Source organism: Gimesia sp., from assembly GCF_048260065.1.
Lineage (GTDB): Bacteria > Planctomycetota > Planctomycetia > Planctomycetales > Planctomycetaceae > Gimesia.
The window spans coordinates 115,343-230,685 of the sequence record NZ_JBLXHC010000006.1 but is presented as its reverse complement, the minus strand read 5'-3'; the positions used below and the strand labels follow the sequence as shown (position 1 = coordinate 230,685).

Below are 115,343 nucleotides of genomic sequence, written 5' to 3'. Positions count from 1 at the left end.
TCCATAATTATCGGGTATTTTTTACCAGGTACCCAGTCGGCAGGCAGATAGAGGGCGTGTGCAATTTCGGTCTGTTCGAACCCCGGATTCTGCTGCCAGACCCGTTTGCCCGCCTGTGGTTTTTCTTGAGTGACTTTGGGAACCTGCAGATCGTTGGGGATGCTGTGAATGTTGACCGGTTCTGCTGCGCGCAGACTGCTGGCGGTGTCCAGCATCAAAAACAGCACGAACAGTTTCATCCATTGATTGACTGGCATTTTCAGATCCGATCCTGTGTGGATTACTTTTGAAACGCGGTTGCCTGTGGATCTCCGCCCGCTTTGAGATAAGCCAGCAGATCCAGGATTTCTTCCTGCGTGAGGACATCGATCAGATTGGCAGGCATCGGCGATGTTTTGGAAAGGATGGATTCTTCGATTTCTTCCCGGACCACAGGGACCGTGGTCTGGCGAATGGGATCGGTTTCCACGGTGATGGTGGTCTTGCTGACCCCAACGGGACGCCCGGTGACAATTTTTCCGTTCGTGAGAACATAGACGGTGTAGAGATATTTTTCGTCCATGACTTTCGAGGGCGTGATGATCGATTCCAGTATCGCGCGGCTGTCGAAGCGTTTGCCGACCGTGGTCAGATCGGGGCCGACCTGGGCACCGGTCGAACCGATGCGATGGCATTTCAGACAGTTCGCAGCCAGGAGGGCCTGCCGCGCACTTTTGAAAGACCGCTTTGACGAAACTGCGGCCAGATGCGGTTCCAGTTCACTGAGCGTCCATTCCTGCACGACCGGGCGGGCGGGAACCTGTTCTTCTTCGACCAGAGGCTGATCCAGTGCGGCGATCTGTTTACTGAACTGCTCTCGCTGCTCATTGGAGAGCGTTTTCAGAAAATCGTCGCGGATGTCGCGCAGTCGTTCCGTCATTTGTTTGCCGCCATAAAAAGTGCGGGCGTGCGCCAGCCAGTTGAGAAACTGCTGCTGTTGATCTCTGGTCCAACTCTGCTTCGCAAAGGTCAATGTTCGTGCTGCTCTGATCTGCTCTTCCTGAGTGGCTGTGTCTGTGAGCAGAGATAATGTCCGTGGTACTACCTGTCCGTCGTTCAAATAGACCAGCAGTTCACTTAGCAGGTGATTCACGTTGCTGTTGACATGCGGGTAGAGTGGGCTCAGCCGTGTTTTCAGTTCCTGTGCCTGGGCGTCTGTGGGAGAACCGAGCCGGATCAGGCAGAGCTGGTAAGCCCGCAGCAGCGCGAGCAGCTGTTGCGGTTGAAGCGAGTTCAGATCAATGCGGTTCAACGCTGCCAGGACCGCATCACGGTCTGCTGCGGTACCCTGATGGCTTAACGCAATCAGCGCTTCGATGGCGGTTGTGGGATTTGTTTCTGCAGTGGCCCGGGATCGCCAGCGGGTGACATCCTGGTTTTCCAGCGCACGTCGCGCAGTAAACCGTAACCAGCGATCTTCGCTGCTTAACTGCTTCCAGAGTGTGTCGATTTCAGGGACTGGCTTGCTGAGAAAGGGTTCCAGATCTCTTCTGAGTTGTCTTGAATGGGCGGCCTGACGGAAGACTTGAGCGTCGATCTCGGGAGCCTTTGATTTTGTTGTCTGATCCGGCAGTGAAGTCACACGGTACAGTCCGGACTGAGAACCACGACCGCCGGTGATGAAGTACAGCGCACCATCCGGTCCAAACTGCATGTCACAGACATTGAGCGGGCCCCCTTCCAGAAAGACTTCGTACTGACAGTTATAGGTGGCTCCCTGAGGAATCAGATCAACCAGCAGGATGCGGCCGTTCTGCCAGTCGGCAATATACATCGCCTGTTGAAAGCGGGGCGGAAAACTGCTGTTGGTTCCAAAGACCATGCCTGTGGGAGAGCCCAGGCCGGTATTCAGAGTTGAGGGGAGACTGTCGGCGTAGTATTCGGGCCACTTACCGGTGCCCCAGCGCCAGCCATATTCTCCGCTTGGGATGATATGATTGATGCGGGTCGGGCGGTACCAGGGCTGGCCGACATCCCATTCCATATCCGCGTCATAGGTAAACATTTCCCCGTCCGGGTTAAATGTCATGTCGACCTGATTTCGAAAGCCACCGGCGATGATTTCCCAGGTCTTGCCGTCCGGATCGGTTTTCAGAATGTAGCCGACGCGATTATCCTGGCCGGCGTCGTGCGGGTTGGGCAGCAGGTGATCGTTCTGCGGATTACGGTAAGGCGATTGAGGAGAGACCCCTTCTGGAAAAGCAACATCATTGCCGACAACCAGGTAAATATTCTGATCCGGACCGAGCACGATCTGATTATGCCCGTGTCCGAAGCGGCTGCGGTAGTCCAGTTTTTTCAGGAGCTGTCTCTGATCGAACTGATCGTCGCCCGTGGTATCTTTCAGGCGATGCAAGCCCTGACCGTTGGTCTCACTCACATACAGGCTGTTGTGGGCATACAGCACGCCGCGCGGATGTTTGAATGTGGTGTCGATTTTTTCGAAGCTGGTTTTTGCGGGATCGTCATTCAACGTGATTCGTCCCAGTCCCACATCGTCGAGCCCCAGGATGATACGCCCCTGATCGTCAAAGGTCATGCTGATCCAGGAACTTTCGTCTTTCTGAGCCGATCGGAGTAACTCGACCTGAAAGCCAGGCTGAACACGAATTGAGCTGACGGGGGTCGCCTGTGGTTCTGCTGCGTGTAAAAGTGTCGGCAACAGCGCAAGCAAAGCAAAACAGGGGAGGCAATGGTACATGGCGGCGCTTTCGGTTTATTTCTGTTTCCATTTGAGGATCGCAAAGACCGGGCAGTGGTCCGAGGCCAGGGGCTCGGCGATGACTCTGGTTTCGATGACTTCAAAGTCAGTTGCAGGTCGATAAAAAATGTAATCAATTCGCGACCGGGGTTTGGTAGAAGGAGCCGATGGAGTGGCTTTGTCGTCGATGGCATTGGTCCACTGTTTCAGGAGAATCTGAATCGGTTCTGCATCGGGAGTCGCGTTCATATCCCCGGCAAGGATCGTGGGGATATCGGAATCTAAAGTGAAGTGTGCATTGATGGCTTTGGCTTCTTCAATTCGGTCTTCTGGCAGATTGTGTTGAAAGTGGGTGCTGATGAATCGCAGCGGTTTATCATTTGCTCCGCGGACGGTCACAATAATGGCACCACGGGGGTAGGTGACTTTTTGCGGTGTACTTTCCGTATAAGGAAGCGGTTGAATCTTGACGTCCAGAATCGGCAGCCGCGTCAGGACGGCATTTCCGAACAGGCCTCCTTCATAATGCTGGGTGGGTCCGAAACGGACTGCCAGTCCTGTGAGTTCTGCCAGACGTTGTGCTTCATGGACGCGACCGGAGCGTTTTACGCCGACATCAACTTCCTGCAGGGCGACCAGATCCGGCTTCGTCTCTTGAATGACTTTCGCCAGCCGGGCAACGTCATATTTTCCATCTGTGCCCTGCCCGTAATGGATGTTGTAACAGAGGACCCGTAATGTCTGCGTTTTTTGTTCTGCTGCCTTTGCTCCCGATTCTGACTGAGAAAATATCAGGGCCAGCAGTATGGCGCAGGAAAAAAATGATCGAAAAATCCGCTTGAGTTCTGGTGTTTTCTGCATGCGGGCTGGATCCTCTATTAATATTGTTGGGTCTTTGCTCTTACCAGGAAAGTCGGAGCGGTCGGTAGCATACTTTACTATGAGAAAACCACGGGCTCTCGTCAATCCCCGCTCAGAATATGTCATATATCTGTAGTCAGGATTCCGTCTCCTGCGAAGCGAAGGTGTGGGAGCGTTACAAGGTTTTCAGGGAAAAATGCTGAAAAAGATAAAAAACTTCAGTTTCAGTTTGGCCTGTAACACTGCCTGGCGGAATCCCAAACGGGATGACTGATCCTTAGGATGTCAGTATTTCAAAATAGAAAGGGAAGAAAAATAGATTCGGTTAATGGATTGTTTGCTGGTCTCTTCATCTGCCCGGTTTGAAGTTCAGAGAACGATTCAAATCGAAAGAAAGTAACTGAAAAAAGCAGATTTCGTTTGAGTCTCGATTCGACCTTTCAAACCCGCGGCAATTCTGATTTGAAACCGTTCCACGATGCTTGCGAAGAATATTTCATTTTTTGGACATGTAATCTTAATAATCCACCGGTAAGATTCCCAAAAATTCGGAGCGAGAATCTCTATTCCGCCCACCCTCGGTCAGTCAAGACCTGCACCGGCATCAAAGTGCCTTGAAACGCTGAAACAATTATATTTTTGATTCTTCCTTTTGAGGGGATGCTTGATGCTTCTTCGTTTTTCGCGCCTTGCCGGTGCGCGTGCTGTGAGTTCAGCACCACGTCGTGGATTTACTTTGATTGAATTACTGGTGGTGATTGCCATCATCGCAATTTTGATTGCGTTACTGTTACCCGCTGTTCAGCAGGCACGTGAAGCAGCCCGCCGCAGCAGCTGCAAAAACAATCTCAAACAGTTAGGGATTGCATTACAAAACTATCATGACACACATGGTGTCTTTCCTCCCGGCGGTGTGATTGGAACCTGTGCTGGTACGCCTCCCACCAATCTTTCCGGCAGCCAGGAATGCAGCGGGCAGAGTATGGGCGGTAACTGGATGGTCTTTATTCTGCCTCAGATGGAACAAAGTTCCCTGTGGGAAAAAGCGGCTCCGATTCTGAATACCAATAATCCACTGGATAGCATGAATAACGTGTTTGGGCACTTTTCACCCGTAGCGTACCGTTGCCCCAGTCATCCCTGGGACCGTCGCAGTAATGTGGCTTTCCGGGCTCTGGAGCACATGTCTCGTGCGAACTATGGTGCCAACTATGGTGCCGGTGATCTGACCGCCTCTTATGCCAATACCACCGGTGGCGTGTTCACAATGAACTCATCCGTGAGTATTCGTGATATTAAAGATGGTACAACCAACACACTGCTGGTCAGTGAGCTGACCTACGCGAATGATGTGACTGCTGACGCCCGTGGTGCCTGGGTGTACTCCGGAATGGGTGGATCCGCCTTCAGTGCCGGACGTGGTCCGAACAGCACACTGGCTGACATCCTGGCCAGCTGCAGTACTTCGACAGAGCATCCTTGTACCGAAGGGAATGATGGAACCCAGATTGCCGCTGCCCGCAGTATGCATGATGGCGGTGTGCAGGTCTGTTTTATTGATGGTTCCGGCCGATTTATTTCGGAAAACATCAGCCAGACTATCTGGAATGCACTGGGGTCACGTGCCGGTCGCGAAGTGATCGACAATTTCTAAGCACGATCCCTGTTGAAGATCTGCTTTTCGCTGTTTCGTTTCAATAATGTCTCTTACTGGAGAAGGGCATTATCCCGGAAAGCAGAATCAGCACTCAGGAATGATCCTGAAAAACATGTAAGCCTGAGTCGGGGAACGATCTGAAAAATTGTTCCTCGACTTTTTCTATAAGATTTTATTTTTGGAGAGACCTGTGATGAAGAAATTATTGTTATGTCTGATTTGCCTGACCTGTCTGGCTCTGACAACTTCCGGATGCTCCGGAAAACCAGAGGAAGGTGTGACTGGAGATACGACACCGACTCCCGAATACACCGATCCTTAAGCCGCTGGATGAACTCATTAATCTTGAGTCCGCCCTGGCTCGCTTTGTGTCTGAAGTGACCTCAATGTTCTCATGCTTACCGGCAGACGATCCCGTAATGGGTTGCCGATGAATTTGACCACAGGAATCATATTTTATTTTCTCTTAATGCACTTGTGAACGATGTACCCTGGAACGACTCCGTGAAGTCTGATCCATCAGACGTAACCCTGATTCACATTCAAAAACTGATTTTGAGAACATTGATCTTCCCATGTTATCCGTCATTTATTTTAAACTCTCGAAGGAGAATATGATGAAACGCTTGCTATCGTCAGTTAAGCCGGTACATCCGACTTCTGGAAAACGTCGCGGCTTCACTTTAATTGAACTTCTGGTGGTGATCGCCATCATCGCCATTTTGATTGCGTTACTGTTACCTGCAGTGCAGCAGGCTCGTGAAGCGGCCCGTCGCAGCAGCTGTAAAAATAATCTCAAGCAGCTGGGTATCGCGCTGCAGAATTACCATGATACGCACAATGTCTTTCCTCCCGGTGGTGTGATCGGGGACTGTGCAGGGAGTCCTCCGACTAATCTGACAGGACTTCAGGAATGCGGCAGCGGACAAAGTCTGGGTGGGAACTGGCTGCTCTACGTTTTACTACAAATGGAACAGAGTTCTCTGTGGGAGAAAGCGGCCCCGATTCTCAATGCAAAAGATCCTCTGGACAACATGAATAACATCTTTGGTCATTTCTCCCCTGTAGCGTATCGTTGCCCCAGTCATCCCTGGGATCGTCGCAGTAATGTCGCCTTTCGTTCCCTCGAGCATATGTCGCGCGGAAACTACGGGGCCAATTATGGCTCAGGCGACCTGACGGCTTCTTATGCGAATACCACCGGAGGAGTGTTTACGATTAATTCTTCCGTGAATATCCGAGACATCAAAGACGGAACAACCAATACGTTTCTGGTGGGCGAATTAACCTATCTGAATGATGTGACTGCCGATGCCCGCGGTGCCTGGGTTTATTCCGGAATGGGAGGCTCTGCTTTCAGTGCCGGCCGCAGCCCGAACAGCCGGACAGCCGATATTCTGGGAAGATGCACGAGTACCACAGAAATGCCATGTTCCGAAGCCAACGATGGAACTCAAATCGCTGCGATGCGAAGTTATCATGATGGCGGAGTTCAGGTCTGCCTGGCTGACGGTTCCTGCCGGTTCATCTCAGAAAATATCAGTCAGACCATCTTACAGGCATTAGGTACCCGTTCTGGTCGCGAAGTGATCGACAACTTCTAATCGCGATCTCGTGTTGATAGATCAGCCTTCCGTCGTTTGCAGATGTTTCTTTCAAGAGACTAATAGTATTTCGGAGGGCGGAATGAACTCTCAGGATTCATCCTGAAGGACTCACAAACTTGAGTCGGGGAATGAGCAGAAAAATCATTCCCCGACTGTTTCTGTAAGAATCCATTATCGGGGAGACAAGTGATGAAGAAATTATTGTTATGTATGTTTTGCCTGACCTGTCTGGCACTGACGGTTTCCGGTTGCTCGGAAAAGCCAGAAGAAGGTGTGACCGGAGACACGACACCGACTCCTGAATACACCGATCCATAAACCTCTGAAAACTCAATTACAGATTGGATTGTCCAACTGTCAGAAAATGAGCCCCCATTCACTGGCAATTCGCAAGTTACGGTCTGTCAGTAATTCTAACCTCACAAGTCAATGTTCGTTCTCCGGGGTAAGCCCGCTGACAAGGGCTTTGTTCCGATCTGAGAATTCAGACCGGTGTCCCGTGAGTAACTGTTCTCAATGGTCTTGAGGACACTGATTGTTCTATGTTTTTTATTTTTTGAAGGAGAGAATGATGCAACGCTTACTATCATCAGTTAAGCCCGTGAATCAGACTTCCACAACGCGCCGCGGCTTTACTCTAATCGAGCTACTGGTTGTGATTGCCATTATTGCCATTTTAATCGCGTTACTGTTACCCGCAGTGCAGCAGGCCCGGGAAGCGGCCCGTCGCAGCAGCTGCAAAAACAATCTGAAGCAGCTGGGTATTGCTTTACAGAATTACCATGATACACACAACGTCTTTCCCCCCGGCGGCGTGATTGGTGACTGTGCGGGTAGTCCTCCTACCATTCTGACCGGTGCCCAGGAGTGTGGGAACTTCAATGGTCAAAGTATGGGAGGAAACTGGCTGGTCTTCATTCTGCCTCAGATGGAACAAAGCGCACTGTGGGAAAAAGCGGCTCCCGTCCTCAATGCCGGGGATCCTCTGGATTACATGAATAACATCTTCGGGCATTTTTCGCCTGTGGCCTATCGCTGCCCCAGCCATCCCTGGGATCGTCGCAGTAATGTTGCCTTTCGTTCCCTGGAGCATATGTCGCGCGGAAATTACGGGGCCAATTATGGATCCGGTGACCTGACGGATTCATACGTCAATACGTCCGGCGGTGTCTTCACGATGAATTCTTCCGTGAATATCCGAGATATCAAAGATGGAACAACCAATACGTTCCTGGTGGGCGAATTAGCTTATCTGAATGATGTGACTTCTGACGCTCGTGGTGCCTGGGTCTACTCCGGGATGGGAGGTTCGGCCTTCAGTGCAGAACGCAGTCCGAACAGCCGGACGGCTGATATCCTGAGCAAATGCAGCAACACAACTGAGATGCCTTGTACCGAGGCCAACGATGGAACGCAAATCGCTGCCATGCGAAGTTATCATGATGGTGGAGTTCAGGTCTGTCTGGTCGATGGTTCCTGTCGCTTCATCTCAGAAAATATCAGTCAGACCATCTTACATGCTTTAGGTACACGCTCTGGCCGAGAAGTGATTGATAACTTTTAAGCCATCTTTCAGTGTATGATGATCGACTGCGGGAGTTCACAACCGGAGCAGGGAGCTATTGCCACTCTCCGGTTGTTTTTTATTTACGGATGAGCAGATTGTTCTCCTGCCTGTCGCAGAGTGTGCTATTGTCGTCCGTACAGTGGTTCTGTTTGAGTCAGGAAAAAGAGCTGTTGTGGGTTTAGTCTGCCTGCATGAGCTCGTACCATATTATTAAATCAGATTAAGTAAATTATGATTTCGAATTTCAAAGGAAAATCAATGAGTCGATCGTTTCTATCAAGAATCGTCGTAGGAGGCCTGCTGGTTGCTTCGACCAGTGGAACCATCCAGGCTGAATCAAAAACAGAGAAGACCGCGACCGGTTATGTTTTTCAGGATACCAACCATAATCGTAAAAAAGATCCGGGTGAACAGGGTCTGGGGTGTGTGCGTGTTTCCAACGGCAAAGATGTCGTCTGCACTGATCAGTCCGGAAAATATGAGCTGCCTGTCAATGACGACACGATTTTATTTGTCATCAAACCTCAAGGCTGGCGGACGGCAATGAGCAAGAACCTGACACCAGAGTTTTACTACATTCATAAACCCGCTGGTTCTCCCCAATCAAAATATCCTGGTGTGAAACCAACCGGGCCATTACCGGCTTCAGTTGATTTTCCGCTGTATCCTCAAAAAGAGCCGGCACAGTTTCGCGCCATCTTTTTTGGAGATCCCCAGCCCCGTGACCAGAAGGAAATCGATTACATTGCCCATGATGTGATTGAAGAACTGGTGGGGACGGATGCTTCGTTTGGTGTGACTCTGGGAGATATTCTGTTTGACGATCTGTCCCTGTTCGAGTCGCAGGCCCGGGGCATCGCGTTACTGGGAATTCCCTGGTACAACGTGATTGGCAATCATGATATCAACTATGATGCACCCAATGATAAATTGAGTGATGAAACCTTCGAACGTGCTTTTGGTCCCTCTTATTATTCCTTCGACTATGGCCAGGTGCACTTCATCGTTCTGGATGATATCGAATGGATCGTTCCTGAAGAAAACAAAGAGACGAAGAAGGAAAAGAAAGGTCATTACGAGGGCGGACTTGGAAAAGAGCAGCTCGAGTTTATCAAGAATGACCTGCAGCAGGTTCCCGCAGAGCAGCTGGTGGTTCTGATGATGCATATTCCCATGATCGAGATAGAAGATCGTCAGGATCTGTATCGTTTAATTGAAAAACGTCCGTTCTGTATGTCGATCTCCGGTCACACGCATCATCATGAACATCGTTTTATTACAAAAGAAGATGGCTGGCGTGGACCTGAGCCACACCATCATATCATCAATGTCACAGTCAGTGGCAGTTGGTGGTCGGGTTCTCCGGACGAGCGGGGGATTCCCCATACGATGATGGCGGACGGCGCTCCCAACGGATATTCCATCATTTCTTTTGACGGCACTGAATACGATCTGGATTTCCGCGCTGCCGGTCGCTCAGCCAGTTATCAGATGAATATTCTCGCACCTGAAGAAGTTTCTGCAGATCAGACGGCTGAAACTGAAGTGTATGCCAATATCTTCAATGGCTCAGAACGTTCCAAAGTCGAAATACAGGTGGGGAATTCCGGTAGCTGGGCGGTGATGGAAAAGATTGATGAAATCGATCCCAGCTTCAAGAAGCTGTCTGAGACTGAAAATGCTGTGGAAGGGAAGAAATATCGCGATCTGCCTAAAGCGAAAAAGTCTTCACATCTCTGGCGGACAAAGTTACCCGCGGGACTGAAGCCAGGCACACATCTGATCCGCATTCGTACGGTGGAGATGGATGGCGACAAACACCAGAGCGGACGCGTCATTCGTGTTCTGCCTGCCAGGCCCGTAGAAAAGACAGCTTCCACGACAGTCACTGAAAAGTAACTGAGTAATACAGTCTGTTCAAAATAAAACAGGGGAATGTGATCTCGTTCGCATTCCCCTGTTTGCATTTTATTTTAAATAATGAAATATTTAACGCTGGGAGATGACGACCTTATTCACTTTCTTGTGACAGGCGATACAGGTCATCGTTAAATGCAGGTAACTGAGCGAAGCACCATCCAGATTTTTTTCCTTGGCGAATTTGATGACTTCTTTTGCGGTGGAGCGGAATTCTTCACTCTGTCTGGCAAAAATGGGGCCTTCAATCACCTGCCATTCAGTCGCATTGCTCATCTCAATCATCCGTTTGGCACCTTTCTGCATCAGGTCGTAGTCTTCAACCATCAGCCCTTCCAGCACCTGTTGCGAACTGGTCAGCTTCTCGCGCATAAATCGACTGAGTCGTTTCTCTCCCTCCGTTTCCTTATCCTCTGATTCCTTCTTATCTCCTTCCTGATCGCATTGATCAGGTGCGGAAGCATGCGCGACTTGAATTTCTTCAGAACCGATTCCTGCGACCACTAATAAAAATCCACCAAGCAGAAAACAGAGAGTTTTGGACATGACTCGGGCCTTTGATATAGTTGAAAATGTGCGGGAGTACCAATTGATATATAATTGGATCTATTAATCCACTATAATAGTTGATATGAATGCATTTTCAATACTGTTTTCAAAAGCAGCGCTCATCTCTGCCTGGGAACTTGCGGTTCCTGCTGCTGGCATCAGTCAGGCAACTCGATTTCCAGCGGCAGTGTAGACAGTTTTTTATCCCGGGGAATGAAGTAGGGAATGGATTCTGCCATCAAACGGTTCTGCAGGCCTTCGAACATTTTCGTACGCGCCTCTTCTGCGGTGGCATTTCGCAGAATCAGAAACCGCGGATTGACCAAGGCCTGTGTTGACCAGAGAGTCCGCTTACTCGCCGTATCAACCCAGGAAAGTTTGAAAGCGGCGGCAGTCGCCTGCAGCGTTTCTCCCGTGGGAGTCTGCCCCAGGGGATTCCCCGGCTCCGGTCTGCCACGCTTGGTCATTTGCAACTTGTTTCCATCCTGTTCCTGATACTCAATTTTCAGGACCACGGGTTGATCAGGAACCACTTTAAATGTGTCCGACTCCAGACGCTGTTGCATGACTTCGGCGAGAACCGTTTTGACTTCTTCCTGGTCTCCGAATTTGAGATTACCCACCGACACATCTATGCTCACCTGCTGGCCGGCACCCAGGATGGCTTCCGACTGGCTCTGGTAGGCCGCCAGACTGTCCGCGATTTTTTGTTCTGGAATTTTGACAGGTACCAGTTTGGGTTTGCGATTGAGCAGCGCGCGTCCTTTGGCATCCCGCAAAGCACTCGCTGTTTCTGCCAGCAGGTAATTGGGAGTCAGGTATAGCTCATTGCGAATGATAATGTAGGGAACTGGTTTCAGGGTCCATACCACCTGCTTCAGTTTTCGATCAATAAACCAGTCACCGTACAACAGCCAGCCTCGTCCATCCGGAAACCAGGCCAGACTTTCGCCACTGTAGCCGGGATCACGTGTTGCTTCGCTTAAGTTTCCCGTAACGTGATATTCCAGTGCAGCCTGACCGTTGCTTAGGTCAAGCGTCCAGAGCGTCGTGTTCTCTGAACTCATCAGCAGCAGCCCCAGTTCTTTCCCGTCCGCTGAAAAGTTCATGCCGTTATAGATGTAGTACGGATCCCTTCCAAATTCAGAGCTCGTTTGACTCAGCAGTTGTTTGACATCGATTTCTCTCAGCAGGTCCAGAGTTCTCAAGTCATAGATATGAAATTTATTCGAAGAGTCATAAGAGAAAAGATAATTGCCTCCCGGGCTGATTTTAAAATTCAAATCAGAAAACTCATTGAATTTGACTTCCCGTTCCTGGATCAGTTTTCCTGATTTAAGGTTCCAGACTTTCAGCATTGTTTTAAAGCCGGAGCCTTCCTTGGAAAGCATTTTGGCGAACGCAAGATCCGATCCGCAGATTTCAAATTTGGAAAGGATCGAGTCGGCAGGACCGACTTCCCAGTCTGCCAGCTTTTGACCGGTTTCTACACTCCAGCTTTCCATTTTGGCCATTTTGGTGTCGCGAACCACGTATCCGAATAGCAGCGTTTTGCCATCGGTGCTCAGTTTGATTTTCTGGGATAAAATTCTCCAGCCTTTATCGAGTGGAATTGAGATCTGGCCGGCCACTTTTTCAGTCGCCAGATTCCAGATCTCGATGTTAAAGAATTGGCGGTTCCTGTCACGAAATCCCATGAAGGGGCTGAACGAGTTGGGAGTCACTTTGTTACCGTCTATGTTTCTCAAGTCAATCGAAAGTTTAGGTGTATCCGGCCAGTCTGCTACGACGAGCGGCGGATCAACGAGCGAACTCCAGGGTTGATTTGCCTGTGTCGGTTTCGATGCTGTCTTGTTCGACGGTGAGCCAGATTTTTTCTGGAGTTCCGCCGTTTCTTCTTTTTGCTTGTTGGTAATCTGTTTAATCCGCGCCTGTGTGGCTTTCATTTTATCGACAGTTGCTTTGCGTTCTTCAGCATCCGTAGTCGTTTTCATGGAGTCTGAATAGTCAGACATCTGTTTGCGAAGTCGTTTCAATTCTTCGCTGCGTGCCTGGGGATCGTCTGGAATCGGAGTCGTATTAACGGGAGTGGATTCCGCCGGTGTCGCTGCAGCATTCGCTGCGACCGTATTATCTGCCGGTTGCGCAGGGGCTCCCTCTGGCTGAACTTCCTCCGCGACTTCTGCAGGTTGCTCCTGGTTCTCCTTGCCGGGAAACAATCCTTTGACCACGGTGTAAGAAATAAAGAATGCGACGACAAACGCGGCGACTCCCGCGATAATTCCAACTACATTAGGGCCACCTCCCGAAGCTTTCTTTTTCTTCGAGGGGCCGGCGGAAGCTTTCTTTTTTCGAGCGGGACGCGCAGGTGCTTCGAAATCTTCCTCGTAATAATCATCGACTAAATCGTCGTCCCCGTCAGGCACGCGCATTTTGCTTCCGCAGGATTTGCATTTCAATGTCTGGCCGGCACGTTCATCGCGTACATTATATTCCTGAAAACAGGATTCGCATTCGAATTTAATCATTCATGGAGGCCCTTATGAATTAGATGATTCGGAAATGAAAACGAGCGTTACCACAACTCAAATCATGTATCAATTGAGTTCAATTCGCAAGCAGAAAATCGTCGATTTGACTGAAATCGGACCTCCTGTAAATTCGGTTTGAAGTCCGGGAATCAGCATTACAGGCTGTGATTGAGTCTGGTTCAGCTTATAATCAATCGTAAGGAGAATGAATACTCGTCAGCTCGCCCGTGAAACTCAAGGACACTGTGATGCATCGGATTATCAAACTGTTGACTGGCACGATTGCCCTGGCTTTTTTCTGCATGGTCTATCAACTCCAAGCGGCAGAACGCCAGCCTGGTGATCGACCTAATCTGATTGTCATCATGGTTGATGATATGGGATACGCCGGCGTGAGCTGCTTCGGGAATCCTTATTTCAAAACTCCCGAAATCGACCGACTGGCAGCAGAAGGCATGAAGTTCACCGACTTCCATTCCTCGGGCACTGTCTGCTCTCCCACACGGGCGGGGCTGCTGACAGGCCGCTATCAGCAGCGGGCAGGAATTGAAGCCGTCATTCACCCGGTCAGCGATCATCCCGAACATCGTAAAGGTCTGAGTAAGAGTGAGAACACATTCGCCGAGCTCTTAAAGTCGGCCGGGTACCGGACGGGGTTGATTGGAAAATGGCATCAGGGATATCCTCATAATTCCGCGGACTTTCATCCAGACAATCATGGCTTCGATACGTTCGTTGGTTATCACAGTGGCAATATCGATTTCATCAGCCACGTCGGAGATCATGTCAAACACGACTGGTGGCATGGACGTAACGAGACTCAGGAACCAGGCTACTCCACCCATCTGATCAACCAGTACGCGCTGCAGTTTATCAAAGAGAACCAGGATCAGCCCTTCTGTCTGTACCTGGCGCACGAAGCCATTCATAACCCCGTGCAGGTTCCCGGCGATCCGGTTCGTCGCACGGAAGCGGAAGGCTGGAAACGCTGGAAGCCGGCCAATGAAGACGAACGCATTGAAAAATTTCGAGGCATGACATTGCCCGTGGATGAAGGAGTCGGCCAGATTCGTGAATTCCTGGTTGAGTCCGGCCTGGATAAAAATACGTTCGTACTGTTCTTCTCAGACAATGGTCCCTCGCGCGACTTTCCCAGTGGCAGTCCGAAATGGCGCGGAGGGAAAGGTTCGGTCTATGAAGGCGGACATCGGGTTCCTGCCATCGCCTGGTGGCCTGAAAAAATTCAGGCAGGTACGGTGACCGATGTCCCTGCGATCAGCATCGATGTGATGCCGACCCTGCTGGGAATCGCACACGTGGAAACGCCACGGGATCGTCCGCTGGACGGCGTCGATATTTCCCCGGTATTGTTTGAGCAGAAGTCTCTCGCCGAACGCTCGCTGTATTGGGCTTCCCTCTCGAATAACGGCAGTCGTTCCGAAGCCTTGCGCGATGGACCCTGGAAGCTGGTCGTGCAGCATCCCCGCGCGACGCCGGGCACATTTGAAAATGAGAAAGTCGAACTCTATCGGCTGGATCAGGACCCCGGAGAAGAACACAATCTCAGCAAGGCGGAACCGCAGCGCACCTCCCGCATGCTGAAACAGTTGAAAGACTGGTACCAGGATACCCAGCAAACCGCCACCCCCCAGCCGGGTGGCTGGTTGAAACAGGGGAGTTAAACATTTCTGGTTACTCTGGCAGCGTAATTTCGAAAGGCAGCATTTTCAGCTTATCGTCTTTAGGAATGAAGTAGGGGATGAATTCAGCCCGTAGTCTGCTCTGCAGATTTTCGAACATTTCCGTGCGTGCCCCCTGCGCAGTGGCTTCTTTTAAATACAGGACACGGGGGTTGATGGCAACTTTCTTCGACCAGAGTGTTTTCTGTGATTCCCGATCATACCAGGAAAGTTCAAACAGGGCAGCGGTCGTTTCCAGGGTTTGCCCTGTCGCCACTCTTCCCAGCGGATTTGCAGCGGAAGGCTTCACGTTTTTGGCGAGTTGTAATGTGTTCCCCGCCTGTTCCTTGTATTCAATTTTGAAAACAGTGGGTTGATCGTCGGCGACTTGAAAACCTTCTGTTTTCAGACGTTGTGTGATGACGTCCCCAAGGATGGATTTGACTTCTTCAGGTTTTCCGAATTTGATTTCACCCACATTTACTTCCAGGCTGACCTGCTGACCGGCACCGAGATAAGCCTCGGACTTGCTATCGTAGGCAGCCAGAGATTTTTGAATCTCTTCCTGGGGGATGGGGACCGTTACCAGAAATGGCTTCCTGTCGTAAAGCGTGTTACCATCTGCGTCTTCCAACGCACTGGCAGTCTGTGTGACCAGGGAATCTCCAGTCAGGATAACCTTCGCACGGAGGATGACATTGGGGACTGGTTTGATGGCCCAGGTAACCTGCTTTCGCTGACGGTCTACAAAGATGGCTCCGTGTATTAACCAGCCATTTCCGTTCGGACTCCAGGCAAGCGTATTACCAGAATAGCCGGGGGTGCTGAAGGCTTTATAAAGATCACCAGGAAAATATAACAGATTGGAGACCGATCCTTCTTTCAGGTTCATAACCCAGAGGGACGTTCCATTCGAGTCCTTCATCCATAATGCCAGTTCTGATCCGTCATCGGAGACTGCTTTCTCGATTATCGAGAGGGAATTTGAAACAATGTCACCGGGATCGGCTGCCTTGAGGAGTTTTGATAGTTCAATGGTTTTGACGAGTTCCAGAGTCGACAGGTCATAAACAGACAAAGTCCGAAACATTCCCGAAATGAGATATTTGCCGCCAGGAGAGATTGTATAAGAGAAGGAATCAAAGTCATTGTGATTTGATGTGGCCAGTACTTCTTTGATCTGTTTGCCCGAATTTAAATCCCAGAGTGAGATTTTATTAATAAATTTATTATTCTCTTTGAGCAATGTCTTTATAAACACCTTTGATGGTCCGCAGAATTCGTATGTTGATACATTCGCCTCTGCAGGGCCGGCTTCCCATGTTGAGATCATTTTTCCAGATGAAACATCGTAACTTGCCAGATGGGAAATTTTTGTTTGTGTGTTTCGTGCAGTGACCAGCAGGGTTTTTCCATCAGAACTGAGCTTGATCTTATTGTCATAATAGAGACGGTCTCCTGGGATTTCGAGGCTTACTTTATTCACCTCTTTTCCGGTAGCCAGATTCCACACTGAAATTAACGGGATGGGTTGTCCTGTGGCTTTCAATCCAATGAAGGGAGTGTGAGCATTGGGAAAAATGTAAGAGTCATTTTTTTCTTTCAGATCAATGGAAAGCTGAGGATCGGCTGCCCAGTCAGTAGCAATACGGGGTGGGTCCACCAGGGAAATCCAGGCACCAGATGTGGCGGCATCAGCCCCCGCGTTTCCCGCACCTCCATTGCCGGCCACGTTATTCTGTCCGGGATCTTTACCTTTCAGGAGCAGGAAACCCAGGCCGATGATGACGACCAGACCGACTCCGGCAGCGATCGCAATCATGGTCGTGTTAGATCCACTTTTGGATTTTGATTTCTGTTTCGAGGAGCCGGCATTCTTATTACGCCGGGGACGAACGGGCTCCATGTATTCTTCCTCAAAATCTTCGTCAGCTCCTGCGGAGGGAACCCGCATTCTGCTGCCGCAGGATTTACACTTCAGAGTCTGGCCCGCTCTGTCGTCCCGTACTTTGTATTCCTGGAAACAGGTTTCACAGTCAAATTTGATCATGCTGAATCCTCTGGATGATATTAACGAGAGCGCTTGAATCGTGTGTTTTGTGAACAAATGCGATTATGAGACATTCCATCGTGAACTCAAGAGGAAAATCGAAAATGAAAGCACTTCCTGCTGTCTGTTTCTGTGAGTGATTCAGGCATACTGAAAATCAACGAGTGACATACTGACCAGATTCGACTTGACGCCAGCGCGTCGCTGCCGAGGATACGCGTTAATGTGAGTCGCGCGCGTGCCCAGTTGACAGAGCACCGAAACACGCGACAGTTGTTCCGGATCTTCACCATAAAACAGCCACTTTTTTCCAGATAATCAGTTTGCATAACAGCATCTGTTCCCGATGTATGCCTGCGGGTCGCCACACGTCGCACTCCTTCGCCACTGCACCACCACAGCTCATACCAGCATCGTCCTGCTGTCAACAAACATCGCCACCCGATTCTGTTCATCCCCCTTGACCTCCCCACGCCTCTACATAAGATTTTGCTGCGAACAATGAACACAGGCTGATCCTGGTAGCAGCGATTACAAATGACACATCAGAGAATAAAACAGGGAAACCAACCATCACTCAAACAATTTCCCCATTCTGAAATGCCACAGCATAAATTCGTGTTTTTCGTACTGTTCGTGGTAGAAAAAATATTTCACCGTGTGCCTGCTGTCGGCTGGCCCGACCGTGCCAACGCTTCCAGGCACAACTTGCATTTCATTTTATCCCAATATCGCTTTTCAACCTCAGATGAATAATCAGAACCAGTTCGGTAATAATCGCTCAAAACTGGGATTGCACTGTTTATCGTAAAACGATAAAAGTTCGCCGTCTTACATTAAAACCTTTTGGAAAGGATTCCTGAGATGGCTCGAAAAGATCGTACTGCTGTCGTTTGTCGTATTCTGTATTACGGGTGTGCGTTGTCACTCTGGCTGTTACCCGCAGTTCTGCTCTGGGTCTGGTTTTGTGCCGACCTGATTGCGGCACAAAACGGGATGATCCCCGTGAAAGCGATTCTCTTTCCGCTGCCGGTTTCGACGAAAGTAGGAATGGTCGTCATCACGCTTCTGCTGTTAGCGCCTGCGTACTGGGGACTGTTTGCCTTACGTCGTTTTCTCAAGGCCTGTTGTGCCGAAGATTATCTGGGCGCGCAAAACAGCCGCCTGCTCAAACGCTTTGCCCTTGGTCTGATGGGGACGGCAATCTTATCCCCCGTCTGTGGTGCGATTCTGAGTGTGTTACTGACGATGCATAATCCACCGGGTCAGAGAATGCTGGCGATCAGTCTCGGTTCGAATCAGTTCATCCTGGCGGGAGTTGGCGGCCTGATCTTTCTACTGGCGAGCCTGTTAAAGCGGGCCAGTCTGATCGCAGAAGAACATGCCCAGATCATTTAACCGCTGGTCGAATCTGAAACATTCCGCTATAGTGAAACCAGAGAACGAAACCGCTTCGGAAAGTAGATTACAATATCATGCAAATCTGTATTACCCTGGATGTGATGCTGGCCCGCCGCAAAGTAACTTCGCGCGATCTCGCGAAGCACGTCGGGATAACCGAACAGAATCTGTCTCTGTTGAAATCGGGAAAAGTCAAAGGGATTCGCTTTGCGACGCTGGAAAAGATCTGTGAATTCCTGGAATGCCAGCCGGGGGATATCCTGCAGTACGCAGCAGCAGCAGAAGAACAACTGGAAACACCAGGCCAGGCAGCCTGATCAGGAGAGAGAGTCGTGAAAGTACACGGTGTGCTGGAAACAGCAATTTACGTTGATGATCTGCAGGTTGCCATCGACTTTTATCAGCAGTTGTTCGAATTTGAAATCATGGCAGAAGACCAGCGGTTTTGTGCCATGAACGCCGGCGACCGCAGTGTGTTCCTGATTTTCAAACGGGGGGCAACGCACACTGCCGCTCATCTGGAAGGGGGAGTGATTCCCCCGCACGACGGAGACGGCCCCGTCCATTTCGCTTTCGCGATCGAACGCGACGACTTTGAAAAATGGGAAGAACGACTGGTAGCCGCAGGAGTGGAAATCGAAAGTCGGGTCAGCTGGCCGCGCGGCGGAGAGAGCCTTTACTTCCGCGATCCCGACAATCATGTCCTCGAACTCGCGACTCCCGGCATCTGGCCCATCTATTGAGATCAGCTGATTGGAGATCAAAGATTTTTCATTGATCTTCGATTTTGATTCTGCTGACGTTTCGTGGGTGGTCCCGAATGTAATTCGGGATTGCCGCAGGCAACAGGAAGTGGCAGTGCTTTCTGTGTCTGTCTCTGGAGCGTGCCTCATTCTCTGAGATTTTAAACAGGTTACTCTGATCTGGATTGAATGTGTAAGTCGCGATACCCTCCTCGCTACATTCGCACCTTTGTACGAAACTCAAGAGCCGATACAACTCACTCATCTATTGAGCCTTGATCGATTCTTCTCGACTGCCTCCCGATTTGCTGCTATACTCGAGCTTGAAAAACTGGTGTCTGTTCGTAGAGGAACGTTTCACAGGAGATAGATGATGATCGTCCGACTCTTCGCAATTCTCATGGTTTTCAGTTACGTCACACCCGCTCTTGTAGCAGACGAAGTCATCAGGCAAGGGGTGAAACCAAAGTCACAAAAAAATTCGATCCAAATTTTGGAGTTGAAAGTAATGGATCAGCCCGTTGTGACAAAGAACAGCAACCGGGAGAAATATCCGCGATCCGGGAATGAGAGCCACAATCTACCCGTGAAGACCTTTACCTTTCCAGCCTCCCGACAGACATCTCAAGTCCGCAACTCTTCAGGCTATGATCCCGATTTTCAATATCGCTGTCCCCGGGCCTGGTCGGCATTACGTCGCGAGATCAGCAGTTCTGCAGCATACGATCGGCGTCTGTCGCAAAAACAAAACCAGCTCCCGCTGTCTGGCGGCGCGTTGATTTCTGTACCGGTGAAATAAGGTACAAATGGTCTCGACTGGAATCGGGTTTTCTGTTACATCACGGCTCTGAACTGCGTTCTTCATTAAAGCCCGATGATCACAGGAGGCTCATAATGCTCAAACCGTTGCAGACAGTCGTTTTCTGCTGTGCATGTTCATCTCTGTTCGCAGAGGATGTTTCACAAAGCGTTTACGAAATGGATTCTTTTGAGACGCCCGTTTTAAAGCCGGTCATCGCGCCTCTGGCCTCGTCTGAGGATGTGTTTGATCTCATCGAGCTGACAGATCTGAAGCTGGATCAAACACAGGTCCGTGAACCAGCACAAGTCTTTCTCAGTCAGTCGCTTCCGTTTACGCCGGTGGTCTGTCCCTCAGAAAAAACAGATCCCAGTCTCCTGTGGCCCCGCCCGCGGCTGGAGCTGCAGTGGCTGATGGCAGATGGACCCTGATCGTTTCTTCAAGCGAATTCCAGAGCGCATCACATTTAACCATAGCGTCATTCAATCTAATATACTCGTCCCAAATGGCATTGGAGACGCTACAGTAAAACTGGACACAGTCTAATCAATTCAACTGATCAGAAACAATTTGAAAGGAGTTCTTTCATGCAGCGACTGTTCTGTGCACTCGTTATCTGGGGTTCCACCTGCATCATTCTCCATGCCAGTGAAGGACATGACAGTATCTACAAACTGGATGTGTTGAATGTGTCCGCACCGGATGCCGTCGTAGTCCCCCTGATTTGCTTACCGGAACAACCGACGGCAGAAACGCCCCGCGAGCGGATTGATGTGGACGTCAGCCTGCTCTTTCAGGCGCAGTCAGTCCCCCTTCTTCCCTTCTATGAGTCATACGATGCCAGTCAGTTTTACGATCGGATGCGTTACTTGAATGCAGGACTTGAGTGTGTCATGCCCCGAAAGAAGCATGAAGAGACAAAGCTCGCCGCGGCGGACGGAGCTTTCACCATTTCAAAAAAACTCGAAGCAGCCTGGGAACGTTTAAAATCCGACTACCAGGAATCCGAAGAGAAATATCGCCTGCTCAATCTCTACTACGGGGCGCGATACGTCGATCGACCTTAAGCTCTCTCCCGTTCATGCTTGTGCTTGCATACCTGTCTTCGCATGCTGGGGTTCAATTGGAAATACAAAAGCAGGCCGAATAATCAGTGTGAGTCCAGAACTGAGCTCAAATCTGTCAGTACCGTGAAACCGGTTTTACAGGGAGACAGACAACCTTGCCTGAAGAAGCACCCGGGGTACAGGATTTATTTGATCGTATTGAAAAAATACGTCCTCTTGCGATTACGAAAAAAGAGATCGCTTTTCGTTCGGCTGGGGTGAAATATGCGAATAAAGCGGATCTCATTTCAGGTAATGGTGCCAGTTACTTCGGAGGAAGATGGAACCCTCAGAGCTTGAGAGCAATCTATGGTTCTCTTAGCGTGCAAACTGCGGTCAGCGAGAGTTACCAGACGTTTAACAAATTTGGATTTGATAAACAGAGTATTCGCCCGCGTGTCATAGCGGGGTTCGAATTTAAAGTGAAGTCTCTTTTAGATCTGACAGACTCTTCGGTTCGCCGCAAACTTGGATTTTCACTCACTGAGTTACTGGAAGAAGATTGGCAAGCGATTCAGGACCAGGGAGAGGAGTCATGGACACAGGCCATTGGTCGTGGAGCATATCTATCGGGTTTTCAGGGATTGCTCGTGCCGTCTGCCCGGGATCGCCAGGGACAAAACGTTGTCATTTATCCTGATTCCATCGTCACTCCCAGTTATATCAAGCTGATCGCAGAAGATGATTTACCACCTCATCCCTCAGACTGGCCATGAGTGTGCAAAAATGCATGCAAAAGTGCTTGCCGGGTTCGATGGTATCGATATAATTGTTTTAAAGTCGTATGAGCAGTTTGAGAGGTGATGTAATGGCTACCAGATCAAAAAAAGCACCAAAAAAACAATACTATAATATACCCGGACTATTTGGCATTCGAGTCATCGTGTTTCAAGATGAAAACAAACTCGAGCTGCGTCATATGTTGGGTCTACCCAGAGACAAGTTTTCCCGTCTGGTCAATGTTTCTGTGCGAGCAATCGCCAAGGTCGAGTCTAATAAAGAGAAAGTAGAAAAACTTCAGCGTAACTATATTGAAGTGAAGCGACTGTGCCAGGCATTGAGTGAAGTGGTGAACCCGGATTGTCTGGGGGATTGGTTTTATACTCCCAATGAAGCGTTTCAATCTCGAAAGCCGGTCGAGGTTATTGAGCATGGTGAGATCGACAGGCTCTGGGATATGGTTTATCGGCTGAGTTCCGGGATTCCTGGCTAACGCTCTGTCTGTTTATCGTCATCGATCGACCTTAAGCTCTCTCCCGTTCATGCTTGAGAGGGAATACCTGTCTCCGTATGCTGGGGTTCAATTGGAAACACACGCGCAGGCTGATTAATCAGTGTGCTTCCAAGACTGACCGACACGAGATCAACCAGCACAGCGGGACGCGTCATGAATTCAGGTCAAGTGGAACCGGAACGCCCAGAGAAAACAGTTCAGGCAGGCGTGGAAATCCCGATTTTAAATCAGGGAGTTCCTCAGTCCATAGATTCAAATCAGAATCCGACAGCACGTTTAGAAGCGGAAGCCCTGGAGTATCAGCATGACCTGAGAAAACTGGGCTGGTCTATCATTATCGTCCTGTATCTGGCTGGGATTTCAGCAATCGGATACGCACAGTATTCCATGCTCAGTAATGAATGGCATAACGAAGAACTCGATGCGCAAAAGAAATCTCTTGTCGATGAGATCAACAGTCGTAATCGCGATTATTTTATCAGAAACAATCGCAAGCGGCCGTACGATGAAGCGATGGAGGAGATCTGGGCCGCCGAGGAGAAAATAGAAGGCTGGAAAAGAAAGCAGGAATCGAACCGGGACATGAGAAGCGAACTGCTGCAGATACGCACCATCGGCATGGGGGTTCTGGCACTGGCAATTATTCTGATGTCCTTCATGTTGATCGGAAAGCTGCGGCGGGAACGACCGGAATAACACGATCATATCTTTTCATTTGTGCTCGACTGCTTCTACCAGCTATAGTAAAGAGAACTGATTCTAAAACCCGCGTTCTCTTTTGATGGAAGCACCAGCCCTCATGCGTTCCGTTCTGTTTGCTTTGTTCATTGCCGTTTCCTGCCTGCTGATCTGTTTCTCTGCTGCAGGGGCAGCGCAGCAACCGCCGAACATTGTCCTGATCATGGCGGACGATCTTGGGTATGGGGATCTGGCCTGCTACGGAAATAAACAGGTTAAAACGCCTAACATTGATCGGCTCGCTGCGTCCGCGCTGAAATTCACTGATTTTCATTCTGCCGGTGCAATGTGTACGCCCACCCGGGCCGCGATGTTGACAGGGCAGTACCAGCAGCGTTTCGGGCCGCAGTTCGAGTCGGCTCTGTCAGGGAAATCCAATCACGATATCGGACTGCCGCATCAGGCGGTGACGATGGCGGAACTGCTCAAGCAACAGGGGTACGCGACCGCCTGCTTTGGTAAGTGGCATCTGGGATACCAGCCCCCCTGGCTACCCACCAATCAGGGCTTCGATCTGTTTCGTGGCCTGACTTCGGGAGACGGCGACCATCACACGCACGTTGATCGTTCCGGGAACGAGGACTGGTGGCTCAATAACGAACTCAATATGGAGCAAGGTTACACCGCCGATCTGTTGAGCAAATACAGTGTGGCATTTATGGAAGCCAATCGCACGCGTCCCTTTTTTCTCTACGTGCCTCACCTGGCGATTCATTTCCCCTGGCAGGGGCCACAAGATCCGCCGCACCGCAAAGCAGGACAGGATTACCACGCTGACAAATGGGGCATCATTCCCGACCCCAAGCATGTCAGTCCTCATACCAGAGCCATGATCGAGTCGCTCGATCAGAGCGTGGGGGAAATTCTGTCTGCCCTGCGGCGGCTGGATCTGGAGAAGAACACGCTGGTGATTTTCACCTCGGACAATGGCGGCTATCTCAACTATGGAAAAAACTTTCAAAACATCTCCAGTAACGGTCCTTTGCGCGGGCAGAAAGCAACACTGTATGAAGGCGGACATCGTGTCCCCTGTCTGATTTCCTGGCCGGGAGTCATCACCGCCAGAGTAACCGACCAGACCGCGCATTCAGTAGACCTGCTACCTACCCTGGCGCAGACAGCAGGGATTTCAGCGGCTGACTTTCAGACCGACGGTCTCGACCTGTCACCACTCTGGCAACCAGGGCACACACTGGCAGACCGTGACCTCTTCTGGCGGATGGGAAACAATCGTGCTGTCCGTCGCGGGCAATGGAAACTCTGTCTAAAAAATAATCGCAGCGAACTCTATCACCTGGAAACCGATCTCGGCGAGCAGCATAACCGGGCAGCGGAACAGCCGGAAATCGTGAAGTCAATGAGTCAGTCCTTGAAGGAATGGGAAGCAGATGTCGACACCAGCGCGAAGAAATTCAGTAAGTGAAATCGGAAACGGACTGCATTTGATTTCAGGTTCACGAGTGATCTGGCTGATTGTCTGCCTTGTCTGTCTGCCTGTGTCGGTGCAGGCCGCGGAAGCGGATCGACCCAATATTATTTTCATCATGGCCGACGATCTGGGTTACGGCGACCTGGGTTGTTACGGTCAGAAGCTGATGAAAACGCCTCACATCGATCAGTTAGCCGCTCAGGGAACGCGGTTCACCCAGGCTTATGCCGGTGGTTCTGTCTGCACGGCTTCGCGGGCCGTACTGCTGACGGGACTCCACAACGGGCACACTCCCGCGCGGGACAACATCCCCCATTACGCGACCTATCTGCAGGAAAGCGATGTGACCATCGCCGAGGTCCTGCAGAAGTCAGGTTACCGCTGTGGTGGCGTGGGGAAATGGTCGCTGGGTGATGCAGGCACGGTCGGTCGGGCGACGAATCAGGGGTTCGACATGTGGTTCGGCTATCTGAATCAGGACCACGCGCACTATTACTTTACCGAGTATCTGGACGACAATGAGGGCCGTCTGGAACTGAAGGGGAATACCAAAACCCGCCAGCAATACAGCCACGATCTGTTGACCGACCGCGCGCTGCAGTTTATTCGCGATTCCGCCGCCCAGCCCTTCTTCCTGTATGCGGCTTATACGCTGCCTCACTTTTCCGCGAAAGCAGAAGACCCGCACGGTCTGGCGGTGCCGGACATGGAACCATATTCAGACCGGGACTGGGACGAGAAATCGAAAAAATATGCGGCGATGATTCACAGGCTCGACCGCGATGTAGGACGGATCATGTCGCTGGTGAATGAGCTCCAGCTGCGCGAGCGGACGCTGATCATTTTTACCAGCGATAATGGCGGTCATAGAGGTGTGCCCGCGCAATTGCAGACGAACGGCCCGTTGCGCGGTTTTAAACGGGATCTCACCGAAGGGGGAATTCGTGTTCCGTTCATCGCGAACTGGCCCGGCACGATTCCCGCAGGCAAAGTGAGCGACGAAGTCATCGCCTTCCAGGACATGCTGCCCACCTTTGCTGAACTGACGGGCGCCAGGGTCCCCGCGAATCTCGATGGCATCTCGGTGCTGTCGGCCTTGCGGGGGGAGCCTCTCAAAGTCAAACACGAGTATCTTTATTGGGACTACGGTCACTGCCGGGCCCGCTACGATCAGGCGGTACGCTGGAACCACTGGAAAGGCATCCGCCACGGCCAGCAGGGTGAGATCGCTCTCTACAATTTAGACCAGGATCTGAGCGAATCCCAGGACGTCGCCGACCAACATCCCGAAGTCGTCCAGCGGATCGCAGAGATCATGAAAACAGCGGCAGTCCCCGACCACCGCTACCCCATCGGCACAAAATACAAAGGCAAAGCACTGTGGCATCCGTGAGCGTCTGCTGCTGCTGACCTGATGTATTCAATTCTGTGAGAAGTGAAATCCGCGTTTATCCAATATGAATTCCCATCCTCTTTGATCTCACACGAAATATCCACGCGATCAGCCACGGACAGAGTGACAAAGCAAACGCAGCGAAAAACTGTCTCTGTTTGCGAGTCATTGTTTTCTTGTGAGGCGGATGGGACATGGAAGTGGAAATGTCATCCGCATCATAACCGTCGGCTGGTGAAGTTCCGTTTGCGCCATGGGAAGTGACGACCATCTCATCGGACGGCGTGTGTTCAATTTCGAATGCATGGTCCCACGGATCGACGGTATCAGGAGGGAGTTCTCCAGTCTTGATTAGTTGCGCCAGATGGAAGGCATACCGGTTGCGATATTCCAGGCGGCCTTGCTCGACATTGGGCATCCCCAGCAGGAGGATCAGCAGGGAGAGAGCGGCCAGAAAAATGAACTTGATGATTCTCATCACGATACCGCAGGAATGGTGGGAATGTTACTTTGTCTAACAACGGATAGACCGACTTTTGACTCTTTCTGAATCTATCAGGATGAGTGTCTCTAAACAATGGAATTACTGCTTATCCTTTATTCTCTTCATCTCCAGGCCGCCCCTCCCGACATGTAAAACACACTTCGAAAATCAGTTCCGTAGGCACACTCAGTATCGCTGGCAATGAAGGAGGGAACTGCATGCTTCCAACATCTGCCGTATGTCGTTAACCATGTCTCATCAGACATCTACTCCGGCTCAAAACAGGCTGGAGCTGTCATGTACGGGCAAGATTTCTGCTCCCGATCCTCTCTTTGTTTCCCTGGATATCGATCCCGGGCAAGGAAACAGATTCGGCGATTATCCGCAGATAATGTGGTCTGTTGGTTTGTAAGTGTTTGATAAATATAGAGATAACGTGTTAGGTTGAAATGGGTTTCGATTGATGGTATTGAGTGTTGACACATGGTATACCATGTGGTAATTATGATGGTTCATTATTTCATGTTCTAAAACAGGGAATGGGCGCATGGGAGAAAGTGATGTTTATGAAAAGCTGTCGCAGCTGATTTTTTCCGGCGAGTTCGAGACCGGCAGCAGTCTGGTTGAGCGTAATCTGGCAGATCGACTGGGTGTCAGTCGGATCCCGATGCGTGAGACACTTTCCAGTCTTGTTGCGCAGGGGGCGCTCGAAGGAGGCCGCAAAGGGGAGAGTGTGCGGCTGCGACGGTACACGGTCGATGAACTTCGACAGCTCTTTGACTATCGTGCTGTCATTGAGGGGGGCTGTGTTCGTTCCGCTGCGATGCATATTACCGAGGCCGATCTGTTGCGGCTGGAGATCATCTGCGATGGGATGCAGGAGATTCTGGAGGGGGATGATTTCCAGAAATGGAGTTCGCTGGATGTGAAGTTTCACGAAGCACTTGCAGAAGCAAGCCGCAACGATCGATTTGAGCGGACATTGAAAAGTCTGCTCCGTGAGTGCTTCTATGTGTTTTACGTACTTTCAAGACGGCGCAGTCGGCGTGAACTGACGAACGAACAGTTCGCCTTTCATAAACAGCAGGCGCTGGACGATCATCGCGCGATCATTGAATTATTAAAAACCAAACAGGCTGACGAGGCAGAAGCCCGGATGCGTCTACATATCCTCCGCTCTGCCGACCGTGTGATACGAGCTTCCATAGAAACAGATCTGGAATCGAACGAAGGTAAGGACGATCAAGGTAAATCCAGATAACGGGAATCCAATGATGAGACACATACTGATTCTGTCGACGCTGATGCTGTTTTCGGCCACTGCCGCCGTGTACGCAGATCCGAAACCGGAACGACCTGCTTACAAACATGAGCAGGTGATATTAAACCCGGATCAATTCACTAATGACAAACAGATGGCCTATCTGGCCTTTCCAGCTGTTCTACAACTGAGTCCACAGGAGCTACTCATTTCCTATAAACGGGGACGCAGTCATGCGAGCGACCCTGGTGCAGTGCTGGAAATGATTCGCTTCAATACAGAGACCGCTCAGGTCACGCAGCGCAAGATCATTGGAGAACAGCAGCCGCTGATCTTTCAAATGGGCGAATGGGTTCAATTCCCCCAGGGAAGAATCGGTAATTTTGTTGACGTCCAGAAAGTGGTTAAGGCTCGCAAACGGAATCATCGTACCGGCGTCTACTGGACCATGAGTGACGACGGTGGGAAGACTTTCTCGCCGATGCAAAAGCTCGGTCCGATTGATGGTGTGGAGTATGGTTATATCTTTGAGAGTGCCGTGGTCGGAGACACTGTCTACATGCTGGCGATGGATTTTCCTGAACTGACTGCGCGCAAGAGTGCGTATGATGAGCAGGGGAAGCGGATCTATGGTCAGGTTTCCGTGATCTCATCGGACGATCAGGGGCAGAGCTGGAAACACGTGCGGAATCTCAGTCGGGAATTCGGCGATCTGAATCTGAATGAAAGTTCGATGATTGTCGACGGGGACGGGTTTTTGATCGCAACACGGGGATACGACAACCGGGTTCGCCTGCATCGGGTCGATCGGGACTTTAAATTAATCAAACAACGTGACCTGACAACGGACTGTAAGACGATCGCCTCACATATCGGGCGTCCAAGGTTGTTCATACGAAACGAGCGGTTGTACCTGCTCGGGCGAAATGCACGCGGTGGTCCAATGGAACTGGCACTGTTTCGCATTGATCCTGATACGTTCGATGTGGAACGCCACGTCGTGCTGGACCCTGCCCCCGGAATCACGATGAAGGACGGATATTATGCGGTGCCTTATTTTCAGCAGAAAAATGATCAGACATTATTCAATGTGATTACCTATCGGATGTCGTCGGGAAATCAGAAAAATCCGGAATTGGTGCGACTGGAATTTCTCTGGAATGAAGTTCGATAACCGACGTATCGACAGCCCAGGCTTAAGACATTATTTCGAGGTGTTGTATTTATCAGCGTTATTTATTCTCGCGTTCAGTCAATATTGGCAGTTCCTGATATCGGCTGACGTTAGGTCTCCTTATAAGCGTTTAATAAAATGGAGGATTTCAGATGTGGTTGAGAGCGCGGCAGAGAAAAAACGGGTTTACTTTAATTGAACTGCTTGTTGTGATTTCGATCATCGCGATTTTGATTGCCCTGCTGTTGCCGGCGGTCCAGCAGGCGCGGGAAGCGGCGCGTCGCAGTACCTGCAAAAATAATATGAAACAGCTGGGGCTCGCGCTGCATAATTACCATGATACGCATCGCGTCTTTCCTCCCGGAACCATTGCGACTCGCCCCGGCTTCTCCTATTCGGGGACCTGGTGTCAGTCCAGCGCCATGGATTCCCGCGCTCCCTGGACAGTGCAGGTTCTCCCGTTTCTGGAAGATGCCAACCTGTATAACAAGTTGAATTTTGAAGCGTTGTTCACAACAACCTCAAATCTGCCGGGCGGAACTGAGAACGATGCGATTTTTCAAAAGAGCAATAAAAAGTATCAGTGTCCTTCTGACCCCAATTCCGGTTCCGGCGTCAATAACCTGAATTATGTGGGAGTGCAGGGCGGCGGTGCTTCCACGGCAGCCCCCTCCTGTTCCACCGTAAGCGGGCAGCGCGCGTTTTATGTCAATGGGATGCTGTTCCACAATTCCAATACCCGGATGCGCGATGTGATCGACGGAACCTCTAATACTTTTCTGGTCGGAGAAACCAAATACGCATTAACGCCCACTGGTCGGAGTGACGGGGTTCACATCGGCTGGGCTTCAGGCGGACGACTGGGATCTTCCGGTGCACCGAATGTTCTGGCGGGCGCGCAGTTACCCATCAACTCTGTGACAGGTCATGGCGGAGACCACGATACGATCAATCAACAGTCGCGGCTGTTTGGCAGTTTTCATGTCGGTGGATGTCACTTCACGTTAGGAGATGGAGCGGTTCGCTTCGTCAGCGAAAATGTCGATCTGAATACGTACTTCGATCTGGCACAACGTGCGGACGGACGCGTGATCGGAGAATTTTAGACCACGTTCTGTTTAACGAACACGTCTCCCGATCCTGAGGCGCAAGATCCCCCGTTTCCTATTCAGGTAATAAACCGTTTGAAATCGCCGTTTCCAAAGGTGGCAACATGCTGGTAATCTGCTGGAATGGAATCAGACTGATGTCTGTTCTGATTGTACTGACTGTCGCAGGCTGTAGCGGGCAGGTGGAAGGGCCGCAACGCTACACCCTGTCTGGCACGGTTACCTATGCAGGCAAGCCGGTCCCTGAAGGGGAGATCATTATCACTCCCGATTCCTCCACGAATAACAGCGGGCTGGGAAGTTATGCGACGATCAAGGACGGACATTTCGAAACAGCGCCGGGAAAAGGGGTCGCCGCTGGCGACTATCACCTGAGTGTGACTGGCTTTGATGGCGTTCCTTACAAGTCCGAAGATGGGGGAGAAACGTTCCTCCAGGGCAAAACTCTGTTTGCTGATTTCAAACTCAAGCAGCAGTTTCAATCGCAGGATGAAACATTGAACATCGAGGTTCCTGCCGGTAAGTAGTTACGGGCTAAGGGAATTCAGTGTGATAAGTTCTGAAATGATGAGAAAACATAGGGGACAAAAAACATGTCGGCTCCCCCCTATTCCCAATCTCATCTACCAGGATCGACATTGACTTAACGGCTGCAGATCGCGTACTCTCCGTCGCTTCATTTTCCTGGAGATGATCATGCGCCGATCCTCGCGATATCTATGGGGGCTGCTTTTCCTGCTGGCGGGCTGTGCCTCTCTGGGGCCGCTGTCGCCTCTGGTTCCCGTTGAACGTGCGCTGGTTTATCAGCCTCGGCCATTTCCTGAACCAGATTCGCTTCCAGAGAATCTCCCTTTCGAAGATGCCTGGTTCGAAGCAGAGGACGGGACGCGGCTGCATGGCTGGTATCTGGGACATCCGAAACCGCGTGCGGTGGCGCTGTTCTGTCACGGCAATGCGGGAAACATCGTCAGTCGTGGCGAAACGTTAAAGATCCTGCAGGAACGACATGGTCTTGCCGTCATGACGTTTGATTACCGGGGATACGGCAAGAGTGAAGGTAAGCCGAGCGAACGCGGGATTTTGCAGGATGCACGGGCGGCTCGTGCCTGGCTGGCCTCGCGTGCCGGCGTTGAGGAAACCGAGATCGTGCTCATGGGGCGTTCCTTAGGGGGAGCGGTCGCCGTCGATCTGGCAGCAGAGGACGGTGCGCGGGGGCTGGTTCTGGCCAGCACTTTCTCGTCACTACCTGACGCGGCGGCGTATCATGTCCCCTGGATATTTCCGAGTCTGAATATGACGCAGCGATTGAATTCAGCCGGAAAGATCGGGAACTATTCGGGACCCTTGCTGCAAAGTCATGGCGACAAAGATCAGTTGATCCCGATCGAACTGGGACGGAAACTCTTCGACGCAGCTGGGGGGCCGAAACGGTTTATTGTCATCCCGGGAGCAGGGCATAACGATCCTCAACCGGAAGAGTACCGCCGCATCTTCGACGAGTTCATCGCGTCACTGCCGCCAGCTGGCACTCAATGAACTTTTTCTCGACCGCACGCAGAGACAGAGACACTCCGTCAAGACTCTCTACACCTCATTCACACCCGAGTGATCTTTCAGCAGTGCCAGGATAATCAGCCCGATCAATGAGAGAAAACCAGCCAGGCACCACAGAGGGCTGCGCCCTTTGGCTTTCGCATAATACGCGAAGCCGAACAGCAGCATCACGGTTCCGCCAAGTGTCATCACTAAGCCGAGAGCCTCCTGTCCGCTGTCGATCAGAAAACGTCCCGCAATCTGGATGATGAGCCCGGGAATGGCAATCGCCAGGCTCAGGTTGTTGTACCGTTTGATCATGAATCCGATCCTAGCAAGGAGTATCTTGTTATTCTTGAGTTAATCGATCAATCACTGAGTTCAAAGATTCTTCTGATGGGGAAGAGAGCAGGGAAGGTTCACCGGCGGCCGGTCTATGAAACGCAAATATGATTTGATTCTGGAGCATTACTTCTGCCCATCTAAATTCAGGAATGGAATATAAGCTGAAACCCGCAGGTTGATGCTTGTCACTAAGAACAAAATCGATTCCGTGTGAAAAAATTGATTCAGTATAACGCAAGAAGTCAATCGTTGAGATTGAGATATCGAGTTCCAGGCGATGAATTGTATATTTCAACTCAAGATCAGAAGTATTAAAGATGGCATTGGATAACAGGGAATCCAGCTGACCGGACAATTCAACCTGGGGATTATGAATCCAGGTAAAACCTTGATTGGGAAGAATTTTAGACCAGTCTTTGTTATTAAACGGAGGCAACACCGTTTTAAATACGCCAGCTTCTTCATTAACTTTGAAAAACTCAATCATAGTAATTATTCACATCTATTATTCTAATATTCTTACGAGAAAAACAAAGAGGATTCTACTGCCTCCTCAGCTTCTTTATCGCATTCATGCATGAGGGAAAGCCATCAGCGCGTAAAATGTCATCTGTTCCTCATAGGTGCCGCCGGGGTTGAAGTCGAGCAGGGTGGTTCGCAGGTCGGCTTCGAAGTCTGCTCGTTTTGTGCCTAGAACTGCGGGGGATGCGAAAGAGGTGGAGTACAGGTTGCCTAGCAGGTCGTCGAGAGTCCAGGTCTGCAGATACTCGTGTTTGATTTCTTCGAGTTTAAAACCGGCATCGATTAAGACCTGTTCGTGCGGAGCCGCGAGATTGTTGAATTCACCGGAGCCGGCACGCCGTTTTTCGCCCAGCCAGCGTTTGACGACTTCGCGAACCAGTGGATGCCAGTCGGCGTTGCCGCTCCAGATACTGGTGTAACCCATGATGACCAGAGGCTGTTCTGCTTGGAGCCAGCTCTGGATGCGCGGTGCCATGACCTGCCGCTCCATCCAATGGAAGGCGGCACCGATGGTCACCAGCTCGAAAGAATCCGGTTCCGCGGAGAACTGCTCGGCACTCTGATTGAGCCACTGAATGTTGCTGACCTGCTGCTCCCGTGCTTTCTGTTGGGCGGCGGCCAGCATCTCTGCATCAGGATCGACGGCTGTGACTTCCTGGAATCGGGGCGCCAGACGGATGGCAAGTTCCCCCGGGCCACAACCCAGGTCGAGCAGTTTTCCTCGACCAGTCAGTTGTGCCTGTTCGCAGACCTCGGACAGCAGGGCTTCCGGATAGGGAACGCGATACCGCACGTAATAGGGAACCGTTCCCTCGAATAAATGTCTGTCCAAAACCGAACTCCCCGCAGCAGCTGAAATGACTCTGATCATTGTTCTACAAGTGAGTCAGTTTAAACCGGATCGGGATGCGACTTCAATCGAACAGGGAACCTTGCCGCTTTGCTTTGCTGTATCGTTCCAGGTATCCGTCCACGCTAAATTTGCGGGCGGTATTGTCGCTGGTCATGTAGCGGATCTTTCCGAAGATCGGCCGTTCGGGACCCCAGGCACGATCGTAGCGGCCTAAACACCAGAAGATGCCCGAGTAAGAATTGGGGTTTCGACCATCGACGGCGTACTTGTTGTTGAGGTGAATCATGATCTCCAATGCGGCCTGAGGAGATTCTGACCAGTGCAGGATTTTCTTCCCCCACAGCATTCGCATGTAGTTATGCAGGCGTCCTTCCGTAACCAGTTGTGTCTGGGCAGCGTTCCAGAGTTCATCGTGAGTCCGCGCCTGTTCGAATTCTTCGAGTGAATAGCAAGGATCGCGCTTGTCAGACGCATGTTCTTCCAGCGTCGTCCGCGCCCAGTCGGGCAGTGATTCATACTGATCATAATCGTCACGCTGCCAGCACATGTTATAACCCAGTTCGCGCCAGGTGATCAGTTCGTCTAGAAAACCCTCGGCGGTTTCACTCATCTGCCACCAGCCCGCCCGTTTGCCGGTCGCTTTCTGATCCAATACTTTCGCAACGTTCCAGTCTTCCCGATCGGCGAGGCGCTTGAATACTTCGTGCACGGAGATATGACCGAAATGCAGATAGGGAGAGAGCCCGCTGGTGACTTCCTCTTCCGGCTCGTTCCGTTCCTCTGCGTAACGTTCGAAACGCACGTCGAGAAACTGTTTGAGCATTTTGTCAGCGGCGGTCATGCCGCCATCAAAGGCAGCGGGGCCGACCTGATGATCCAGCGGGAGGTCGGCGAGCACATCGGGGGTTGCCTGCAATAATTGATCGGATGCCATCGGCCAGCGTTCGAGAATTTCGCTCGGCACAGCAGTGAATTCCGGAAGCTCAATGTGTGACATCGGGTTGATTTTGGGACTTTGGTCCAGGTGGTCCGGCAATGCTTTGTGCAGGAAGCGGCGGAACGCGTACGCGGTCGGATAAATCTGTGAAGCAGCCCGCAGCGGCAGGAGCCCGTTGGAATCGATGGCTTCCAGGCGGACTGGCAAGCGCGATGCGACCGACTTCAGCATGTGAGGAATGAAGAAACAGGGGAAGTCATCGGTGACGACGGCGCAAGCCCTGGTTGCCAACGCCGACAGTAACCCCGAGCCATGACCGGCTTTCGGTTCGACATAACAGTAATAACCGACGGGGCTGTCCTGTAAACTGTCCCCATTGTCGGCCATTCCCTGCAACACAAATCGATGCAGGCGATCGCTGGCCCATTCGTATCCGCAGCGTAACGCTTCGAACACGAGCAGAGGTTTGTTGAGTTCTTTGCTGAGGTCGACGGCCCGTTGCAGACTGAAATTATAGCGAGTCCGCCGATTGGCGATCATCCAGTAGAGAACGTAATCGCCGTCTCTTTGCAGCGGAGACTGGTTGAGGGTGCGAACGCGGATTTCGGGGACAGTCATAATCGTTGATTAGTTTTCGGTATCAGAAGTGTTCCAGCGGTAGACTGCCAGATGATCCAGGGCGCGGATGAAGAGTTCGTTACCGCTGACAGCGATGTGGGCCCAGGAATCTTCAGCAATCTTTCGCTGATCGAGTAATTCAAACTTTTCAGGATTCGCTTTGATCAACAACAGATCGCCTGTCTGATCGAGTGCCAGAATTTTATTTCCGTCAGTGACCATACTCCAGTATTTTCCGTAGGGAGTTGTGGTCCAGCGGGTTTCACCTGTTTTGAGATCAATGCAGGTGAAACGCTGATTCCGCAGATGCAGGTAAATCGAACCATCAATGATCAGCGGAGAAGACATATAACCCTGGGCTTTGTTGGTCCAGGTTTCTTCAGGGGGTGTCTGTTCGTCCGACTTGCCAGGCGTCAGAAGAAACGATTTGCCGCCATAGCTGCTGGTGAAGACGGAATTTTCAAAGACAGTGGGGGTCAGAATATTCATCCCTCGAAATGCGGGAATGTCCTGCTTCCAGAGTACAGCGCCATCATCTGGATTGACACCCGTTAAGGTCGTGCGAGTCTGAACAATCAATTGTGGTACCCCATTCAGGGTAGTGTAGTAAGGCGAAGAAAAAGCACTGCCAAACATGCCACCACCATCTTCAAGAACCCGCCACTTGATTTCCCCCGTCAGTTTATCAAGTTTACACAACCCGCCGCCGGCCTGGGCGTACAGAGCGTCCCCCACAACAAGTGGAGATGAAGCAAAGCCGAATGCCGGGGGAGGTGATTTCAATTTTTCCACAAAGTCAACGCGCCAGAGGATCTCGCCATTGTCTGCACTCAGGCAGACGAGCACATCGCGGATGCTGGCCACATACAGTCGTTCGCCATCACAGGCAGGTGTGGCCCGGATCCAGTCGCCGTTGGCTTTGGCAAAGAAGGGGACACTCAGAGCACCAGGCCATTCCTGCTTCCAGATCTGTTTCCCTGTCGCACGATTCAAGGCTCTGACAACTTCGATTTTCTCATCGACGGTTTCTGTTACAAACACACGGTCGCCAGAGATAATGGGACCCGAGTATCCGGGACCGAGGGGAATTTTCCAGACTTGAGTCAGGGATTGTGCAGACAGATTTTCAGGAAAAGTTGATTCGCTGACAAATCCATCACGCTTGGGGCCTCTCCACTGTGACCAGTCGGTTGCCTGAAGCGGAGAACTGAACAGTCCCGATAGAGCGATCACCAGTGGAAAAAAGAGTCGTGTCGGCATACTGACCTCATAATTGACAGCCATCGTAAAGTCGTCCCTGTCTGTCTGATAGAAAAAAAGATCGTCAGGTCTGGAATACCTGCTTTTGAAAACTCTATAGTGTCCAGTACGGCTGCCAGCTTCCCGTACCCTGGAAAGTGATTGTTCTGTTATAGTCAAATCTACCTGATTTAAAGTGGAAAAGTTAAGTCAGAAATCAAATTACTGAAAATATGTAAAAGCAGACTATAAAAAGAGATGTGAATCAATAATACTATGGGCAGGATCTGGATTTCTGAGGGGGGCGAATCACATCAGCTGACTGTTGGTTTCAAACCTCGAAGTAATCAGAGCCTGAATCAAGTGCAGACTCGATTCCCAAGCGTGATTCGAAACAGGGATCATTGGGGATTCTGTTACTGCAAGTTACCCGCCCCCTAAAAAATGATTGAGTGAATAGACATGAACGACGCACGTCTTTCGGGCTATCCCCTTACGTATCTGCCACGCGATCTGACATCAGGTCTGGTCGTTTTTCTTGTTGCCCTTCCTCTCTGCCTGGGGATTGCCCTGGCTTCAGGAGCTCCACTGTTTTCTGGCCTGGTCTCCGGAATCATAGGCGGGATTGTCGTCGGCTCGATCAGCGGATCGAGTACCAGTGTGAGTGGCCCGGCCGCTGGTTTAACGGCGATTGTGATCGCGCAGATTGCGGCGCTGGGTTCCTTTGAGGCGTTCCTGCTTGCCGTCATGATTGGCGGGGTGTTCCAGATCATCCTGGGGATTGTGAAAGCCGGTTCCCTCTCAGCGTTTTTCCCTTCCAGTGTCATTAAAGGCCTGCTGGCCGCGATCGGCGTCATCCTGATTCTAAAGCAGATTCCCCACGTGCTCGGTCACGATACCGACCCGGAAGGGGAAATGTCCTTTACTCAACCGGATAAACAAAACACGTTTTCTGAAATTCTGACGGTCTTTGAAGGTGATATTCATTTCGGTGCGGCTGTGGTCGGTTTGGCTTCCATCGTTTTACTGGTAGGCTGGAACCGGATTAAAATGCTGAAGAATTCGGTGATTCCCGGTCCGTTGATGGTCGTGCTGCTCGGAGTGTGCCTGCATATCCTGTTTCAACGCATGGGAGGCCCCTGGGCAATTGAAGCCAGCCACCTCGTACAGATCCCGGTAGCAGAAACAGCCGGCGATCTTCTTACGTTTCTGACTCATCCCGATTTTTCACAATGGGCCAACCCTGCCATCTATATTGCCGCCGGGACCATTGCGATCGTGGCTTCGCTGGAAACACTCTTAAACCTGGAAGCGGTCGATAAGATCGATCCTGAAAATCGCAATTCACCCTCCAGTCGCGAACTGATTGCACAGGGAGTGGGGAATATGACAGCCGGCCTGATTGGCGGCCTGCCTGTGACTTCGGTGATTGTGCGCGGTTCTGTGAATGTGAATTCGGGATCCAAGACGAAACTATCCTGTATCGTTCACGGCATTCTGCTGTTGATCGCTGTGGCGCTGATTCCCGTGTATATGAATATGATTCCCCTGGCGGCGCTGGCAGCGATTCTGCTTGTCACCGGTTTCAAACTGGCCAGTCCGACTCTATTTCGACAGATGTGGAGTGAAGGACGCTACCAGTTTTTACCGTTTATGATCACGCTGCTGTCGATTGTGTTTACCGACCTGTTAGTGGGAATTCTGATTGGCCTGGGGGTCAGTCTGCTGTTTATTCTGAACAGTAATCTCCGACAGCCGATTCGTCGGATTGTGGAGACACACGTCGGGGGAGATGTTCTGCATATCGAACTGGCGAATCAGGTCAGCTTTCTGAACCGTGCTGCGCTCGATAAAGTGTTTAACGATACAGCGCCGGGTACCAACATGCTGATTGATGCCAGCAGTACAGATTACATCGACCCGGACATCTTAAGTCTGATCCAGGAATTCAAGCATAAAATCGGGCCTGCACGCGGCATTACAGTCAGCTTGCGCGGGTTCCGGCGAAAGTATCAACTGAATAACGAAATTCAATTCGCCGACTATTCCACCCGAGATCTGAAAGATCGAATCACACCAGATCAGGTCCTGCAGATTTTACGTGAAGGCAATGAGCGGTTTTATACGGGCAATCGACTTTCACGCGATCTGGGGCATCAGGTCAATGCGACTGCCGGCGAACAGAATCCCCTGGCGGTGGTCTTAAGCTGTATCGATTCCCGTGTGCCGGCGGAACTGGTGCTGGACCTGGGGATTGGCGACATCTTCAGCGTGCGTGTCGCCGGGAATGTGATCGGCAACAAATCCCTGGGCAGTATCGAATATGGCGTCGCGGTGGTGGGAGTAAAACTGGTACTGGTACTGGGGCACACCCGTTGTGGTGCCGTCACTTCTACGGTGCAGATGATGTGCGAACATAACAATGCCTCGCAGGTCACAGGCTGCTCGCACCTGGATTCCATTGTGGATGAAATCGTTCCCTGCGTCGATGAAGAAGCCTGTGCCGGTCTGAAAGAGATGAGTGAGGAATCGCAGGAATTATTTATCGACGAGACGGCACGACGCAACGTCTATCGCAGCGTCCACGAAATTACGGCTCGCAGTGAAGTGATTCGCGATCTGGTGGATGCGGGCAAAGTGATGGTGGTCGGTGCGCTCTACGATGTGAAGAGCGGGAAAATGGAATTCCTGACTGATTCTTCTGACGCACCGGAATACGAGCAAACTCCGCAGGCGTGAAATTCCTGGTTCAACGCGCTCCTGTTAACCAGGCGAGTGGATATTCCACATGTTGTGCAGCAATGCGTTGTTTGTCGCTGATGACGTGCACCTTCTTGCCGACTGGTTGCACCGTGAATTCCGGACCCTCTTTCCTCTGATAAGTCAGTTGATCTGTTTTGCAGACGAGATGGCCGATCCGAATTTCCAGTTGGGAACCGTTGGGCGTTTCAATGGCACGCAAGATGACTTGCGCTGGATCGACTTGAGGTTTGGCGGCCTGATTGTTTTCAGACGACGAAAACACAAGCAGACCTGTCAGGATGAGAACCATATAGAACGTGACTTTTGAATGAATCATACTCGGACTCCTTTCGAGTTCATTACTGGAATCATCCGTGCGGATTTTGACGCAGGGGATTTTCTGATCTTTCGCAGAACTATGCAAGACCTGGTTTTCGGGACCGAACGGGAGTGGTGCAGAAAAATGAGCCGAACCGGGAGTAAATCCGCCCGAAATCCAGGTCTGAGGCGGTGTTACAACGTTCGCCTCGAAATCGTGGAGAGGTGTTTTCATTTCCGCAACCTGGTAGAGGTTGATCAGTTGCCGGTTCGCGGTGACTGCGATCACGAAGGTATTGATTTCGACAAACACAATAAGCCGGATACAAACAGTATTTTATCTACGTTTCGAATTTATTTTGAACGAGTTTTTCTGATCTGTTCGATCTGATCGACAATGTCTGAATCATATTTACTTAGATTGAAATTGATTGATTCAATAACAGGATGTCTGCGATAGATATTCAGAATTTCCTGACCGGTGATGCGGTTTCCAGTGATGGTTATCGTCTTCAGATTCACCGGCCATGCTTTTGCGTCAACGAATGCTTTGTCTGTCAGATCGCAGCGTGCGACTGATAATGATTTTAAATTCTGACAACCTTCCAGCAGTATGCACACTCCCCGGTCGGTAATCTGGGTGTCATTAAGATTCAGGGTTGAGAGATCTGGTAGTTTTGACAGGGCACTACACACTTCATCTCCGACTTCGGTCTCATTCAATTGCAGGTTTCCGAGAGAATTCATTTTTCGCAGGTGAGGTGCCGCGCTGTCGTCGATAAAGTCTCTCGTCAGTTCCAGCATCCAGAGCTGAGGGAGATCAGTCAAAAACTGCAAATCCGAGGATGTGATGAGCGTGCCCTGTAAATTTAATCTGCGTAATTCGTAATGCTGTGAGAGCTGTTGCACGGTTGGGGTTCCCAGCTTTGCATCGCCGAGGATGAGACGATGTAAGTGAGGACAACGGTGTAGCCAGTTTAGTCCAGCATCCGTTGATTTTGGCGCATAGAGTTCAAGGCTTTCAAGTCGTTCCAGACGGGACAGAGAGAGAACTCCCCGATCAGACAGATCTGGGCCATACAGGATCAAGGATCTCAAGTCATGCATCTTGCCTATCACATATGCATCAGAATCGTGGATTTTGGATAATCCACAGTTTAGATGGACAATAAAAGGAGCCAGGGTTTGCAGCTCTTCGATACCGGCTAATGATTCAGTTTCAGTGTACCATTTAATCCGGGCAATTCTTAACTCATCCCGTTTCAAAAAACGTTTGGCGGCGAGTACCGTACGATCAATGGGATTGGAACGGGAAGCTGATCTAACATAAAAGCCTTTTGTTTTCAGGCTCTCTTTAGCGAGTGAAATCGTATCCTTCTGGAAGTAGAGCCAGATCAGGAACCCGCCGAGCGAGATCAGAAAAAATAGATACCATTTATGATACAGTAGTCTTTTCAATGCGACTGATTACTCTCGATGAGCTAGGGGATGCTTATTGTTCAAAATGAATCACCTGTTCCTGCCCGTTAAAACAGATGGTGCCCTGTGTTTTTTCATACTGCACAATGATCACATAATCAGACGGAGTCCATTTGCGTGAGAGATGCTGGATGGCCTGCATGTCTTTTAATAAACCGACCACATAATCTTCCAGAATCAGTCGAAAACGAAACCGGTCTGCATCCGAGATTTCCTGCTCCACAACAGACGGCAGTCTGTTCATGGCTTTCTGCAGCAGTCTGATAAAATCTTTCTTAGAGGGACTACTGACTTCGAATGTGTGCAGGGGGAATTTCATGATGCAGAATATTATTCTCCAGATCTGAACGTTTTCACTGAGGGACGCTGCAGTTTTCTTCGCAGGTTACCGGCCTGCAGTTCTGCGGGAGAAAGCCACTCGATATGTCCGTCTGCAAACAATGCCAGGGGGCCATAGTCGTCAAATAAATCCTGGTTGCTCCACGTCAGAAATTCATCCAGTGTAATGTCGGCTGGTGTGTTCCAACTGGGGGTATCACCCGGGATCTCAACCACTAAAATAGAATCTTCCCGGGTAGTGGAATCTGGTAATGTGTGGCAGTCTGGTGATTCACTCCAGAAAGTGGAATTACCAGTGACCGCTACCAGCCGGGATCGACGTCGCGGTCCTGTCTGAGGCTGCCAGTCGAGCTGGTAAAGATCCCTGTTTTCAGAAGCGATCTGTTGATTATGAGGGCTGTTCCAGGGTTCGTTGAAATGATAATCCAGTCGTCGGTTTTTGAGGTGATGCGCTGACTTGAAGTAAGGCAGCAGCAATGCCCGCCAACTGTGTAATGCGACGCCTTGCTCTCCCTTCACAACCGGGGGAGGCAGACAACCATAATCATTCTGATACTGGTGGAGTGCCAGTCCGATCTGTTTCATCTGGCTGCGAAAAAACTCTCGTCGGGCGCTGGTAACAGCCTGGCGTGTATCCGGCAGTATCAGAACGGCCAGGATTGTGAGTATGACTATGACAATCACGCTCTCGGCAACACTGATCGAAATGTGTTTTGTGATTTTCATGATGAAAGGCTTTGAAATCATTGAAACAACTTAAATTCTAAACGAATTTTACTGATGAGTAAAAGAAAATATATTTTTTCGCGACGGAGACGCTACACTGGTTGACGAATGATTGAATGTGAACTCAGTATTAACCTGTCTCCTGGAATCAATACAAATGCAGGAATCGCAGCCCGTTTATCGCAGTTTCTGGATCCATCTGGCGGCTGCTGGGGTCTGCAGCGTATTCGTTGTGACTTTCTTTAATCTGGCACTGGGCTCGGAGGGCTTCGCAGGCTGGTCGCTCGGTGCGATTCTCGGATTTTCAAGCTTTGTCTTTCTATTCGTTCTCCCTGTGGGGATCTGGTCGATCTGTCTGGCGCTGACGAAAGAGCCGTTGCTTATCGTAGACACTGATTTTCTCGATCTGTATTCTTATTTTTTTCCGAAGAAGAAGCTGCTCAGAATAGAAGCGAGAGAAATTCAGAATGTCGATACGAACGCCAGTAAAAACAGTGAGCGCACGGATCTGATCTTTTTTCTGACAGATGAAGCGTATGAACGATTAAGTCCTTTGAAACTCTGGCGGCGCAGGGACCCCAAAATCAAAGCCGTCTTCTGGTCATTTGCAAATACTCAACTCAATCATGCTCAAGCTGTCGAGTTGATCAGGAAACAGTTATCACTTTCCTCGCAGTCGCCTGAAGATCCTTACGAGCCAGCGTAAATATCATAAGAAGCGCGGCGATTCGCGCTGTTCTTAAAGTAAATGCCTGGTACGGGAAGAAAAGAATGAACTCAGATTTATACCTGTATCTGTTTTTTACGGTCTACATTCTGATGTCGACAGTGGGGGGAGTGCTGGCGATTTACATGAGTTGTCGAAAAGACTTCGCGAAAAAAACTCACACGAAATATCAGCCACAAAGCCGCTGGCAGACCCAGGTAAATCGTGTGATCACCTTTGTTGCGGGGGTGATCCTGCTCTATATGGCACTGAACGCCATGTTGAATGCAGAAGATATTATTGATCGATTTCGCCTGGCGCGCTGACTTGAGAGGATGCATGAAAAACAGGCCTCTTTCCATTACGAAAAGAGGCCTGCCCGCATTGATCTGTTGATTCAGACTGTGTCCAGTTTTACTGTAACGACTTGAGGTCATTTGGATCGAGAATCATGGATTCAGAGTCACTGTCGTTAGATGCGATCCACGGCATCAGTCTGGAAAATGACTTTCAGTGCAAAGGTTTGACACGTCCAGTTCCTCCATCCAGTATTGCTTCATGGAAACGGCTATCTTCAAAAGGGGAATTACGGAGCAATGAATCGAAGGCTTTTGCTGCCTGATCATATTCACGAATTGACTGTTTGTGTAATTCCTGTATCTCCAACGCTCTAAGGTCGCGGTCCTGGATACTTCCTGAAATGGAATTCATATGATTTCTGATTTCAGGTGGTGGTGCTGTCACAATGGAGATACGTTCGTAATTATTTTCAACAGTAGACCTCCAGTCTCTGGGGGTCGCATAAATCGGAATTCCATATTGCTCCCGATTATTCTGTTGATGTTTGGTATAATCTGCGACAAAAACAATTTCGCGGACGTTAGCTTCTATCGCAGAGTCGATAATTTGTTTTTTGACACCGTAAGTGTCGCCATCTTTGCTGAAGGGGCCATCATCGGGAAGGAGCCCATTGACTGAGATAACAACGACGGTCGCTTTGGGATTATTGGAAATGGCGCATTCAAATTGTTTTTGCGCATCTACCTCAAAACAGCCGCCATGCTGGGCACAACGTGAACTGGCATCAAAGTCCGCTTCGCCACCAATGACTGTAAATCCTCGATGAAATGCTCGTGCCACGCATGGGTTGTCTCGCATTTCACGAATCAGGATGTCATTGGATGTGGTGATGCGAACATTCTCCCGAAATGCAGCAATGGCTAAACCTGCATAAGCAGAACTCGAGCCATCAGGAATGACTACATTATCTCCATTTCGAACAATTGAAGCTGTGTGATTCGAGCGTACCTTAGTATTTGCTACCAGTTCGCCTACACATTTCTTTTCGAAATCTCGGACATAAAGTTGAGCGCCGTATCGAGAGGCGGTGGAGTAAATGCCCAGTGGTTCAAGTGAGTCCAGATGCCATTTCCACCACTCTTCCACTGATGTTGTGATGAATTCATCGATGGTCTGAAGATGTCGATCTGCGACGGTTTGACCAATTTTGGAATGCCTCAGGACTTCACCAAAAGGGTTGAGGCGTCGATTAGAGAGGTCGTAGGAGACTTCCAGGAAATCATTGAACTTTTGATCGCGGACAATGTGACCGTGTTGTCGCGCTATGAGTTTTTGATATTCTTCCCAGGTGATTTTTTGTCGTTGGAGTAGAAAATTTCCGAACTGCATAAGATCCTCCTTGTGACCTTTGTGGCAGTGGAATAGTCCTCTGACTCAGAAGGCCATGTTAAAAATGATACATTTTACCTCTGTTACTTCTGAATATGTCTTTGGGGTGGTTTCGAGTAGTTGAAAGACTTGATTGGACATAGAATCGTAGAAATTAGTAGTCCTTCATTCCTGAATTGGGACATACTCCACGTCACTCATGCAAATATCTGACGTGGGGACCATTTTGTCCAACATGTCATTTCAAGTATGAGAAGATACTAGGTGGGATCACTGATATTTCTACGCACACATGGTCGTCACATTTCCATACTGAGAATCAGTTTAAAATGAAAAGTGAAAATGTCAAGAAAATATTATTAGGCTCGTTTAGTTAAGTGATGAACTGGGTTAAGTGAATGTGACTGGACAGTTTTTTCAATAGGTGATTCATTGGTCTGAAAAAATTTCTAACGTTCTAATTCCAAATAGTTTTGGAGTTAGGCGATTACCTGAAGTTCAGTGTTTGAAAAAATGAATTATTTCATTGATCAAGGTAGTCGTCTCAGGACTTGGTGAGTGAGCAGATAATTGTTTTCCCCATAAAAAAACACCTCTTTTCTTAATGGAAAAAAGAGGTGTTTTCTATTTTGTTTCAGGAATGCAAATCGCTTATCTCCGCCCGCCCCGTCCGCCGGAGCGTCCTGATGAGCCGCGGCTGCTGCCTCCGAATGAGGAACTGCCTCGTGAATAGGAGGGAGTGCGGCTGCTGGAGTAGGAAGGAGTGTAACTGGAACCTCGTGAGTAGGCAGACGAAGGACGCTGCTGCGAATACGTTTGCACTCCCTGTCGTGAAGCAGCGGAAGCCTGGGAGGAGCGGTTCATCTGCTGATTGAGCTGTCCCCAGTTTTTCTGCATGCTCTGCAGGCCGGAAGCGATCTGCTGGCTTGAGGACTGACTGTAACGTGAGCTGGCAGAGGATGCCTGGCGGCTGGAACGGTACGAACCACTCTGGCTGCCGGTTGACTTTCGGCTGCTGGCGGAAGCCGAACTCTGTCCGACCTGACCATCGCCCAGTGTTCCCGTTGCGGAACCATTTTGCGTGGTGACGGTGGAAGAGACCTGACCGTTCCCGGCAGTCGTATTCACCGAGGCAGAGCCTTTACTGGAATCGACGGTTGTGGAACCGTTGTAACTTCCGTTTCCATTTCCGGTCGCTGTGCCGGAACTGTTGTGTTGCACATTGGCGTAGCCGTTGGTCCCTTGTACTGATGTGGAAGAATTCCGAACGCCGCTGACCGAACCGTCGGCATTCTGGTTTACGCTGCCAGAGGTGTTCCTGCTGCCATACGCGTTGACGCCGGTATTTGTTGCGACAGAGCCGCTAGCCTGGGTATTGTAGTTGGCTCCGGTCTGTGTCTGTTGCACTGATCCGGTCACCTGACCCGCGCCGGCAGCGGTGAGCCCATTGGAAGTTGTCACGTTTCCGCCGCCTGCGGCTCCGAAGTAAGTGGTATCGCCGGCGGTTGTCGTACCGGCAATCCCGGCTCCTGTTGCGGTCGCGGAATTCCCCTGGGGGCCAACAATGGTTGTGGTGGCTGCCCCCGCGCCGACAGTGGTGGCACCATTCTGGTAGACAACACTGCCTCCCTGAGTGGCTCCCGTCACGGTATTCCCGTTCGGGCCTGTGTAGGTTGTTGAACTGCTGCCTGTAGAAGCCGTCGCGTGACCATAGGGTCCCGTTGTTGTTGTCTGCGTCGCAGCGCCATTCACGTTTTCACCCTGGTAGGTGGTTGTGGTCGTTGTCTGATGCGGATACGCATACGCGGTGTAGAGTTCAGTCACTGTCGCAGGAGCGAAGTACCGACCGGCGACATATCCGGCGGCGGCGACATAAGCGGCCTGACCTGTCAGTGGAACGCCACTGGCATCGACAAACTGTTCGGGTTGCTCCTCCAGAGCGGCATCAACTTCAGCGCGGAGTTTGTCAATCGCCCGCCAGACGTCATCAGGCTGCGACTGATACGCGCGGCCCAGCAAGGTTGTGGTTGCGATGTTGTCACTCAGTTGTGCCAGGATTTCCGGGTACTGTTTGAGCTTCTCGACATTCGGGTCGGTTGTTTTGTTGAACTGTTGCACGCGTTCTGCAAAGCGTCCACCGCCAATCCGTACGACCGGTTTGTCGGAAGACTGACGGATCGCCAGTGGATGCTGTGATGCCTGCAGAATGGTTTCGACCAGATCATCAGGATAGAAGGCAATTCCTGTAACCAGGCTTTCCAGAGCGCGCGGCGACAGGTTTTTCTGTGGCAGCTTCTGTTGCATCATGCCGCCGGGCTGCTGTGCATCGCTGGTACCCGGTTGCAGAATGAAACAGGCTCCGATTGTGAGGGCGATGAATCCTTTCAGGTAGTTCTGTGAAGTAGCAGTCATTGATCTCCCCATCTTTTTACTGAGATTTTGAAAACGGTCTCTCATGGTTCACATCTTGCCTTCTCTGATGTTTCTCGACCTGGTATTGCACTGGTCAGTATTCATATAGCTTAGTTTTGATGAGTCGTCGGAAATGCTTTTCAGAAAAATCAAAATTTCCACGAACTCCTCTTTTCTGACACGGCAATCAATCGGAAAACGATGTTCGAAGACAACATGTTGCCAAAAAGAAACATCACATGGTCTCATTCAAAACCATGTTGTTAACCCCGCGGGAAGCATACTCACGTTGTGGAAGTGTGGTTTCAGAAAGCAGAAAAAAATAAGAGAGAAAAATGAAACACAGCAAAATAAATCAGAAAAAAATTCGGAACGAAACGGGAGTGAATGTGTTTGATTGATATCGTCAAAGAGACTGTATGAGAGACATGGCATGCTTATGTTGTTCTTCACCTCATCCGGTCTGTCGGCATGTCTTCACTCCTTTCTATCTGCTACCAAAAAATCGCGGACACAATTGTTCCCTGGATTGACCATTCCGGACGCTTCGGACGCATTTCTGTCAATTTCAGACAAATCAAAAAACGTTGATGAATTCTGTCGAGCTGACTCCGTTTCCCTGATATATTAGTGTCATTCCAAATATGACCTCAGGGAGAGAATGCAGTATGCAGGCGCAGCGATCCAGCCGCGATACGATTTCTGATAACTGTAGAGACGGTCTGTTCAATCGCCGCGAAATGTTGCGCACCGCAGGTGGCGGCATCGGAATGATGGCTTTGCATTCCCTCCTCTCATCTGAGAATCGCGTGCAGGCGGCCTCTGGTACATTGTCACCGAAGGAACCAGATTTCGAGCCGCGTGCCAAACGTCTGATCTGGCTGTTCATGCATGGCGGTCCGAGTCACGTGGATCTGTGGGATCCCAAACCCGATCTGATCAAGTACTCCGGGAAACCATTGCCCGACAGTTTCGGTGAAGTGATGACACGGCGCAAGGTCGCAAAAAATCCATTACTCGCACCAATCAAACCGTTTCGCAAACGCGGAGAATCGGGACTGGAAGTGAGTGACTTTCTGCCGCATACGGGGGCACTGGTCGATGATCTGTGCGTCATTCGCTCGCTGCATGGTGACAGTGTCAATCATCCGCAGTCCGTCTATCAGATGAATACGGGGAGTATTCTGATGGGCCATCCGAGTGTCGGCAGCTGGGTTGCCTATGGTCTGGGGGCTGAAAATGCTGACATGCCCGCATTTGTGGTCATGCCCGATCCGGGGGGCGGTATTAAAGGGGGGCCTCCCGCGTGGGGGAGTGGTTATCTCCCCGCCACATTTCAGGGAACGACGATGCGTGCCGGCAAGACGCCGATCTTAAATCTGAAACCGCCTGCTTCGATTTCTTCGCAGCAGCAGCGGGCGACTCTGGATCTGGTGCAATCGATGAACCGGCGGCATCTGGAAGCACGTGACCGGGATGATGAACTGGCAGCGCGGATTTCTGCCTACGAACTGGCATTTCGCATGCAGACGGCTGCTCCCGAAATTGTGGATCTCACACAGGAGACCCAGGAAACACATGCGATGTACGGGCTCAATGATTCCCAGACGCGGGACTTCGGCGAACGCTGTCTGCTGGCGCGCAGGATGATTGAGCGGGGCGTACGCTTCGTGCAGCTCTATTCCGGCGACACGGTTGGCTGGGATGCACACAGCGATGTGACGAAAAATCATACCGCCTACTGTCGTAAAACCGATCAACCGGTTGCCGCATTACTCAAAGATCTGAAACAGCGGGGGCTGCTGGAAGACACGCTGGTCGTCTGGTGCGGTGAATTTGGTCGTATGCCGATGAGCGAGCAGGGGAAGGGCCGCGATCATAATCCGTGGGGCTATTGTGGCTGGCTTGCTGGAGCGGGGATTACCGGGGGACGTTCTTACGGAGCCACCGATGCCATTGGTTTGCGTTCTGTTGAAAACAAAGTGCACGTCAATGAATTTCACGCCACACTCCTGCATCTGATGGGGCTGGATCATGAATCGCTGACCTATTTCCATAACGGCCTGGATGAGCGACTGACAGGACCCGCTGAAGTGAAGATTGTGAAAGGACTGCTCACATGATTTCACTCCCTATGAGGTTCCTGTTCTTCGCTGCAACTCTGATGCTGGTTTGCAGTTCTTCTTTGAAAGCAGAGGAAGCAGCAAAACTTTCAGAAGAACCCATTACTGAAGCCGATCGGGAGCACTGGTCGTTTCAACCGATCAAACGACCGGCATTACCTGTTATCAAAAATCAAGCCTGGCCGCGGACTTTCGTTGACCACTTCGTTCTGGCAGAGTTGGAAGAGAAAGAGTTGCAGCCTGCACCAGAAGCCGGTCGTACTACACTGATTCGCCGGCTCTATTTTGATGTGATCGGTTTGCCGCCGATGCCGGAAGAGGTCGAAGCGTTTCTCGCAGATCAAAGCCCGCATGCTTATGAAAAACTCGTGGATCGACTGCTGTCTTCGAAACATTATGGAGAACGCTGGGCGCAGCACTGGCTGGATCTGGCCCGCTATGCGGAGACCGATGGCTACGAACACGATAAGGTGCGCCCCGATGCCTGGAAGTACCGTGACTGGGTGATCAAAGCGTTAAATGAAGATATGCCTTACGATCAGTTTGTCCGCTGGCAACTGGCGGGGGATGTGATTGCGCCGGATAATACTGATGCCAGGATTGCGACCGCTTTCTGTCTGTCCGGCCCGGATATGCCTGATATCAATTCCCAGGAAGAACGCAGGCATACGCTGCTGAATGAAATGACCTCCACTGTCGGCTCTGCGTTCATGGCGCTGCAGATGGGGTGTGCCCAGTGTCATGATCATAAATACGATCCGATCAGCACGATCGATTTTTACCGGATGCGCGCTTTCTTTGAACCCGCGGTCAAACCGGTTAAAAACAGATCGGTTACCACGCTGGCTTCGCTTGGAAAACCGACGGCACCGAGTCGAGTCATGATTCGTGGTGACTGGCGGCAACCCGGTCCACGGGTGCAACCTGCGTTTTTACGGGTGGCGAATCTGGAGGAGCAGGCAGTTGACGCGGATGACTCACAACAGCAGCGCCGCGAATTTGCACTCTGGTTGACTCAGAAAAATCATCCGCTGACATCGCGTGTGATTATGAATCGCATCTGGCAGCATCATTTCGGTCGCGGCCTGTCTGCGACTCCCAGCGACTTTGGTGTCATGGGGGATCTGCCAACGCATCCGGAACTGCTGGACTGGCTGGCAGCCGAACTGATGTCGTCCGGCTGGAAAATGAAATCACTGCATCGACTGATTCTGACCTCAAACGTCTATCGCCAGACGAGCCGGTTAGATGAGACTCATCCGGCAATCAACGCCTGGAAACGTTCATTGAAAGCAGATCCGGATGCAGCGATGTTATCCCGTTTCCCTCGACAGCGGCTGGATGCGGAAGTGATTCGTGATGCGATGCTCACGGTCAGCGGTAAACTTTCTGATAAAACAGGCGGGCGCGGCGTGATGCCGCCACTGCCTCGCGAGCTGCGGTCTACTTTACTGAAAGACCAGTGGAAGACCAGCGAAAACGTTGAAGACCACTATCGCCGCAGCATCTATGTTTTCGCCAGACGGAATTTGCGCTATCCCCTGTTTGATGTGTTTGATCGTCCTGATGCAAATACCAGCTGTTCCCGTCGTGGTAATTCAACAACGGCACCCCAGTCACTGTTGATGATGAACTCCGAGAGTTCCCTGAAGTGTGCGCAGGAACTGGCGGGTTTGATCTGGGATCAGGCGGGGGAACAGGACGGGCCACAGGTAGAATTACTTTTCCGTCGTGCCTTGGGACGCAGGCCGGCTGAACACGAATTGCGCGACATGACCGGCTTTCTTCAGTCACAACGGAAGATGCTGGCGCGGGAACAACGGTCTGCCGGAGATTTGCTGATACCTTTAAGCGAGCAGCCGGTCAAGAATGCTTATGCTGGTGCTGCGTTAACGGATCTCTGTCTGGCGATTTTCAATACCAGCGAATTCCTGTACGTGGATTGATTGTATTTCACAGGAATGCGGCGGCAACTTCATTGTAATTGAACGAAAAAAATTTTAAATGTCTAATAAGTTAGATTTGTTAAGAATAGGCCTGCGTAGGGTCTGTTCTCTTTTCAGAAGTTAGAAGGTGAAAAACTGATGATACGATCTGGGATGAAATTACTGCTGATGCTGCTGGGAAGTCTGGTCTGTCTGGAACAGGTTCCTTTGCAGGCTGATGATTCGGATTTGCTGGGGGACTGGCGGTTGCAGGGGGACGCGCAGGACCGAAGCGCACTGAAACTGAAAACCCTCAATCAGGGCGTCGTGTTGAAAGCAGATCAGCCGGCGGTCTTTGATGGACGCAAAGCGTTTCTGGAAGTCCCTCATACCGACGCGATCCAATTAGGTACGAACGAGTTTTCCATTTCGCTGACGGTACACACCAGTGCTGAACTGGATGATGTGCTGGGGACGCTGCTCAGTAAATATGACCGCAAGACACGGCGCGGTTTTCAGTTGAGTCTCAAGAATCATGCCGGCGTGACCAGCAGCCAGTCGAATGATCGACATCTGCAGTTTGGAATTGATAATGGCAGAATCGATGCTGAGTGGACCGATCATGGTCAGCTGGGGAATGCCGTGCTGATTTACAGCATGGCGGTTTACGATGGGAATCTCTACGCCGGAACCTGTGTGCCGGGAGAAGCTGCTGCGGGACACGTTTATCGTTACGATCAGGGACAGAAATGGATCGACTGCGGTGCGCCCGATCTGTGTAACGCCGTTTCTTCGCTGGCGGTCTATCAGGGGAAGTTATACGCGGGGACAGGCAAGTACCGCTTGAAAGGTTCTTCGCTTTCGGAGTCTGATAATCCCCATCTGGGAGGCAACGTTTATCGTTATGAAGGGGATGGCAAGTGGGAACATTGCGGCAAGCTGCCTGACGTGGAAGCGATCAATGGTATGGTCGTATATCGGGGAAAGCTATATGCCTCTTCCATGTATGCGCCGGCTGCTTTCTATCGATATGACGGCGGCAAACAGTGGAGTTCGTGCGGTGTTCCAGACGGGAAACGTGTGGAAGCGCTGGCCGTTTATAACGGCGACTTGTATGCATCGGGTTACGACGAAGGCGCCGTCTATCGCTTTGACGGAAAGAGCTGGTCACACGCCGGAAAGGTGGGAGAATCGACTCAGACATATGGCTTCACCGTGTATGAGGGAGACCTGTATGTAAGCGAGTGGCCGCACGCGGAAGTATATCGTTACGCGGGGAAGAACCTCTGGAATCTGGCGGGCCGACTGGGAGAGGAGAAAGAGAGTATGCCTCTGGCAGTCTATAACGGTGCCATGTATTCCGGTTCGTTGCCGCTGGCAGAAGTGTATCGTTATAACGGCGGTGTCGACTGGACGAATACGGGGCGGCTCGACTGGACGCCGGATGTGCGTTATCGTCGGGTCTGGTCGATGGCCGTGTTCCAGGGAAGACTGTTTGCAGGCACGTTACCGGCAGGACGTGTGCATTCCATTGAAGCGGGGAAGAGCGTGACGTATGACACGGCACTCAAACCGGGCTGGCGAAAGATTGTGGCTGTGAAGGAAACGAAGCATCTCAAACTGTATGTCGATGGAAAGCTGGTGGCGACTTCTGCTGAATTTAACCCGGCAGACTATGATTTAACGAACGCGGAACCATTGAAGATCGGCTTTGGTGCCCATGATTATTTCAATGGGAAGATGAAAGATCTGAAACTGTATCAACGTGCCTTAACTGCGGATGAGATTCAGAAAGCGTTTACTGCTGACTGATCAGACAGTCGATTGCGACGAAAAAAAAGAGCCATCTGAAAACATCAGATGGCTCTTGTCGTTTCTTTATATCAGCAGACGGAACTTACTGAATTCCGTGATTGCGACGCAGTTCGGATTCGAGTTCCGGAACCCGACCCTGTTCTTTCAGCCACAGTTCTTTGAGTGCGAAAGAGGATGGTACCTGCAGACCTTTGAGGTCATGAATGTAACGCCAGAGAATGACTGCCCGCAGTCCTTCTTCAATGGCCAGGTCTTCAGATTTCAGACTGGGGTATTGATTCAGAATGCCGGCATAGAGAGCCATACCTTCTTCCAGTTTCTGTTTCGCTTCATCAAGCTGGTTTTTAAAGACCAGCTGCTCACCATCATAGAGTAATTGGTGAGCTTTGATCGTCTCAGGTTTTGATTCGGAAGAGGCCCGTGTTCGCCAGAAACGATAGTTGGAAGTATCCTGGTAGCGGCTGGTCCATTCACGAACATCTTTTTCTGTAATGGATTCATCACGGGCTGCCAGAGCTTTGATATCGTCTTCGGTCCATTCCAGTACAATGGGACCTTTTGGCGTGATGAACTCTTCGCGTCCGTAAATTTCGGTCCATTCATCGAAGCCCTGTTTCCACGCATCAGTACGCTGCTTGCCGAAGACCCCTTCACGCTGCATGGCATTCGCATAGTCAAATTGAGCGTGCCAGGGAGAACCGCGGAACAGCATCCGCATCTGCAGATGTTGTTTGTGCTTGAGTTCCTTGTCGTTGGCAATCAGGAAATGCTCTTTTGCAACCTGGTAGTTGTCGAGACGTTCCGGGTTGATCTCCGGATCCGGGCCTCCGTCGTAGCGTTCGGTATCAGGGTCGACTTTATAGAAGCGACGGAACTGACGCCATTCGTCCGAGCGTCCCACTTTCTGACCGTGCAGGTTACCGACTTTCCAATCCAGTTCCGGAAACCGCTCGTTGCGGGTGACACCTTCATTGAGGAATTTAATCCCCTCTTTGACCCAGAAGTAACGGTCTTCAACGGCATCCCACTCAGCGGAGACGTTGTAGGCCAGATTCCAGCCCTGAAAATCCCAGACCTTCATGTAGTGAGGCTGGAGCAGAATAATCGAATCAACGGTTGAACGGAGTTTTCCCCATTCTTTTTTCTTCTGATACTCGTTGGCATCAATCCAGAGCATATTCGTCGCAATGCCGCGGAGTCCCAGCAGAACGAAGTTCATGGAGGCACTTGAGGGATCAACGTCACCCAGGGTGCTTTCCCCGAGCTCATGTTTGTCACGCAGTTGTGCCAGTTTACCGCCAGAACCATCTTCACCGGTGGAAGGCATGCCGAGCCAGATCACCGGGATCAGCAGGACAATAATGGCAATAACGTATGCCAGTTTACGATGTTTGGAAGAGAGGTTGTTCATTTCGCCTCCAATTCGCGAAGTTTCAGACTATAGAATGAAATGATTAAACAAGGAAGAATATAAGCCGCGGTTGTCGCGATGGCAGGCAGCATGGCTGCCGTCCAGGAGATATCAAAACCTTTAATGACGTATTCACGCATATTGGAAAAGATTCCGAAGTTCGGGATCACCTGCTGGCAGAGCCAGAGGAAGTTAATAATGATGCCATCGACCAGACCGATTATTACTTTTACGGGACCAGCGGGTAATTCTGTTTGAGAATTCATGTGAGTAATCAGACGATACCAGGCTTCAATCGCACCTGAAGCCTCCATTTTACCGCTGAGGATCTCACTCATGTACTCTTTTGACATGAAGCCAACCAGAACGACCGTGAGCGTTGTGAGAATGGCAACAGGGCCTTTCACGAAGCAACTGATGGTTACGCCGAGCATGATGACCAGCACCATAGGCATCCAGATTCCGAAAACCGCTTTTGAGTAGCCTACGTAGAACGGACGGTCTGGCGTGCGGATAAAGAGGTCAGACCGGGCCATTCCGAGCAGCTGACCTGCTTCCTGACAGTGTACTTCGATTGTCAGGTTTCCCTGGTCATCAACCAGATCATCAAAAATATCGACTTCCACATCTTCTGAACCGTCGAATTTTTTCTGGAGCATTTTGCGGTTGATCACCATCCGGTTGTCCGAATATTCCTTGTTCACATATGGCGGGGATTCAACACGCAGACCTTTATCTTCATTCACGAAAGTGAGCTGGAAGAGAATACCGCCGACTTCCATGTTTCCTTTATGGGTACGAAACGCTTCAAATGACGACTGCAGAACCAGATCGTCGCCAATCGCGTCGCTTTCGTCGACACCTTTGAACTTGTAGATGGCGCTGGCTTTGGTAGCCCCTTCGATATAGCTGCGGAACATCCAGACGTCGCCGACGTTGATCCCCAACGCTGTGGGGGTGCCTTCACGGTCGGTAAACGAGATTTCGCCGTACAGGGGAACTTTGGAAACCAGCAGGGAGACATCTTCTTCCGGCTCCCCTTCAGAAGCCGACTTCTCGCTGGAATCCTGATTCTCTGATGCAGATGCTACTGCTTTACCTTGTTCGATATCTGCGACCTGACGATTGATCCAGATGTAACCGACTCCTCCCATCACGACCAGGATCACAGATCCCAGCAGGGTAAAGCCGAGCATACGTCCGAGTACGATTTCGATCCGGTAGGCAGGTTTCGTCACTACGGTATGAATGGTTCTGAGTCGAATGTCTTCAGGTAAAGACCAGCAGGCCAGCAGCAGCATGATGGGGATGACGAGCCAGCTGATGGCTTTCAGAACGAAGTCGATGTAGGACTGAACCTGCAGGTCAGGTCTGTCTGCTGTTCCAGAGAGGAACCAGCCGGCAAACATGAACAGGACTGCGAAGATAATAAAGACGTACAGAATTTTCTGACGGAGCGATTCGCGAATGGTGAGTACACTCAACGACCAGATGCGCCGACAGGAAAGGTGGACCATCTGGACAAAGAAATCGCCGATTGACAGCAAAATACTGGTGATTGCTTCTGCGGCTGAGGAAATCGTATATTTGATGGCACCGAAAAAAGGGATTTTTCGGAGCTTTGTCGAGAACGTTCCTTCGCCGGAAAAATACTGGAAGACTCCGCTACAGATTCGAGTGAGAAAATCCAGCAGGAAGCAGAACAGGACCGCGAGTAACATCGAGCTGCCAAACACGATCAGAAAGTGAACGAGGGCAGCTGACTTGTCATAAGGAATCGGATCAAAAGACATAATGATTTACTTCTGTGAATAACATCTCAGCGGAAATGATGTCTGCTGATTTCTGCAGCAGAGCCAGAGTCAATGATCGAGAGTAGCGTCATGCGTAACACGCATTCTGCTTACTCGGCCGTTTTTTTCTCTTCCGTTTCGGGAACGAAACGCTGACCGGGTCGTTCTTTGCTCTCCTGCACTGTTTTCAGGAACAGAGATTCCAGAGTCGCTGTAGGATGGTCAATCGTATCAACGGTTCCATGATGCTTGGCGACAACCTGTTCAATTTCTTTGATGGCTTCGTCACTCAGTTTCGAAGTCAGAATTTGTGTTTCTTCCTGTTCTTTGAGCAGGTCATCCACACGGCCCATCACTTTGAGTTCACCGCCGTACAGAATCGCGATTCGGTCACAGACATCCTGCACGTCAGCCAGCAGGTGGCTGCACATCAGAACGGTTTTGCCCTGTTCCTTCAGTTCCACGATCATGCGTTTCATGTCGTCTGTTCCCAGCGGGTCGAGACCACTGGTCGGTTCGTCCAGCATGACCAGGTCGGGATTATTGATCAGCGCCTGAGCCAGACCGATACGACGGGTCATCCCTTTGGAGTATTCTTTGAGCTGACGTCGTTTGGCGTGGCCTAAACCGACTTTTTCGATCAGTTCGGCTGATCGCTCGCGACGTTCCTGTGGAGACATCTTGAAGAGACGCCCGTAGAAATCGAGGGTTTCTTCCGCATTCAGGAACCGGTACAGATAGGATTCTTCAGGCAGATAGCCGATGCGCTCGTTCTTTTCCACATTCGAGGCAGGCTGGCCGAGAACTTTAATTTCCCCTTCTGAGGGGAACAGCAGACCCAGGAGCAGTTTCAGTGTGGTCGTTTTACCAGAGCCGTTCGGGCCCAGCAGACCAAAGATCTCCCCTTTTTTTACTTCCAGGCTTAATGAATTGAGTGCGCGAACTTTTTTGCGGCCCCAGAAATCACGATAGATCTTTGTCAGATTGCTAATCTGAATCACTGACTCATTGTCCATTGGCGGTTCTTAGCTCCACTGTTGTAGTTAGATTATGACCAGTATAAGAACGGTTTCTCAGTCCTAAAAAGAACCAACAAAAACTAACGCTAGAATATCTGCGAGTTTACTACGATTTGATTCAATGTCCTGTTGGTAAAAAATTCAATTTCCTCTGCAGGAAAATGAAAAACAGAACAGGCAGCAGATCACTGCGTGGCCAGCATCCATGACAGGGGCCAGAAGCTCAGGAATCCATTCGAAAACAATGATCCAAAGTGAATAACACTCTAAAATTGCAGAGCAGCTCTTGCAAGCTATTAGAGTGGCATACTGGGTTAAGATTTCAAGAACGTGGTCACTGCAATCTGTATACGACAACGAATCCGCATAACTTAACCCGGGGAACTGGCAGAGTTGGTTACAAATGACAAGTCTTTGTGTTCATGCGCATAGATGAAATGTTCTCTGCGACGCTGCAATGGTTTCATGAGGCAGAGTGAGTCGTACAATTCTTTTCAGAAACGGGCTTTGCGCTGAGAGAGATACTCGATCAAGGCTTTGTCAAAAGGCATACTGGTATCAAGGGGAACGTAATCAACGCCCATTGAGAACAGTTTTTCCCGGTAAGTCTCCCGGAGTTCCTGCACTGCTTCCAGATAATCGGCTTTCATGCCTTCTGCATCGAGAATCAGGGAATCGCCGCCTTCAGGTTCTTTCAGGTCAACCATGCCTTCAAAGGGGAAATAGACTTCGGCTTCGTCCAGAATATGAAACAGGATGACATCATGACCTGCATATCTCAATCTCTGCAGACTGTCGAGTACATTTTTCTGATCCGTGAGCAGGTCTGAGAAGATCATTAACAGACTGCGGTGTTTGACCATGGAAGCGATCTGCTGGATATTCTGTCCGACTTCGGTTGTGCCACTGGGATGCGAATTGGCCAGCATTGCCAGAATATTTCCTAATTGCCCCCGTTTACTGCGGGCCGGCAAGAAGTTTTTGATCCGGTCTCCAAACGTAATCAGGCCGACCGGGTCCTGTTGATGAATCATCATGTATGCCAGTGAGGCGGCCAGGCAGATTCCGTAATCAAACTTGGAAAGTTGCTGGCGATAGGTATACGCCATGCTCTCAGAAAGGTCGAGGATCAGGTAGCCAGTGAGATTTGTCTCGGCCTGGTACTTTTTGATGTAGAACCGATCCGTTTTTGCATAGACCTGCCAGTCGATATCGCGCGGGTCGTCTCCCTGAGAATAGCGACGATGTTCGCTGAATTCGACGCTGAAACCATGGTAGGGGCTGGCATGCAGACCACTTAGAAAACCTTCGACGATGAATTTCGCTCGCAGATCCAGCCGTGCCACTGTCTGAATGACTTCCGGTTTCAGATATTGTTCTGCATTAGGCATAAAGGACGGTCTCAGTCAGATCAGGGGGCAGAAGAGAAATCGTTATCTATTATGGTTTTACTGCTGGCCGGATCTAATGGTTGAATTGGTTCAGGATCGATTAATCGTGTTACAGGAGTTAGTTAGCTCGAATATGTGTACCTATGGATATGTTGAGGCTGCTGGTTCGGGTTTTTCGTCCCACAAACACTCTGAAACAGAATCTTCATCTTGATTTCGAATTGGAATAAACTAGGTTTATGATAACCGTTTAGATAAAGAGAGCGACTCTTTTTTCTGAAAAGGGGTGGTCTGTTGTCAGGTAAAACATAATATTACTAAAAGCGGAAAACATTACTGCAATTAGCCTGAGACTATGTTAATCTGGAGACGCGCTTTTTTCTAAGCTGTATGATCAGGTTGGCTCTACTTTTTATCTTATTTTTTATAGACCTGTATTGTACTTCTCCTGAATCGTAAACTACGTGGTTTCTGATCTTTATTCATTTTTGCAGGCGCTGAGTACTTATTCTGTTTTTCTAACTCTTACTTTCTCGTCATCTATCCAAACAGGGATTTATTATGTCAAATGGCATAACTCCGGATGAGCAAAATAATAATCCTTCGGAAATACCGTGTCCGCTTTGTAATGAAATGGTTCGTACAGGACTGGTTCGCTGCTGGAATTGTGGTTCCTTCATGCGCGAAGATATTGCAGAAGCCTATCGGAAAATGCAGGAGAATCCGGCACCGATGATCTTCAGCAAGCTGCCCGAAGAAACAGATAATCCGGAAGAACAGGAGTCGCGCAGCACAACCGCGACGATGACCGGCTATTCCGATCGGGATGATGATGACTTCGAGCTGGATAAGAGTATTGCCGTCACCGAATATGAAGCCAGTGATGATGACTTCCAGTTGAGCGGCGATATGGATTCGGGTCAGGATGATCAAACGACCATTCCCCTGGCGCGTGAAGAATCGGAAGATGAAGCCAGGCAGCATGCAGAATCGGAAGAGAATTCCAAGACAGTCGCAGCAGAAGAAAAAGCGAAACAGATCGCAGAGGCTCCTGCCGAAGATCATTCGGTAGCGACCGGGGGCGATGTGTTATTCAACGTTGCGATTGAAGAAGAAAAAGAAGAGAAAAAACGCCGCAAAGGGGGCGGACGACGTCGGCGACGTCGAGGAGCACCCATCGAAGGTGGTATCGTTGTATATTGTCCGAATGGCCATCGCATTCGAGTTCGTGAAGAATATCGTGGTGCGGCTGGAAAATGTCCTGCATGCGGTGTCATGTACCTGGTTCCCCAGTCTGTTCCCGGCGCAGCGGAAGCAGAGCAGATTGCGACGACAGATGCACAGGCGGAAACAGAAGGGGCAGAAGCTTTCAACGCCGGTGCCTACACGCACTGGATGAAGGGGATCAAGCTGCATGCGATTGACCCGACTAAACTGAAGCTGAAACCAAACAGCCTGGAGAAGGCGTTTACGACAGTCGATCTGGCGATTTCTCCGGAAAAAATGCTGGTTCTGGTGGTAGCCAAAGGGGGCTTACTCGGCGGTGGATCGAAAGATAAACTGGAGAAAGCCAGAGCGGAAATCGCTGCGCATCTGCGTGAAGAAAAAGATGATGCTGAGATCCCTGCAGTCAGCGTACAGACTGTTACAGCCGAGCAGATTTCCAAACTGCGCGTGGTCTTTCCAACAATGTACGATCATGAGTCGATGTTTGCAGGAGTTCCCGTGTTCGGTAAAGGACGGATTGCGATCGCCTTGCCGAAACAGGAAGATTCGAAGGAAAATCAGTATCTGACTTTCTCATTGAGTGAATACCGCAAACTGACTGAAGCACTCTCAGAATTCTTCGGCATCGATCAACTGGGGCAGGATTCCGGTATTCCATTGACGGATCAGATGCAGCAGGTGACCTGCCATTACAGCGAAGAATCGTTTGATGTTCTGGATAATGAACATCTGGAATTTTACGAGGCTGATCCTGATATCGAACTGACTCTGGCAGGCAGACAATGTCAGGGATGTCAGTTGATTGTCAGTGAAGATTCCCGCAAGAAAGAGCGAATCGGGGGTAAGGCCGGTAAAGCGATTGCCAAAACCAAGTGCCCGAAATGCAATGAAAAGTTTGGCAACATCTCGCTCTATCAGCTCGTGAAGAAAGAAGTCGCCCCTGAGCCCGCTGAAGCTGCGGCCGAATAAAGCCAGTTAGGGTGTTTCCTCAAACACGTCAGTATAGTGCTGCTGCGCGCACATCGGGAATTTTATCAGGCGGTGATTGCAGAGTCTGAGGTGATGGCTATAATATGTTTAATTCATATAAACCAACTGTCTAGTCTCTTTTGCCAGCTTGAGTAAGCCGTTACCGGGAATTCCGGTTAAGTAAGTGAGTAAAGCGGGGTCTGGTTTATGGTTTTGCACTCACCCGGATGATTAGGTGTTCTTGTAACGTTATATAAATTTTGAGCTTAAGAGACGATCCGAGTCGAGAATCGAGTTTGGGAAATTCTTGACCGACTCATTCTATGGAGTAGAATTGAGTACGCAGAGCTGAGCAGGGAAGCACTCTAGTTGAATGTCTGTATGTTCACTTTTCACACGTTGACGAAAAGTAACATCGAGGGGCTGCTTTTTGAACTGTTCAGGAGAAACTGGTGTCGCCAGGATTTGATCAAAATTTCAAAGAACTGGTCCGCCAGAGAACAAACCTGGTCGAGTTGATTTCCGAGTCAGTTCAACTGACTCCCAGCGGCCGGGACTTTCAGTGCCTCTGCCCTTTTCACAACGATCATAATCCCTCGCTCAAAGTCTACCCGGATCGTGAAACCTGGCGCTGCTGGGTCTGTAATACCGGCGGGGACTGTTTTGAGTGGGTTCAGAAATACGACGACGTCGAATTTTTCGAGGCATTAAAGATTCTGGCCGAGCGTGCTCATCTGGAAATGCCTCAGTTCTCAAGACAGTCAAGCGGTGCCCCACGATCTAATATCGTTGAGAAAACTTCGCTCTTTGACGTGATGAAATGGGCTGAACAGCAGTTTCATGACTGTCTGATGAATACCAGCGAAGGGGAGATGGCCCGGCGTTACCTGATGGAAGACCGGGGTTATACCGAAGAAACCATCCAGCAGTTTCGTCTCGGCTTTCATCCGAATGACTGGCAATGGCTCGTGAATCGATCCCGGGGACAGTTTCCGGAGAGGCTGATGGTGGAAGCCAGGTTGATCTTTAAAAAAGAAGGTCAGTCCCGCTTTTCCGATTATTTCGTAAATCGGGTCATGTTTCCCGTTCGCGACGAGCGGAAACGCGTTGTGGCGTTTGGGGGACGAATCCTGCCAGGCGCTGCCTCGGATGGGATTGCCAAATACTTTAACAGCCCGGAAAGCGTTATTTTCACTAAGAGTAAGCTGTTGTTCGGCTTGGATGAATCTCGGCAGACGATTCGCGAAACAGAAACGGTTGTTGTCGTGGAAGGGTACACTGATTGCATTACAGCGCATCAGTTTGGGGTGACGAATGTGGTGGCAACATTAGGTACTGCTCTGACAGAGACTCATGTTTCTTATCTCAAACGTCTGGCGCGAAAAGTCGTATTAGTCTTTGATGGAGATAATGCCGGCCAGCAGGCTGCAGAACGATCTTTAACAAAATTTATCGCTCAGGAAGTCGATTTACGCATTTTAACACTGCCTGCAGGGAAAGATCCTGCTGAATTTTTAGAAGAACAGGGAGCAGAGCAGTTGAAGCAGTTGATCGCGCATGCTCCTGAAGCCTGGAATTTTAAGCTGAATGTCTGTCTCCAGAAATTTGGACTGGAGTCAATTGACGGTCAGCACCGAATTTTAGAAGAGATGCTGGAGTTACTGGCGTCAAGCCCTAACCTAACCGGCAAAATTCGTGAAGACATCATATTAAGAAAGTTGGCAGATCGACTGGGCTTAAACGAATCGGTTGTCCGAAAACGACTGAGTGAAGTTAAGCAAAAAAAAAGCCCGAGTCCTAATGCGAATCTCTCCTCCAGCGAATCCTACTCGACTCCGAGACCGACTGACACTACCGGCAACACCCGGGAAGTAGACAATTCAACGAAAGACAATCAACTTGAGAGCGAACTTCTTGAAATCATTTTTGTGTACCCCGAATGTGTCACTCGTATTCTACAGCATATCTCCCCAGCCAACTTGAAGAACCCTCAGCTGCGAACCCTGTTTCAGTTAAGCATCGATTTGACTGAAGAGGGAGTTTTACCGGATGTTCATCGCATCCTGGATCGCGTTACCGATCCTGACCTGAAACAGCTGGTGGTCAAAATTGATGCCCATGCCCGGGAGAAATCAATTCACGCCAAGTTGTTCGATACCCCGGCGCCACTTGAGGGAATTCCGCACTTTTTGAAACATTCCATCAGGAATATCAAATGGCGGGAAGAACAGGAACACCATGAAAAATCCAAAGGGCTGTTGTTCCAGAATGCCCAGAACCAGAGTTTAAATTCGGATGCCAAAGAACTGTTAAGAAAAGCATCTGAATTTCATCAAAAACGAAACATTAAAAAAATTCACTAGAGAATCTAACCAGACTCATTGGGAGAAGCCACGTGCACCGACTCGACGCCCGATTGAATGAACTAATTGAAAACGGCAAAAAGCAGGGTTACCTGACCTACGATCAGGTGAGCGCTTATCTGCCTGATGAAGCGCTGAATCCCGAGAAGCTGGATAATCTCCTGCTGACGATCGAGGAGATTGAACTGGACATCATTCCGGATCAGATCATTACGATCCTGCAGCCGGAGAAGACCAAAGGACGTTCCCGGTCTTCCGATGATCTTTCCCGTCGGATTGATGATCCCGTGCGGATGTATCTGACGCAGATGGGAGAAATTCCTCTGCTGACACGAGATGAAGAAATTCGTCTGGCAAAGAAGATTGAAATCACCCGCCGTCGCTTCCGTCGTGAATTGTTGAGCAGCGACTACGCGATGCGTCAGGCAATTGAAATTCTGGATAAGGTTCATAAAACCGAGCTGCCTTTCGACCGGACCATTAAAGTCTCCGTCACAGAAGGGCTCGAGAAGAACCAGATCCTGGGGCGGATGCCACACAATCTCAAGACACTCGAATACCTGAGTAATAAGAATACCAGCGATTTTCAGCAGTTCATCAATCCGGAGCTGAGCAAAAGCGAACGGATGGAAGCCTACTCTTCTCTGCAGAAACGTCGTCGCAAGATGGCTACTCTGATTGAGGAGTTGAGCCTGCGGACACAACGTCTGCAGATTGGTATGAAACGTCTGGAGCAGATCTCCCACCGCATGACAGAACTGGAAGATTCGATTCGCGATATGAGTGATCTGCGAGTCAAAAATTCCAAAGACGATCGTGCCAACCTGGAGCGAGAGCTGCAGGACCTGGTGGCGATGACCATGGAAACTCCCGAAACACTGCGGGAACGCATCAAAGCCGTCAAGCAGCGCTATCTGGATTATGAAACAGCAATGCGTGAACTGTCCGGCGGTAACCTGCGACTGGTGGTTTCGATCGCCAAGAAATATCGCAATCGTGGCTTAAGCTTCCTGGATCTGATTCAGGAAGGGAATACCGGCCTGATGCGTGCTGTCGATAAATATGAATATCGTCGTGGTTATAAGTTCTCGACCTATGCAACCTGGTGGATTCGTCAGGCGATTACCCGTGCGATTGCCGACCAGGCTCGTACGATCCGCATTCCCGTGCATATGATCGAGACCATGTCGAAGTTGCGTAAAGTCAGTAAGCAGCTGTTGCAGGAGAATGGCCGCGAGCCCACCCTGGAAGAAACTGCAGAAGTCGCCGGCATCAGCCTGGAAGAGACGCGTCGCGTCCTCAAGATTTCGCGGCATCCCATCAGTCTGGACCGACCAGTGGGCGAAAGCGAAGACAGTTACTTCGGTGATTTCATTGAGGATTCTGATTCAGACAGCCCGGTGAATACCGCCAGCCAGGAAATGCTCAAAGATAAAATTGATCATGTCCTCAAAACTCTGACCTACCGCGAACGTGAGATTATTAAACTGCGATTCGGTCTGGGTGATGGTTATACCTACACGCTGGAAGAAGTCGGTCGGATTTTCAAAGTGACCCGCGAACGTGTACGACAGATCGAAGCCAAAGCGGTCAGAAAATTACAGCATCCTGTTCGCAGTAAACAGCTGCAGGGCTTCATAGAAGGCCTGGTTCCTGAATGGGGGCAGGGCGAAACCGAAGAAGAGACGGCCGATGCCACCGCATCAGCCAGCATTTGAAATTCAAACGCCGATCAGTTTTGATCGGCGTTTTTTTATGGCTGGATTTGTACTGAAATCAGGGTTTCACGGGCGAGGCTGAGAAGATCGCTCCGTTTTACAGCGTATGTCTGGCTATTTAGTACAAAAATCCTTATAACAAGATAAAAGCACTGAGGCGCTGCCTTAATTGCCTCAAAAATGAGCGTTTCCGGAGTTCTTTAACATGTCGACAACTGCTGCCAGTTTGAAAGCTTTACATCATTTGTATCTGAGATTGCATGATGTGAATCAGAAATTAGAACAGGGACCCAAGCGAATCAAGCTGAAGGAACAGTTCGCTCTGGTGCAGGAAGACAAGCTGAAAGCGGTCCAGGATCAGGTCACTCAGCTGAAGAAGCAGGTCCACCAGAAAAATCTGGATTTGCAGACCAATGAAGCAAAAATCCTGAGTCTGAAATCAAAACTGAATACCGCAGCATCGAACAAAGAATTTGACATCATTAAAGGTCAGATTGAAGCGGATCAGATGGCCAACAGTGTGCTGGAAGATGAGATTCTGGAACTGATGGATAAAATTGATGCCACTGAAACGGAAGTTCAGGAGTGGGTCAAGAAAAAAGACGCTGCACACGCCGAAGCCAAAAAAATGGAACAAGACTTCGAAGCGATGCGTGCTTCGCTGGATGAAGAGATCAAAGAGTGCAACTCTGCCATCGCAGACGCAGAGCAGATCATTCCGGACAGCATTAAAGTACAGTTTGAACGACTCGTACGATCTCATGGAGCCGGTGCTCTGGCTTTTGTCGCCGGGAAATTCTGTTCCGCCTGTAATGTGATGCTGGAGCCTCAGGTACGCGTTGAACTCAATTCAGGGCGGCTCGTTTTCTGTAAGTCTTGTGGTCGCCTGCTCTACATGGAAGAAGCTTCCGAATAATCAGAAGCTGAGTTTGCCATTTTTTCGGAAGAACTCAGCGTCCCAGCAGTGCCAGTACACCCAGCCCATAAAATGTGTACTCCACGTCTGCCTGTTCATCCCAGCTGGCACCTCGAAATCCCCCCGTGGGAAACTCCAGCCATTCGGTCATAAATTTTTGTACCTGGTCCAGGTCAATTAATGAGTCCAGCCCCAGATCCTGTGCCGTCAGTAAGCCTGTAAAAGTCGATAACCCATCAGCAAACGGGATCCTGGTATTGGCCTGAAAGCCCCCTTCGGAACTTTTGACCTGTTTCAGGAAGTCCTGAACGTCACTTTTCAGTTCGTCATCCATGCTGTCCAGTATGATTAATGTGGCGACTGCAGCGGCCGTCGGGTTCGTTCCACTCCGTTTCATTGGTGAAATTTCGACAAAACCACCATCGTCACGTTGTCGGTCGTATAGAAACTGGATCAAATTATTGGGATCCGGGAGGTCTACGCCGATCAGCTGGTAGATCAGGACGACTAAAAAGCTATGGTAAGTGCTCCCCAGTGCTCCCTGCTCCGATTTTGCGTAGCCTCCATCAGCGGTTCGCAACTGCTCCAGAGACCGGGATATTTCAGAATTCCAGTTCGCAGGTGCTGTCTGCAACAGGTCTTCTCCACCGGAAGCTTGAACGATCAAAGCGCAATAGAGCCAGCTTAACAGATCAATGGTAGACAGCTTTTCAATTTGAAATGTTCTGAGATAGTCGCTGATCTTGCCGCATTCGTCTGCATTGACTCCCCCTAAAATTCCCAGACTTCGTACTGCAAAGCCGGTATAGTAGAGGTCAGAATCTCCCTCTCTGCCCGAAAACCCTCCGTCAGGCTGCTGTTGCGCTAAAATAAACTGGCGATGTTTTTCCAGAGAGGCTGCGGGCCATTTCTCAAGACCCTCCGCCAGACGGAGTGCCAGATTCAGTAAATAGGGCTGTTGATGCATAAAAATATGAGGGCCTTAAGCGGAATCATCAGTTAGTGGGCAGGAATCTGAAGCTGTTTTCTGCTGGACTTTTTTTAAAATTGTCAAAAATTTCTCATGGGAAATGTCAAATTCGTCTTTCGTCGGATCAGAATTTTGAATATGTTCCCGCCCAACATCTCTAAAACTCAAAGAATCATTCTCTCTCCAGACTGTAAAACAAGTAAACCAATCGGAACTCTCTTTTTTACTTTCTAACCGGATTTGTCTGATCTACAGACGGTCCAACGATTCTTCCGAGTCACAATTCACATTAAAAACTACCTGTTAACTAATCAAATACCCGTAACACGTTTCCGTGAAAAAGCTGATTTTTCCCGGATGGTGTCACAACATATCCAATATCAGGATGACCAGTGCCTCATCTGAGGAAACAGTCATGATCACAGCCTCTCTCTTGATCTTGATTCACCGGTCAAACTGAACCCACTCCTGTAAACAAATCAATTTTAGATAGACCTTCAATAACAGACGTGTCTCTGCATGGGGACGGTTTCTGCCTGTGGTGGAATGATCTGTCATTGAAAGTATGCGTAGCGTAGTTACGACTTGAATAATCGAGTCTGCGGAGATTGCTCCCAGGCTCATTACCGAATTCAGAAGATTACTTGTTGAGATAATCTCATGGATTTTCCTGAAAAAATTGTCATAGATCAAAACAAATTCATGACAGATCAAAATAGAACAAACCGGGACGAAAACGCCAAAATGCACTCAGCGTGCTTTGACGAGGTGAAACAGATGCCTGTGTTGACATCAAGCTATTCTGGACGATTTATGAAAATTGCATTTCGCCTGATTGCCGGCGTAATCGTTCTGGCGATCTCCGCCATGTCAGGAACATTATTAGCCGAGGATGAAGTCGAGTTTCCGACGATCATTGCTGACGGATCAGAGACGACAGATACGCTTGATGGAATTTCATCGGTCGTGCCGGGTAATGGAATGGGAACACTCTTTCGAGTAGGTCATCAGGCAGGTAAAACTGTTGGTCTGGACGAATCCATCTCTCATATTGAAGCCATGCCTTACCTGTTTACTCATACCAAAAACCCGGATGATGCCGGGATGATGTTTGGTAACTTTCGTCTGTGGAGAACAAATCGCGGTAATCTTGGTGGTGGAGCTGGCCTGGGCTATCGTTTCTACAATTATGATACTGACCGGATCTTCGGTGCCAGTTTCTACTACGATCGTGATGATTCAACGGATAAAATTTTCCAGCAACTGGCATTGAACGTCGAAACCATGGGACGCTACTGGGATGCCAACGGAAACTTTTATCTCCCAATCGGAAATCGCCGTCAGCAGTTGAACCTGGAATTTAATGAAGGCAGCCAGAGATACTCTGGTTTTAATATTCTGTATGATCAAACGCGGACCATTGGAAAAGCGATGCGTGGTTTCGATGCCGAAATCGGGGTTCCCATCTGGGGGGATCTTGCGCAGCAATTCCAGGCACGCGCTTACGCAGGTACCTATGGATTCCAGGCAACCGACAGTCAGGATGTCTGGGGTTGGCGTGGTCGTTTGCAGGCCTATCCTTTACCGAATGTTCTGACAGAACTCAGCATCACAAGCGATGATACATTTAATACCAATGTGTTTTTCAATGTGACCTGGACGTTTGCGGGTCGACCCGAGTGGAACGAAATGGAAAAATCCACTCAAATGTATCGCATGGCAGAACGGATTCGTAAAAACTACAACGTCGTAATCGAACAGAGTAAAGTCGTTGATTCCGGCCTGGTGGCAATTAACCCTGCAACCGGGCTGCCCTGGACGGTTTCGCACGTAGACTCGTATGCTTCGCCTGGTGGAACCGGTAGTGTTCTCGATCCTTATCAGACCATCCCGGACGCGCAAGCGGGGCCGGACAGAGATATTATCTTCACCCATGCTGGCAGCGAATATACTAATGCTTCACCAATCACGCTTGTGTCCGGTGACCGGATTCTGGGTGAAGGACAGGGAGTGGATCACTACTTTGATATTCAGGGATTTGGCTCAAAGTTACTACCAAACTCACCCCTCTATGGAAGTTCACTCCGGCCCAACAGTCTTGTCAGACCTACGTTTAACGATACTGTTGGCGATGGTGTGATCCTGGCATCAGACAGTGAATTCTCCGGTTTCATTCTGAATAATCCTTCTGCACGCGGTATCGTCGGTATCGGGGTTTCAGAAACGACTGTCAATTACGTCGATGTCAACAACGCTGTTGATGAAGGCATCTACCTGAACAGTACTTCTGGCAGCCTGGCCTTTTTAACTACAAACGTGACGAACTCCGCCGGTGATGCGTTTGTCGTCGATGGCGGCGATCCACTGATTCGCTACGAATCAGGTACCATCACGAATACGGGAGCAGGGCGAGCCGTATTGATTCAAAATACGACAGGCGGTTCAGTTAATATGACAGCGTCTCTGATCAATGACACAAGCAGTCAGGGCGTTCTGATCAATAACATCGGCGGTGGTGCCGTGTTGGATAACGTTACAATTACGGGCAGTACGAATGAAGGGATTCATGTGACCGGAGGATCTGCTAACGCCGTTGTCACAATCAGAAATACCGCCCAGGCTGCTACCGTCATTGATTCTGCTACCGGTGCGAGCATCTTCGTTGAGGATTACTCGGGGGTCTTTCAAATGCAGGATATCAACATCGTGAGCCGAAACAGTACTGGTATCCTTGTAGAGAATCTGGCAGGGAATATGTCTGTCGTCGGAAATACAACGATCTCCGATGGGACTTCACTGGCAACCGATCATGGTATTGATATCAACAATACTTCAGGAAATATCTCATTCGGCGGGAATATTGGAATCTTAGGCAGTGCCGGCGAAGGGATCTCGTTCAATGCTGGCGGGAACACAGGTACCTTCAGTGTCTCGGGAACGACAACCATTTCCGGAACAACGAATGAAGCATTTATCGTACTTGATGACAGTCCAGTCATCAGGATGGGTAATATGGTGCTCTCCAACAATAGCACAACCAGCTCTGTCCTGTATATCGATAATGCAGGACAGGGGGGAACAGCCGGTTCCGTTTCCTTTAATAACACAACTGTAACCGGTACCACTAATGCGACTGTGCCTGTGGTCCACATTCTCAACAACACCCCGATTGTCAGTTTCGGTTCGTTGAATATTTCAGCCAACAGCGTAGCTTATACGACGCCTGCTTCCTATCCGATTGTGACTGCTCCCGTTGGCCTCTACGTGCATGATAACCCGGGTAACGTGGATTTCGGTGACTTGAATATCACTGCGATCGATAACCTGGCATTTATTGCCAATGATAACGCAGGAACTTTGAGTTCCTCAGGTGGTATCATTACGGTGACCGATGCAGCAGCGATTGATATCGAAGATTCCAGTCTTTCATTGAATCTGACCTCCGTCACGGCAGGACCCACAAACGGTCCTGACTTGAATACAGTCAGCAGTACTGGTGATAATGCCTTCTATCTGAACAGTGCCGGTATTCGTCTGGTGCGTACCCCCGGTCTATTCTCGATTGCCGGGGATGGTGCCACCATCGATTCTGGTGGTACTATCACCTCAGCCACTCATGGTGTCTGGATGGAAGACATCGGACGCGTCAATCTGGACGGACTGGAAATTCAGATCCCAACCGTTTCCGGTATCGAATGGCATGAAACAGATGTTGACGATGGCCCACGTGTGAACCTGGCTCGTGTGCGAGTTGAAGATTCGCTCGGCGATGGTATCCGAATTATCAATGGTCGCACATTCCAGATGACCGATTCGGAACTGCTGGATAACGGTACCGATGCCACTGAGCATTCCATTGATTACCTGGCCAATATTGAACTGACTGATACAGACGATGATGCGTTCACAATTATCCTGCAAAACAACACGATTACAGATGACAGTGCCGATGCGATTCGCATTCAATCGGGAGGTCTTCTGGATGACTCATTCTTATCTGTGAATCTTGAGGGGAACAGTATCACTAACAGTGTCTCCGATACTGCCGGTTTAAGTGTAATCTGGGAAGGCCCCCAGACAATCCTTGTTTCTAACGCAAATACATTTATCGGAACTGGAGCCACAAATAACCAGGGGATTAACATTGATGCTACCAGCAATGACCTGGCTGATCTGCTGACTCTGCAGGTAAGCAATAATAATAACTTTACTATCGCAGGTACAAACAGCGAAGGTATCCAGGTTTCGACAGAAGGACCATCAAATATTCTGATTACAAGCAATCTTGATCAGGGTATCGTGATGGCTGGAGTCGGTTCAACCGGGATTCGCTTCCTGGATCTGGCCGCAAATTCCAACGTGCAAATTGACAATAACTTCATCAATATGACTGCCAGCGGTGGTGATGGTATCTTCTTTGATCTGATCAATGCGACCAATTCTTCAGTCATTATCGATGCGAATACCATCGGATTATTCGATGGATCTGTCTTTGCTAACGAAACCGCAGTTGGATTCAACGCGATGACCAATGGACCACTGACACTGGGAACCGGTGTTAACAATATCGTGAATGTCACAACTGTCGGAAACAATAACAGCTTCATCCTGTTTAATCCTGGTGGTGGTACCTTTGACGGCCAGATCAGCTTGAACGGATTCCTGCTGCCGTAAGACAAATACCTAAGTAAGTTTCATGTTTAAGAACACTCTTGTGTGTTTTAATCCAAAATTCAAGGTTTTAATCGATGAGTCGCACATCCTGGAAAGTAATGATGATTACTCCATTCAGACTGAGTGCACTACTGGTGTTGCTGTGCTCGACCGGCTTGCCTGTCGGGATGCCTAAAGTAGCAGCCGATGATGGCACGACTGAATACGTCATGCATGGCGATGCCGACATGGTGGATGAGGAAATTATTGATGACTCAGGCCTGTTCTCAGGAGTCAACACCTATTCCAGATCACTGGTACGCCAGTTGCCTGTCGATCGAGGATGGACCTATGACTCTCCCATTGATAAATCGATTAAAGGCATGTTTCGTTCCTCGTCACTGAAACTGGAATATCTGCACTGGTCACTGGATGGACCGGATAACGTATTATTGAGTGCACCGATCCTGGGAGTTACGGATCCGACTGAGCCTAACCCTGTCTTTGACCGTTCCACAGGTATTGCACGTGGTGATGGTGTCGCTTTGAATTATTCGGATAGCTCAATGGATACGAACGGGATGCGGGCTACTTTAGCGTTTCCTGTCGAGCAGGGAGCGATTGAGTGGAACACCTGGGGAATCTTTAAGAATGAATCCACACGTCCCACCGCTTCCATTTACGCAACACAGTCGAATTCGATTCCCGATGATGATCTGGTCGTTGTGACCAACTTCACGATCAATGATGATCCGGCTTCCAACACGAATGTGTACGACACAAGTTATACCGTGAATCTGGATACCGAGATGTTCGGTACCGGTGTGAATTATATTCTGGACCCTTATCTGCCAGGAGAAGGATTCCGGATGCAACCTCTGTTTGGTTTTCGTTTCATCAGTCTGCGTGAAACGATGAACCAGGTTGGCGTGGATTCAGGTGGCGGAATCGGAACACCTCGTACAACAACCATCTATTCAAAAGTCGAAAACCGGGTGTTCGGACCCAGTATCGGTGCCCGGGTAGAATACAGACACAAGCGGTTTACGATTGGTGCAGAACCGAAATTTACCTTCGGCTTCAACCGGGATACAGATCAGGTGCGAACAGATCAACTGTTTGAGGCTTCCGATCCTGTCATTGTTTCCGTACAGAAAAATAATGAATTTTCACCTACCTTTCAGCTTACATTATACGCCAAGCTGCATCTGAATGAGCATATCCGTTGTTTTGTTGGATATGATTACCTGAATATCAGTCAGATTTCTCGTGCGTACGATATCATTGACTACAACGAAGATCGAACCTCGACAGTTCCGGCAACGGGTACTAAAGTCCGTCAAAATCATTCCAAGTTCTCTGCCGATGGTATTACGGGCGGTTTAGAATTCATCTGGTAAATTTACTTACCGGGAAGTTTTCGACTGACGGTTGCGCTGGTGTGTTTCTTGTCCGGCTTGCGCAACTGGTAAGGCAGACTTGCTGAGAATTGCTGATAAACTCTGTTTGCCGCATTGTGATTGATCTCTCCTGAATGTGCATGCAACAGAAACTGGAACGTCAACGGATTCTTTCGAGTCGTCTCCAGAGGACCATGCATGCAGGGAGATGCTCCCATCCAGCCATCTTCGCGGACATGCCAGGAGACCGGACCTTCTGATGCCGCGACGGGGTTTTGGGGGTGATAAAAATAAGTAATCCCTTCTGTGAGATCAGGTTTGACAGGGCCTGAATAATCCATCCACTCAGCCGGTTTACCGAAGATTTCTTTTTCACCGGTCTGCTGACGACTGTTCGTGATTTTTCCTGCACCAAAATAACTGGAAATGGATTTCGCGACACGCACTGCCAGAAATCCAAAATTGGTTTTCTGAAACTCCAGGGACTCCGCGGTTGGATAAAATGTCGTCTGCAGTTCCAGAAACAGTTCCTGTTTCTCGTTCGTACGGATTGCAGAGATCAGTTCCTGCCTGAGTAGTGGCTGAGGATCATGACCGTCACGCCATTCCAGTTCCACCGCCAGAATCGCTTCGTCGTCGGCTTCATCGATGGACAGCCAGCGTTTTTGTGTGATCTGAGCCCCCGTATCTTCCGCCCAGAAATTGATTCCCAGCACCTGATGATGGGCGAACCAGACCGATCGATGATGGTCATGATTAGGGGCGCCGGGATGGCCGATCCGGGTGAGCGGGATGCCTGCAGGGCCTGTCAGTGGATAGAAAAACGGACGGGAGTAATGAGACCCAAAATGCCAGCGCATCCGTTCCTGCCCCTGAATCCGAAACGAGAACTGAGAATCGGGTTGGGGAACAATCTCGCACTGCGGAAACAACTCGCTCATCTCCGGACTCCGGTTAATAGGAAATCATGAGTCTGAATATCATCGGGACTTCCATTCAGAGTAGACCGTGTTTGCAGCAATGTAAAGCTGTTCGCAAGAAAAGCGTTACGACATCGGCCAGACCATGGAAAGCAGGATCGTCGTCGCCATACTCGTACATCCCATCACAAACAGCAGTGGCGTCCAGGATTTGAGGGCCTCCGCCTCGGTCAGGCCGCTCATCTTACAGAAGATCCAGAAACCGCTGTCATTCATCCAGGATCCGATTAACGAGCCGGCACCTATCGCTGTTGCCAGGTAGACCGGATCAAACCCAAGGGGGATTGGATCTACACTGGTCGTAGTCAGCATGGCTGACAGCATCGCCGAAGTCGTAATCATTGCAACGGTACTGGAGCCTTGTGCCACTTTCAACAGGGCGGCGATTCCAAAGCCCAGAAACAGAAAGCTCAACCCCGTTCCACCAGATTCGGTGCTGAACATCTCCTGAATAGCGGGACCGATTTTGGCCACGGTCAGCATTTTACCAAAGGCTCCTCCGCCTGCAGTAATCAGAATAATCACGCCGCCACTCATCAGTGCCTGTTCAACGGTAGCACTTAACTGCAGTAGTGTCATACTGCGTTGTCTCAGCAGGATGATCAGAGAGATCGCCGTCGCGATTAATAGCGCGAAGTTAGCATCACCAATGATCGTCGTATAAGGGGCGATACTGGTCAGAAACTTCTGGGGACCAATCTTGGCATCGACGAGTGAATTGACGAGCGTATTGGCGGTAATCATCAACACCGGCAGTACAATCGGAAGCAATGAAACAATCAGTGAAGGGAGTTCGTGCTCTTCAAGTGGATCTGGTTCTTTATGTTCGGCGACGTCCCGCATCGGAATGTCCATCATGTGATTGGAAAACTTTCCATACAGGATGCCAACCAGTGCAGCCGGTAAAGCGACCAGTACGCCGACAAAGATCATTTTTCCCAGGTCAACACCCAGGTATTCTGCCATCGCCAGAGGACCGGGGGTCGGAGGAACCAGTGTGTGGGTGATGGCACCACCGGCGGCGATCGCCATGATATACAACAGGTAGTTTCGCTGTGTGCTGCGGTACAGTGAACGTGCTAAAGGAATCAACAGATAGAAGACCGTATCAAAAAAGACCGGCACAGCGAGGACAAAGCCACTTCCCATCAGCGCAAACGAAGCATTCTTTTCACCTAATGCCTTGAGAAAAGTGCGCACAATTCTGTCTGCTGCGCCACTATCCATCATGCATTTACCGATGATCGCGGCCAGCGCAATGACGATGCCGATTCCGGAAACAGAGTCACCGAACGCGATCGCGACCCGTTTCATGCGATTAATTCCCTCGGCAGATTCAGGCCCCAGCAGACTGACTGCCATGGCAGCTGTGATCAATGCCAGAAAAGCATTGATCCTCAGAAAAATAATCATGCCGATGACAATGGCAATCCCGATGCCAAGGATCACAAAAGGATAGTTTTCCAACATAAGCGCTTCTCCGGGAAAATCTTAGATGAATCTTCATAAATGGGTACGAGCATTACATAGAATTGTCGCTGACGCAACCCACTGTGCCTTGGAAATTGAACCGCTTATTACTGAGGGAAGTTAAGAAAAGGCGTTGCTTTCGTTTAATTTCTGTTTGCTGTACGATGATTTATTCCTGCCTGTCATACAACTATTGTGAAAAGGAACTGTGGTTCATGTCGGAAACGCGCTCCCTGGTGAGAATCTGTCTGTTGTTCTGTATCTGCTTCGTTTTCTGCTCTGTGATCGCTGATGAACTTCGGAGTGCAGAAGTGACGGAGGCAGCGGCACGACAGGCCATGCAGAAGGCAACGAAATATTTTAGAAGCCAGGTCTCCACTGAAGGCGGTTATCTCTGGCTGTACAGTCAGGATCTCAAAGAACGGGAAGGGGAAAATCAGGCGCCTGCTTCCCGTGTCTGGGTTCAGCCTCCGGGAACACCCAGTGTAGGTCAAGCTTATCTGAATGCCTATCAGAAAACGGGAGAACCGTATTTACTGGAAGCAGCAAAAGCAGCGGCGATGGCGCTGGTCAATGGTCAGTTGAAATCGGGGGGCTGGAATTATTTTATCGATTTCGAAGATCGGAAAGCCTATCAGTATCGGGTGAATGGAGGCGGGTCCAAAGCACGCAATACCACCACACTGGATGATAATACAACACAGGCTGCCTTACAGTTCTTAATTCTGATCGATCAGGAACTGAAATTCAAAGATCAACCCATTCACGAAGCAACCATGTATGCGCTGAATGCATTGCTGAAAGCCCAGTATCCTAATGGAGGCTGGCCGCAACGGTTCGACAGTCCGCCTGATCCCAAAGATTACCCGGTCATCAAAGCGAATTATCCGGAAAGCTGGTCACGTGAATTCCCTAAGAAAAAATATCTCGATTACTACACGTTCAACGACAATCTGATTGAAGATCTGGTAGGCGTCATGTTTCTGGCACATCACGTGTACCAGGATCAACGCTATCAGCAGGCTGCATTGAAAGCCGGAGACTTTATCATCCTGGCGCAGATGCCCGAACCCCAACCAGCGTGGGCACAGCAGTATAACAGCCAGATGCAACCAGCCTGGGCCCGGAAGTTCGAACCTCCTGCCGTAACCGGTGGCGAGTCACAGGGCATTATTAAAACTCTGATGCAGATCTATATTTATACAGGCGATAAAAAATATCTGAAGCCCATTCCGCCGGCACTGGCATATTTAAAGAAGTCGGAACTGCCTGATGGAAAACTGGCCCGGTTCTATGAGCTGAAAACCAATCGTCCGTTGTATTTTACGAAGAAGTATCAGTTGACGTACAAAGACAATGATCTGCCAACCCATTACGGTTTCATTATTAAATCGGGGGTCGATTCACTCGAAGGCCGTTACCAGAGGCTGCTGGATGATTCACCTGAGAAACTGGCTTCCATGCGATTTCCCACACGTCGCGTTCGTTTAACCCCTTCGTTGACGGCAAAGGCAAAATCAGCCATCGATTCCCTGAACTCAGAGGGAGCCTGGTTGAGACAGGGGGATCTCAAGGCATCGGACAAAGAGAATCTGCGCATCATTGATACCCGCGTCTTCATCCGGAATCTGGACACACTGGCCGATTTTGTCGCAGCCAGCCGGAAAGACTAAATATCGATATCGATGAATACAAACCAGTGTGGCGAGACGAATCAGGCGTTTTCGGCAATCGTCTGCATGCGTTCCAGACCGAGTCGGGCGACACTGAGCGGGTCCTGCTGCCAGAGATCGTCGCGGAACAGTTCCAGTGAAAGCCAGCCGTTAAAGCCGATCTGTTTTAAGAGCTGGCAGTAACGGGTCAGGTCGACGTGACCATCACCGGGTAATACTCGATCCGGGTCCATCTGTTCTTCACGGGGAATCGTATCGACGGCGTCGTTGAAATGGGAAATCGCGATCTGTTCCGGTTTCAGTTGGGAGATCGTTTCCATGCTGCCACCGCCACGGAATACATGAAACGGATCGAGAACCAGGGTCGCCTGGGGATGTCCCGATTTTTCGACGACCTGCAACGCGTCTTCGATTTTTGTGACGGCTTCGACGAAGCCCAGGAATTCGACTGCCGGTTTGGCGCCTGCTTCGATACCGGCTTCAAGCAGTTCCCGATAGCGTTTGCCGCCGAGATCGTAATCGGGGACTTCACGATGCGGACAGGCAATGACGTATTCCGCTCCCAGTTGAGCTGCGATCCTGATGCGTTTCAGACAGGTTTCAAACACAGCCGGGTAATCTTCTTCAGAAGCAGACCACCAGTCGCGGAGCATGATCATGGTAGGAATGGCCAGCCCCGATTTCTGAATGGCAGCAGAAATCGTATCCAGTGTTCCCCCCGCAGCCAGATACTCTTCGACTTCATCAAACCAGAGTTCAATCCCTTCATAACCGGCTTCTGCCGTCACGCTGATTTTTTCAAGCAGAGGAGTCGTACGGATTGTGCTGGCATTCAGACTGTAACGAAAAGCACTCATGGAGCTGATCCTGTGTAAGAAAAACGAAGAAACGATTCACCATTCGGCACTGATCTTACGTAAGATCAGATACAGCTGCTATTTCAGCCATCAGGAACTGTTCTGATCATTCTGATATAAATGCTCAGATTGATCAACTCAGGCACACATTGAATTGTTCCTCGACTCCAGTCGTGTAATCAGTCACAATAGTCAGGTCGATCAGCGTTGATTCCAACCCGAAACACAAACTGAACACGATAGTTGATATGAATAGACTTGTTTCCATGTCGGATGGTTTCAGATGCCACGCTTATTGTCTGCTGGCAATCGCTGCCTGTCTGCTTACCGCATGCGGTTCTGAAAAAAAGACGCCGCAGGCTGCTGAAGAAACCGTGGTTGTCGTGGCTGATCCGCCAGCTGAAACTTCGGGAACGAAAAAACCGGTTTCGGCGGAAACAGCAAAACCGGATAGCCCGCAGCCGAAGAAAACTCCCGCACCGACAACGGCTGCCAGTTCCAATCGACCGGAACCGGATCAGATGCTCTACCGCCCCAGTGATCAGCGGCCCATCCATAATAATCAACGTCTGGAGTTATTGGGGATTCACTGTTACAAATCTCCGCGGCTGAAGCTGTATACCGATATTGATCCGGAGATTGCCAGGACACTGCCGCCGGTCATCGATCAGGCTTATGCTGCGCTGGTTAACTATTTTGGTCCGCTGCCTCCCAATCGCGAAGGGACCGAGTTTCAGGTCACCGGATACATCATGCAGAACCGGGATCTGTTCAAGGAAGCGGGGGTGATTCTGGATTCCCTTCCGGCAATTGTGAATGGTCGGCATCAGGGAGCACAGTTCTGGATGGACGCCCAGAGTCAGCCCTATTATCTCAGACATCTGATGATTCATGAATACACGCACTGTTACAGCATGATTATGGGGGACATTGGTGCTCCGGTCTGGTATCTGGAGGGCATCGCAGAATCCATGGCAACCCATACTACAGATGCTGACGGTAAGATTCATTTCAACGTGATGCCACATAATAAAAATGATTTTGGTGGACTGGGACGGATCACTCTGATTCAAGAAGTGGTAGAACAGGCACCTCCCAGACCGTTGCAGGACGTCATGCAATTTCATCCGGCTAATTTTATATACAATAATGAAGCCTATGCCTGGTCCTGGACCTTATGTCAGTTTTTTGATAAGCACCCCGTCTACGGGAAACCATTTCGCGAGCTGGCTCATCACATGCAGGGGAACGAGTTCTCGAAAAAAATCCAGGCCATGCTGGGGGATGATTATGCCAGCCTGAATGATGCCTGGATGCTGTTCGCCCGCAATCTGCAACCAGGCTACGATTTCAAAAATGCGGCAGTAACATTTACTGCAGGTGAAACGCTTCGGCCTGATTCCAGCGCGACAACTAAGGTAAACAGTCAACAGGGCTGGCAGTCGAGTGGAATTCGTGTCGAGCAGGGAGTCAGCTATGAGATCAGTGCAGTCGGGCGCTTTACGCTGGCTCAAGAACCAAAACCCTGGGAGAGCACCGCGGATGGGATCAGCTTTCAATACTTCAAGGGACAGCCATTGGGGCGTTTGATCATGATGATTCAACCGGATCCGGACATGAAACTGACTCATCCCAATGCGATTCTGAAAGAATATCCTCTGGGTGCACAGGCCAGCTGGATGGCCCCCGTGAGTGGAACGATTTATTTTCGATTGAATGATGCCTGGAATGCACTGGCGGATAACCGTGGTGAAATCGAAGTGACAGTGCAGCGCAAGCCAAAAACAGAAGAGGCTGCGAAAAATTGAGAAAATGGATCACAGCAGACAGTCTTAAGATGTCCAGTGCTGTTGACTTCAACCGATTTATTTTAAACAGAGGGATGACAACATGCAGAATCAGGAATGTGAAATCTCTGGAAGGTCAATTCAGACTTCCCGCAGAACGTTTCTTAAACAGACTTCCGTCGCGATGCTGGCTGGAACGCTGTCGCAATCAAAACTGTTGTCTGCTGCTGAGACGCCACCGGGGAAACCGGAAGCCCGTATCAAAAAGGCGGTGAAGTATCAGATGATTACGGAACCCGTTTCGGTGCTCGATAAATTCAAGATGCTGAAAGATCTGGGATTTGACGGGACGGAAATTCATTTTCGTTCCAAAGTGAATCCTAAAGAAGTACGACGGGCCATTGATGCAACGGGAGTGCAGGTTCACGGATTTCTGAACAGCAGCCGCGATGAGCTGAAAGATTCGATCGATCAGGCAAAATATTATGGCGGCACGAGTGTGCTGGTTGTCGCAGGCCGCGTTGACGACAAGAATCCCTATGATGTGGTGTATCAGCAGCAGCAGGCGAAGCTGCGAAAGCATCTTCCTTATGCAGAGCAGCAGGGAATCAGACTGCTGGTCGAAAATGTCTGGAACAATTTTCTGCTCAGTCCGCTGGAGATGGCCCGTTTCATTGATGAACTGGAGAGCCCGGCGGCAGGCGTCTATTTTGATGTCGGAAATGTCGTACGCTTCGGCTGGCCTGAACAGTGGATTCGCATTCTTGGTCCCCGCATCGTGAAACTGGATATCAAAGAATACAGTCGCAAGAAGCAGGTCGACGAAGGTCTCTGGAAAGGGTTTCAGGTTGAGATTACGGAAGGGGACTGTAACTGGCCTGAAATACGTAAAGCCTTAAGTGACATTGGGTACACACAAGGCTGGGCGACTGCGGAAGTCAAAGGAGGAGATCGCCAAAGATTGCAGGATATTTCGGAACGCATGGATCGTGCTCTTGATCTTGCCTGATTGAGAGTTGATAATAAATAAAGATCGTTAAGAAGCCTTGCTGGCGCGCGGTCATCCTCAAAATAATCCTGCCTGTAGTTAGCTCTTCAACAATATTGATCGTAGTAGATACAGAATACTGATCCTGTCTACCAACTGAATGAAAGGTCTTTTCCATGTCCGAAAATGCATCTGAACAACAGCCGAATCAGAGCCGCCGTAAATTTATGAAACAGTCTCTGACCACGCTGGCAACAACCGGACTGGTTGTAAATCCTGCGTTAACTACTGGTGCTTTTGCTGCCAGTACAGAATTGATCAAAGTCGGACTGGTAGGTTGTGGCGGTCGTGGAACCGGGGCTGCTGCTCAGACATTGCGGGCAGATTCCAATGTCGAACTGGTCGCGCTGGCAGACGCTTTTGGCGATCAGCTCGAACAGAGTTATCAGAACCTGAAAAAGACCGAAGTTCAGGATCGTGTCAAAGTTGATGCAGAGCATAAATTTGTTGGTTTTGATGCGTTTCAGAAGCTGATTGATTCCGGCGTGGATCTGGTGATTCTGGCGACCCCCCCTCATTTCCGTCCACAGCATCTGCAGGCCTGTATTGATGCCGGCAAGCATGTGTTCTGTGAAAAACCGGTTGCCGTCGATGCGCCGGGAATTCGCTCGGTACTGAAAACAACGGCTGAAGCCAAAAAGAAAAACCTCACAATCGTTTCCGGTCTCTGCTGGCGATATGAAACAGGGATGCAGGAGATGGTCGATAAAATCCATAATGGCGGAATTGGCGATATCGTCGCCATGCACAGTACCCGCTACCTGGGTGGGGTTGCCAAGATGGTGAAACGCAAACCGGAATGGTCAGACATGGAGTACCAGATGCGTAACTGGTATTACTACACCTGGCTGTCCGGTGACTTCAACACCGAACAGTTCGTGCATGAGCTGGATAAACAATCCTGGGTTATGGGCGAGTATCCCGTCAGATGCTACAGCACAGGTGGACGTCAGACACGAACCGGTGAAGACTACGGTCAGATCTTTGACCACTTCAGCACGGTCTACGAATATGCTAACGGCGCGAAGTTTGTTGCCTCCACACGTCATCAGCTGGGATGCAGTTCCCTGTTTGTTGATACGGTATCGGGTACCGAAGGGACTGCCACGCTGATGAAATATCAGATCGAAGGTAAGAATCCCTGGAAAGGTGCCCGCCGTCGTACCAACATGCATCAGCTGGAACATAACGCGATGTATAAGGCTCTCAGAAACGGCGAAGTCATCAACAATGGTGAGTACATGGCGAACAGCTCCATGATGGGCATTATCGCCCGCATGTCAGCCTACACAGGCAAGACGTTGACCTGGGAAGAAGCGATGAATTCCAAGGAAGACCTGTCTCCCGAGAAATACGACATGACGATGTCACTGCCGGAACCGAAGGTGGCGACACCCGGTGTGACTCCCTTCGTCTAAACCGAGTCGACAAATCGAATCTGATTCAACAACCGGAGTGTGACTTGCACTCCGGTTGTTTTTCTATTGTGATATTAAAAGGATGATCTGACAGTTACACACATTGAAATGGAAACCGGAGGAAGTGATGAAGTCGCTCGCGAATTCGCTTTTGCTGCTGGGAGTTCTGGCTGTTACCTGCCTGTGTTTCACTGATGCTTCTTGCTGGGGGAATGAAAAGTCAACCGGTCAGGAACAGGGGAAACCGCGTCTCACGCTTTCGCGTGAGAAAAATATGCTGACGATTCACGGCGATCATATTCCGGGGGGAAAGATTCCCATCAATTATCTGGAAGCGTACTGTCGCGCGAATTCAACGGATGCCGACTGGGGAAAGCATACGGTCGTCAAACATGAGACACAGACCATTTCCCTGAACGAAGACCGGACCGTTCTGAAGCTGAAATGTACGGTCGCCGATGGCGTGACGGTGCAGCATACCATCACTGCGAAGGGGGATGAGGTCGACTTTCAACTGGTGGCTCACAATCCGACCGACAGGCGGTCTGAAGTCCACTGGGCACAACCCTGTATTCGCGTGGGAGAATTTGCCGGCCTGGGTGCTTCCACGACCGATGATAAATACGCTTACATCAAGAAATCGTTCGTGTTTCTGGATGGCAAACCGGCGTTCATGCCGACCCGCAACTGGGCAACGCAGGCACGTTATGTTCCCGGGCAGGTCTGGTGTCCACTGAATGTGCCTCGCACCGATGTGAATCCCCGTCCGTTAAGCGAAGAAGTTCCCAGTAACGGTTTGATTGGCTGTTACAGTGGCAATAATCAATGGATTTTTGCTACTGCTTTTGAACCGTATCAGGAACTGTTTCAAGGGGTCATTCGCTGCCTGCATGCCGATTTTCGCTTAGGCGGACTGCAACCGGGAGAGACAAAAACCATTCGCGGGAAGATCTATATTGTTCCCGCCGACATGGACGCCCTGGTGAAACGCTATCAACGCGATTTTCCGGAACACGTAAAACAGGATTAACTTCAAGCAGTGTTGCTTAACGGTTCACTGTCGTGATTTCAGTCACTTGCGTTTCCAGTTTTTCGGCATCTGCGCCGGTGATCGTGACATTAAACTCGCCGTCACCAGAGCCGATCGCTTTGACCAGAATGGTATATTTTAGAAATGCATCGGCTGGAAGTTCACGAACGGGAGAGACACGCAGGATGTCCTGATTGACTTCCGGTCTGAGGTTAAGCTTCTGATTTCCCTGGTGTGCTTCAACAGAGACGACGCGGAACATCCGCGGAATTTTTGCCTGAAGCACGATGTCTCTGGCTGGCTGGAGCCCCCGGTTTTCAATACTGACTTCGTACACCGTCTCTTCGCCGCGGGCAATGGGGTCTTTGGTGTCGCGGACCTGCACATCCAGCACGCCTGATGCGGGAGTGACTTTCAGGCAGGCAGAAACCTGTTCATTGGGCAACTCCGGGCTGGTGACGTTGACGCGCATGCAGGCGTATTCAGCGGCGACTTCACATTCGAATTCGACCTGCAACTGTACGCCTTCACCGACACGAATCGTATCCAGCGACCATGTCAGCCGGTCAGATTCCCGCGTGGAACCAATGGACGCTTCGCGCGGGATCAGAGCGGAATCGTAGGAGATGGAGACCTGGATGTTATTCAGATCCACGTCCGACACATTAGAAAGTTTCACGATGTACTCTGCTCGACTGCCGATACTGCGAGACGAGGGGCCAAGTACGGACAGGTCCAGCTGTTTCTTTTCATATTCGACACAGACAGATTTCCAGACCAGTTCATCCCCGTCGGCCAATGCCCGGAAGCGGCAGCAGTGACTGCCCAGGACATCACTGAAGAGAGTCAGTGAGATCTCTTTTGATTCGCCGGGCTGCAGTGTGCCCAGACGCTGTCCGATTTTCTTTTCACGCCGACCGGGGAACATCAGGGCGGCATCAAACTCGCATTCCAGCAGCACATTCCTGACGGACCGATCACTTGTGTTTTTGATAATCAGATAAAATGTTGCGCCACTTCCCAGCTGGCGCTTGGGGATAACGTCAACGGTCATCTCCAGTGGTCCTGCTGTCGCCGGTGCTGTCATCATGGGGCCTGATGGCTGCTTCGGTTTTGCTTCCGGCTTCGATCTGCTTTGTAGATCCGGTGCTCTCAACTGGGGACGCGGCATCACCTGATCAGGCAGGTCTCGCGGTTGAGGGGGCTGATTCTGTTTGAGCGATTCCGGTACGGAAAACAGCTCTTCTTTGGGCTGAGGGGCTGTCGGCTGTCTTTGAGGAATCGTTTGTGGATTTGTTCGAGGCTGGGGCTGCGGATTGACGCGCTGCGTTTCCCGTGACTGGGGAGCCGCCTGTGGTTGTGGACTGTTTAATGGCTGATTCTGAGGGTCCAGCGGGGGAGGATCTGTCAGTTTCCAGGAGGAACGTTGACTGGGCGCAAGGGCAGAGCAGGCCGCTGTCGAGAGTGTCAACAGCAACAGTAGGAATGATACGGTTCCCGAGGAGAGCCGAATTCTGCTACCCGGCATGAAATTTCCCTGTTGGCTAAAAACAAAACGATACACTGAAAGTTTACCATGAAAACTTGAGTGCAACAGGGAGCGATCTGCAGGATTTTGAGAATAGTAATTGCGCGAATTCATACGGAAATCAAACGCTTAGCTTCAATCTTCCGGTCAAGGTGACTCTCTGAATTATGACTGTGACACTAGCAATCCATTCGACAGAATCAGTAGAGTTGCGCTGAAACAGGTTGTTGCTATAAAACAGAATAAAAACTTCGAGATGATCGGTCAGAGCAATTAACAAAGCAGAGATGAGTTTCTAGACTGAAACTGATTTCAGTATCGTATGATTGATACCGGCTGTACTGAATTTAAAGCTGACCGTTGGATTTGACGGAGCCTGTTTCAGTATCAAAAAATGTGGTCAGGACCGAATTTGAACATCTTTGTGTCTGAATATCTCTGTAGTGGTGCCTGTGAACTGAGCGAGGCAGAGGCCGGTTTACTCAACGAGGGGACGGCCATGCTGGAAGCAGTTCTGGCTGATCTGCTGGCGCTCCCGCACACTCAAGTGATAACAGGACTGCAGCAGAATCTCTCCCTGAAATCACCAGAGATCGAGGAAGCAATCCGGGGAGATCGATTACAGGTTTTCCGCGCCGCGACTCCAGAGCAGGAAAGTGAGAACTTTAAGACCGCCTGTCAAATGGCGGATGCTGTATTGATCATCGCACCCGAGTTTGACGATCTGCTGTTCCGTCGAACGCAGCTGGCTGTGGATGGGGGAGCGACAGTCGCTGGCCCTGATCTTAAGACGCTCCAGTTAACAGCCGACAAATGGGAGTTCTATCAATGGATGCAGGACTGCTCGCTTCCCACGATCCCGACGTGCTTACTGTCTGAAGAACTGTCTCCGTCTGCGGTTTCAGTTCCCTGTCTGATCAAACACCGGTGTGGCGCTGGTGGTCTGGGATTAGAGACATTTGAAAATGAGAACTGTTTGCAGCAACGCTGGAATGACTTGATCACTGCAGAGGAGCAATTTCTGTTACAGCCTTTTCTGAAAGGAAAGCCACTTTCGACCGTGGCGCTGATCAGAGCGGGACAAAGGGAACTGTTTCCGGCGGGTGAGCAGCAGATCTGCTGGGAACACGGATTTCAGTATCAGGGGGGCATCATCCCGGCGGATCTCGAATCCAGTGTGTTAACAGCCATTGATGATTTAGTGAATCATGTTTGCGATTTACTGCCGGGGCTTGCGGGATATGTCGGCTTTGATATTCTCTTACCAGACAATGCGCCGAACGAACCCGTTCTGGTCGAAATCAATCCCAGACTGACGACCAGTTATACCGGTTATCGCAGGCTGACGCAGGATAATCTGGCGGCGCGGATCATTGATTTCCAAACTACTTTCCCCAGGATTCAATGGAAGCAGGGGGAAACGGTTCGGTTTCAACCTGATGGAAGTACTTCGCTGATCACGCAACTTTAATTGAGAAACTCAACATGTATGTCATTGGCCTGGATATTGGCGGCGCGAACCTCAAGGCGGCAGACAGCGATGGCGCTGCCCAGGCGATGTCGTTTGAACTCTGGAAAACTCCCGAATTATTACAGTCTGCATTACAGGAGATGTTAACCGCTTTCCAGCGCCCTGATCTGGTTGCGGTGACGATGACGGGAGAACTGGCAGACTGTTTTCCGACGAAGGCGGACGGGGTCAATCATATTCTGACTGCCGTCGAACAGGCAGTGCCAGATGTGCCTGTGCTGGTCTGGCAGACCGGGGCTGAATTTCTGACCACAGAGATCGCGCGGGAATTCCCATTACTGACTGCAGCCGCCAACTGGCATGCGCTGGCAACCTGGCTGGGACGGATGATTCCCGATCAGAGTGGCCTGTTAATCGATATCGGCTCGACGACGACCGATCTGATTCCCCTCAAGAACGGCTTACCGGTTTCCGAGGGACTGACAGACGTGGAACGATTAATGTCAGGAGAACTGGTTTATACCGGTGGTCGTCGGACTCCCCTGGCGATGCTGGAGAAACGTGTTCCCTTACGCGGTCAGGATTGTCCTCTGGCAGCGGAATATTTTGCATCAACAGCAGATCTCTACGTATTGCTTGGGAATCTGCCTGAATCTACCGAGGATGTCGATACGGCGGATGGAAGACCTGCGACCCGGGCAAATGCGTTTGCCCGAATTGCCCGTTCTGTCTGTTGTGATACTTCAGAGCTGAGTGAAGCGGAAGCAGTTGAGATGGCTGGCTGGCTGGCGGCGCGGCAGCAGGCTCAGATCAACGAGGCACTGGATCGGGTCTTGAATCGGCTGGAAGAGGTTCCCCAGACCGTACTCATCAGTGGCAGTTCCGTATTTCTCGCGGAAAAAGTAGTGCAATCCCATCCCAGACTCGCTCACACGAAAGTGACCAATATTGCTGAGATTTTTGATCGCTCCATCTCAGATTCTGCCTGTGCTTTTGCGGTGGCGAGACTGGCGGCAGAACGCGTTCGATTTGCAGCGGAAATGGACTCTGATGTGTGAATGTGCATTTATGTAAATTCATTTCCAGTAGTCTCTTATGGTTTCAAATCTGCTCCTGTGTTCAAATGAACCATGCAGGATCGTTGTTGACTTATTTTTAAATCTTGTGGTATCTTTCCGCACCTGTAACTGATTCACAGCAGACAATTTCGAGACTCAAGAGCTTCCCCTTTTTATTTTTACATTCTGATAACCTGAACAAGGATGACAGGTTACCAGAGTCGAAGGGGAATGCGCTAAATGATCAATATCATTATTTCCCTCATCCAGCGATGGAGCGCGAAACATGTGTGGCATAGTCGGATATATCGGTCATCGACAGGCCGGGCCCATTCTGATCAAGGGGCTGCAGAAACTGGAATACCGTGGCTATGACAGCGCGGGGGTCGCAGTCCACGATGGAAGCGCGATCCAGATTCGCAAGAAAAAAGGACGCGTGCTTGAGATGGCGTCCCTCTACAAGTCAAATCCGGTTTCCGGTACGGCAGGTATCGGCCACACGCGCTGGGCGACACATGGCGAAACCAACGATCAGAACTCGCATCCCCATATAGGGGGGAATAACGATGTTGTTATCGTTCATAACGGCGTGATCGAAAATTACACTTCACTGCGAAAACAGTTGCAGGGGCTGGGGTACGTTTTTCGTACGACGACAGATACCGAGTCAGTCGCGCATCTGATGTCGCATCATCTCGAAGAACAGATCAAGCTGGGCTCAGAGCCGGAAGAACTCTCCACTTACCTGAAAGCGGTAGAAATCACTCTGACAAAACTCAAGGGTACTTATGGCCTGGTGGTCATGTTCCGGGACCTGCCGGACGTCATGATTGCAGCCCGTCTGGGGAGTCCGCTGGTGATCGGCGTCGGTAAAGGGGAACATTTCATTGCCAGTGATGCGACCCCCCTGGCTGGTTACACCGACGAAGTCATTTACCTCTCTGATCACGAAATGGCGGTCATCACACGTGATGAAATCGAAATCTTCCACCGTGATGAAGGTCAGCAGAAGCTTTCGATTCAGACACTCGATCAGGTGAGTGTCGATGCGGAACTGGGCGATTTTGAACATTACATGCTGAAGGAAATCTTCGAGCAGCCCCAGACGCTGGAAAACGCCATGCGTGGCCGTCTGGATGAAGATGAAGCAACTGCTAAATTTGGCGGCTTGAATCTGAGCGCACAACAACTGCGAAAAATTGATCGCGTCGTTCTGACTGCCTGCGGAACCAGCTGGCATTCCGGACTGGTGGGTGAATATCTGCTGGAAGAGTTCGCCCGGATTCCGACGGAGGTGGAATATGCCAGCGAATTACGTTATCGCAATCCACCGATTTCAAACAGCACAATGATTTTCGCGATCACTCAAAGTGGTGAGACTGCGGACACTTTGGCAGCGATGCGTGAATGCAAACGGAAAGGTCATCCGACACTGGCGATCTGTAATGTGGTCGGATCCACCATCGCCCGCGAAGCGGATGGCGGAATTTATCTGCACGCCGGCCAGGAAGTGGGAGTTGCTTCGACCAAAGCATTCACTTCACAGGTCATGGTTTTGATTCAGCTGGCATTGTTTCTGGGCAGGATGCGGCATTTGTCCTATCCAGCCGGTCGTAGAATTATCGATGCCATTCACAAGATCCCCGACCAGGTTCGGAAATGCCTGGAATGCAATGATCAGGTAAAGGACATTGCATTGAAATATTGTAACTTTAATAACTTCCTGTACCTGGGACGCCTTTATAATTTTCCCGGTGCACTGGAAGGGGCCTTGAAGCTCAAAGAGATCAGCTACATTCATGCAGAGGGTTATCCCGCTGCGGAAATGAAACATGGTCCGATTGCGCTCGTGGATGAAGCCACTCCCAGCGTGTTCGTGGTACCCCGCGGACAGATTTATCCCAAAGTGATGAGCAATCTGGAAGAGGTCAAAGCGAGGAAGGGGCCTGTGATCGCCATCGCCTGCGAAGGGGATGACAAGATTGCCGATATCGCCGACGACGTGATTTATGTTCCCGACGTCGACGATTTTCTGCAGCCTCTCGTCACAGCCATCCCATTACAGCTGCTTTCCTACCATATTGCAGTCCAGCGCGGATGTAATGTCGACCGGCCACGCAATCTGGCAAAAAGTGTGACGGTCGAATAAGTCCGACTTGCCAGTAATCTCCTGCTGATCGGGTTGTGACAGGGTGCGTCGTTGCGCGCCTCTGACTGCCAGTGGCTGGTGATAACACTTGTTTCTCGGCTGAAATAAGCAAAAAAACGCCTTTCCTTTGTTGAAAGTGGCAAAAATCAACTTCCCGGATCTGGTTTCGCTTTGTGATCAGCATAGAATAGTAACTGAGGCGGTCTAAGTGATTGCATCTGATGGATTTGATGTATCAGATCCTTGCAGACCGACTTGACTTCAGCCACTTTGATGAGAAATGGGACACGAGCCCCTTAACAGAAATAAGCAATTTCATTTCTGTGATACTGGAACAAAACCAATGAAAGTAATACTGGCAAATCCCCGCGGTTTCTGTGCGGGAGTGAATATGGCAATCGAGTGTCTTGAAGAAGTCATTCGCATCTTTGGCAGTAATGTGTATGTCTATCATGAGATCGTGCATAACAAATATGTTGTGAATCGTTTTACGAACCTGGGTGTCACCTTTGTTGATGCCGTGAGCGAAGTGCCGGAAAATTCCATTCTGGTTTTCAGTGCGCATGGTGTGTCCCCGGTGATACGTAGCCAGGCGCGTGAACGAAACATTCGCACGATTGATGCAACCTGTCCGCTGGTGACCAAGGTGCATACCGAAGCTATCAAATACGCCGACGCTGGTTATCATATTATTTTGATTGGCCATGAAGGGCATGATGAAGTCATCGGCACAATGGGAGAGGCTCCGGAAAGTATTACCCTGATCGAAACCCCGGAAGAAGTTGCCGCCTTGAATTTTCCTGAAGGAGCGCGACTGGCTTTTCTGACTCAGACCACATTAAGTGTAGAAGAAGCAGGACGCGTGATCCGCAGCCTCAAGGAAAAATATCCTTCGATCGAAAGTCCTCCGAAAGAAGATATCTGTTATGCCACCACGAATCGTCAGGAAGCCGTCTCCGAACTGGTATCACGTGCGGACCTGGTGCTCGTCCTCGGAAGCCAGAACAGTTCTAACAGCAAGCGATTAATGGAGATCGGCAAGACAGCCGGTAAGCCCGCCTATCTGATCGACGGGGTAGAAGAAGTGAAATCGGAATGGCTCGAGCAGTCTGAAACGATTCTGATCACAGCGGGCGCCAGTGCTCCCGAAGTTGTGGTGGAGGAACTGATTCAATACCTGAAAGAGAACTATCAGGCGGAAATTGAAAACGCGATTGTCCGCAAAGAATCCGTTCGATTTCCCCTGCCCAAAGAATTGCGAGTCATTCAAACCTGATCGCATTTTGAATGATATGCTCAAAATGCTCTGTCTGGTTTGCTGAGTGTCGTCCAGGCAACTACTATGATTATTGTAAACCACGTCTGTGAGTCACGAGACCGTAGAGAATCCTGAAGGAATGAAACAGTAGCCATGAGCGATAATCCGACGCCAGCAGAAAACAATGATGAAGGTTCTGAATTCAACCCGGAACGTCATACCCAGGAAATAAGACATTCTCAGGTCAGTGCCCGGGTACCGGAAGGGGTCTCACGCGGCGTTTTCAGTACAGGAGCGGTTGTGCTTCAGGGCGGCCATGAATTCATTCTCGATTTTCTCTTACGGATTTCCACGCCTCAGCAGGTCGTAGCCCGGGTTGTACTCCCCATCGGAGTCGTTCCCCAGATGATCCGTGCACTTCGCGACAATCTGACGAACTACGAAAACCGTTTCGGGACTCCAGTGATCCCCACTCCGTTACCTCCAGCTGCGACTGGTTCCTCTGAATCCATCAATGTGGGGGCAGGGATCGAAGCTCCTGAATCGGAGCCGTCTGCGTCTCCCGTAGCGGATTCTGTATCCGGAACAGCAGCTGGCGGAGCAGGAGTCGTGGGAGAGACGAGGACACCCGAGTCCGGTAATCAGGAAGCTTCAGAAACCAAAACCAACCCGGTAGAACCGGCCCAGAAACCACCTTCAGCGGAAGAACTGTATGATGAATTGAAGCTGCCCGATGAGATGCTGTCCGGCACCTATGCGAATGCCGTGCGGATTGGGCACTCGGCGACGGAATTCTCATTCGATTTCATTACCACGTTTTTCCCGCGTTCCTGTGTCTCGGCCCGTGTTCATCTCGCCGCGCCGAATATTCCCCGCCTGCTGGATTCACTGACTCACTCCTTCGAGCAGTTTCAGAGAAAGGTTGCCCAGCAGCAGAAGCGTCAGCCTCCTCAGCAGGGCGACTTACCTGAGTAACATTACAGCTGTGAGATTGAAACGATTTTGACAACGAGAGAAGAACCTGCTTCGTCTGTCTGAATTGTTATTCGGTCGCCGTTGTTTCTTCCGCTGGTTTGTGCTTTGAGAAAACCAGGTATCGGCAGAGCAGAAAGTTGAAGCCCATGCCGACAAGAATACCTATAAATGCCGCCAGCAGGATCCGCTTCTCAAAGAACTGGAAGGAACGGCTCAGCACCATTGTCGTCAACCAGTTGAAAATGGCACCTGTCAGGCAACTGCCACAATAGCTCAGGTACTGTTTCCAGAACGGCTGATGCTTGGCATACGAGAAGGTGATATTCCGGTTGAGCAGGAAGTTGGTACTCATGGAAGTCCAGATCGCCAATGCGACCGCGACCGGGGAAATCAGCCAGATGGAGAGCAAGGCGAGCATCTGCAAATTCACGAAGACCCCCGTCAGTCCGATCAGCGCGAACTGGACGAAATAGGCATAGTTCTGATATTTGAAATCGAACAATCGTTTGAGATGTTTCAGATAATGCAGTTGCTCTTTGAAGGAAAGCTTGCTGGTGCCCGCCATGCGATCCGTGAATTCAATCGGGATTTCAACGACATGCTGGCAGCGGCATTTGACAATGAGCTCCAGCCCGATTTTATATCCAATGGGATTCAGAATGTTGCGGGCCTTCAGGTAAGTCTGTCTTTTGATTGCAAAGAAACCAGCCAGGGGATCACGAGCGCTCGTGAATGGGCGGGATAACCATGTTGCCACCCGGGAATTCCACTTTCTGAACCAGCCCCAACTCTGGTCGGTAGAACCTCCCTCGACATAGCGGCTGCCGATTACAAAATCGGTGAGCGGCTGATTGAGGGCGGAAACCAGTTCCGGAATCTTTTCGGGAGGATGCGAGAGGTCTGCATCCATGACCAGCAGAATCTCCCCTGCTGCGGCATTCAGTCCGGCGATTACAGCAGTCGAGAGTCCCCGTTCATTCTCGCGGGTAATCAGCTGCAGGGGAAACGTTTCAGCCAGTTCCTCACATACCTGAATTGTCTCATCCGGGCTGTTGTCATCGACCACAATGATTTCTGCCTTCAGACTGGCATCAGAGAGCGCAGCATTGATACGCGGGATGAGTACCCTCAGATTTTCGGCTTCGCAATAAGTTGGAATAATTATTGATAATTGCAGCAATGTTTTTACTTTTCAGAGTCGTAGCGGTTATGCGGCTTGAGACGCCTGCCTCTGTCATTTGAGAGCATGGCAGGCAGGGAGTTGGGGGAACCTGATTTTCAACTGTCATGCTTATTAAATGCTACCTCTCAGGCAGGAAAAGCAGCTGAATACTGCAATCTCATGTACCAGCATGCCTGCGATGAGATCAACCGGCTTGATCCACAGAGAGCTTAAACGATGCATCATCGGCAAAATCGATATGGGTGCTCGTTTTTCGCTGATGCAGAGATGCTGCTTTTTTGCATCATTTTATTCTAAAGGCGACGTGATGTCATTTTATGAACTAAATTTAAACTGAAAAACCTGTCACAGCTCCCTGAACCGGTAGTGTGATGATGGATGTCGAACTCGGACAGAACATTCTGGTTTTTAAATAAAAGATACAACTTCAAGGAGTTATGAATAAGATGGCAGTCTCTGGCTTTTCCCACGCCGATTCCAATATGGCATTTGATGATCTGAAACGACTGATTCACGGTAAACTGGTTGAAAAACTGGATTTGTCGCGAGTGGGTGACCTGGAAGGTGATTCACTGCGCCGGGAAATCCGACTGGTGATCGAGCATCTGTGTGATACGGAAAATCCGCTGTTGAATCGTTCTGAGAGAGAACGGTTGATCGAAGAAATTCTGGACGAGACCTTTGGTTTCGGACCGCTCGAACTGCTGCTCAAAGATCAGGATATCGCAGATATCATGATCAATGGTCCCAAGCATGTCTTCGTCGAAAAGAACGGCCGGATTGAACGATCAAAAGTCGTGTTCCGCGATAATCAGCATTTGCTGCAGATCCTGGATCGTATTGTTTCTAAAGTGGGACGACGTGTGGATGAAACTTCTCCGCTGGTCGACGCCCGTCTGCCTGATGGCTCTCGTTTGAATGCCGTCATTCCTCCGCTGGCTCTGGATGGTCCGTCGTTGACGATTCGTAAATTCGGATCGAATCCTCTGGGGCTGGAAGATCTGCTGCGATTTGGTGCATTTACTCCCGAAGTAGCCATGCTGCTGGAAGGCGCCATTAAAGCTCGCATCAATACCATCATCAGTGGTGGTACCGGTTCTGGTAAAACTACATTGTTGAATACCCTGTCCAGCTTCATCCAGAGTGACCATCGTGTGATCACGATCGAAGATGCGGCGGAACTTCAGCTACAACAGGAACACATTTTACGCCTGGAAACGCGACCTCCTAATATTGAAGGTCGTGGAGCCATCTCTGCCACAGACCTGGTGAAAAACGCTTTGCGTATGCGACCAGACCGAATCATCATCGGGGAATGTCGTGGTGGCGAATCGCTGGACATGTTACAGGCGATGAATACAGGTCACGAAGGCTCATTAACGACGATTCACGCCAACTCGCCTCGTGACGCCGTTTCCCGTCTGGAAACCATGATTACGATGGGGGGAGTGGAACTGCCTCTGAAAGCGTTGCGGCAACAGTTCGCTTCTGCCGTCGATCTGATTATTCAGGTTAACCGTCTGCAGGGGGGACCCCGAAAGGTGACCCACGTGACGGAAGTTCTGAATATGGAACAGGACACGGTCATCATGCAGGATATCTTCCTGTTCATTCAGGATGGCATTGATGCTGACGGAAGAGCATACGGTCACTTTGAAGCGACCGGCGTACGACCGGCATTTATGGATCGACTGGAGGCAGCCGGGATTCGTCTGCCTGGTAATCTGTTTGCCAATCGCGTATTGCAGGGCTGAGATCATTTCTGTTTCTTAAAGATAAAAACACGACTTTTTAAACGATAAAGGTAATCTGAGATGGATCAGACACTCATCATCTCCATCGCTGCATTTCTGGGAATGATGGCTTTTGCAGGAGCCGTCATCTTCGTCATCAAGGATTTTTCGTCCAGCAAGGCGGAAGACCGACTGGCCGTGATTACCGGGAAAAAGAAATCGTCGGAAGAAACAGCCTCGTTGCTCAAAGAAGAATTTGTGAAGGGAGGTCTGAACAGCCTGTCTGATCAGGTGACCCACTTCTTTGAAAAGTTTGGAAATATCAAACTGCTGCTGGAGCAGGCAGAGGCACCGTTTAAAGCAGATACGTTTCTGTTGATGACTGCGGTTGCGGGTGCACTGGGGTTTGCTGCTGCCTGGTTTACGAATGCACCTGTCCCGTTTTGCCCGGTAGCGGCTTTGGCAGCCGGGAGCCTGCCGTTTATGTGGCTGCTGTTCCGTCGCAATCGGCGTTTTAAAAAATTCGCTCTACAGTTACCTGATGCACTGGAACTGGTGGGGCGTGCGTTACGTTCCGGGCACAGTCTTTCGTCTGGATTAAGTGTGGTCGTTCAGGAGATGCCGCCTCCTATCGCAACGGAATTTGCGATGGCGTATGAAGAGCAGAATCTGGGTGTTCCCATTGATGAAGCATTAAAAAGCATGTTAAAGCGGATGCCGAACCTGGACCTGAAGTTTTTCGTGACTGCGGTTGTGATCCAGAGGCAGGCCGGGGGGGACCTGGCTGAGATTCTGGACAAAATCGGTTACATCATCAGACAGCGCTTTAAAATTATGGGACAGGTTCAGGCTCTGACGGGGGAAGGTCGTATCAGTGGAGTCGTGCTGATGGCATTGCCGATCGCATTGTTCTTTGCGGTTTACTATCTCAACCCTGATTATGTGATGCTCCTGTTTACAGATGAGCTGGGACGAAAAATGATTGCCGGCGGTATCGTACTGCAGGTACTGGGGGCCTTGTGGATCAAGAAGATTGTAAACATCAAAATCTGATCCGTCTGAAATAAACCGGGTGATCAGGTTTTATCAGATACATTGAGTTCTGAAATATTGTGAATGCAGATTTCATTCGTTGAATGTGGGAGATGAAAACATGGACTTTGTTCAATTATTACCATGGGCGATTTTCGGGATGGTGATTGTGGGTGTGATTGCCCTGATCAACAAACTGAATTCAGATAATTCCCGTGCCAATGCGCGGCTGGAAGAATTACGTAATCCCCATTTGCGCAATAATCCTGACGATGCGAATTCGGCCAGTTCGTTGTTTGAAAAGGCAGCTCCCGCGCTCTCGAAAGCATTAACACCCAAGTCAGAACTGGAAGAAAATCAGTTAAAAGTGCGGCTCGCAAACGCCGGTTATAATTCGGAAGCTGCGCCTTCCCTCTTTCTCTCATTGAAGGTCGCGTTAGGTCTCCTGGGAGTATTACTGGGCTCGGGTTACGGCTTTTATAACTTCGGGATGACCCAAAATGGCTGGACGTCACTGGTCATTGCCGGTGGAATCGGCTTTTATCTGCCGGAGATTGCGCTGCGTCTGCTGATCAAGGGACGCGTCGAACGTATATTTCTGTCGCTGCCTGATGCGCTCGACCTGCTGGTCGTATGTGTGGAAGCGGGTTTAGGTCTGGATGCTGCCATGCGACGTGTTTCTGGGGAACTGGAAGAGACCGCACCTGATGTGTGCAGTGAATTTGCCTTGTGTAATCTGCAGTTACAGATGGGCCGTCCCCGCAGGGAAGTACTGCACGATCTGGGAATTCGCAGCGGCGTCGATGATATGCGGGCATTGGCGGCGATTCTGATTCAGGCTGATAAATTTGGTTCATCGATTGCCCAGGCATTACGCGTACAGTCAGACAGTATGCGTGTAAAACGCAGCCAGCTGGCCGAAGAGCAGGCTGCGATGACAGCCGTTAAGATGATCTTCCCACTGGTTCTGTTTATTTTCCCCGGTATCTTTGTGGTACTGGTCGGGCCAGCTGCGATTATGATGATTAATGGTCTGTTGACAAATTGATAGAAACACGGACTGCTGTTTCCAGAATACAACGAATTTGTAAACACCTTTGAACAATCTGTTAATCAAAGGTGTTTATTTTTTTGACAGACAGATCTGCTTGTCCCGGGCACCGCTTATTTACTGAAGAAATCTCTTTATCTCACCTGAAAATTCTGCTTGCAGGCAGTTGAATATCAATACTGTTTGATTCTCAATTCGGCGTCGGTCACTAATCTGGTGAGGGAACACTATTTGGCACTTTTTTTGCGTCATTCATTCCCAAATCGAATATTCGAATGTGCCTGTGTACGTCTTCAGGCGAAACAACTCACGTTCGAAGCTTCGTTAGATTGCGATCTTGCAGTAATAACGCGGGCTGAAGACGACGCGGCTTCGGGCAAGGCACTCCAATCGATAAGATCGTTTACGTTTAAAAGGTAAAACAGATTGTCATGGGTAACCTCATTATTTGTAAGCACCTTAGTTTATACGTAGATTGATTACCAATCGTTAACGTCATTCACCCAAGTTCCTGACCAGTTACTAGATTGAATCCTTCAGATGCCCTCCCCACCATCCTGGCTGAAATCAATGGCAAATCAAGTGGCATCATTGATGTATGATGTCGATATGCTTTCGCCGATCGGCTGCCATTTTTTCCACAATAGCAGTGGTAACGAGTGGGAAGTGACCTTATTTGCATCCAGTACCGAGATTGTCGGTGGCGAGTGGGATGGAGTGCTGGCACCTTCCAAGTTCTGTTTCAATATCCTCAAGCTGGGTGAAATCTTTGAGGAAGTCGAGTCTTTATACTGGCAAGCATTACCCATCGATTACGATGATCAGTTAGGTTGTCATATTTCCATTGAAGGGAAGTATGAAGGTGAGCGTGTCTGGGTACGCGTACTTGCAGAGGCTCCGGAAGAATTCGAAGCAGGACGTCGTATGCAGGCTTACGAATTTAACCTGAAAGAAATCTGGTAAACCCCGACCGCCAACTGCTGGCTGGTTCTCCCCAGGCAGAAATCTGCTCCCCCCGCTCATCATTCCAGGCACATTGCGCCCTATCGATTCTGTTTCCCGTTGTAGACCTGTACTCCCAGGTTGCTTATGATATCAGTCTCGGAAGCCCGTTTTCCGGAAAGACTCATACCAGGGACAGCAGTGGGGGAAACAGAGAATGCAACTGGGATTTGTGACGGCTATCCTGCCGGATTATGATCTGCGCAAAGTGTTTCAGGTGGCCGCAGAGATCGGCTATGATTGTGTTGAAGTCATGTGCTGGCCTGAGGGTAACGATTCTCGACGTTATGCCGGAATCACGCACATTTCTGCCGAGCAGTTTACCGATGCGGATGTCACAACGATTTCTCAACTCTCCGATGAATTCGGGATCGAGATCAGTGCGCTGGGATACTATCCGAATCCTCTCTGTCCCGATCCGGAAGAAGCCGGTAAATACGTGGAGCATATTCAGAAGGTCATCTCCGCTTCGGGTAAACTGGGTATCAACCGCATGAATACATTCATCGGTCGGGACTGGAAAAAATCGGTCGATGAGAACTGGCCTCGATTTCTGCAGACCTGGCCTGAGATTATTCAATATGCAGAACAGCAGCAGGTGCGTGTTGGAATTGAAAACTGTCCCATGTCGTTTACGCAAGACGAATGGCCGGGCGGGAAAAATCTGGCCTGCACGCCTGCTATCTGGCGGCGCATGTATGCAGATATTCCGAGTGAATACTTTGGGTTGAATTATGATCCCTCGCATCTGGTGTGGATGCAGATGGATTATGTGGCTCCCATTCGTGATTTTGCCGATCGGATCTTCCATGTGCACGCCAAGGATGTACGCGTCGATCAGCATCGGCTGAACCAGGTGGGAATTATGGCCTGTCCCCTCGAATATCATACTCCCAAGCTGCCCGGTCTGGGACAGGTTGACTGGGGGCATTTTTTTTCACAATTGAATGAGATCGGTTATCAGGGACCGGTCTGCGTGGAAGTCGAGGATCGTGCCTACGAAGGTTCCACCGAAGCGTGTCTGGCTGCATTGAGACAGTGTCATACTTACCTGCGAAATTACATTCCCTGCCGAGAGTAATACCCATGGAAGAGCAGTTCAAAAAAATATCGAAGATGATTGATCACTCCCTGTTGAGTCCCATTTTGACGGTTCCGGAACTGGAAGCGGGCTGTCAACTCGCTCTGGCATATGATGTGGCCAGTGTCTGTATTATGCCTTTCTATCTCAAGCGCTGCTCCGAGATTCTGGAACACTCCACTGTTCATCCCAGCACGACGATCGGTTTTCCGCATGGCGGACATACACTGGTGATGAAACAGCGCGAGGCGGAACAGGCGATTCTGGATGGTTGTAAAGAACTGGATATGGTCGTCAATCTATCGCGGGTACTCAGTGGCGACTGGAAGTATGTCGAAAGCGAGATCGGAGCGATAACCCGGGTCGCGCACCAGGCTGGTCAGAAAATCAAAGTGATCTTCGAGAACTGTTATCTGACGGACGAACAGAAGATTGAGCTGTGTCGTATCTGTGCCGGCCTGGGAGTGGACTGGGTTAAAACTTCAACCGGATATGGCACAGGAGGCGCAACGTTAGACGATTTAAAGCTGATGCGGACGCATAGCCCGGAACGGGTTCAGATCAAAGCGGCAGGCGGTATCCGTACGCTGGATCAGCTGCTTGAGGTTCGTGATCTGGGTGTGAGCCGCGTCGGTGCCAGCGCCACACGCGTGATTCTCGATACCTGTCGAACCCGGTTAAAGCTTGCCCCGATTGTTTTTTGAGCAGTTAATCAAGACCGAGAGTCAACGGCAGAGTCCAGACTTTCTGAGTATCTTCCGTGCTGATGAGGCAAATCGAACAGCTCCAGCAGCACTCCGGGCAAATGGGATCTAATCTGTAGCAGAAGTCAGACTATACAGAAATGATCAGTGTCTAAAAAAAGAACCTCGCCACTTGAAGCAAGTGACGAGGAACATTTCAGTTTTACAGAAAAGGATGGCTTACCACTCACCCAGGACATTTCCGTCAGCGGGGTTCCCCAGATTTCTCCAGATCGTCGTGTCGATATTGTCGCCAGCGAAGCGAACACTACCGTCACCTAGCAGAACATGGGCACCACCCGTGTGCTTACTGCGGGCAGCCAGATGAGCAGCCTGTGAGCTGGAACTGGCACCACAGTCTGGTTGTTTATGGTTGGGGGTATAAACCGTCCCGTAGTAGGCAGCTTCATACAGAGAAGCATACATCCAGGAGTAACCCTGCTGTGAACCGGTTTTGCCACTGTTGTAGCTGGTACAGGTTGCCGGGCAGACCCCGCCTGAAGGTTGTTCCGTACAGAATTCTGCGCTGGCAAATGTTTCTGAAACCATCATGGTATTTGTCGTACCATCTTCCACGTCACGGATTCTGACATCACTGTTGTTCCAGAACATCGAAGTCCCTTTGTTACTAGTGGTGGTGGTATTGTTACCACGACATGCCAGATAGTTGGTGGGACCATAAGAAGACGAAGGTTGACGCGAAGAGTCACTGGGGCAGCGGACGGCAGGAATTTTTTCTGCCCGGATGCTGTTATTAGGAGCAGCGCTGACTCCGTGTTCCATTTCCCAGTTGATCTTGTTGTAGATCACCGACTGATCCAGGAAGGGCAGAATGCGGGGAATCCAGCCGAGCTGACTGGTGGTCCAGGATTGAACTCCTGAGCCATAAGTTCTTCGTACATCTCCCGGAGGAAACATATTGAAGTTGTCGTGATAGTTGTGCAGTGCAAGTCCAATCTGTTTGAGATTGTTCTTACATGTCGAGCGACGGGCGGCTTCGCGAGCCTGTTGAACAGCTGGTAACAGCAGAGCGATCAGGATCGCGATGATCGCAATCACAACCAGCAGTTCGATGAGCGTGAAACCGCGCTTTCTAGTGAGCAACACTTTTTCCATTACTTGAACTCCTAAAAAAATAGAAAATGAAACGGAGAATTTTTTTTAGTAAATCTATGGATGTGAGCGTGCGTAACCAAAACGTTAGTTCTGGGCTGCAATCAATTTTCAATTTAGATTTGAGGCTTTGAAAATGAATACTGGCTTCGGTTTGTGTGTTAACACGTGAATATGAAATAGGGTGAAGCCACTCTCTGGACTGCTTCATGTGAAAACTACATGAAATTACCAGTAAATTAGATATTCACACTATAGAGGAATCATAGGAAAAAATCCAGTATGTTCTGCTAAAAGAAAGCAGGATTTGTATTTGTAAATGCTTATGTACAGCGAGTTTAGAAGTGAACAATAATGAGCATTCTTAATTAAGAGACGGGGGCAGACGGAGTGGCATGTGTTCAGATAGGGTTACAGGTGAGAGCGAAAAAAAACTGCACATTCACTATTAAAAAAGAGAATGTACAGTCTGAAATAACATGAAAGCGATGTCTGAATCAGTTTTGCTGCATCGCTTTTTTCTGAGCAGCTGCTTCTTCAGCGGGATCGAGTTGATCCATTTCGTTAAACGTTTCTTCCGGTGGAGCTTCTTCTCCTCCGCATCCTTGCAGAAATGTTGTAACACAGAACAGCATCAGGATGGATAGAATGTAGCGCATCATGATTGTTTCAATTCTTTGAGATATGGTGAACGAAGAGAGGATCTTACAGAAACGGTTTCTGACAGATCCAGAATAATTCAAATGACTAATTTAAAAATAACGCCACTTGATAAGTGAATCAAGTGGCGTTGAGGATTTTCTGCTTTGAAGTGTCAAGCGTGAGGTTTACCACTCACCCAGTACATTTCCGTCAGAGGGGTTACCCAGATTAATCCAGATCTGAGAATCGATGTTATCAGAAGCAAAGCGAACAGAGCCGTCACCCAGTAATGCATGAGCGCCACCTGTGTGCTTACTGCGTGCAGCCAGATGAGCAGCCTGTGAACTTGAGCTGGCACCACAGTCGGGCTGTTTATGATTAGGTGTATATGCCGTTCCATAGTAGGCGGCTTCATACAATGAAGCATACATCCAGGAGTAACCCTGTTGTCCGCCGGTTAAACCACTGTTGTAACTGGTACAGGTCGCCGGACAGACTCCACCAGAAGGTTGTTCGGTACAGAATTCTGCACTGGCAAAGGTTTCTGAAACCATCATGGTATTTGTTGTACCATCTTCCACGTCACGAATTCTGGTATCACTGTTATTCCAGAACATGGAGGTTCCTCTGTTGGCTGTGGTGGATGTATTATTACCACGACATGCCAGGTAGTTGGTGGGACCGTAGTTCGCATCCGGTTGACGTGAGGAATCGCTGGGACAACGAATAGCGGGAATTTTTTCCCTCCGCAGGTTGCTGTTCGGTGCAGCACTGACGCCATGTTCCATTTCCCAGTTGATCTGATTGTAAATCACAGACTGATCCAGGAAAGGCAGAATGCGGGGAATCCAGCCGAGCTGGCTGGTGGTCCAGGATTGAACTCCTGAGCCATAGGTTCGGCGGACATCTCCCGGGGGGAACATATTGAAGTTGTCATGATAGTTGTGCAAAGCGAGACCAATCTGCTTCAGATTGTTTTTGCACGTCGAGCGGCGCGCTGCTTCTCGTGCCTGTTGAACAGCTGGTAACAGCAGGGCGATCAGGATCGCAATGATCGCAATCACAACCAGAAGTTCGATGAGCGTGAAACCACGCTTTCTAGTGAGCAACACTTTTTCCATTACTTGAACTCCACAATAGTTGAAAAAGAAGTCGACAATGAATGTCGAGAAACAAAAAAGAGTCTGCGTTCCCTCCACGTACTTTGAGTGCAAAAAAAACAGTACGCATGGGATGAGAAAGCAGTTGAGCGCTGGTTCTCTCAGATAGAAGTAAAGAAAGTGCCTGCCTGCTCCAGGTTAATCTGGCTTTACAGAAAACCAGGAGCAGAGTGTCTGAGACCTGTTTGTCGTGAGCAACAACTGATAATTAAAAACAGGTTAAGACCACGCTAGATTTTAGAAGCTCCCATGCTGATCAACAATATCTGGTTTCTCGAAATCTTCATAAAACTCCTGTTTTGATGATATGAAATATGTTTATATGTACTTTGTTCATATGTGTGGAACCGCTTACTGATCAGGATGATAACTCTTCTCAGCAGGTACCTGGGCCGCATGACATTCTCGCGTCATATCTACTTGACCTCGCAGAGATTCAAAAAATCTCATACTGCTTTTGATCCAACAGGGCATAGGGTTACATCTATTTCTTCCTTTGAATAATTCAGGATCATAGTTGAAACTGAGTCTCAATTTCCTTATATTGGAGTGCTCTTAATCGAGAGTTTACACAAAGGCTTCCTTCCTCCGGCTACTTTTATTCTGAGTTAAAAAACAGTGATGACATTGAATCAACTAATAAAAGGTCAAATAGCACGGATCACACAGATCAATGGAGAAGATGCTATTTCTATTCGCCTGATGGAAATGGGCCTGATTGATGGGGAGCAGATCCAGTTGCTGGGAAAAGCACCACTGGGTGATCCACTGGAATATGCAGTGCGAGGATACCGATTATCCCTGCGTTTAAACGAGGCCAAGTGTGTAGAAGTCGAGATTGTTTAAAACAAACATCCCTCTGTTTCAGAGGGTCCTTCCTGATGAAAGCGCCGCTTTCAGATTTAAAGTTCCATGACCAACTCTTCCACCGCATCAAATCAGCAGGCTGTGCAACAACAGCATATGACGGTTGCCATTATCGGGAATCCGAATACGGGAAAAAGTACCCTGTTCAATCAGCTTTCGGGGGGGCATGCCCATATTGGTAATTTCCCCGGAGTGACCGTCGAAAAGAAAGTCGGCAGTGTGATCTGGGAAGGTCGTAAGATCGATCTGGTGGATCTGCCGGGGACCTACAGTCTGGCACCACGCTCAATCGATGAGATGCTGGCGGTGGATGTTTTGCTGGGCAGACAGAAAGGTGTTCGCAGGCCGGATGCCATTATCTGTATTGCCGATGCCTCCAACCTGGAACGCAACCTGTACCTCTTCAGTCAGATCCTCGATCTTTCAACCCCCGTCGTGCTTGTCTTGAATATGTGTGATCTGGCACGATCCCGTGGTATTGAGATTGACGCAGTTGCTTTGTCTGAACGGCTTGGTCATCCGGTCGTTTGTACCGAAGCCCATCACGGAAAAGGCATCAAAGACCTCAAGGCGGCGATTCTGAACATCGACCCGGGCAGCCGGCATGAAGTTCAGCAGCTGTTTCCAGAGTCGTTTTATGCAGAGCGTTCACAACTACGGGAAAAACTGAACACCCAGCAGGATGAGAGTTCTCCCGATTTTCTGATCGACCGGTTGCTGCTGGATGTGGGTGGGTATGTCGAATCCTATTTTGAGCATCATACACACAATGGTTTAATCGAGCATCTGCATCAGGCCCGTACACGTCTGAAAGAATCAGGGTGTGCCGTACCTGCGACGGAAGCCCGGGTTCGATATGGCTGGACAAGAGAAATCTTAAAAGGAGTGATTCAGCAACCCGAAATTCAACAGGAAACGACTTCCGATAAGATCGACCGCTGGCTAACCCACCCGGCTTTTGGGTTTCTGTTCTTTTTTGTGTTGATGTTTTTTGTATTTCAGTCAGTGTTTACCTGGGCTGGCCCTGCGATGGATCTGATTGATGACGGAGGTGGGGCGATCGGAGGCATGGTCGAGTCACTGCTTGCGCCCGGTCCCCTGCGAAGCCTGCTGGTGGATGGTGTGATCGCCGGTGTGGGGGGCGTTCTGATTTTCCTGCCTCAGATTGTGATTTTGTACTTCTTTATCGCCGTCCTGGAAGACAGCGGCTATATGGCACGCGCTGCCTACATCATGGACCGGTTAATGCGGAGTCTGGGGCTGAGTGGAAAATCGTTTATCCCCCTGATGTCTTCGTATGCCTGTGCCGTCCCCGGAATTATGGCGACGCGGGTAATCGAAAATCGTCACGAGCGTTTGACGACAATCCTGGTTGCCCCCCTGATGAGCTGTTCGGCCCGCTGGCCCGTGTATGTGCTGTTCATCGCCGCGTTCATTCCGAATGTCGTTTACTTTTCGATCGGCAGTGTGACGATGGTTTCACTGCCGGGTATCGTGCTGTTTGCCATGTCGACCATTGGTGCTGTCGTTGCCATCCCTGTTGCCTGGTTTCTGAAGAAGGTCTGCTTTAAAGGAGATGTGGCGCCATTTGTGATGGAACTGCCTGGATATAAATGGCCTTCACCGCGGAATGTGATCTATCGCGTTTACAACCGGGGTAAATCTTTCGTAGTGAAAGCAGGGACCCTGATTTTTGCGACTTCGATCTTGATCTGGGCCGCCGGCTATTTCCCCGGCGATCACAGCGAACAATTCGCATTGCAGCAGCAGATTGAAACAATTGATGCATCCGTAGAAAATGCGGCAGCGCAACTGGCTGCAGCAGAAGACGAGACGCCGGAAAAGGTGGAAAGTCTGGAAATTCAACTGAAAAACCTGGAAGCATCACAGGCGCTGTTGTATGAACGGCAGAATCATGTCAGCAGCCAGCTGATAGAAAACAGTTATCTCGGAAAAGCCGGGCATCTGATTGAGCCGGTCGTGAAACCACTGGGTTGGGACTGGAAAATCGGCGTCGGTGTGATTGCTTCTTTTCCCGCTCGTGAGGTCATCATTTCAACTCTGGGGACGATCTACAGCCTCGGGGGAGACGTGGATGAAGAGGATGAAGGGTTGATCGGTTCGATCCGTTCGGCGACCTGGCCCGATGGTCGGAAAGTATTTAATGTTCCGGTGGCAATTTCAATCATGGTCTTTTTTGCCTTGTGTGCTCAATGTGCGGCGACACTGATGGTAATGCGGCGGGAAACGAACAGCTGGGTCTGGCCCGTTGTTTCATTTACATACATGACAACTCTGGCTTACCTGGGAGCTCTGCTCTCTTACCAGGTTGGTATGATGTTGATCTAAGCTATCAATTTTAGATTGGGAATACAGGGCTATCGGAAAAAAGGAGACGCGATGAATCAGATTAACTGGCAAATGGTGGTTACAGTATTCTGTATTGCCGCTGCCGTTCTGTTTCTGGTGCGACGCGGCATCCGTTTCTTCAAACAGCGTTCAGGATGTGCCGGCGGTTCCTGTACGGGTTGCCCTGCTTCTTCCAAGGGCCCGGCAAATTTCATTTCCCTGGATCAGCTCAAAAAGACGAAGTAGCATTCGCTTTACCGTCTGTACGATATCTCGATCAGGTAAGGTTCTCCTGATTCAGGCCCGACCAGATCCTGTTTTTAAACGGTCTCAAGGGGGATATTTTTAATCCTTTTTGATTTGAGTCCGTTTTACTGGTATATCACACTGAAACGAGACAATTCATCCAGGAGAGTGAAGATGACTGAGGAACGCGTGTTTCATCCAATGTCGGGCTGGTTTCCGCTGACTGTCTGTCTGGCGGGTATCTTGTCAGCGGGGCTGATGTTTGTTTATGGCGCTGTTTCAGAGAGTGGCCTGCTGATTCTGTTCGGAATTATGACTGGTCTGGCCTGTCTGGTCGGGTTATTTGGCTGTATGGCGATTGCTCCCAATCAGGCGCGGGTTCTGCTGCTGTTCGGGGAATACAAGGGCTCGGTAATGCAGTCCGGTTTTTTCTGGGTGAATCCGTTTTATTCCAAGAAGAAGATCTCTTTGCGAATCCGAAACTTTGAAACAGGCTCTGTCTCGACGCCTGAGCAGAAGGATCAGGCGGGGAATATCATCCAGCACAAAACCAGATCAGGAGGGCGGCCTTCCAAGGTGAACGATCGGGACGGGAACCCGATTGATATTTCGGCGGTGGTTGTCTGGCGCGTTGTTAATACTGCGGAAGCGATGTTTGAAGTGGATGACTATGAGGATTTTGTTTCGGTCCAGAGCGAGGCGGCGTTACGAAATCTGGCCAGCCGTCATCCTTACGACAGCGAGGACCATGAACTTTCCTTAAGAGGCAATACCCAGGATATCTGTGATCAACTGATGGTGGATATTCAGGAACGTCTGGATAAAGCGGGGGTGGAAGTGATTGAAGCCCGCATCAGTCATCTGGCTTATGCACAGGAAATTGCCGCTGCGATGCTGCAGCGACAGCAGGCGCAGGCCGTCGTAGCTGCCCGCACTAAAATCGTGGAAGGCGCAGTCGGCATGGTGGATATGGCGCTGAAACATCTGTCTGCGGAAAGGATTGTGGAGTTGAACGACGACCGCCGCGCAGCACTGGTTTCCAACCTGCTGGTGGTCTTGTGCAGTGATCGGCACACTCAGCCGGTGGTGAATACAGGGTCCTCAAGTTCGTAGCATCAGACAGACTGTTATGTTTTCGGGCTGGGAGTCAGTCGGGCAAACCCGGAATGTCTGACTGGCGTTTTGAGACGATTGGAAAGATCGTCAGACGACAGGGCTGATGCGAGTTCCGCAAAAACCGAATCGGCGGCAGCGAAGTAATTCTGAATGTGGCGCGGCTGATGGGCAAATGTGGGATAAAAGCCGCTCCCGGTCAGAAACCCTTTTTCCAGCATGCGAATCGTAAAGAGTGTGCCCAGTTCGGCTGCCTGCGGATGGTCAAACTGATGATGCAGCAGGACAGCGTGGCCGACGGCTTTGACTGGGATTCCATGCTGTTGTCCCAGTTCCAGCCAGCCTGTGCGGAACGATTCCCCAATCTGGTGAATGTGCTCGCGGATGTTGATCGTCTGCATTTTTCGAATGGTGGCCAACGCAGCGGTTGAGCCCACGCCTTCCGTCCAGTAGGTGCTGGAGATGAACGAGGTTTCCGCTGCATCCATGACGGAGCGTCTGCCGATAATGGCCGCCACGGGATGACCGTTCCCCAGTGCTTTGGCGAAAACGGCGATGTCCGGTTCAATTCCATAGTGCAGGTGCGCGCCACCCAGGGCAAGACGCCAGCCTGTTGTGATTTCGTCAATCACGAAGACCGCACCGCATTCATCGCAGAGTTCACGGACGGCTTCCAGAAACCCCGGATCGGGGTGAATGTAACGCGTCGGTTCCATGACCACCGCTGCCAGTTTAGAGCCCCGTTCCTGGATGATCTTTCTCAGGCCGTCGATGTCATTGTAGGTGAAGGGGTGTGTGGTTTCAGACAAGCCTGACGGAACACCGGACGGATCGAGTCCGGGCAGGAGGTGCTTATCGAGGGATGTTCCGGACTCTGTTGACTTTCGAGGCAGGTTTGTCGCGAGGTACCAGTCGCTCCAGCCGTGATAGCCGCACAAGGCAATTTCATCCCGTCCTGTTTTCGCGCGAGCGATACGAACAGCGATGGCCATCGATTCTCCACCGGTTCGGCAGAAACGCGCCTGGTCAGACCAGGGGTGCAGGCTGGTGAGCAGTTCGGCGAGTTCTACTTCTTCAGGCGAATTCAGCGAACTCATGGAGCCGAGTTGCACGCGTCGCACGACGGCGTCAGTCACATCCGGATCACGATAGCCCAGCAGACAGGAGCCAATGCCTGAGGTTGCCAGATCGTGATAGGTTTTTCCGTCAAGGTCGATGACTTCACAGCCATTCGCTTCCCGGTAGTAGGCGGGCCAGCAGTCCGGCGCAAACATTTCAGGTCGCTTACTCAGCAGCTGGGTGCCGCCTGGGATGAGCTGTTTGGCTCGTTTGTATGTATCCTGTGTGAGATTGGAATTTGAGCTGGTTTCAATTCCCAGCATGGCACGGGCGTTATGGCAGAAGATGCGTTCGACGTCCGCATCGTTCAGTCTCAGGGTGTGGCACGCCTGTTTGATTGCCAGCAGCGATTCGAGTCCGACGCGAACCGGTCGGGCGAAGGTGGACGATTCCCAGTTTACGTTCTGTTCGCCGAGCCAGAGAAAGCCATCACCAATACTGACACAGCGGCCATAAATTTCACTGACAGAGAAATCAGTGCCAAACATCAGGCGGCTGGTACCGAATTCGCGCAGAATGGCTTCAAAGGGCTGGGATTCACACACGGCAGAGGTGTCGAAGAAAACATTGTCGAGATCTCTGAGTGAAGCAATACCTTCTGTGGTATGGTTTCCACAGAAGCCACGGGCTGCATGTGCCAGGATGAGTTTTGCATGCGGGTACTGCAGGCAGTGTTCGCGGATGTATTTCTGATTGACGGGATCCGCAATCGCCCGCGCACGGACCATATGCAGCATGATGGCCAGGCCATAGCGGTTGGAGAGTTCCCAGACCCATTCCGGAATGTATTCCTGGGGCTCCGCTTCCAGGGTGTCTTTGCGACTGGCATAGACATGGTAGACTTTAAAACCACTGAATTTACCGGCGAGTAATTGTGCTTCGACATCTTCCGGTGAATCTTCAGGGGTGACCAGCAGCAGCGCACGACAGCCGGGCTGATCCGCCAGCTCACTCAGGATGAACTGATTGGCAGGCTTGCGGTCCAGGGTGGGCTTCGGGATGGCAAAGAACAGGCCGGCAGAAGGACGCAGGGGTCCCATCCAGAGTTCCAGGTTCTTGCAGAATTCATTCCAGCCTGAATAACCCTGTTCGTTTTCGGCAGCTGAGGGCAGGGCGGATATGGCATCCTGTGGTCGATAGAGGTGGGCATGCGCGTCAAAGCTGTCAGGGGGAACGAAGTCTTTGAGCTGGCTGTTAAAAAGTTCCTGGTCGCTGGGTAAAAATTCGGTCATGACTTCTTTCCCTGCATGTAGTGTGTGGCTGAATCTGTCAGCTGGTTATCAAAGGAGAAACCGATCTGGCTGAATTGCTGCTGCATCTGTTCGAGGCCGTTTTTGACGAAAATGATATCAGCCATGTGATACAGCATTCTGGCGCCCTGCTGAATCAGTTGCTGAGCGTGCTCCAGATTAAAGGTGGGCATGCCCCAGTGTTTTCCCTGGTTGGCGGCAGCGGTGGCAATCGTCTGGATGGCGGTCTGCATTTGTGGATGGTTGAACTGTCCGGGGAACCCTTCAAGAATGGAAAAATCACTGGGGCCCAGCATGAGTGCATCGACGCCGGGAACAGCGGCGATTTCTTCCGCCTGGTCGACGGCGGACTGTTCTTCAAGCTGGATGGTGATGAAGGTGTTTTCATTTGCCTGTTGCACATAGTCTGAGACAGGCATGGTGCAGTAAGGCATGTCTGCACCGGAGCCGTCAAAGCCTCGTTTCCCCAGGGGAGCGAATTTGGACCATTTCACGACTTCAGCCGCTTCTGCAGCATTGCTGCAGCGCGGGTACATGATGCCTTGCGCGCCGGCTTCGAGCATGCGACCGATTCGCATGAATTCTCCGTTACCAGGTCGAGCGAGAATGTCGGAGGTGCCAATGCGTGCCGCCCGCATGAGTTGTGCGGCGGTCTCCAGGCTGTAGGTGTGATGCTCCATATCCATCCAGATGCCATCGAAGCCCATCAGGCTGGTGAGTTCGAAGACAGAAGGATCCAGCAGATGCAGTTGAGTAATCAGGACCGGTTCGTTCTGGCTAAGCTTATGTTTGATGCGGCTGGCTCTCATCAGTTCATTCCTGTTTCTGGTTTTAAAGGAGTGAGCGTGCTTCTGGATATCAAGTTATTATATGATAATAAAGTTCGCAAGTGTTCTGGTAGAAATATTGAACAATGCGGTTTAATGTTTTATATTGCTGTTTTAGTGGTTGGTTTCCATTTCTGGGAACCAGCAGTAAGTTTTTAAATGTATGACAATAAGTGCAAGATGGCTGAACCACTCCAAAATTCGATGGCGACTGTTCTGGCGGAGAAAATCCGCCGGAGGATCGTAAAAGAGCAGTTACCGGAAGGCCATGTCTTCATGACTGAAGGGCAGTTGGCAGAGGAATATCAGGTTTCCCGGCCTATTGTCCGAGAGGCGGTCAGTCGCCTGCGGGCACTGGGGATCCTGGATGTCAGGCAGCGGAAAGGGCTGGTAGTACAGCGACCTGATTTGATTCAGCTGCTCTCGGACAGTATTCCTTTGCTGGCGGTTTCACAGCAGGAGCAACGCGAACTGGGGATGTTGCGTTATGTTCTCGAAATTGGTGCCATCGAGCTGGCGGTCAAGAATGCGACTGTGGATCAGCTGGATCGGCTCGATCAGATCGTCACTGAGATGGAGCACTATCTAGAGCGGAATGACTGGGAGCAGGAAGTCGAACTCGATCTGGCATTTCATTCACTGGTTTTGGAAATGACCGATTCTGTTTACGTCGCCGGAATGCAGCAGATTCTATCCAAGTATTTTCATAGTGTGGCTGAGACCGGTCATTCCAGTTCAGATCAGAAAGCCCGAATTGTGTGGGAACATTCAGAGCTGGCAGCAGCGATTCGCAATCGCGATCTGGAACATGCGCGTGTGATGATCCGGATGCAGTTTCAGGGGCTGGTTTCAGAAGTTCAGGGGGAATAATAATGGGACTTGAGCAAATGCCCAAGCCCCACCGTTCAGGGACTAGATGAATAAAATACCTGAATACTCAGGTGAATTAAGCCTGCTTACATTCAATGGTCGCCTGCTATAAAGGGATTGTCGGTTGTTTCCAGAAATCTACTTCCAAAAAACGGAGAAAAACAAAATAATCGTGAAATCGCGACATTTGAGGTGAAAACTGTGTAGATGAGGCGTAGATTCACCTTTTGGCACGTCTCAAGGGTACAATCTTCCAGGGGCCGCTCAGAGAAATCGTAAGACTCATTCGATCCCAGCTGAATTTCAGGGAGCCAGTACGGGGGACTGAGTGTTGATTACCGAATCCCAGGTTGTGCCAATGCGGAGTTCGTCGAACAGAAATTCAGCATTGCGGGCAGCGTGAAGTCTGACCTGGTCGTACACGGAGGAGTCCCGGAAGGGATCGGTCGCACAGGTCCAGACGGGGGGCTCGTAACTGGGGATCGTTTCTTCCGGCGCAAAAGCACGCATGAAAACCTGGTCCAGGGCATTTTCACTGGCAACAATCTTGGCAACAAAGAAATAAGTCTTATTGGACTGTAACGGCGGAGCATTCTCGATGACTTGCATCCCAGCCTGCAGGGTCGAGAAATTCTGGGAACTCATGCCTAGTAAAATCCTCGTCTGATGCTTTGCCGGGGCAGACGTCTGCAGAGACAGGTTTCCGTATTGCTTATCTGTGCTGTTTCCAGAATTCTGTTTCTGGATGTAGAAGCTCAGATAGTAGATGGCGTCTTTATTCATGCGGACTGGTTTTTCCAGGCTGCGCCAGGCAGTATTCCCTTTTCTCAATTCGACGAGCCCCAATTGGTCATCAGCGAGTTTCGCGCCGGCCAGTGATTTCAGAGGCTGGCTGTCACCACGGGCAGGATCTCCCCCATTCAACCTGTTCCGCCAGGGGGTTTTCCAGCCAATCCCGGCGTTTCTCCAGTCTGAAAAACTTTCCGGATCACTGATGACTGCAGGATGAAAGCTGTCATAAACTCTGGTTTCTTCGCGAATCGCCTGGAGATTTTTGGGGTTGGTTGGAACTTCTCGTTTAAAATCTTCCGGTTTGAGCTCGATATCCTCAATTTGATTCTCTTTGAGCTGTCTGGCCTGACCTTCTTTGATAATGATGGATTCCGTAAACAGTTCATTGTCCTGGTTGGGATCAACGCGAACAGCGCCTTCGAATACGTGCAGATCGACTTCGCCGTCGGCGTGGATTTTTGCTCCGTATTCCGTTCCGATATCGAGAAACGTCAGTTGTGGAGTGACTAATGCAAATTCGGGCGCTGCTTCATAGCCATGCAGGACAACCTTCCCCGAAGAAACTGTGGCACAGCAGGCGGAATCCATTTTGATTTTAGTCGGGCCTTCAATCACAATGCGAACGCCGGTATCAAAGCGGAATTCAGCGTAGCCTTCTTCCAGGAAGAGGTCCTGTGATAAAAGTCGCTGCCCGGAAAACTTGGGGGGAGTGTCGCCTCCCCAGACACAGTCGGTAGCACGTGTGAGGGTCGCGATATAGGGAAGGTCGACGACCGGTGTTTCTGTTTGAACTACCTGGGGCTGATTCCAGAAGAAATGGCCGGATATCATCCGTTCCAGGAACAGGAATACTATCAGGGAAGCTGCGGCCACCAGCGTGTAATTGATGAAATGGGAACGTCGCGGAGCTGGTGTGCTGGTGGGGGGCGCTGGCTGAGTCGCAAGAGAATCAGGTGTCTGCTGAGTGACAATCTGTTCGAGGGACTTAAGGCGTTCGTTCCAGTCAGATTTGATTCCGGTATTGATGTCGATATATTCAAAATACTGGCGCATCGCCTCGGGGCTGTTCTCCAGAATACTTTGAAAACGATCGAAATCTGTCGACGAAAAATCCCCTTCCGGGCTATCCAGAAGCCGGTTCAGCAGATCATCGAATTCCGGAGGAATTTCCTGTGCCGACATTATGACTGACGCTCACTCTCAAGCTTACGAGATATACAAGCCGCCAGTTCACGTCTAAGAAGTGAGAGGCGGTTATAAAGGGTTTGGATCGTTTTTCCTACCGTCCTGGCGATTTCTTTCACCGACTGATTTTCAAAGACGGCATTTTGGAGTAACTGCTGGTCTGAGGAACTCAAATTCTGCAGGCAGTCCTGCAGAAAATCGAGGCGTATATCGTGGCTGTGTAAATGTTCTTCACGTTCATGAGACATTGTTTCAATGAGTTCCTGATTGAAAAAATGTCGATCTCTTCCAATGCTTCTTCGGTAATTGCAGACTGTGAAAAAAGCGACTCCACAGGCCCATGAGAAAAAATCCCGGTCCTGATCAAATTCATCAAACTTATTCCACAGTGTTAAACAAACATGCTGATAAACATCTTCCGCATCTGAATTATTAGGGACGAGTGTTCGGATATAACCAAAAATCCGTAATCGATCTTTACTCAGTAAAGACGAATACACGCCCCTCGTATCTGGATGTAAAGATGATGTGGAAGTCGACATAAAAGTCGGGAACTCCGTTCGAAGAGACTTTGGCGATTTGCAGTCGTTTAATCATAATGGAATCAACGGGTCATTAAAATTAAATAGATGCAATCTTTGCTTTAGAACGGGAATCATCGCCTTTTTTTATGTCATTATCAATACAAACGATTACTATATTTACAGTGTAACGTTATGTGCTTATTGAAACTTGTTCTCAAACCAGTGACATTTACCATGTAAAATTGCGAAAAAGGGAAATTCCTCAGTCGAATCTGATATTCAGAGCATTTCTTCTGTGAACTGATGTCATTTCCCCTGGTTGAATCGCCGGGATTCAGATGAAACTCTGCTCGGGTTGTGGTACTCTGTCAGTGCAGATTGTGTGGTTTCCCGGATCCCGTCATTGAACAAATTTAAACGAGTGTGAACGATGAAAAAAAAGACCCGAAGTATGTTTGAGATGAGCAGCCTGCTGTTAGCAGGTGTGATGATCATGCTGGCAGGAAATGGTTGCAAGGATCCCAAAGAAATCGCCCGTCAACAGGGTGAAACAATCGAAGAAAAGCCACAAGACAAAGCGCCTCAAGAGCCGGTAGTAGAAAATGCGGCTGCCGACGAACCGGGGGGAAAAGCAGACGACAATAAGAAAAACATTATCCACAAGACCACTGCCGTGGTGGTGGATGCAAAAAAGGCTTTGGAAAATCCGAACATTGAAGTTGTGGATGGCAAAATCAAAGGTGTCGACCCTTTCTCTCAGGCCGGCAGTGCCTATGTCTCCATGGCATCCCGGGTCAGTACTCTGGGAATGCAGCAGGCCATTAAAGCACATAAAGCGCTGAATGACCGGTTCCCCTCATATGATGAATATATGCAGATGATGAAAGAGAATCGTATCGAATTCGCTCAACTTCCGCCTTACAAAATGTATGGCTATGATGCAGAGTCCGGAAATATCCTGGTGCTCCAGGATAATAAGAAAAAAGAAGAGCTCTATAAAAAAGCTGGAATTCCTCTCGACTGATTGGATTCGTTCCTGACTGGCATACAATCTGCTTCTTACCTCTTTGTCCCCTGAATTGAAGAGTGAATGTTGACTCAATTCAACATTCGTTTCAAAACAGTATCAGCGTGTTGCAAAAAATCAACATGTTGAACAAGAACTGAAGAGGTGAGTCTTATGAAATTCCAACAATCTGCAAAAATCGGAAAGTCAACCACACGATTACTGATGCTTGGAATCCTAACAACCGCTTTGAGCATCAGTACTGGTACTCAGCGAGCAGAGGCTGAAAACTGGGCGTTTAACCGCTCCTACTACAGCCATGAACTGCCACCTGAAGTCGCGGCACATTATCCGCGTCCTGAAAGTCGTTCCGCTTATCGAACACCCGAACTGGCTACGACCCCCGGCTTTGCATTACGGGGAGCCCGCCGCTGGAACTACGTGCGTCTGTATAGTGGAAACAGCTACGATACAACGATTTATCGCAGCGACACATTTAACGTAGTCGCTCCCTGATCACTGTCAGATTCGTCTGCTATTCCCAGTAGCAAATGTGATCTCTAAAAAACGTACTTCTCTGGCTTTCCCGAAACGGTCAGGGAGTACGTTTTTTCTTTTCTGCCAGGGCTTCGTAGTATCGGCGCACCTGATCTTCATACTGGGGAAGAAATTTTTCAGTGTAGATGTTCAACAATTGCTGCCGCATCGCAGGGGGGAGATGCCCCCAGGCATCTTTGGCATAATTGTTTTTATCGCTCAGGTTGCCTGAGGTCACTTGCCCTTCATTCTGGCGGTCGGTGGACTGCCGCGCAGGTCCCTGAGAGAGCTGACTGTCATTCCCCTGCTTCTCCGATCCTTCACGGTCCTGACGGTTTTGCTGTTGTTCCTGTTGTTGCTGATTATTCTGGTTTTGCAGACGCATGCTTGTTTTCGGAGCCTGCTCCACCAGGCGAATCAGTTTTTCCAGATCTTGCACCACCTGTTTCTGAGCCCGTTGTACTTCTTCACTGCGATCCTGTTCTCCCATCAGTTGACCCGCTCGTTCCATCTCTTTAATGATGGGTTCAATCGGTAGTGGATTTTTTTGAACCCATTTTTTGAGTTTTTCCACCCGTCTGTTCGGCTGGTTTTTGTCGTCCGATTTGTCCGGTACTGGATTCTCTTTCTCTGTTTTGACTGGTTCTTTTTTCTCTCTGATTTCGTCGGCATTCAACGTCTGTGCAGAAACGGACAATATGATTGTCGTACTGACGGCCAGCAGAGACAGGATGAACCGGGTTGATTTTGAATTTTTTGTCTGCATCATTGAATCTCAAGATTCTGTTCCGGGTCGTCCGGGAGGAGTTGGTTAAAACGTTCCAGGATTTCCTGTGAAAGTTCTGCCAGGTCAGCCTGTTCTATTGCAAGTTGCTTTCTTGATTCCAGCTGCTGTGCAGTTAATTTTTTCTGTGGAGTCAGCGATTCATTGAAGGCAGTCGTCCGATCCAGAAGATCCTGTTGCAGGAGTTTGAGTAATCGAAGTTGTGCAATGAGGGGAATCTGATCGGAGGGCATCAGTTGCTGCTCGCTGTCT

General features: G+C 50.1%; 95 protein-coding genes (2 of these 95 running past the window's edge). 58 read left to right on the top strand and 37 right to left on the bottom strand.

Annotation, left to right across the window (positions count from 1 at the left end; genetic code table 11):
* The 3 genes in view from ACN0YN_RS13615 to ACN0YN_RS13605 are tightly spaced (at most 23 nt apart) and all read right to left on the bottom strand, a layout consistent with a single transcriptional unit that may run on beyond the window.
* On the bottom strand, positions 1-257 hold the beginning of the coding sequence (locus ACN0YN_RS13615) for a hypothetical protein (protein WP_417385568.1). It extends 616 nt beyond the left edge of the window; only the first 257 of its 873 coding nucleotides appear in the window; it begins with the start codon at positions 255-257; the stop codon falls past the left edge of the window.
* A 23-nt stretch (positions 258-280) separates the two neighbouring features.
* Complete coding sequence (locus tag ACN0YN_RS13610) at positions 281-2,740, bottom strand: heme-binding protein (protein WP_417385567.1); 2,460 nt, start codon at positions 2,738-2,740, stop codon at positions 281-283.
* Between the two features lie 15 nt (positions 2,741-2,755).
* Complete coding sequence (locus tag ACN0YN_RS13605; RefSeq protein WP_417385566.1) at positions 2,756-3,601, bottom strand: endonuclease/exonuclease/phosphatase family protein; 846 nt, start codon at positions 3,599-3,601, stop codon at positions 2,756-2,758.
* Positions 3,602-4,268: 667 nt separating this feature from the next.
* On the opposite strand from ACN0YN_RS13605, the gene ACN0YN_RS13600 reads away from it, so the two are divergent.
* The 6 genes from ACN0YN_RS13600 to ACN0YN_RS13575 all read left to right on the top strand — a co-directional run bounded on the left by ACN0YN_RS13600 (position 4,269) and on the right by ACN0YN_RS13575 (position 10,331).
* Positions 4,269-5,255 (top strand): DUF1559 domain-containing protein, encoded by a 987-nt coding sequence (locus ACN0YN_RS13600; RefSeq protein WP_417385565.1) that lies wholly within the window; start codon positions 4,269-4,271, stop codon positions 5,253-5,255.
* A 196-nt stretch (positions 5,256-5,451) separates the two neighbouring features.
* Positions 5,452-5,580, top strand: coding sequence for a hypothetical protein (locus ACN0YN_RS13595; RefSeq protein ID WP_417385564.1), 129 nt, complete (start codon positions 5,452-5,454; stop codon positions 5,578-5,580).
* A gap of 295 nt (positions 5,581-5,875) precedes the next feature.
* Positions 5,876-6,862 carry a DUF1559 domain-containing protein gene (locus tag ACN0YN_RS13590; protein ID WP_417385563.1) on the top strand — a complete coding sequence of 329 codons (987 nt, stop codon included), beginning with the start codon at positions 5,876-5,878 and terminating at the stop codon, positions 6,860-6,862.
* Positions 6,863-7,054: 192 nt separating this feature from the next.
* Positions 7,055-7,183 carry a hypothetical protein gene (locus tag ACN0YN_RS13585; RefSeq protein WP_417385562.1) on the top strand — a complete coding sequence of 43 codons (129 nt, stop codon included), beginning with the start codon at positions 7,055-7,057 and terminating at the stop codon, positions 7,181-7,183.
* A gap of 253 nt (positions 7,184-7,436) precedes the next feature.
* The gene (locus ACN0YN_RS13580; RefSeq protein ID WP_417385561.1) at positions 7,437-8,429 is read left to right on the top strand and encodes a DUF1559 domain-containing protein; all 993 of its coding nucleotides are present in this window, start codon (positions 7,437-7,439) and stop codon (positions 8,427-8,429) included.
* 261 nt (positions 8,430-8,690) lie between these two features.
* Positions 8,691-10,331 carry a calcineurin-like phosphoesterase C-terminal domain-containing protein gene (locus ACN0YN_RS13575; protein WP_417385560.1) on the top strand — a complete coding sequence of 547 codons (1,641 nt, stop codon included), beginning with the start codon at positions 8,691-8,693 and terminating at the stop codon, positions 10,329-10,331.
* 90 nt (positions 10,332-10,421) lie between these two features.
* Here the strand turns inward: ACN0YN_RS13575 and ACN0YN_RS13570 are convergent, their stop codons facing one another.
* Positions 10,422-10,895 (bottom strand): hypothetical protein, encoded by a 474-nt coding sequence (locus ACN0YN_RS13570; protein WP_417385559.1) that lies wholly within the window; start codon positions 10,893-10,895, stop codon positions 10,422-10,424.
* Between the two features lie 161 nt (positions 10,896-11,056).
* The gene (locus tag ACN0YN_RS13565; RefSeq protein WP_417385558.1) at positions 11,057-13,426 is read right to left on the bottom strand and encodes a hypothetical protein; all 2,370 of its coding nucleotides are present in this window, start codon (positions 13,424-13,426) and stop codon (positions 11,057-11,059) included.
* A gap of 251 nt (positions 13,427-13,677) precedes the next feature.
* Between ACN0YN_RS13565 and ACN0YN_RS13560 the strand changes: the two genes are divergently transcribed.
* Positions 13,678-15,111, top strand: a complete 1,434-nt coding sequence (locus tag ACN0YN_RS13560) for a sulfatase-like hydrolase/transferase (RefSeq protein WP_417385557.1) — start codon at positions 13,678-13,680, stop codon at positions 15,109-15,111.
* A 10-nt stretch (positions 15,112-15,121) separates the two neighbouring features.
* On the opposite strand, the gene ACN0YN_RS13555 is transcribed toward ACN0YN_RS13560, so the two are convergent.
* A complete protein-coding gene (locus ACN0YN_RS13555) occupies positions 15,122-17,158 on the bottom strand; it encodes a WD40 repeat domain-containing protein (RefSeq protein WP_417385556.1) in 2,037 nt (678 codons plus the stop codon).
* Positions 17,159-18,022: 864 nt separating this feature from the next.
* On the opposite strand from ACN0YN_RS13555, the gene ACN0YN_RS13550 reads away from it, so the two are divergent.
* From ACN0YN_RS13550 to ACN0YN_RS13500, 11 genes are all read left to right on the top strand, one after another.
* Complete coding sequence (locus ACN0YN_RS13550; protein WP_417385555.1) at positions 18,023-18,556, top strand: DUF2975 domain-containing protein; 534 nt, start codon at positions 18,023-18,025, stop codon at positions 18,554-18,556.
* Between the two features lie 77 nt (positions 18,557-18,633).
* Positions 18,634-18,876, top strand: coding sequence for a helix-turn-helix domain-containing protein (locus tag ACN0YN_RS13545; RefSeq protein ID WP_417385554.1), 243 nt, complete (start codon positions 18,634-18,636; stop codon positions 18,874-18,876).
* Between the two features lie 15 nt (positions 18,877-18,891).
* On the top strand, positions 18,892-19,302 hold the full coding sequence (locus ACN0YN_RS13540) for a VOC family protein (protein WP_417385553.1): 411 nt from the start codon (positions 18,892-18,894) through the stop codon (positions 19,300-19,302).
* Positions 19,303-19,672: 370 nt separating this feature from the next.
* Positions 19,673-20,101 carry a hypothetical protein gene (locus ACN0YN_RS13535; RefSeq protein ID WP_417385552.1) on the top strand — a complete coding sequence of 143 codons (429 nt, stop codon included), beginning with the start codon at positions 19,673-19,675 and terminating at the stop codon, positions 20,099-20,101.
* Positions 20,102-20,196: 95 nt separating this feature from the next.
* Positions 20,197-20,532 carry a hypothetical protein gene (locus ACN0YN_RS13530; protein ID WP_417385551.1) on the top strand — a complete coding sequence of 112 codons (336 nt, stop codon included), beginning with the start codon at positions 20,197-20,199 and terminating at the stop codon, positions 20,530-20,532.
* Positions 20,533-20,688: 156 nt separating this feature from the next.
* Entirely contained in the window at positions 20,689-21,168 is a 480-nt protein-coding gene (locus ACN0YN_RS13525) for a hypothetical protein (RefSeq protein ID WP_417385550.1), read from the top strand.
* A 155-nt stretch (positions 21,169-21,323) separates the two neighbouring features.
* Positions 21,324-21,923, top strand: a complete 600-nt coding sequence (locus tag ACN0YN_RS13520) for an RES family NAD+ phosphorylase (RefSeq protein ID WP_417385549.1) — start codon at positions 21,324-21,326, stop codon at positions 21,921-21,923.
* Positions 21,924-22,015: 92 nt separating this feature from the next.
* Positions 22,016-22,420, top strand: coding sequence for a hypothetical protein (locus tag ACN0YN_RS13515; protein WP_154900811.1), 405 nt, complete (start codon positions 22,016-22,018; stop codon positions 22,418-22,420).
* Between the two features lie 174 nt (positions 22,421-22,594).
* A complete protein-coding gene (locus tag ACN0YN_RS13510) occupies positions 22,595-23,137 on the top strand; it encodes a hypothetical protein (RefSeq protein ID WP_417385548.1) in 543 nt (180 codons plus the stop codon).
* A 103-nt stretch (positions 23,138-23,240) separates the two neighbouring features.
* Entirely contained in the window at positions 23,241-24,602 is a 1,362-nt protein-coding gene (locus tag ACN0YN_RS13505) for a sulfatase (protein WP_417385547.1), read from the top strand.
* The gene (locus ACN0YN_RS13500; protein WP_417385546.1) at positions 24,568-26,001 is read left to right on the top strand and encodes an arylsulfatase; all 1,434 of its coding nucleotides are present in this window, start codon (positions 24,568-24,570) and stop codon (positions 25,999-26,001) included. Before ACN0YN_RS13505 ends, ACN0YN_RS13500 begins: the two co-directional genes overlap by 35 nt.
* A gap of 55 nt (positions 26,002-26,056) precedes the next feature.
* Here ACN0YN_RS13500 and ACN0YN_RS13495 read toward each other — a convergent pair whose 3' ends face one another.
* Positions 26,057-26,479 carry a hypothetical protein gene (locus ACN0YN_RS13495; protein ID WP_417385545.1) on the bottom strand — a complete coding sequence of 141 codons (423 nt, stop codon included), beginning with the start codon at positions 26,477-26,479 and terminating at the stop codon, positions 26,057-26,059.
* 553 nt (positions 26,480-27,032) lie between these two features.
* Here ACN0YN_RS13495 and ACN0YN_RS13490 point away from each other — a divergent pair.
* From ACN0YN_RS13490 to ACN0YN_RS13470, 5 genes are all read left to right on the top strand, one after another.
* Positions 27,033-27,746 (top strand): GntR family transcriptional regulator, encoded by a 714-nt coding sequence (locus ACN0YN_RS13490; RefSeq protein ID WP_417385544.1) that lies wholly within the window; start codon positions 27,033-27,035, stop codon positions 27,744-27,746.
* 10 nt (positions 27,747-27,756) lie between these two features.
* The gene (locus tag ACN0YN_RS13485; protein WP_417385543.1) at positions 27,757-28,920 is read left to right on the top strand and encodes an exo-alpha-sialidase; all 1,164 of its coding nucleotides are present in this window, start codon (positions 27,757-27,759) and stop codon (positions 28,918-28,920) included.
* Positions 28,921-29,072: 152 nt separating this feature from the next.
* Entirely contained in the window at positions 29,073-30,026 is a 954-nt protein-coding gene (locus ACN0YN_RS13480) for a DUF1559 domain-containing protein (RefSeq protein WP_417385542.1), read from the top strand.
* Positions 30,027-30,166: 140 nt separating this feature from the next.
* Positions 30,167-30,556, top strand: a complete 390-nt coding sequence (locus tag ACN0YN_RS13475; RefSeq protein WP_417385541.1) for a hypothetical protein — start codon at positions 30,167-30,169, stop codon at positions 30,554-30,556.
* 169 nt (positions 30,557-30,725) lie between these two features.
* Positions 30,726-31,565: an alpha/beta hydrolase gene (locus tag ACN0YN_RS13470; RefSeq protein WP_417385540.1), complete on the top strand. Its 840-nt coding sequence runs from the start codon at positions 30,726-30,728 to the stop codon at positions 31,563-31,565.
* A 48-nt stretch (positions 31,566-31,613) separates the two neighbouring features.
* On the opposite strand, the gene ACN0YN_RS13465 is transcribed toward ACN0YN_RS13470, so the two are convergent.
* The 5 genes from ACN0YN_RS13465 to ACN0YN_RS13445 all read right to left on the bottom strand — a co-directional run bounded on the left by ACN0YN_RS13465 (position 31,614) and on the right by ACN0YN_RS13445 (position 36,121).
* Complete coding sequence (locus ACN0YN_RS13465; protein ID WP_417385539.1) at positions 31,614-31,883, bottom strand: hypothetical protein; 270 nt, start codon at positions 31,881-31,883, stop codon at positions 31,614-31,616.
* A 28-nt stretch (positions 31,884-31,911) separates the two neighbouring features.
* Entirely contained in the window at positions 31,912-32,394 is a 483-nt protein-coding gene (locus ACN0YN_RS13460) for a hypothetical protein (protein ID WP_417385538.1), read from the bottom strand.
* A gap of 84 nt (positions 32,395-32,478) precedes the next feature.
* On the bottom strand, positions 32,479-33,261 hold the full coding sequence (locus ACN0YN_RS13455) for a class I SAM-dependent methyltransferase (RefSeq protein ID WP_417385537.1): 783 nt from the start codon (positions 33,259-33,261) through the stop codon (positions 32,479-32,481).
* A gap of 82 nt (positions 33,262-33,343) precedes the next feature.
* Positions 33,344-34,837: a deoxyribodipyrimidine photolyase gene (locus ACN0YN_RS13450; RefSeq protein ID WP_417385536.1), complete on the bottom strand. Its 1,494-nt coding sequence runs from the start codon at positions 34,835-34,837 to the stop codon at positions 33,344-33,346.
* Between the two features lie 9 nt (positions 34,838-34,846).
* Positions 34,847-36,121: a PQQ-binding-like beta-propeller repeat protein gene (locus tag ACN0YN_RS13445; RefSeq protein ID WP_417385535.1), complete on the bottom strand. Its 1,275-nt coding sequence runs from the start codon at positions 36,119-36,121 to the stop codon at positions 34,847-34,849.
* Between the two features lie 417 nt (positions 36,122-36,538).
* On the opposite strand from ACN0YN_RS13445, the gene ACN0YN_RS13440 reads away from it, so the two are divergent.
* Positions 36,539-38,815, top strand: coding sequence for a bifunctional SulP family inorganic anion transporter/carbonic anhydrase (locus ACN0YN_RS13440; RefSeq protein ID WP_417385534.1), 2,277 nt, complete (start codon positions 36,539-36,541; stop codon positions 38,813-38,815).
* Positions 38,816-38,825: 10 nt separating this feature from the next.
* Here ACN0YN_RS13440 and ACN0YN_RS13435 read toward each other — a convergent pair whose 3' ends face one another.
* The 4 genes from ACN0YN_RS13435 to ACN0YN_RS13420 all read right to left on the bottom strand — a co-directional run bounded on the left by ACN0YN_RS13435 (position 38,826) and on the right by ACN0YN_RS13420 (position 41,680).
* Entirely contained in the window at positions 38,826-39,371 is a 546-nt protein-coding gene (locus ACN0YN_RS13435; RefSeq protein ID WP_417385533.1) for a hypothetical protein, read from the bottom strand.
* 119 nt (positions 39,372-39,490) lie between these two features.
* A complete protein-coding gene (locus tag ACN0YN_RS13430) occupies positions 39,491-40,594 on the bottom strand; it encodes a hypothetical protein (protein WP_417385532.1) in 1,104 nt (367 codons plus the stop codon).
* 34 nt (positions 40,595-40,628) lie between these two features.
* Positions 40,629-40,934 (bottom strand): hypothetical protein, encoded by a 306-nt coding sequence (locus ACN0YN_RS13425; RefSeq protein WP_417385531.1) that lies wholly within the window; start codon positions 40,932-40,934, stop codon positions 40,629-40,631.
* 11 nt (positions 40,935-40,945) lie between these two features.
* Positions 40,946-41,680 (bottom strand): DUF1559 domain-containing protein, encoded by a 735-nt coding sequence (locus tag ACN0YN_RS13420; protein ID WP_417385530.1) that lies wholly within the window; start codon positions 41,678-41,680, stop codon positions 40,946-40,948.
* A 157-nt stretch (positions 41,681-41,837) separates the two neighbouring features.
* On the opposite strand from ACN0YN_RS13420, the gene ACN0YN_RS13415 reads away from it, so the two are divergent.
* Complete coding sequence (locus tag ACN0YN_RS13415) at positions 41,838-42,386, top strand: hypothetical protein (protein ID WP_417385529.1); 549 nt, start codon at positions 41,838-41,840, stop codon at positions 42,384-42,386.
* Between the two features lie 65 nt (positions 42,387-42,451).
* On the top strand, positions 42,452-42,712 hold the full coding sequence (locus ACN0YN_RS13410) for a hypothetical protein (RefSeq protein ID WP_417385528.1): 261 nt from the start codon (positions 42,452-42,454) through the stop codon (positions 42,710-42,712).
* 184 nt (positions 42,713-42,896) lie between these two features.
* Here the strand turns inward: ACN0YN_RS13410 and ACN0YN_RS13405 are convergent, their stop codons facing one another.
* Positions 42,897-44,075: a hypothetical protein gene (locus ACN0YN_RS13405; RefSeq protein ID WP_417385527.1), complete on the bottom strand. Its 1,179-nt coding sequence runs from the start codon at positions 44,073-44,075 to the stop codon at positions 42,897-42,899.
* 651 nt (positions 44,076-44,726) lie between these two features.
* Positions 44,727-46,487: a DUF3300 domain-containing protein gene (locus ACN0YN_RS13400; protein ID WP_417385526.1), complete on the bottom strand. Its 1,761-nt coding sequence runs from the start codon at positions 46,485-46,487 to the stop codon at positions 44,727-44,729.
* A 668-nt stretch (positions 46,488-47,155) separates the two neighbouring features.
* Here ACN0YN_RS13400 and ACN0YN_RS13395 point away from each other — a divergent pair.
* The 3 genes from ACN0YN_RS13395 to ACN0YN_RS13385 all read left to right on the top strand — a co-directional run bounded on the left by ACN0YN_RS13395 (position 47,156) and on the right by ACN0YN_RS13385 (position 52,347).
* Entirely contained in the window at positions 47,156-48,610 is a 1,455-nt protein-coding gene (locus ACN0YN_RS13395; protein ID WP_417385525.1) for a DUF1501 domain-containing protein, read from the top strand.
* A complete protein-coding gene (locus tag ACN0YN_RS13390) occupies positions 48,607-50,556 on the top strand; it encodes a DUF1549 and DUF1553 domain-containing protein (RefSeq protein ID WP_417385524.1) in 1,950 nt (649 codons plus the stop codon). Before ACN0YN_RS13395 ends, ACN0YN_RS13390 begins: the two co-directional genes overlap by 4 nt.
* A 138-nt stretch (positions 50,557-50,694) precedes the next feature.
* Entirely contained in the window at positions 50,695-52,347 is a 1,653-nt protein-coding gene (locus ACN0YN_RS13385) for a LamG-like jellyroll fold domain-containing protein (protein WP_417385523.1), read from the top strand.
* Positions 52,348-52,432: 85 nt separating this feature from the next.
* Here ACN0YN_RS13385 and ACN0YN_RS13380 read toward each other — a convergent pair whose 3' ends face one another.
* The 4 genes from ACN0YN_RS13380 to ACN0YN_RS13365 form a co-directional block, all read right to left on the bottom strand.
* Positions 52,433-53,761: a hypothetical protein gene (locus ACN0YN_RS13380; RefSeq protein WP_417385522.1), complete on the bottom strand. Its 1,329-nt coding sequence runs from the start codon at positions 53,759-53,761 to the stop codon at positions 52,433-52,435.
* Complete coding sequence (locus ACN0YN_RS13375; RefSeq protein WP_417385521.1) at positions 53,758-55,554, bottom strand: ABC transporter permease; 1,797 nt, start codon at positions 55,552-55,554, stop codon at positions 53,758-53,760. The genes ACN0YN_RS13380 and ACN0YN_RS13375 overlap by 4 nt, the downstream gene beginning before the upstream one ends.
* 110 nt (positions 55,555-55,664) lie before the next feature.
* Positions 55,665-56,570, bottom strand: coding sequence for an ABC transporter ATP-binding protein (locus ACN0YN_RS13370; protein ID WP_417385520.1), 906 nt, complete (start codon positions 56,568-56,570; stop codon positions 55,665-55,667).
* 497 nt (positions 56,571-57,067) lie between these two features.
* The gene (locus ACN0YN_RS13365) at positions 57,068-57,964 is read right to left on the bottom strand and encodes a DUF58 domain-containing protein (protein WP_417385519.1); all 897 of its coding nucleotides are present in this window, start codon (positions 57,962-57,964) and stop codon (positions 57,068-57,070) included.
* 561 nt (positions 57,965-58,525) lie between these two features.
* Between ACN0YN_RS13365 and ACN0YN_RS13360 the strand changes: the two genes are divergently transcribed.
* From ACN0YN_RS13360 to ACN0YN_RS13345, 4 genes are all read left to right on the top strand, one after another.
* On the top strand, positions 58,526-60,160 hold the full coding sequence (locus ACN0YN_RS13360) for a hypothetical protein (protein WP_417385518.1): 1,635 nt from the start codon (positions 58,526-58,528) through the stop codon (positions 60,158-60,160).
* A 452-nt stretch (positions 60,161-60,612) separates the two neighbouring features.
* Complete coding sequence (gene dnaG, locus ACN0YN_RS13355; RefSeq protein ID WP_417385517.1) at positions 60,613-62,523, top strand: DNA primase; 1,911 nt, start codon at positions 60,613-60,615, stop codon at positions 62,521-62,523.
* A 32-nt stretch (positions 62,524-62,555) separates the two neighbouring features.
* Positions 62,556-64,241: an RNA polymerase sigma factor RpoD gene (rpoD, locus tag ACN0YN_RS13350; protein WP_417385516.1), complete on the top strand. Its 1,686-nt coding sequence runs from the start codon at positions 62,556-62,558 to the stop codon at positions 64,239-64,241.
* Between the two features lie 205 nt (positions 64,242-64,446).
* The gene (locus ACN0YN_RS13345; protein ID WP_417385515.1) at positions 64,447-65,157 is read left to right on the top strand and encodes a zinc ribbon domain-containing protein; all 711 of its coding nucleotides are present in this window, start codon (positions 64,447-64,449) and stop codon (positions 65,155-65,157) included.
* 34 nt (positions 65,158-65,191) lie between these two features.
* Here the strand turns inward: ACN0YN_RS13345 and ACN0YN_RS13340 are convergent, their stop codons facing one another.
* Positions 65,192-66,124: a prenyltransferase/squalene oxidase repeat-containing protein gene (locus ACN0YN_RS13340; RefSeq protein ID WP_417385514.1), complete on the bottom strand. Its 933-nt coding sequence runs from the start codon at positions 66,122-66,124 to the stop codon at positions 65,192-65,194.
* 816 nt (positions 66,125-66,940) lie between these two features.
* Here ACN0YN_RS13340 and ACN0YN_RS13335 point away from each other — a divergent pair.
* A complete protein-coding gene (locus tag ACN0YN_RS13335) occupies positions 66,941-70,801 on the top strand; it encodes a beta strand repeat-containing protein (protein WP_417385513.1) in 3,861 nt (1,286 codons plus the stop codon).
* A 74-nt stretch (positions 70,802-70,875) separates the two neighbouring features.
* A complete protein-coding gene (locus ACN0YN_RS13330) occupies positions 70,876-72,180 on the top strand; it encodes a BBP7 family outer membrane beta-barrel protein (RefSeq protein ID WP_417385512.1) in 1,305 nt (434 codons plus the stop codon).
* Positions 72,181-72,182: 2 nt separating this feature from the next.
* On the opposite strand, the gene ACN0YN_RS13325 is transcribed toward ACN0YN_RS13330, so the two are convergent.
* Positions 72,183-73,121, bottom strand: a complete 939-nt coding sequence (locus tag ACN0YN_RS13325; RefSeq protein WP_417385511.1) for a PmoA family protein — start codon at positions 73,119-73,121, stop codon at positions 72,183-72,185.
* Positions 73,122-73,226: 105 nt separating this feature from the next.
* On the bottom strand, positions 73,227-74,630 hold the full coding sequence (locus tag ACN0YN_RS13320; protein ID WP_417385510.1) for a GntP family permease: 1,404 nt from the start codon (positions 74,628-74,630) through the stop codon (positions 73,227-73,229).
* Positions 74,631-74,845: 215 nt separating this feature from the next.
* Here ACN0YN_RS13320 and ACN0YN_RS13315 point away from each other — a divergent pair, with 215 nt between their 5' ends.
* A complete protein-coding gene (locus tag ACN0YN_RS13315) occupies positions 74,846-76,303 on the top strand; it encodes a pectate lyase (RefSeq protein ID WP_417385509.1) in 1,458 nt (485 codons plus the stop codon).
* A gap of 41 nt (positions 76,304-76,344) precedes the next feature.
* On the opposite strand, the gene ACN0YN_RS13310 is transcribed toward ACN0YN_RS13315, so the two are convergent.
* Complete coding sequence (locus ACN0YN_RS13310) at positions 76,345-77,160, bottom strand: sugar phosphate isomerase/epimerase family protein (RefSeq protein ID WP_417385508.1); 816 nt, start codon at positions 77,158-77,160, stop codon at positions 76,345-76,347.
* 248 nt (positions 77,161-77,408) lie between these two features.
* Between ACN0YN_RS13310 and ACN0YN_RS13305 the strand changes: the two genes are divergently transcribed.
* The 4 genes from ACN0YN_RS13305 (at position 77,409) to ACN0YN_RS13290 (ending at position 82,443) form a co-directional block, all read left to right on the top strand.
* On the top strand, positions 77,409-78,968 hold the full coding sequence (locus ACN0YN_RS13305; protein WP_417385507.1) for a hypothetical protein: 1,560 nt from the start codon (positions 77,409-77,411) through the stop codon (positions 78,966-78,968).
* 82 nt (positions 78,969-79,050) lie between these two features.
* The gene (locus ACN0YN_RS13300; RefSeq protein WP_417385506.1) at positions 79,051-79,956 is read left to right on the top strand and encodes a sugar phosphate isomerase/epimerase family protein; all 906 of its coding nucleotides are present in this window, start codon (positions 79,051-79,053) and stop codon (positions 79,954-79,956) included.
* Positions 79,957-80,111: 155 nt separating this feature from the next.
* The gene (locus ACN0YN_RS13295) at positions 80,112-81,413 is read left to right on the top strand and encodes a Gfo/Idh/MocA family protein (RefSeq protein ID WP_417385505.1); all 1,302 of its coding nucleotides are present in this window, start codon (positions 80,112-80,114) and stop codon (positions 81,411-81,413) included.
* Between the two features lie 127 nt (positions 81,414-81,540).
* Positions 81,541-82,443, top strand: coding sequence for a hypothetical protein (locus ACN0YN_RS13290; protein ID WP_417385504.1), 903 nt, complete (start codon positions 81,541-81,543; stop codon positions 82,441-82,443).
* A 16-nt stretch (positions 82,444-82,459) separates the two neighbouring features.
* Here the strand turns inward: ACN0YN_RS13290 and ACN0YN_RS13285 are convergent, their stop codons facing one another.
* The gene (locus ACN0YN_RS13285; RefSeq protein ID WP_417385503.1) at positions 82,460-83,971 is read right to left on the bottom strand and encodes a hypothetical protein; all 1,512 of its coding nucleotides are present in this window, start codon (positions 83,969-83,971) and stop codon (positions 82,460-82,462) included.
* A gap of 412 nt (positions 83,972-84,383) precedes the next feature.
* Here ACN0YN_RS13285 and ACN0YN_RS13280 point away from each other — a divergent pair, with 412 nt between their 5' ends.
* From ACN0YN_RS13280 to ACN0YN_RS13260, 5 genes are all read left to right on the top strand, one after another.
* Positions 84,384-85,442: an ATP-grasp domain-containing protein gene (locus tag ACN0YN_RS13280; RefSeq protein ID WP_417385502.1), complete on the top strand. Its 1,059-nt coding sequence runs from the start codon at positions 84,384-84,386 to the stop codon at positions 85,440-85,442.
* Positions 85,443-85,456: 14 nt separating this feature from the next.
* Complete coding sequence (locus ACN0YN_RS13275; RefSeq protein ID WP_417385501.1) at positions 85,457-86,500, top strand: hydantoinase/oxoprolinase family protein; 1,044 nt, start codon at positions 85,457-85,459, stop codon at positions 86,498-86,500.
* Positions 86,501-86,786: 286 nt separating this feature from the next.
* Positions 86,787-88,649, top strand: a complete 1,863-nt coding sequence (gene glmS, locus ACN0YN_RS13270; protein ID WP_417385500.1) for a glutamine--fructose-6-phosphate transaminase (isomerizing) — start codon at positions 86,787-86,789, stop codon at positions 88,647-88,649.
* A gap of 343 nt (positions 88,650-88,992) precedes the next feature.
* Entirely contained in the window at positions 88,993-89,925 is a 933-nt protein-coding gene (ispH, locus tag ACN0YN_RS13265) for a 4-hydroxy-3-methylbut-2-enyl diphosphate reductase (protein ID WP_417385499.1), read from the top strand.
* Between the two features lie 135 nt (positions 89,926-90,060).
* The gene (locus ACN0YN_RS13260; protein ID WP_417385498.1) at positions 90,061-90,882 is read left to right on the top strand and encodes a DUF3467 domain-containing protein; all 822 of its coding nucleotides are present in this window, start codon (positions 90,061-90,063) and stop codon (positions 90,880-90,882) included.
* A 67-nt stretch (positions 90,883-90,949) separates the two neighbouring features.
* Here the strand turns inward: ACN0YN_RS13260 and ACN0YN_RS13255 are convergent, their stop codons facing one another.
* The gene (locus tag ACN0YN_RS13255; protein ID WP_417385497.1) at positions 90,950-92,062 is read right to left on the bottom strand and encodes a glycosyltransferase; all 1,113 of its coding nucleotides are present in this window, start codon (positions 92,060-92,062) and stop codon (positions 90,950-90,952) included.
* A gap of 449 nt (positions 92,063-92,511) precedes the next feature.
* Here ACN0YN_RS13255 and ACN0YN_RS13250 point away from each other — a divergent pair, with 449 nt between their 5' ends.
* The 6 genes from ACN0YN_RS13250 (at position 92,512) to deoC (ending at position 98,668) form a co-directional block, all read left to right on the top strand.
* Complete coding sequence (locus ACN0YN_RS13250) at positions 92,512-93,819, top strand: CpaF family protein (protein WP_417385496.1); 1,308 nt, start codon at positions 92,512-92,514, stop codon at positions 93,817-93,819.
* A gap of 60 nt (positions 93,820-93,879) precedes the next feature.
* Positions 93,880-94,851, top strand: a complete 972-nt coding sequence (locus tag ACN0YN_RS13245) for a type II secretion system F family protein (protein WP_417385495.1) — start codon at positions 93,880-93,882, stop codon at positions 94,849-94,851.
* A gap of 100 nt (positions 94,852-94,951) precedes the next feature.
* On the top strand, positions 94,952-95,878 hold the full coding sequence (locus ACN0YN_RS13240) for a type II secretion system F family protein (protein ID WP_417385494.1): 927 nt from the start codon (positions 94,952-94,954) through the stop codon (positions 95,876-95,878).
* Between the two features lie 573 nt (positions 95,879-96,451).
* Entirely contained in the window at positions 96,452-96,844 is a 393-nt protein-coding gene (locus tag ACN0YN_RS13235) for a hypothetical protein (RefSeq protein WP_417385493.1), read from the top strand.
* A 196-nt stretch (positions 96,845-97,040) separates the two neighbouring features.
* Entirely contained in the window at positions 97,041-97,964 is a 924-nt protein-coding gene (locus ACN0YN_RS13230) for a sugar phosphate isomerase/epimerase family protein (protein WP_417385492.1), read from the top strand.
* Between the two features lie 5 nt (positions 97,965-97,969).
* The gene (gene deoC / locus ACN0YN_RS13225; protein WP_417385491.1) at positions 97,970-98,668 is read left to right on the top strand and encodes a deoxyribose-phosphate aldolase; all 699 of its coding nucleotides are present in this window, start codon (positions 97,970-97,972) and stop codon (positions 98,666-98,668) included.
* Positions 98,669-98,887: 219 nt separating this feature from the next.
* Here deoC and ACN0YN_RS13220 read toward each other — a convergent pair whose 3' ends face one another.
* The 3 genes from ACN0YN_RS13220 to ACN0YN_RS13210 form a co-directional block, all read right to left on the bottom strand.
* Positions 98,888-99,823 carry a DUF1559 domain-containing protein gene (locus ACN0YN_RS13220; protein WP_417385490.1) on the bottom strand — a complete coding sequence of 312 codons (936 nt, stop codon included), beginning with the start codon at positions 99,821-99,823 and terminating at the stop codon, positions 98,888-98,890.
* Between the two features lie 494 nt (positions 99,824-100,317).
* Positions 100,318-100,482, bottom strand: coding sequence for a hypothetical protein (locus tag ACN0YN_RS13215; protein ID WP_417385489.1), 165 nt, complete (start codon positions 100,480-100,482; stop codon positions 100,318-100,320).
* Positions 100,483-100,647: 165 nt separating this feature from the next.
* Positions 100,648-101,583 (bottom strand): DUF1559 domain-containing protein, encoded by a 936-nt coding sequence (locus ACN0YN_RS13210; RefSeq protein ID WP_417385488.1) that lies wholly within the window; start codon positions 101,581-101,583, stop codon positions 100,648-100,650.
* A 660-nt stretch (positions 101,584-102,243) separates the two neighbouring features.
* Between ACN0YN_RS13210 and ACN0YN_RS13205 the strand changes: the two genes are divergently transcribed.
* The 4 genes from ACN0YN_RS13205 (at position 102,244) to ACN0YN_RS13190 (ending at position 106,197) form a co-directional block, all read left to right on the top strand.
* On the top strand, positions 102,244-102,468 hold the full coding sequence (locus ACN0YN_RS13205) for a FeoA family protein (protein WP_417385487.1): 225 nt from the start codon (positions 102,244-102,246) through the stop codon (positions 102,466-102,468).
* A 66-nt stretch (positions 102,469-102,534) separates the two neighbouring features.
* The gene (feoB, locus tag ACN0YN_RS13200) at positions 102,535-104,838 is read left to right on the top strand and encodes a ferrous iron transport protein B (RefSeq protein WP_417385486.1); all 2,304 of its coding nucleotides are present in this window, start codon (positions 102,535-102,537) and stop codon (positions 104,836-104,838) included.
* A gap of 51 nt (positions 104,839-104,889) precedes the next feature.
* Positions 104,890-105,084 (top strand): hypothetical protein, encoded by a 195-nt coding sequence (locus ACN0YN_RS13195; protein ID WP_417385485.1) that lies wholly within the window; start codon positions 104,890-104,892, stop codon positions 105,082-105,084.
* A gap of 174 nt (positions 105,085-105,258) precedes the next feature.
* Positions 105,259-106,197 carry an SPFH domain-containing protein gene (locus ACN0YN_RS13190; protein ID WP_417385484.1) on the top strand — a complete coding sequence of 313 codons (939 nt, stop codon included), beginning with the start codon at positions 105,259-105,261 and terminating at the stop codon, positions 106,195-106,197.
* A 14-nt stretch (positions 106,198-106,211) separates the two neighbouring features.
* Here ACN0YN_RS13190 and ACN0YN_RS13185 read toward each other — a convergent pair whose 3' ends face one another.
* Both ACN0YN_RS13185 and ACN0YN_RS13180 read right to left on the bottom strand, forming a co-directional pair.
* Positions 106,212-108,548: an aminotransferase class III-fold pyridoxal phosphate-dependent enzyme gene (locus ACN0YN_RS13185; protein ID WP_417385483.1), complete on the bottom strand. Its 2,337-nt coding sequence runs from the start codon at positions 108,546-108,548 to the stop codon at positions 106,212-106,214.
* On the bottom strand, positions 108,545-109,375 hold the full coding sequence (locus ACN0YN_RS13180) for an HpcH/HpaI aldolase family protein (protein WP_417385482.1): 831 nt from the start codon (positions 109,373-109,375) through the stop codon (positions 108,545-108,547). Before ACN0YN_RS13180 ends, ACN0YN_RS13185 begins: the two co-directional genes overlap by 4 nt.
* 198 nt (positions 109,376-109,573) lie before the next feature.
* On the opposite strand from ACN0YN_RS13180, the gene ACN0YN_RS13175 reads away from it, so the two are divergent.
* Positions 109,574-110,263 carry a FadR/GntR family transcriptional regulator gene (locus tag ACN0YN_RS13175; protein WP_417385481.1) on the top strand — a complete coding sequence of 230 codons (690 nt, stop codon included), beginning with the start codon at positions 109,574-109,576 and terminating at the stop codon, positions 110,261-110,263.
* 303 nt (positions 110,264-110,566) lie between these two features.
* Here the strand turns inward: ACN0YN_RS13175 and ACN0YN_RS13170 are convergent, their stop codons facing one another.
* Positions 110,567-112,237 (bottom strand): hypothetical protein, encoded by a 1,671-nt coding sequence (locus ACN0YN_RS13170; RefSeq protein WP_417385480.1) that lies wholly within the window; start codon positions 112,235-112,237, stop codon positions 110,567-110,569.
* Positions 112,237-112,782, bottom strand: a complete 546-nt coding sequence (locus ACN0YN_RS13165; RefSeq protein ID WP_417385479.1) for a sigma-70 family RNA polymerase sigma factor — start codon at positions 112,780-112,782, stop codon at positions 112,237-112,239. Before ACN0YN_RS13165 ends, ACN0YN_RS13170 begins: the two co-directional genes overlap by 1 nt.
* Positions 112,783-113,194: 412 nt before the next feature.
* Here ACN0YN_RS13165 and ACN0YN_RS13160 point away from each other — a divergent pair, with 412 nt between their 5' ends.
* A complete protein-coding gene (locus ACN0YN_RS13160; RefSeq protein ID WP_417385478.1) occupies positions 113,195-113,788 on the top strand; it encodes a hypothetical protein in 594 nt (197 codons plus the stop codon).
* Between the two features lie 156 nt (positions 113,789-113,944).
* Positions 113,945-114,286 carry a hypothetical protein gene (locus ACN0YN_RS13155; RefSeq protein ID WP_417385477.1) on the top strand — a complete coding sequence of 114 codons (342 nt, stop codon included), beginning with the start codon at positions 113,945-113,947 and terminating at the stop codon, positions 114,284-114,286.
* A 79-nt stretch (positions 114,287-114,365) separates the two neighbouring features.
* On the opposite strand, the gene ACN0YN_RS13150 is transcribed toward ACN0YN_RS13155, so the two are convergent.
* Positions 114,366-115,076, bottom strand: coding sequence for a hypothetical protein (locus tag ACN0YN_RS13150; protein ID WP_417385476.1), 711 nt, complete (start codon positions 115,074-115,076; stop codon positions 114,366-114,368).
* Positions 115,073-115,343, bottom strand: partial view of a hypothetical protein gene (locus tag ACN0YN_RS13145; RefSeq protein WP_417385475.1) — the final stretch only. It continues 3,464 nt past the right edge of the window; the window shows 271 of its 3,735 coding nt (coding positions 3,465-3,735); its start codon lies off the right edge, out of view; the stop codon is at positions 115,073-115,075. Before ACN0YN_RS13145 ends, ACN0YN_RS13150 begins: the two co-directional genes overlap by 4 nt.

What these genes read in the sequence shown, in the direction of transcription:
- ACN0YN_RS13610 (WP_417385567.1), bottom strand. Translation starts at nt 2,740, where the DNA reads ATGTACCATTGCCTCCCCTGTTTTGCTTTGCTTGCGCTGTTGCCGACA.
- ACN0YN_RS13605 (WP_417385566.1), bottom strand. Translation starts at nt 3,601, where the DNA reads ATGCAGAAAACACCAGAACTCAAGCGGATTTTTCGATCATTTTTTTCC.
- ACN0YN_RS13600 (WP_417385565.1), top strand. Translation starts at nt 4,269, where the DNA reads ATGCTTCTTCGTTTTTCGCGCCTTGCCGGTGCGCGTGCTGTGAGTTCA.
- ACN0YN_RS13595 (WP_417385564.1), top strand. Translation starts at nt 5,452, where the DNA reads ATGAAGAAATTATTGTTATGTCTGATTTGCCTGACCTGTCTGGCTCTG.
- ACN0YN_RS13590 (WP_417385563.1), top strand. Translation starts at nt 5,876, where the DNA reads ATGAAACGCTTGCTATCGTCAGTTAAGCCGGTACATCCGACTTCTGGA.
- ACN0YN_RS13585 (WP_417385562.1), top strand. Translation starts at nt 7,055, where the DNA reads ATGAAGAAATTATTGTTATGTATGTTTTGCCTGACCTGTCTGGCACTG.
- ACN0YN_RS13580 (WP_417385561.1), top strand. Translation starts at nt 7,437, where the DNA reads ATGCAACGCTTACTATCATCAGTTAAGCCCGTGAATCAGACTTCCACA.
- ACN0YN_RS13575 (WP_417385560.1), top strand. Translation starts at nt 8,691, where the DNA reads ATGAGTCGATCGTTTCTATCAAGAATCGTCGTAGGAGGCCTGCTGGTT.
- ACN0YN_RS13570 (WP_417385559.1), bottom strand. Translation starts at nt 10,895, where the DNA reads ATGTCCAAAACTCTCTGTTTTCTGCTTGGTGGATTTTTATTAGTGGTC.
- ACN0YN_RS13565 (WP_417385558.1), bottom strand. Translation starts at nt 13,426, where the DNA reads ATGATTAAATTCGAATGCGAATCCTGTTTTCAGGAATATAATGTACGC.
- ACN0YN_RS13560 (WP_417385557.1), top strand. Translation starts at nt 13,678, where the DNA reads ATGCATCGGATTATCAAACTGTTGACTGGCACGATTGCCCTGGCTTTT.
- ACN0YN_RS13555 (WP_417385556.1), bottom strand. Translation starts at nt 17,158, where the DNA reads ATGATCAAATTTGACTGTGAAACCTGTTTCCAGGAATACAAAGTACGG.
- ACN0YN_RS13550 (WP_417385555.1), top strand. Translation starts at nt 18,023, where the DNA reads ATGGCTCGAAAAGATCGTACTGCTGTCGTTTGTCGTATTCTGTATTAC.
- ACN0YN_RS13545 (WP_417385554.1), top strand. Translation starts at nt 18,634, where the DNA reads ATGCAAATCTGTATTACCCTGGATGTGATGCTGGCCCGCCGCAAAGTA.
- ACN0YN_RS13535 (WP_417385552.1), top strand. Translation starts at nt 19,673, where the DNA reads ATGATGATCGTCCGACTCTTCGCAATTCTCATGGTTTTCAGTTACGTC.
- ACN0YN_RS13530 (WP_417385551.1), top strand. Translation starts at nt 20,197, where the DNA reads ATGCTCAAACCGTTGCAGACAGTCGTTTTCTGCTGTGCATGTTCATCT.
- ACN0YN_RS13525 (WP_417385550.1), top strand. Translation starts at nt 20,689, where the DNA reads ATGCAGCGACTGTTCTGTGCACTCGTTATCTGGGGTTCCACCTGCATC.
- ACN0YN_RS13515 (WP_154900811.1), top strand. Translation starts at nt 22,016, where the DNA reads ATGGCTACCAGATCAAAAAAAGCACCAAAAAAACAATACTATAATATA.
- ACN0YN_RS13510 (WP_417385548.1), top strand. Translation starts at nt 22,595, where the DNA reads ATGAATTCAGGTCAAGTGGAACCGGAACGCCCAGAGAAAACAGTTCAG.
- ACN0YN_RS13505 (WP_417385547.1), top strand. Translation starts at nt 23,241, where the DNA reads ATGCGTTCCGTTCTGTTTGCTTTGTTCATTGCCGTTTCCTGCCTGCTG.
- ACN0YN_RS13500 (WP_417385546.1), top strand. Translation starts at nt 24,568, where the DNA reads ATGTCGACACCAGCGCGAAGAAATTCAGTAAGTGAAATCGGAAACGGA.
- ACN0YN_RS13495 (WP_417385545.1), bottom strand. Translation starts at nt 26,479, where the DNA reads ATGAGAATCATCAAGTTCATTTTTCTGGCCGCTCTCTCCCTGCTGATC.
- ACN0YN_RS13490 (WP_417385544.1), top strand. Translation starts at nt 27,033, where the DNA reads ATGGGAGAAAGTGATGTTTATGAAAAGCTGTCGCAGCTGATTTTTTCC.
- ACN0YN_RS13485 (WP_417385543.1), top strand. Translation starts at nt 27,757, where the DNA reads ATGATGAGACACATACTGATTCTGTCGACGCTGATGCTGTTTTCGGCC.
- ACN0YN_RS13480 (WP_417385542.1), top strand. Translation starts at nt 29,073, where the DNA reads ATGTGGTTGAGAGCGCGGCAGAGAAAAAACGGGTTTACTTTAATTGAA.
- ACN0YN_RS13475 (WP_417385541.1), top strand. Translation starts at nt 30,167, where the DNA reads ATGTCTGTTCTGATTGTACTGACTGTCGCAGGCTGTAGCGGGCAGGTG.
- ACN0YN_RS13470 (WP_417385540.1), top strand. Translation starts at nt 30,726, where the DNA reads ATGCGCCGATCCTCGCGATATCTATGGGGGCTGCTTTTCCTGCTGGCG.
- ACN0YN_RS13465 (WP_417385539.1), bottom strand. Translation starts at nt 31,883, where the DNA reads ATGATCAAACGGTACAACAACCTGAGCCTGGCGATTGCCATTCCCGGG.
- ACN0YN_RS13460 (WP_417385538.1), bottom strand. Translation starts at nt 32,394, where the DNA reads ATGATTGAGTTTTTCAAAGTTAATGAAGAAGCTGGCGTATTTAAAACG.
- ACN0YN_RS13450 (WP_417385536.1), bottom strand. Translation starts at nt 34,837, where the DNA reads ATGACTGTCCCCGAAATCCGCGTTCGCACCCTCAACCAGTCTCCGCTG.
- ACN0YN_RS13445 (WP_417385535.1), bottom strand. Translation starts at nt 36,121, where the DNA reads ATGGCTGTCAATTATGAGGTCAGTATGCCGACACGACTCTTTTTTCCA.
- ACN0YN_RS13440 (WP_417385534.1), top strand. Translation starts at nt 36,539, where the DNA reads ATGAACGACGCACGTCTTTCGGGCTATCCCCTTACGTATCTGCCACGC.
- ACN0YN_RS13435 (WP_417385533.1), bottom strand. Translation starts at nt 39,371, where the DNA reads ATGAAAACACCTCTCCACGATTTCGAGGCGAACGTTGTAACACCGCCT.
- ACN0YN_RS13425 (WP_417385531.1), bottom strand. Translation starts at nt 40,934, where the DNA reads ATGAAATTCCCCCTGCACACATTCGAAGTCAGTAGTCCCTCTAAGAAA.
- ACN0YN_RS13420 (WP_417385530.1), bottom strand. Translation starts at nt 41,680, where the DNA reads ATGAAAATCACAAAACACATTTCGATCAGTGTTGCCGAGAGCGTGATT.
- ACN0YN_RS13415 (WP_417385529.1), top strand. Translation starts at nt 41,838, where the DNA reads ATGCAGGAATCGCAGCCCGTTTATCGCAGTTTCTGGATCCATCTGGCG.
- ACN0YN_RS13410 (WP_417385528.1), top strand. Translation starts at nt 42,452, where the DNA reads ATGAACTCAGATTTATACCTGTATCTGTTTTTTACGGTCTACATTCTG.
- ACN0YN_RS13405 (WP_417385527.1), bottom strand. Translation starts at nt 44,075, where the DNA reads ATGCAGTTCGGAAATTTTCTACTCCAACGACAAAAAATCACCTGGGAA.
- ACN0YN_RS13400 (WP_417385526.1), bottom strand. Translation starts at nt 46,487, where the DNA reads ATGACTGCTACTTCACAGAACTACCTGAAAGGATTCATCGCCCTCACA.
- ACN0YN_RS13395 (WP_417385525.1), top strand. Translation starts at nt 47,156, where the DNA reads ATGCAGGCGCAGCGATCCAGCCGCGATACGATTTCTGATAACTGTAGA.
- ACN0YN_RS13390 (WP_417385524.1), top strand. Translation starts at nt 48,607, where the DNA reads ATGATTTCACTCCCTATGAGGTTCCTGTTCTTCGCTGCAACTCTGATG.
- ACN0YN_RS13385 (WP_417385523.1), top strand. Translation starts at nt 50,695, where the DNA reads ATGATACGATCTGGGATGAAATTACTGCTGATGCTGCTGGGAAGTCTG.
- ACN0YN_RS13380 (WP_417385522.1), bottom strand. Translation starts at nt 53,761, where the DNA reads ATGAACAACCTCTCTTCCAAACATCGTAAACTGGCATACGTTATTGCC.
- ACN0YN_RS13375 (WP_417385521.1), bottom strand. Translation starts at nt 55,554, where the DNA reads ATGTCTTTTGATCCGATTCCTTATGACAAGTCAGCTGCCCTCGTTCAC.
- ACN0YN_RS13370 (WP_417385520.1), bottom strand. Translation starts at nt 56,570, where the DNA reads ATGGACAATGAGTCAGTGATTCAGATTAGCAATCTGACAAAGATCTAT.
- ACN0YN_RS13365 (WP_417385519.1), bottom strand. Translation starts at nt 57,964, where the DNA reads ATGCCTAATGCAGAACAATATCTGAAACCGGAAGTCATTCAGACAGTG.
- ACN0YN_RS13360 (WP_417385518.1), top strand. Translation starts at nt 58,526, where the DNA reads ATGTCAAATGGCATAACTCCGGATGAGCAAAATAATAATCCTTCGGAA.
- ACN0YN_RS13345 (WP_417385515.1), top strand. Translation starts at nt 64,447, where the DNA reads ATGTCGACAACTGCTGCCAGTTTGAAAGCTTTACATCATTTGTATCTG.
- ACN0YN_RS13340 (WP_417385514.1), bottom strand. Translation starts at nt 66,124, where the DNA reads ATGCATCAACAGCCCTATTTACTGAATCTGGCACTCCGTCTGGCGGAG.
- ACN0YN_RS13335 (WP_417385513.1), top strand. Translation starts at nt 66,941, where the DNA reads ATGAAAATTGCATTTCGCCTGATTGCCGGCGTAATCGTTCTGGCGATC.
- ACN0YN_RS13330 (WP_417385512.1), top strand. Translation starts at nt 70,876, where the DNA reads ATGAGTCGCACATCCTGGAAAGTAATGATGATTACTCCATTCAGACTG.
- ACN0YN_RS13325 (WP_417385511.1), bottom strand. Translation starts at nt 73,121, where the DNA reads ATGAGCGAGTTGTTTCCGCAGTGCGAGATTGTTCCCCAACCCGATTCT.
- ACN0YN_RS13320 (WP_417385510.1), bottom strand. Translation starts at nt 74,630, where the DNA reads ATGTTGGAAAACTATCCTTTTGTGATCCTTGGCATCGGGATTGCCATT.
- ACN0YN_RS13315 (WP_417385509.1), top strand. Translation starts at nt 74,846, where the DNA reads ATGTCGGAAACGCGCTCCCTGGTGAGAATCTGTCTGTTGTTCTGTATC.
- ACN0YN_RS13310 (WP_417385508.1), bottom strand. Translation starts at nt 77,160, where the DNA reads ATGAGTGCTTTTCGTTACAGTCTGAATGCCAGCACAATCCGTACGACT.
- ACN0YN_RS13305 (WP_417385507.1), top strand. Translation starts at nt 77,409, where the DNA reads ATGAATAGACTTGTTTCCATGTCGGATGGTTTCAGATGCCACGCTTAT.
- ACN0YN_RS13300 (WP_417385506.1), top strand. Translation starts at nt 79,051, where the DNA reads ATGCAGAATCAGGAATGTGAAATCTCTGGAAGGTCAATTCAGACTTCC.
- ACN0YN_RS13295 (WP_417385505.1), top strand. Translation starts at nt 80,112, where the DNA reads ATGTCCGAAAATGCATCTGAACAACAGCCGAATCAGAGCCGCCGTAAA.
- ACN0YN_RS13290 (WP_417385504.1), top strand. Translation starts at nt 81,541, where the DNA reads ATGAAGTCGCTCGCGAATTCGCTTTTGCTGCTGGGAGTTCTGGCTGTT.
- ACN0YN_RS13285 (WP_417385503.1), bottom strand. Translation starts at nt 83,971, where the DNA reads ATGCCGGGTAGCAGAATTCGGCTCTCCTCGGGAACCGTATCATTCCTA.
- ACN0YN_RS13275 (WP_417385501.1), top strand. Translation starts at nt 85,457, where the DNA reads ATGTATGTCATTGGCCTGGATATTGGCGGCGCGAACCTCAAGGCGGCA.
- glmS (WP_417385500.1), top strand. Translation starts at nt 86,787, where the DNA reads ATGTGTGGCATAGTCGGATATATCGGTCATCGACAGGCCGGGCCCATT.
- ispH (WP_417385499.1), top strand. Translation starts at nt 88,993, where the DNA reads ATGAAAGTAATACTGGCAAATCCCCGCGGTTTCTGTGCGGGAGTGAAT.
- ACN0YN_RS13260 (WP_417385498.1), top strand. Translation starts at nt 90,061, where the DNA reads ATGAGCGATAATCCGACGCCAGCAGAAAACAATGATGAAGGTTCTGAA.
- ACN0YN_RS13250 (WP_417385496.1), top strand. Translation starts at nt 92,512, where the DNA reads ATGGCAGTCTCTGGCTTTTCCCACGCCGATTCCAATATGGCATTTGAT.
- ACN0YN_RS13245 (WP_417385495.1), top strand. Translation starts at nt 93,880, where the DNA reads ATGGATCAGACACTCATCATCTCCATCGCTGCATTTCTGGGAATGATG.
- ACN0YN_RS13240 (WP_417385494.1), top strand. Translation starts at nt 94,952, where the DNA reads ATGGACTTTGTTCAATTATTACCATGGGCGATTTTCGGGATGGTGATT.
- ACN0YN_RS13235 (WP_417385493.1), top strand. Translation starts at nt 96,452, where the DNA reads ATGGCAAATCAAGTGGCATCATTGATGTATGATGTCGATATGCTTTCG.
- ACN0YN_RS13230 (WP_417385492.1), top strand. Translation starts at nt 97,041, where the DNA reads ATGCAACTGGGATTTGTGACGGCTATCCTGCCGGATTATGATCTGCGC.
- deoC (WP_417385491.1), top strand. Translation starts at nt 97,970, where the DNA reads ATGGAAGAGCAGTTCAAAAAAATATCGAAGATGATTGATCACTCCCTG.
- ACN0YN_RS13220 (WP_417385490.1), bottom strand. Translation starts at nt 99,823, where the DNA reads ATGGAAAAAGTGTTGCTCACTAGAAAGCGCGGTTTCACGCTCATCGAA.
- ACN0YN_RS13215 (WP_417385489.1), bottom strand. Translation starts at nt 100,482, where the DNA reads ATGATGCGCTACATTCTATCCATCCTGATGCTGTTCTGTGTTACAACA.
- ACN0YN_RS13210 (WP_417385488.1), bottom strand. Translation starts at nt 101,583, where the DNA reads ATGGAAAAAGTGTTGCTCACTAGAAAGCGTGGTTTCACGCTCATCGAA.
- ACN0YN_RS13205 (WP_417385487.1), top strand. Translation starts at nt 102,244, where the DNA reads ATGACATTGAATCAACTAATAAAAGGTCAAATAGCACGGATCACACAG.
- feoB (WP_417385486.1), top strand. Translation starts at nt 102,535, where the DNA reads ATGACCAACTCTTCCACCGCATCAAATCAGCAGGCTGTGCAACAACAG.
- ACN0YN_RS13195 (WP_417385485.1), top strand. Translation starts at nt 104,890, where the DNA reads ATGAATCAGATTAACTGGCAAATGGTGGTTACAGTATTCTGTATTGCC.
- ACN0YN_RS13190 (WP_417385484.1), top strand. Translation starts at nt 105,259, where the DNA reads ATGACTGAGGAACGCGTGTTTCATCCAATGTCGGGCTGGTTTCCGCTG.
- ACN0YN_RS13185 (WP_417385483.1), bottom strand. Translation starts at nt 108,548, where the DNA reads ATGACCGAATTTTTACCCAGCGACCAGGAACTTTTTAACAGCCAGCTC.
- ACN0YN_RS13180 (WP_417385482.1), bottom strand. Translation starts at nt 109,375, where the DNA reads ATGAGAGCCAGCCGCATCAAACATAAGCTTAGCCAGAACGAACCGGTC.
- ACN0YN_RS13175 (WP_417385481.1), top strand. Translation starts at nt 109,574, where the DNA reads ATGGCTGAACCACTCCAAAATTCGATGGCGACTGTTCTGGCGGAGAAA.
- ACN0YN_RS13170 (WP_417385480.1), bottom strand. Translation starts at nt 112,237, where the DNA reads ATGTCGGCACAGGAAATTCCTCCGGAATTCGATGATCTGCTGAACCGG.
- ACN0YN_RS13165 (WP_417385479.1), bottom strand. Translation starts at nt 112,782, where the DNA reads ATGTCGACTTCCACATCATCTTTACATCCAGATACGAGGGGCGTGTAT.
- ACN0YN_RS13160 (WP_417385478.1), top strand. Translation starts at nt 113,195, where the DNA reads ATGAAAAAAAAGACCCGAAGTATGTTTGAGATGAGCAGCCTGCTGTTA.
- ACN0YN_RS13155 (WP_417385477.1), top strand. Translation starts at nt 113,945, where the DNA reads ATGAAATTCCAACAATCTGCAAAAATCGGAAAGTCAACCACACGATTA.
- ACN0YN_RS13150 (WP_417385476.1), bottom strand. Translation starts at nt 115,076, where the DNA reads ATGATGCAGACAAAAAATTCAAAATCAACCCGGTTCATCCTGTCTCTG.